Annotated in this window: 87 protein-coding genes and 1 tRNA gene (1 of these 88 running past the window's edge); 44 read left to right on the plus strand and 44 right to left on the minus strand. The window is 52.3% G+C overall.

Annotated elements, in window-relative coordinates; translation table 11 throughout:
• Nucleotides 1-283: 283 nt before the first annotated feature.
• Nucleotides 284-955: an energy transducer TonB gene (locus H8K43_RS16065; RefSeq protein WP_186904780.1), complete on the minus strand. Its 672-nt coding sequence runs from the start codon at nucleotides 953-955 to the stop codon at nucleotides 284-286.
• A gap of 310 nt (nucleotides 956-1265) precedes the next feature.
• Nucleotides 1266-3938: an alpha-1,6-glucosidase domain-containing protein gene (locus H8K43_RS16070; protein ID WP_186904781.1), complete on the minus strand. Its 2673-nt coding sequence runs from the start codon at nucleotides 3936-3938 to the stop codon at nucleotides 1266-1268.
• Between the two features lie 380 nt (nucleotides 3939-4318).
• Between H8K43_RS16070 and H8K43_RS16075 the strand changes: the two genes are divergently transcribed.
• Nucleotides 4319-5320 (plus strand): glucokinase, encoded by a 1002-nt coding sequence (locus tag H8K43_RS16075; RefSeq protein WP_186904782.1) that lies wholly within the window; start codon nucleotides 4319-4321, stop codon nucleotides 5318-5320.
• A 117-nt stretch (nucleotides 5321-5437) separates the two neighbouring features.
• Nucleotides 5438-7090 carry an alpha-glucosidase family protein gene (locus tag H8K43_RS16080; protein ID WP_186904783.1) on the plus strand — a complete coding sequence of 551 codons (1653 nt, stop codon included), beginning with the start codon at nucleotides 5438-5440 and terminating at the stop codon, nucleotides 7088-7090.
• A gap of 205 nt (nucleotides 7091-7295) precedes the next feature.
• Here H8K43_RS16080 and H8K43_RS16085 read toward each other — a convergent pair whose 3' ends face one another.
• Nucleotides 7296-7955 carry an energy-coupling factor ABC transporter permease gene (locus tag H8K43_RS16085; RefSeq protein WP_186904784.1) on the minus strand — a complete coding sequence of 220 codons (660 nt, stop codon included), beginning with the start codon at nucleotides 7953-7955 and terminating at the stop codon, nucleotides 7296-7298.
• Nucleotides 7956-8061: 106 nt separating this feature from the next.
• Complete coding sequence (gene ftrA / locus H8K43_RS16090; RefSeq protein ID WP_186904785.1) at nucleotides 8062-9069, minus strand: transcriptional regulator FtrA; 1008 nt, start codon at nucleotides 9067-9069, stop codon at nucleotides 8062-8064.
• Nucleotides 9070-9164: 95 nt separating this feature from the next.
• Between ftrA and H8K43_RS16095 the strand changes: the two genes are divergently transcribed.
• The gene (locus H8K43_RS16095; protein ID WP_186904786.1) at nucleotides 9165-9563 is read left to right on the plus strand and encodes a rhodanese-like domain-containing protein; all 399 of its coding nucleotides are present in this window, start codon (nucleotides 9165-9167) and stop codon (nucleotides 9561-9563) included.
• 235 nt (nucleotides 9564-9798) lie between these two features.
• Complete coding sequence (locus H8K43_RS16100; protein ID WP_230404048.1) at nucleotides 9799-10065, plus strand: DUF2798 domain-containing protein; 267 nt, start codon at nucleotides 9799-9801, stop codon at nucleotides 10063-10065.
• 69 nt (nucleotides 10066-10134) lie between these two features.
• Here H8K43_RS16100 and H8K43_RS16105 read toward each other — a convergent pair whose 3' ends face one another.
• A complete protein-coding gene (locus tag H8K43_RS16105; RefSeq protein ID WP_186904788.1) occupies nucleotides 10135-10722 on the minus strand; it encodes a TetR/AcrR family transcriptional regulator in 588 nt (195 codons plus the stop codon).
• 1131 nt (nucleotides 10723-11853) lie between these two features.
• Here H8K43_RS16105 and H8K43_RS16110 point away from each other — a divergent pair.
• On the plus strand, nucleotides 11854-13605 hold the full coding sequence (locus H8K43_RS16110) for a sensor histidine kinase (RefSeq protein ID WP_186904789.1): 1752 nt from the start codon (nucleotides 11854-11856) through the stop codon (nucleotides 13603-13605).
• Between the two features lie 168 nt (nucleotides 13606-13773).
• Here the strand turns inward: H8K43_RS16110 and H8K43_RS16115 are convergent, their stop codons facing one another.
• Nucleotides 13774-14499, minus strand: coding sequence for a FadR/GntR family transcriptional regulator (locus H8K43_RS16115; RefSeq protein ID WP_186904790.1), 726 nt, complete (start codon nucleotides 14497-14499; stop codon nucleotides 13774-13776).
• Between the two features lie 110 nt (nucleotides 14500-14609).
• Here H8K43_RS16115 and H8K43_RS16120 point away from each other — a divergent pair, with 110 nt between their 5' ends.
• From H8K43_RS16120 to H8K43_RS16135, 4 genes are all read left to right on the plus strand, one after another.
• Nucleotides 14610-15434 carry a (Fe-S)-binding protein gene (locus H8K43_RS16120; protein ID WP_186904791.1) on the plus strand — a complete coding sequence of 275 codons (825 nt, stop codon included), beginning with the start codon at nucleotides 14610-14612 and terminating at the stop codon, nucleotides 15432-15434.
• Nucleotides 15431-16150 carry a LutC/YkgG family protein gene (locus H8K43_RS16125; RefSeq protein WP_186904792.1) on the plus strand — a complete coding sequence of 240 codons (720 nt, stop codon included), beginning with the start codon at nucleotides 15431-15433 and terminating at the stop codon, nucleotides 16148-16150. Before H8K43_RS16120 ends, H8K43_RS16125 begins: the two co-directional genes overlap by 4 nt.
• Before the next feature lie 10 nt (nucleotides 16151-16160).
• Nucleotides 16161-17612 (plus strand): LutB/LldF family L-lactate oxidation iron-sulfur protein, encoded by a 1452-nt coding sequence (locus H8K43_RS16130; RefSeq protein ID WP_186904793.1) that lies wholly within the window; start codon nucleotides 16161-16163, stop codon nucleotides 17610-17612.
• Between the two features lie 71 nt (nucleotides 17613-17683).
• Nucleotides 17684-19387, plus strand: a complete 1704-nt coding sequence (locus H8K43_RS16135; protein WP_186904794.1) for a lactate permease LctP family transporter — start codon at nucleotides 17684-17686, stop codon at nucleotides 19385-19387.
• A 131-nt stretch (nucleotides 19388-19518) separates the two neighbouring features.
• Here H8K43_RS16135 and H8K43_RS16140 read toward each other — a convergent pair whose 3' ends face one another.
• Entirely contained in the window at nucleotides 19519-20214 is a 696-nt protein-coding gene (locus H8K43_RS16140) for a DUF3334 family protein (protein ID WP_186904893.1), read from the minus strand.
• A gap of 924 nt (nucleotides 20215-21138) precedes the next feature.
• On the opposite strand from H8K43_RS16140, the gene H8K43_RS16145 reads away from it, so the two are divergent.
• Both H8K43_RS16145 and H8K43_RS16150 read left to right on the plus strand, forming a co-directional pair.
• Nucleotides 21139-22695, plus strand: a complete 1557-nt coding sequence (locus H8K43_RS16145) for an RCC1 domain-containing protein (protein WP_186904795.1) — start codon at nucleotides 21139-21141, stop codon at nucleotides 22693-22695.
• 41 nt (nucleotides 22696-22736) lie between these two features.
• A complete protein-coding gene (locus H8K43_RS16150; RefSeq protein ID WP_186904796.1) occupies nucleotides 22737-24278 on the plus strand; it encodes a S8 family peptidase in 1542 nt (513 codons plus the stop codon).
• Between the two features lie 244 nt (nucleotides 24279-24522).
• Here the strand turns inward: H8K43_RS16150 and H8K43_RS16155 are convergent.
• The 3 genes from H8K43_RS16155 to mutL form a co-directional block, all read right to left on the minus strand.
• A tRNA-Met gene (locus H8K43_RS16155) sits at nucleotides 24523-24599 on the minus strand.
• 36 nt (nucleotides 24600-24635) lie between these two features.
• Nucleotides 24636-25577, minus strand: a complete 942-nt coding sequence (gene miaA, locus H8K43_RS16160) for a tRNA (adenosine(37)-N6)-dimethylallyltransferase MiaA (protein ID WP_186904797.1) — start codon at nucleotides 25575-25577, stop codon at nucleotides 24636-24638.
• Nucleotides 25578-25649: 72 nt separating this feature from the next.
• Nucleotides 25650-27557 carry a DNA mismatch repair endonuclease MutL gene (mutL, locus tag H8K43_RS16165; RefSeq protein ID WP_186904798.1) on the minus strand — a complete coding sequence of 636 codons (1908 nt, stop codon included), beginning with the start codon at nucleotides 27555-27557 and terminating at the stop codon, nucleotides 25650-25652.
• A 114-nt stretch (nucleotides 27558-27671) separates the two neighbouring features.
• Here mutL and H8K43_RS16170 point away from each other — a divergent pair, with 114 nt between their 5' ends.
• The 3 genes from H8K43_RS16170 to H8K43_RS16180 all read left to right on the plus strand — a co-directional run bounded on the left by H8K43_RS16170 (nucleotide 27672) and on the right by H8K43_RS16180 (nucleotide 29458).
• Entirely contained in the window at nucleotides 27672-28319 is a 648-nt protein-coding gene (locus H8K43_RS16170) for a VTT domain-containing protein (protein ID WP_186904799.1), read from the plus strand.
• A gap of 86 nt (nucleotides 28320-28405) precedes the next feature.
• Complete coding sequence (locus H8K43_RS16175; protein WP_186904800.1) at nucleotides 28406-29053, plus strand: VTT domain-containing protein; 648 nt, start codon at nucleotides 28406-28408, stop codon at nucleotides 29051-29053.
• 15 nt (nucleotides 29054-29068) lie between these two features.
• On the plus strand, nucleotides 29069-29458 hold the full coding sequence (locus H8K43_RS16180) for a hypothetical protein (RefSeq protein WP_186904801.1): 390 nt from the start codon (nucleotides 29069-29071) through the stop codon (nucleotides 29456-29458).
• Here the strand turns inward: H8K43_RS16180 and H8K43_RS16185 are convergent.
• Nucleotides 29455-30843 carry an N-acetylmuramoyl-L-alanine amidase gene (locus tag H8K43_RS16185; protein ID WP_186904802.1) on the minus strand — a complete coding sequence of 463 codons (1389 nt, stop codon included), beginning with the start codon at nucleotides 30841-30843 and terminating at the stop codon, nucleotides 29455-29457. The genes H8K43_RS16180 and H8K43_RS16185 overlap by 4 nt on opposite strands.
• Nucleotides 30807-31292 (minus strand): tRNA (adenosine(37)-N6)-threonylcarbamoyltransferase complex ATPase subunit type 1 TsaE, encoded by a 486-nt coding sequence (gene tsaE / locus H8K43_RS16190; RefSeq protein WP_186904803.1) that lies wholly within the window; start codon nucleotides 31290-31292, stop codon nucleotides 30807-30809. Before tsaE ends, H8K43_RS16185 begins: the two co-directional genes overlap by 37 nt.
• Before the next feature lie 117 nt (nucleotides 31293-31409).
• On the opposite strand from tsaE, the gene queG reads away from it, so the two are divergent.
• On the plus strand, nucleotides 31410-32507 hold the full coding sequence (queG, locus tag H8K43_RS16195) for a tRNA epoxyqueuosine(34) reductase QueG (protein WP_186904804.1): 1098 nt from the start codon (nucleotides 31410-31412) through the stop codon (nucleotides 32505-32507).
• Here the strand turns inward: queG and H8K43_RS16200 are convergent.
• The 3 genes from H8K43_RS16200 to H8K43_RS16210 form a co-directional block, all read right to left on the minus strand.
• Nucleotides 32504-33397: an AEC family transporter gene (locus H8K43_RS16200; RefSeq protein ID WP_186904805.1), complete on the minus strand. Its 894-nt coding sequence runs from the start codon at nucleotides 33395-33397 to the stop codon at nucleotides 32504-32506. The genes queG and H8K43_RS16200 overlap by 4 nt on opposite strands.
• A gap of 77 nt (nucleotides 33398-33474) precedes the next feature.
• Nucleotides 33475-34065, minus strand: coding sequence for a response regulator transcription factor (locus tag H8K43_RS16205; protein WP_186881731.1), 591 nt, complete (start codon nucleotides 34063-34065; stop codon nucleotides 33475-33477).
• Between the two features lie 88 nt (nucleotides 34066-34153).
• A complete protein-coding gene (locus H8K43_RS16210; protein WP_230404050.1) occupies nucleotides 34154-36151 on the minus strand; it encodes a PAS domain S-box protein in 1998 nt (665 codons plus the stop codon).
• Nucleotides 36152-36333: 182 nt separating this feature from the next.
• Between H8K43_RS16210 and H8K43_RS16215 the strand changes: the two genes are divergently transcribed.
• The 10 genes from H8K43_RS16215 to H8K43_RS16260 all read left to right on the plus strand — a co-directional run bounded on the left by H8K43_RS16215 (nucleotide 36334) and on the right by H8K43_RS16260 (nucleotide 48536).
• Nucleotides 36334-37338 carry a TRAP transporter substrate-binding protein gene (locus tag H8K43_RS16215; RefSeq protein ID WP_186904806.1) on the plus strand — a complete coding sequence of 335 codons (1005 nt, stop codon included), beginning with the start codon at nucleotides 36334-36336 and terminating at the stop codon, nucleotides 37336-37338.
• A gap of 82 nt (nucleotides 37339-37420) precedes the next feature.
• Nucleotides 37421-37972 (plus strand): TRAP transporter small permease, encoded by a 552-nt coding sequence (locus tag H8K43_RS16220; protein WP_186904895.1) that lies wholly within the window; start codon nucleotides 37421-37423, stop codon nucleotides 37970-37972.
• Nucleotides 37969-39249 carry a TRAP transporter large permease gene (locus tag H8K43_RS16225; RefSeq protein ID WP_186904807.1) on the plus strand — a complete coding sequence of 427 codons (1281 nt, stop codon included), beginning with the start codon at nucleotides 37969-37971 and terminating at the stop codon, nucleotides 39247-39249. The genes H8K43_RS16220 and H8K43_RS16225 overlap by 4 nt, the downstream gene beginning before the upstream one ends.
• Nucleotides 39250-39745: 496 nt before the next feature.
• Nucleotides 39746-40246 (plus strand): methylated-DNA--[protein]-cysteine S-methyltransferase, encoded by a 501-nt coding sequence (locus tag H8K43_RS16230; RefSeq protein WP_186904808.1) that lies wholly within the window; start codon nucleotides 39746-39748, stop codon nucleotides 40244-40246.
• Nucleotides 40247-40310: 64 nt separating this feature from the next.
• Nucleotides 40311-41198, plus strand: coding sequence for a site-specific tyrosine recombinase XerD (gene xerD / locus H8K43_RS16235; RefSeq protein WP_186904896.1), 888 nt, complete (start codon nucleotides 40311-40313; stop codon nucleotides 41196-41198).
• Between the two features lie 503 nt (nucleotides 41199-41701).
• Nucleotides 41702-44455 (plus strand): TonB-dependent receptor, encoded by a 2754-nt coding sequence (locus H8K43_RS16240; RefSeq protein WP_186904809.1) that lies wholly within the window; start codon nucleotides 41702-41704, stop codon nucleotides 44453-44455.
• A 99-nt stretch (nucleotides 44456-44554) separates the two neighbouring features.
• Nucleotides 44555-46546 carry a S9 family peptidase gene (locus H8K43_RS16245; protein WP_186904810.1) on the plus strand — a complete coding sequence of 664 codons (1992 nt, stop codon included), beginning with the start codon at nucleotides 44555-44557 and terminating at the stop codon, nucleotides 46544-46546.
• Between the two features lie 166 nt (nucleotides 46547-46712).
• Nucleotides 46713-47204, plus strand: a complete 492-nt coding sequence (gene ybaK, locus H8K43_RS16250) for a Cys-tRNA(Pro) deacylase (protein ID WP_186904811.1) — start codon at nucleotides 46713-46715, stop codon at nucleotides 47202-47204.
• 100 nt (nucleotides 47205-47304) lie between these two features.
• Nucleotides 47305-47910 (plus strand): glycerol-3-phosphate 1-O-acyltransferase PlsY, encoded by a 606-nt coding sequence (gene plsY / locus H8K43_RS16255; RefSeq protein WP_186904812.1) that lies wholly within the window; start codon nucleotides 47305-47307, stop codon nucleotides 47908-47910.
• 155 nt (nucleotides 47911-48065) lie between these two features.
• A complete protein-coding gene (locus H8K43_RS16260; RefSeq protein ID WP_230404051.1) occupies nucleotides 48066-48536 on the plus strand; it encodes a cache domain-containing protein in 471 nt (156 codons plus the stop codon).
• Nucleotides 48537-48604: 68 nt separating this feature from the next.
• Here H8K43_RS16260 and tsaD read toward each other — a convergent pair whose 3' ends face one another.
• From tsaD to H8K43_RS16285, 5 genes are all read right to left on the minus strand, one after another.
• Nucleotides 48605-49633: a tRNA (adenosine(37)-N6)-threonylcarbamoyltransferase complex transferase subunit TsaD gene (tsaD, locus tag H8K43_RS16265; RefSeq protein WP_186904813.1), complete on the minus strand. Its 1029-nt coding sequence runs from the start codon at nucleotides 49631-49633 to the stop codon at nucleotides 48605-48607.
• A 50-nt stretch (nucleotides 49634-49683) separates the two neighbouring features.
• Nucleotides 49684-53010 carry a PAS domain S-box protein gene (locus tag H8K43_RS16270; RefSeq protein ID WP_230404053.1) on the minus strand — a complete coding sequence of 1109 codons (3327 nt, stop codon included), beginning with the start codon at nucleotides 53008-53010 and terminating at the stop codon, nucleotides 49684-49686.
• Between the two features lie 267 nt (nucleotides 53011-53277).
• Nucleotides 53278-55389 (minus strand): putative bifunctional diguanylate cyclase/phosphodiesterase, encoded by a 2112-nt coding sequence (locus H8K43_RS16275; protein ID WP_186904815.1) that lies wholly within the window; start codon nucleotides 55387-55389, stop codon nucleotides 53278-53280.
• A 232-nt stretch (nucleotides 55390-55621) separates the two neighbouring features.
• Nucleotides 55622-56296 (minus strand): TetR family transcriptional regulator C-terminal domain-containing protein, encoded by a 675-nt coding sequence (locus tag H8K43_RS16280; protein WP_186904816.1) that lies wholly within the window; start codon nucleotides 56294-56296, stop codon nucleotides 55622-55624.
• Nucleotide 56297: 1 nt separating this feature from the next.
• Nucleotides 56298-57731 (minus strand): aminotransferase-like domain-containing protein, encoded by a 1434-nt coding sequence (locus H8K43_RS16285; protein ID WP_186904817.1) that lies wholly within the window; start codon nucleotides 57729-57731, stop codon nucleotides 56298-56300.
• A 160-nt stretch (nucleotides 57732-57891) separates the two neighbouring features.
• Here H8K43_RS16285 and aptA point away from each other — a divergent pair, with 160 nt between their 5' ends.
• From aptA to H8K43_RS16320, 7 genes are all read left to right on the plus strand, one after another.
• Nucleotides 57892-59202 carry an omega-aminotransferase AptA gene (aptA, locus tag H8K43_RS16290; protein WP_230404055.1) on the plus strand — a complete coding sequence of 437 codons (1311 nt, stop codon included), beginning with the start codon at nucleotides 57892-57894 and terminating at the stop codon, nucleotides 59200-59202.
• A gap of 2 nt (nucleotides 59203-59204) precedes the next feature.
• Nucleotides 59205-60704, plus strand: a complete 1500-nt coding sequence (locus tag H8K43_RS16295; protein ID WP_186904818.1) for a CoA-acylating methylmalonate-semialdehyde dehydrogenase — start codon at nucleotides 59205-59207, stop codon at nucleotides 60702-60704.
• Nucleotides 60705-60835: 131 nt separating this feature from the next.
• Nucleotides 60836-62215, plus strand: coding sequence for an NAD(P)-dependent oxidoreductase (locus H8K43_RS16300; protein WP_186904819.1), 1380 nt, complete (start codon nucleotides 60836-60838; stop codon nucleotides 62213-62215).
• Between the two features lies 1 nt (nucleotide 62216).
• Nucleotides 62217-63500 (plus strand): NAD-dependent dihydropyrimidine dehydrogenase subunit PreA, encoded by a 1284-nt coding sequence (gene preA, locus H8K43_RS16305; RefSeq protein WP_186904820.1) that lies wholly within the window; start codon nucleotides 62217-62219, stop codon nucleotides 63498-63500.
• A gap of 269 nt (nucleotides 63501-63769) precedes the next feature.
• Nucleotides 63770-65224 (plus strand): NCS1 family nucleobase:cation symporter-1, encoded by a 1455-nt coding sequence (locus H8K43_RS16310; RefSeq protein WP_186904821.1) that lies wholly within the window; start codon nucleotides 63770-63772, stop codon nucleotides 65222-65224.
• Between the two features lie 55 nt (nucleotides 65225-65279).
• Nucleotides 65280-66698 carry a dihydropyrimidinase gene (hydA, locus tag H8K43_RS16315; RefSeq protein ID WP_186904822.1) on the plus strand — a complete coding sequence of 473 codons (1419 nt, stop codon included), beginning with the start codon at nucleotides 65280-65282 and terminating at the stop codon, nucleotides 66696-66698.
• Between the two features lie 33 nt (nucleotides 66699-66731).
• A complete protein-coding gene (locus H8K43_RS16320; RefSeq protein WP_186904823.1) occupies nucleotides 66732-67979 on the plus strand; it encodes a Zn-dependent hydrolase in 1248 nt (415 codons plus the stop codon).
• 50 nt (nucleotides 67980-68029) lie between these two features.
• On the opposite strand, the gene H8K43_RS16325 is transcribed toward H8K43_RS16320, so the two are convergent.
• Both H8K43_RS16325 and H8K43_RS16330 read right to left on the minus strand, forming a co-directional pair.
• The gene (locus H8K43_RS16325; RefSeq protein ID WP_186904824.1) at nucleotides 68030-68668 is read right to left on the minus strand and encodes an FMN-binding negative transcriptional regulator; all 639 of its coding nucleotides are present in this window, start codon (nucleotides 68666-68668) and stop codon (nucleotides 68030-68032) included.
• A gap of 840 nt (nucleotides 68669-69508) precedes the next feature.
• Nucleotides 69509-71575, minus strand: a complete 2067-nt coding sequence (locus H8K43_RS16330; RefSeq protein ID WP_186904825.1) for a M13 family metallopeptidase — start codon at nucleotides 71573-71575, stop codon at nucleotides 69509-69511.
• A 348-nt stretch (nucleotides 71576-71923) separates the two neighbouring features.
• Here H8K43_RS16330 and H8K43_RS16335 point away from each other — a divergent pair, with 348 nt between their 5' ends.
• Nucleotides 71924-73354, plus strand: a complete 1431-nt coding sequence (locus tag H8K43_RS16335) for an IgA Peptidase M64 (RefSeq protein ID WP_186904826.1) — start codon at nucleotides 71924-71926, stop codon at nucleotides 73352-73354.
• A 78-nt stretch (nucleotides 73355-73432) separates the two neighbouring features.
• Here the strand turns inward: H8K43_RS16335 and lgt are convergent, their stop codons facing one another.
• From lgt to H8K43_RS16350, 3 genes are all read right to left on the minus strand, one after another.
• Nucleotides 73433-74242, minus strand: coding sequence for a prolipoprotein diacylglyceryl transferase (lgt, locus tag H8K43_RS16340; RefSeq protein WP_186904827.1), 810 nt, complete (start codon nucleotides 74240-74242; stop codon nucleotides 73433-73435).
• 70 nt (nucleotides 74243-74312) lie between these two features.
• On the minus strand, nucleotides 74313-75218 hold the full coding sequence (locus H8K43_RS16345) for a LysR family transcriptional regulator (RefSeq protein WP_186904828.1): 906 nt from the start codon (nucleotides 75216-75218) through the stop codon (nucleotides 74313-74315).
• Nucleotides 75219-75275: 57 nt separating this feature from the next.
• On the minus strand, nucleotides 75276-75509 hold the full coding sequence (locus H8K43_RS16350) for a TIGR04438 family Trp-rich protein (RefSeq protein ID WP_186904829.1): 234 nt from the start codon (nucleotides 75507-75509) through the stop codon (nucleotides 75276-75278).
• A 157-nt stretch (nucleotides 75510-75666) separates the two neighbouring features.
• Here H8K43_RS16350 and H8K43_RS16355 point away from each other — a divergent pair, with 157 nt between their 5' ends.
• On the plus strand, nucleotides 75667-75975 hold the full coding sequence (locus tag H8K43_RS16355) for a c-type cytochrome (RefSeq protein WP_186904830.1): 309 nt from the start codon (nucleotides 75667-75669) through the stop codon (nucleotides 75973-75975).
• A gap of 89 nt (nucleotides 75976-76064) precedes the next feature.
• Here the strand turns inward: H8K43_RS16355 and H8K43_RS16360 are convergent, their stop codons facing one another.
• From H8K43_RS16360 to folD, 7 genes are all read right to left on the minus strand, one after another.
• Nucleotides 76065-77210, minus strand: coding sequence for a branched-chain amino acid ABC transporter substrate-binding protein (locus H8K43_RS16360; RefSeq protein ID WP_186904831.1), 1146 nt, complete (start codon nucleotides 77208-77210; stop codon nucleotides 76065-76067).
• A gap of 470 nt (nucleotides 77211-77680) precedes the next feature.
• On the minus strand, nucleotides 77681-78940 hold the full coding sequence (locus H8K43_RS16365; protein ID WP_186904832.1) for a D-amino acid dehydrogenase: 1260 nt from the start codon (nucleotides 78938-78940) through the stop codon (nucleotides 77681-77683).
• Nucleotides 78941-79076: 136 nt separating this feature from the next.
• Entirely contained in the window at nucleotides 79077-79463 is a 387-nt protein-coding gene (locus H8K43_RS16370; RefSeq protein WP_186904833.1) for a hypothetical protein, read from the minus strand.
• 1 nt (nucleotide 79464) lies between these two features.
• Nucleotides 79465-79881, minus strand: coding sequence for a DNA polymerase III subunit chi (locus H8K43_RS16375; RefSeq protein ID WP_186904834.1), 417 nt, complete (start codon nucleotides 79879-79881; stop codon nucleotides 79465-79467).
• Between the two features lie 3 nt (nucleotides 79882-79884).
• Complete coding sequence (locus H8K43_RS16380) at nucleotides 79885-80505, minus strand: glutaredoxin family protein (RefSeq protein ID WP_186904835.1); 621 nt, start codon at nucleotides 80503-80505, stop codon at nucleotides 79885-79887.
• A 21-nt stretch (nucleotides 80506-80526) separates the two neighbouring features.
• Nucleotides 80527-82593, minus strand: coding sequence for a M3 family metallopeptidase (locus H8K43_RS16385; RefSeq protein ID WP_186904836.1), 2067 nt, complete (start codon nucleotides 82591-82593; stop codon nucleotides 80527-80529).
• Between the two features lie 2 nt (nucleotides 82594-82595).
• Nucleotides 82596-83441 carry a bifunctional methylenetetrahydrofolate dehydrogenase/methenyltetrahydrofolate cyclohydrolase FolD gene (folD, locus tag H8K43_RS16390; RefSeq protein WP_186904837.1) on the minus strand — a complete coding sequence of 282 codons (846 nt, stop codon included), beginning with the start codon at nucleotides 83439-83441 and terminating at the stop codon, nucleotides 82596-82598.
• 362 nt (nucleotides 83442-83803) lie between these two features.
• On the opposite strand from folD, the gene H8K43_RS16395 reads away from it, so the two are divergent.
• From H8K43_RS16395 to tmpT, 5 genes are all read left to right on the plus strand, one after another.
• Entirely contained in the window at nucleotides 83804-86605 is a 2802-nt protein-coding gene (locus tag H8K43_RS16395; protein ID WP_230404057.1) for a TonB-dependent receptor, read from the plus strand.
• A 386-nt stretch (nucleotides 86606-86991) separates the two neighbouring features.
• On the plus strand, nucleotides 86992-89688 hold the full coding sequence (gene aceE, locus H8K43_RS16400; protein ID WP_186904838.1) for a pyruvate dehydrogenase (acetyl-transferring), homodimeric type: 2697 nt from the start codon (nucleotides 86992-86994) through the stop codon (nucleotides 89686-89688).
• A gap of 83 nt (nucleotides 89689-89771) precedes the next feature.
• Nucleotides 89772-91109 carry a dihydrolipoyllysine-residue acetyltransferase gene (gene aceF, locus H8K43_RS16405; protein WP_186904839.1) on the plus strand — a complete coding sequence of 446 codons (1338 nt, stop codon included), beginning with the start codon at nucleotides 89772-89774 and terminating at the stop codon, nucleotides 91107-91109.
• A 14-nt stretch (nucleotides 91110-91123) separates the two neighbouring features.
• Nucleotides 91124-93262, plus strand: a complete 2139-nt coding sequence (gene lpdA, locus H8K43_RS16410; RefSeq protein WP_186904840.1) for a dihydrolipoyl dehydrogenase — start codon at nucleotides 91124-91126, stop codon at nucleotides 93260-93262.
• Between the two features lie 344 nt (nucleotides 93263-93606).
• Complete coding sequence (gene tmpT / locus H8K43_RS16415) at nucleotides 93607-94254, plus strand: thiopurine S-methyltransferase (RefSeq protein ID WP_186904841.1); 648 nt, start codon at nucleotides 93607-93609, stop codon at nucleotides 94252-94254.
• A gap of 42 nt (nucleotides 94255-94296) precedes the next feature.
• On the opposite strand, the gene H8K43_RS16420 is transcribed toward tmpT, so the two are convergent.
• The 3 genes from H8K43_RS16420 to H8K43_RS16430 form a co-directional block, all read right to left on the minus strand.
• Nucleotides 94297-95700 (minus strand): hypothetical protein, encoded by a 1404-nt coding sequence (locus H8K43_RS16420; RefSeq protein ID WP_186904842.1) that lies wholly within the window; start codon nucleotides 95698-95700, stop codon nucleotides 94297-94299.
• Nucleotides 95701-95836: 136 nt separating this feature from the next.
• A complete protein-coding gene (locus H8K43_RS16425) occupies nucleotides 95837-96868 on the minus strand; it encodes an aldo/keto reductase (protein WP_222611071.1) in 1032 nt (343 codons plus the stop codon).
• Nucleotide 96869: 1 nt separating this feature from the next.
• Nucleotides 96870-97274, minus strand: a complete 405-nt coding sequence (locus H8K43_RS16430; protein ID WP_186904843.1) for a MerR family transcriptional regulator — start codon at nucleotides 97272-97274, stop codon at nucleotides 96870-96872.
• A 576-nt stretch (nucleotides 97275-97850) separates the two neighbouring features.
• Here H8K43_RS16430 and H8K43_RS16435 point away from each other — a divergent pair.
• Nucleotides 97851-98960, plus strand: coding sequence for an HD domain-containing phosphohydrolase (locus H8K43_RS16435; RefSeq protein WP_186904844.1), 1110 nt, complete (start codon nucleotides 97851-97853; stop codon nucleotides 98958-98960).
• 64 nt (nucleotides 98961-99024) lie between these two features.
• Here H8K43_RS16435 and H8K43_RS16440 read toward each other — a convergent pair whose 3' ends face one another.
• The 5 genes from H8K43_RS16440 to H8K43_RS16460 are packed head-to-tail and all read right to left on the minus strand — an operon-like array spanning nucleotide 99025 to nucleotide 103591.
• On the minus strand, nucleotides 99025-100290 hold the full coding sequence (locus H8K43_RS16440; protein ID WP_186904845.1) for a hypothetical protein: 1266 nt from the start codon (nucleotides 100288-100290) through the stop codon (nucleotides 99025-99027).
• A 5-nt stretch (nucleotides 100291-100295) separates the two neighbouring features.
• Nucleotides 100296-101051, minus strand: coding sequence for an outer membrane lipoprotein-sorting protein (locus H8K43_RS16445; protein WP_186904846.1), 756 nt, complete (start codon nucleotides 101049-101051; stop codon nucleotides 100296-100298).
• A gap of 13 nt (nucleotides 101052-101064) precedes the next feature.
• On the minus strand, nucleotides 101065-102294 hold the full coding sequence (locus tag H8K43_RS16450; RefSeq protein ID WP_186904847.1) for an ABC transporter permease: 1230 nt from the start codon (nucleotides 102292-102294) through the stop codon (nucleotides 101065-101067).
• Nucleotides 102291-102962, minus strand: a complete 672-nt coding sequence (locus tag H8K43_RS16455; RefSeq protein WP_186904848.1) for an ABC transporter ATP-binding protein — start codon at nucleotides 102960-102962, stop codon at nucleotides 102291-102293. Before H8K43_RS16455 ends, H8K43_RS16450 begins: the two co-directional genes overlap by 4 nt.
• Nucleotides 102959-103591 carry a hypothetical protein gene (locus H8K43_RS16460; RefSeq protein ID WP_186904849.1) on the minus strand — a complete coding sequence of 211 codons (633 nt, stop codon included), beginning with the start codon at nucleotides 103589-103591 and terminating at the stop codon, nucleotides 102959-102961. The genes H8K43_RS16455 and H8K43_RS16460 overlap by 4 nt, the downstream gene beginning before the upstream one ends.
• 342 nt (nucleotides 103592-103933) lie before the next feature.
• Here H8K43_RS16460 and H8K43_RS16465 point away from each other — a divergent pair, with 342 nt between their 5' ends.
• Nucleotides 103934-104521: a TMEM175 family protein gene (locus tag H8K43_RS16465; protein ID WP_186904850.1), complete on the plus strand. Its 588-nt coding sequence runs from the start codon at nucleotides 103934-103936 to the stop codon at nucleotides 104519-104521.
• A gap of 12 nt (nucleotides 104522-104533) precedes the next feature.
• On the opposite strand, the gene H8K43_RS16470 is transcribed toward H8K43_RS16465, so the two are convergent.
• Complete coding sequence (locus H8K43_RS16470) at nucleotides 104534-105085, minus strand: hypothetical protein (RefSeq protein ID WP_186904851.1); 552 nt, start codon at nucleotides 105083-105085, stop codon at nucleotides 104534-104536.
• 546 nt (nucleotides 105086-105631) lie between these two features.
• Nucleotides 105632-106585, minus strand: a complete 954-nt coding sequence (gene dapA / locus H8K43_RS16475; RefSeq protein WP_186904852.1) for a 4-hydroxy-tetrahydrodipicolinate synthase — start codon at nucleotides 106583-106585, stop codon at nucleotides 105632-105634.
• A gap of 607 nt (nucleotides 106586-107192) precedes the next feature.
• Here dapA and H8K43_RS16480 point away from each other — a divergent pair.
• Together H8K43_RS16480 and H8K43_RS16485 are read left to right on the plus strand one after the other, a co-directional pair.
• The gene (locus H8K43_RS16480; RefSeq protein ID WP_230404059.1) at nucleotides 107193-108188 is read left to right on the plus strand and encodes an alpha/beta hydrolase family protein; all 996 of its coding nucleotides are present in this window, start codon (nucleotides 107193-107195) and stop codon (nucleotides 108186-108188) included.
• A gap of 133 nt (nucleotides 108189-108321) precedes the next feature.
• Nucleotides 108322-109146, plus strand: coding sequence for a DUF2189 domain-containing protein (locus H8K43_RS16485; protein WP_186904853.1), 825 nt, complete (start codon nucleotides 108322-108324; stop codon nucleotides 109144-109146).
• Nucleotides 109147-109445: 299 nt separating this feature from the next.
• Here H8K43_RS16485 and H8K43_RS16490 read toward each other — a convergent pair whose 3' ends face one another.
• Nucleotides 109446-109940 (minus strand): cupin domain-containing protein, encoded by a 495-nt coding sequence (locus H8K43_RS16490; RefSeq protein ID WP_186904854.1) that lies wholly within the window; start codon nucleotides 109938-109940, stop codon nucleotides 109446-109448.
• 191 nt (nucleotides 109941-110131) lie between these two features.
• Complete coding sequence (locus H8K43_RS16495) at nucleotides 110132-113449, minus strand: S41 family peptidase (RefSeq protein WP_186904855.1); 3318 nt, start codon at nucleotides 113447-113449, stop codon at nucleotides 110132-110134.
• A gap of 235 nt (nucleotides 113450-113684) precedes the next feature.
• Here H8K43_RS16495 and H8K43_RS16500 point away from each other — a divergent pair, with 235 nt between their 5' ends.
• A protein-coding gene (locus tag H8K43_RS16500) for a glycoside hydrolase family 44 protein (protein ID WP_186904856.1) crosses the window boundary here: on the plus strand, nucleotides 113685-115343 show its 5' portion. It continues 78 nt past the right edge of the window; 1659 of the gene's 1737 nt are visible here — the first part of the coding sequence; its start codon is at nucleotides 113685-113687; its stop codon lies beyond the right edge, outside the window.

The following is a 115343-nucleotide window of genomic DNA, read 5'->3' on the forward strand; positions in this document are numbered from 1 at the left end:
TGCGGAAGTGGCTGGTGCTGCGGAGGCTGCAGTGGCAGAAGCTTCTTCTGCGAAGACTGGAGCGGCAACAGCTGCGGTCAGGGCCAGAACGGCGGCAGCCAGGAATGCGGAGAAACGGGTTTTCATTATGGTGCTTCCTTTAAACAAATTATTTAAGGTTGGTCGTGCTTACTGCTGTTTTTGTATGAGCGCTTGCCACCGGGGTGGCTTACGCTCGTTTGTAATTCCTCAGGAATGACGGGCGGTGGGTAGAACGGAGCTGACTCCGTTCTTGCCTGTTGCCTTAATCCAGCTTCCAGACGTACTGGACTTTGGTCCAGCTTTGTTGTGGCTTGCCATCCACTGTGCCTGGTTTGTTTTTGCAGGCACCGGACAACAACTGGGAGCGGACCGCATTGTCCAGACCGCGGAAGCCACTGGACTTCTCGATCTTGACGTCGGCGACGGTACCGTCTGCGCCGATCAGTACGGCCAAGGTGGTGATACCGGTTTCTTCATTACGCAGCGAAGCGCGTGGGTATTCCGGTTTGCAACCGCCCACATTGAAGTCGATCACAGGTGCCACGCTGACCGGGCCGGTGGACTTGGTTTCAGCCGCTGGCGGCGCTGGTGGCGCTGTCTTGGTGAAAGTTGGGTTTTCCGGCTTCTGGCTGGTCGTAGCAGAAATAGTGTTCTGTGGCTGTACCTGTGGCTGCACCTGCACTTCCGGCGGCGGAATGAATGGTGGCGGCGGAGCCAGCAGTTTCGGCGGCGGTGGTGGTGGCGTGTCTGGTGGTGGCGGAGGCGGTTTGACCTCTTCCACGATTTTTGTTTCTAGGGGCTTTTGAACGATTTCAACGAGCTTGGTGCCCAGGCCATTGGCCAGTGCGTACACCAATACCGCGTGAAATGCCACTACCAGCCCTATGCCCAGGAACTTCTTACCCGGCTCTTGCTGGCGATCTGAAAAATCCATTCCGACTGTCTCCTCAATCTAAGAATACGAAGGCGCTAATAATAACCGCTGTTGAATAAAAATTTTCGTCTTATGACTGAAAACTTTTCATATTTTTTGTACTTAAGCCAGAATTTTTCCAAATATAGAAACATTTACAGAAATTTTTTCGATCCTGCTATGCACATTATGGGTTAAATATTAATTCTGTTTGTTGCTGTCGTGGCGTTTTGTCATGCGCTGGATAGATGCTCCTCCTGTACAAAAAAACATCGGTGAAACTCAGTATCACATAAATTTTCGCGACTGGATATTGCTTGATCACTACATCTTAATTTAATTCTGTAAATGTGGTGATACTGCGTTGGGGAACATAAAAACCGGCGTGTGCCGCGTCATACCTGGCTTCCTGTGCGATTCTGCGATCCCCTGCCACGGTATTCTGATGCACAGGATGCAGTTGTAAAGGCAGATTATTAAGCCCAGGAATCTGTATCGATTGTGCTGTATCGGCGCTGTTAAAAATGACGATGATGCGACGGTATGCTTCGCCGGGTAAATTGCTGCCATCCAGCTGCATCACGATTAAGGCTGGATTTTGCTGAGCACCGGTATTGAAGAAGCGTAAACGCTGATTAATTTCAGTGGCATCGCTGAGCCGGAACAAGCCTGAACTCTGCCTGATTTTTAATAAATCCATTACGGCTGCCTTAGTGCTCAGGATATCTGTCTGCCCTGCTCTGATAGCGGTGTTCTCTAATAAGGGGCGTAACAGCGGATAGAACTGCTGATTATCTTTAGCAGGTGGCAGCCCGCGCCCATAGCCATTGCTGCGATAGCTCCAGTCGAGGACATTAAACCAGTCGCCGGAATTATAGCTATTACTATCCATGGATTTGGAGCGTAGGATTTCGCTGCCCGCATGCAGATAGGGTATGCCCTGACTGAGTAAGTTAAAGCCCAGGCCCAGCACCTGCACCCGCATTCTGTCTTCAGACGTACTGTTGTCCGGCAGTTTGTAGACATTCAGATCAAACAAGGTCTGGTTGTCATGGTTTTCTACGTAATTGACCACTTCACCTGGCTGGCTCGCATAGCCAGCAGGCTGACCGTTGTAATCGATATCCTGCAGACGTCGCTCAATATCATCTGCAGTTCGCATACGATAGCTGGCGACTGATCCGGCCAGGCCTAGTCTGACCATATCTGCTGCACGCATTTTTTCTTGCTGCGTGTATGCCTGGGTAATGCTGCTATTCGGGCGATCCAGCATGCCGTTGATATAGCCCTGGCGCTGGCGCATGCTGATAGGTGTGTCGCCGTGACCGCCACCGCGCAAGGCATCCCGCGCGCGGTCGCTGAACGTCGCAATCTGACTGCCATTTAATGAAAGCTGGCTGGCTTGTACAAAACGCTGATTATTAGCGACCTCACCGAAATTCCAACCCTCGCCGATCAATTGTATGGCGCGCCCGTTATCGGCTGTCAGCTGATCCCTGAGTTGTTCCATCACAGCGCGTGGCTGATGCCCCATCAAATCAAAGCGGAAAGAATCGATCTGGTATTGTTTAGCCCAGAGACGTACTGAATCCGTCATCAGCTTGGCCATCATCATGTGCTCAGTTGCGGTATTGCCGCAAGGCTGGCAAGTTGAGTCTTCGATTTTTCCGCTTGGACTCAGGCGATGATAGTAGCCGGGTACGATACGGTCCAACACGGAGCGTGCATGCTGACCAGTGTAGGCAGTATGGTTGTAGACCACATCCATGCCCACTCTGAGCTCGGCCTGATGCAGAGCCTGTACCAGTTGACGGAATTCGCGGATTCTGACGGCACCATCTTCGGGATTGCTGGCATAGCTACCTTCCGGTGCGCTGTAATGGTAAGGGTCATAGCCCCAGTTGAAACAATCCTTATCAGCGATTTTTGCGATCACAGCTTGTGCCTCAGGATCTGCACCTTTGCTGTTGATGCGTGGGCTGATGCAGTTTTTTTCCGGGATAGTTGCAATGTCGAATACTGGCAGCAGATGGACATCGGTCAGGCCAGCCTGGCTTAATTCTTTCAGGTGTCGCATGCCCTTGGCATTACTGTGTGTGAAAGCCAGAAATTTACCCCGGTCACGATGCGGCACACTGTCATCTGAAATCGAGAAATCCCTTACATGCAATTCATAGATCGCCATGTCTGTCGCCGTTTTGACGCGCTGCGGGCGTTGTTGCCGATCCCATCCGGCCGGTTTTAAACTGGCTGCATTTAAATCGGCGATATAGCTGCGTTGCGAATCGGTATTGAGGCTGATGGAGTAGGGGTCTGTGACCAGATTACGTACTATGCCGGTGCCTGGTACATACACGTCCACCAGATAGCGATAGTAATGGCCGGATAGATTTTGCTTCAGTGCTGTATGCCAGGTGCCACGCGCAGTGTCAAAACGCATGGGGCTGAGCTGGCTTGCATGCGCTTTGCCATTCTTATAAACGCAGGCCGCAACTTGTGCCGCAGTTGGTGCCCATAACTGAAAGTGCGTCCGGGTATTTTTTTCATCTTGCTTAGGCAGACTGACGCCGAGTGTGGCCTGTTGCGCATCTATATATAAGGCATCGAGTGCAGCAGCATGCTGCAAATGGGTGTAGCTGAGGACTCTGCCCTTGCTATCTTCTTTTGCGATGATCAGTTGCGAGTGCAGTAATTGTCGTATCCGGTCAGGGGATTGCTGTAACTGGAATTGAAGCCCTGCTGGCAGATACTGAAATTGTGCTTGGGTTGGTTTGGCCGCAAAGCGTGTGAGCGGTGTCAGTGTCAGCTTGCCATCCTCACCTTGCATGCTGCCATCTTGTGCGATGTGCAATCTTGCCGGGTTCGAATAGTAAAGACGGTAATGCCCGGTAGCAGCGTCAGCCGTTTGCTCTGACCAATGGATCAGCGTGGCGCTCAGCCATTGCGCACGAGCCTGATTTTGCTTGAGTTGACTGGCTTGCAAAACGGCCTGGTGGCTGTGCATGTCGCAATCCGTCAGATCTTGTGTGGACTTAGTTGTATTGATAGCGGCCCAGCACGATGTGCTTGCCGCAAATAGCAGCACAAATGCTGCGTGGGGTCGTATGGCGCGCAACAAAGAAATTGTCTCAGTCATTATGATGTTGTAGTTAAGTAGTTTGACTACATTGAATATCTCGGAAATTTAACATTATTGTGCCCTCAGGGGAAGTGAAGTCGTTGTTCTTTCAAGAGTGATCGGTGATAAGGGTAAAAAAATAGACAGTATTCCAGAATGAATGTAGTATTCCTACATATTGTGTGCTGGCACTGTGGCCAGACACCTGTGGTTCACAATTGACCCCGGAAATTTTTTTAAGTGAGAAAACGGTGCAGGAAATCACAATGCAAGCTGACGTGACCCCCCGCCTGCTGGCCGACATCGGCGGTACAAACGCACGTTTTGCTATCGAAGTCGGTCCGCAGCAATTTGAGCGGGTGCAGGTATTCGCCTGTAATGCCTACCCGGATTTGCGCAGCGCGATTCTGGCTTATCTGAAATCGATCCAACAGGATGGTTTGTGCTGTGACGGTATTAAGGATGCGGCGATTGCAATTGCTAATCCTGTTGTGGGTGACATCGTCAGTATGACCAATCATCACTGGAGTTTCTCTATCCAGGAGCTAAAGCGATCGCTGCAGTTGAATACGCTGTTGGTGGTGAATGATTTCACCGCATTGGCGATGGCCTTGCCACATCTTAGTATCAGCGAAAAAGTACAGATAGGCGGAGGTACGCCACAGCCCGCCAAGGTCATCGGGCTGATCGGTGCCGGAACCGGACTTGGTGTATCTGGCATTATTCCTTGCGGTCAGCGTTGGATACCGCTATGCAGTGAGGGCGGGCACGTCACTTATTCACCGGTTGATAAGTTAGAGACCCGTATACTGGAGCGTATCTGGCGTGACTTTCCTCATGTATCAGCGGAGCGCCTGATTTCCGGTATGGGCATAGAACTGCTGTATCGCGTGATCGCTGAATTGAGCGATGTGGAACTGCACATGCCATTGACTGCCGCAGAGATCAGTCAGCATGCATTGGATGGCAGTTGCGCGCTGTCTCATCAGACCATGTCTTTGTTCTGCGCTATGCTGGGTACGGTAGCGGGTAATCTGGCGATGACACTGGGTGCGGGCGGCGGGATTTACATCGGTGGCGGCATCGTGCCAAGATTGGGCGAATTCTTTGTACAGTCTGCTTTCCGTCAGCGCTTTGAGGCCAAGGGGCGCTTTTCTGCATTTTTGGCTCAGATTCCGACTTTCGTGATTACTGCCCAATACCCTGCATTTCTGGGCGTCTCCGCGATACTCGACGAGCATCTGCGTGATCAGGCACATAGTCCGTGACGCGCATGCGGCAGGACAGGTGCAGCGCTGTATCAGCTTGATTTCATCCGTTTTTTTTGCCTGCCTCAAAGTATGAAGGCGCAGCAATTGGGTATCCGTATAAAAAGATAGAAGGCTATGAAAACTTCCAACGATTTGCAAAATTCAGTGCATCCTACCCAGTCTCCGCAGTGGTGGCGTGAGGCGGTGATTTATCAGGTATATCCACGCAGTTTTGCAGACAGCAATGGCGATGGTGTCGGTGACTTGCCTGGTATTACCGCAAGACTCGATTACATTGCGGCGCTGGGCGTGGATATGGTCTGGATTTCTCCGTTTTTTAAATCGCCTATGGCGGATTTTGGATACGATGTTTCCGATTATTGCGATGTTGATCCGCTGTTCGGAACGCTGGAAGACTTTGATCGCTTGCTGGAAAAAGCACATAGTCTCGGTCTCAAAATTATGATTGATCAGGTGTTGTCGCACTGCTCGGATCAGCACCCTTGGTTTATCGAGAGTCGCCAGAGCCGCGATAATCCTAAGGCCGACTGGTATGTCTGGGCTGATCCGCGTCCGGATGGCACGCCACCGAACAACTGGCTGTCGGTATTTGGTGGCTCATCCTGGCAATGGGATGCACGTCGTCGCCAGTATTACCTGCATAATTTTTTGACCAGCCAGCCGGATCTGAATTTCCATCATCCTGACGTGCAGCAAGCGCATCTGGATGCGATGCGTTTCTGGCTGGCGCGTGGTGTGGACGGCTTCCGGCTGGATGCATGTAATTTCCATTTCCATGATCAGCAATTGCGCAGCAATCCGCCCGCGACCAAGCGCGATACCAAGACGGTGCAGGATACCAATCCTTACGGCATGCAAGCGCATATTTATGATAAAACCCAACCGGAAAATCTGGCCTTCCTACAGCGTGTGCGGGCTTTACTGAATGAGTATGATGCGGTGGCGATTGGTGAGGTCGGTGCCGACGATTCGCTGTCCGTGATGGCGCAATATACTGAAGGTGAAGATAAGCTGCATATGGCCTACAGCTTCAATCTGTTGACGCCATCAGTCACCGCGGGCTATATCCGCGAACAGGTTGAGCAATATGAGTCACGCGTTAAAGGCGGTTGGGTCTCCTGGTCAGTGGGTAATCACGATGTGGCACGCGTCATGTCGCGCTGGGGCAGCGCTGCACCAAGCCCGGCGTTCGCGAAAATGATCTACGCCTTACAAATGGCCTTACGCGGCACACCCTGTTTGTATCAGGGCGATGAGCTTGGTCTGACCGAGGCCGAAATTGCGTTTGAAGATATTCAGGACCCTTACGGTAAAACCTTTTGGCCAGAGTTTAAAGGACGTGACGGTTGTCGTACGCCTATGCCATGGCAGGCGGCTGCACCGTATGGCGGCTTTTCCACACAAAAGCCCTGGTTGCCTGTGCCTGCAGAACATTTGCCGAAAGCTGCAGACCAGCAGGAATCCGATCCACAATCTGTACTCAATTATGTACGCCATATTTTGCGCTGGCGTAAGCAGCAAGCGGTGCTGTTACACGGCGATATACGCTTCCTCGATGCGCCTGAACCGGTACTGCTGTTAGCGCGTCGCCTGGGTGAGCAGCAAGTATTTGCTGCGTTCAATTTGTCGCCAGATACCGTGACTTTGAATCTGCCGGACATTGCAGGAGCCAGCACGCTGGAGGCGGTGCAATTGCCTTACGAACGTGATGGCGCAGTGCTGACGCTGCCAGCCTGGGGTGGCTGGTTTGGTCTGCAATCAAACTGAAGACGCATTATGCGACGCTGGCGCAGCGTTGGTGCTTGCTGTAACTGTTACTGGCAATGAATACAGGTCTATGCTGCAGCGCCTTGTCTGCGTCTGACTTTTCCTGGCTTGTTCCCGCGTGGTGCAGACTGAATGAGGGCTCATCGCGGCCGGTGTTCGCTTCGTTTTTGCCTTGCAAGACGCGTTAGTTCATTGAAGGAAATTTTTATTTGCCACGCAAATAAAGATTGTCGTCAAAGGTCAGCAACCACGCGGGGCGATACACCGCAAAGATAGTGACCAGAAACCCCACCAGAAATGCCTCTCCCCATACCAGCAACAGCATGTAGGCAATCGCATCGGCTGGTAGTGTGGCTTCGGGGAATAGCAGGCTGCGCAACAGCATCGTACTGCCTCCCACACTGGCATTGACCAGTAAGACACCAAAGAAGCCATTGCCGAACAAATACACAAACATATGAAGTGGCAGATATTGCTGGGTCTTTTTCAACAGTAAATCACTGAGCCAGCATGGGATAACAGCCAGCAGCAATATGTTTGCGCCCAGATTTGACCAGTTGCCTTCGTATTCAAAGGTGTACAGCACGACCGCGATACTGATACCGCAAATTGCGAGGTGGCGGCCAAACATCAGGCTAAACAGCGCAACACCGCTCAGATGGAGATGCAGATCAGGCAGCACCGGGACCCGCATACGCCAGATCAGGGCTAGCAGAATGATGCTGGCACACCAGGCTGAAAAAACGGTGGGCTGTTCCAGTTGCGCCTTGCGCACCGAACGCAGCGCATGTAGCAGCGCCAGTGCCGCCGGGGCGGCCAGCATCAATGCCCAGAACAGGCTGAGCGGACTATAAAAGATTCCCATGATGTTCTCTCCTGACTTGCTTATAGCATAGTCAGGCTGCAGCTATTTTGCAGTGGCGCATACCGGTATTAAAAAACTTCAATTAAAAAACTTCAATTTAAAAACGTCAACGCAGTGTGGACATGGTCTCAAGCGTGTCCTCATTGTCACTTTCGAGCTTATTCATCAAGCCGAACTGACGCCGGTAGCGCGAGGGGCTGCAGTGTAGCGATAGCCGGAAATGATGACGCATGCTTTCTTCGGAGCCGAAGCCGCAGTGTGCGGCGATATGCGCGAGTGGGAGGGCAGTTTCTTCCAGTAATTCACAGGCGCTGGCAATGCGTTCGCGGGTCAGCCAGACACCCGGTGACATACCGGTACTGTCAGTGAATTGACGCTGCAGGGTACGTATGCTGACTGCCGCGATCCTGGCCATTTTCGCGAGGGGATAACTTTGCCCCGGTTCCGCACGGATTTGCTGCATCAGGACTTGCAGCCCACCGGACCCGGCGGGTAATACCGGACGCGGTAAATACTGGGCCTGACCGCCATCTCTATGCCCGGATACCACCATGCGGCGTGCCACCAGATTGGCGATACGGTCACCGTGATCTTTGCGCACCAGATGCAGCAGCATATCGATGCCTGCAGCAGATCCGGCCGATGTCACGATGTTGCCCTCATCGACATACAACACATTTTGATTGACGCGAATCGCAGGAAATTGACGCTGCAACTCTGCAGCGTAACGCCAGTGTGTGGTTGCGGTTTTTCCATTTAGCAAACCTGCTGCGGCCAACACGAAAACTCCCGAGCAGATAGAGGCAATTCTGGCGCCACGTGCTGCTGCCGCGCGTAAAGCCTCAGTCAGTTCGATAGGAACTGGCACCTCCACCCCCTGCCAACCCGGAATGACTATGCTATCTGCGCGTGCCAGCAGGCTCAGATCGTGTTCGCACTGAATACGCAAACCGCCTGCAGCCCGCATGTGGTATGGGGTCAGGCTGCACACTGCAAACTGATACCAATCGGTTTGTAATTCCGGTCTGTGCAGGGCAAATACTTCGGTTACACAGCCGAATTCGAAAGTGCATAAACCTTCATAAGCAAGTGCCGCAACCAGATGATTTTTCATGGCGTAATCTTAACGTAGATTGACTTAAGTGCCACTGGTGCCAGGCATATATTCAAGTCAAAATAATGTCCATACTTAGCCTGAAAGGAAATGCGATGTCATTGGTTACCGAAGTTGCTGCAGCAGACAGTCCACGCGCACTGGCGCATTTTTCTGCCATGCTGGAATGGGAAACGGATTGCTGGGATGTACAGGATGCAATCAATAGCGGACAGCAGGATTTTGTGTTGCTGGATGTGCGCAGCCATGCCATGTATGCGGCTGGACATATACCGGGTGCGATCAGTTTGCCACATGGAAAAATCGTGGTATCAACCATGAAGAACTATGCTGCCGGGGCTTTGTTTGTCGTCTATTGTGCGGGGCCGCATTGCAATGGAGCGATACGCGCGGCGATACGGCTGGCCCGTCTCGGCTTGCCAGTCAAAACCATGCCTGGTGGTGTGACAGGCTGGATCGATGAGGGCTTTCCACTGATTTCAGAAGCAGTCTGAAGGGGGGGGCTGTATTTTGAGCGGGTGGAGCTGAATGAGGCAGCTGCACGGATGTCTGTGCTGCTTCCATACCCGTGAATTTCATTTATAATGCCCGGCGTCGTGTATGAAAATACACATCCGTAAGCGTTTAACGTCAAGCAACGCGCCCACTGTTACCGGCCAGAACCGGTGCAGTCGCTATGCGTAGTTTGCTTGGCGGGCGCTGCTCTGGTCGCTTATGGAAGCTAAATATATGCAGTTACATACCTCAAACACTATTTTCGGATTGCCTAAATTACCGGCTCGCTATGCGTCACTGGTAATGCCGTTCTTGTTGTCGATTTTGATGACTTGCGTGGTATCTGCCATCAGCACTTTGCGCAGCCTGGGCTGGTCTCCCAGCTTTATACATGTCTGGCTGGGCGCCTGGGGCATCTCCTGGCTATTTGCATTCCCCACCTTGTTAATCGCCTTGCCTGTCGTCAGGAAGCTCACCGGCTATCTGGTTCGTTCAGTTTGATTCCATCGCGAAGACAACAAAAAGCCAGCGTTTGCTGGCTTTTTGTTGTGCAACCTGATTAGGCTTTGATCAGGCTTTGATCATATTCATGATGCCGGTAATCATTTGCTTGCTGAGTGCAGGCAGATTGTTTTTCTCTAAAGTCAGCCAGCGTATCATCACGCGGTGACAAGCGCCCATCATCAAATCCTGTAACAGAATCGGGTCGATTTTCTTGGTAATAACACCGGCTTTTTGTCCACGCTTGATGGTTGCATGGCCCGCCAGACTCACGCGCAACTGCAGGAAGTGGCGCTTGCTTACCCAGTAAGTCTGAGGGATATTCAAAAATACGATGCTGGCGATATTCGGGTTTTTAGCGAAATATTGCACCCATGCCTCAAAAAAAGCACGTATCTGCTGATCGGCTGAGCGTGGGCGGCGTGCCGCTGCCAATGCCTGTTCATTTAACTTTTCTATGTCTTGGCGCACGCAGGCATACAACATTTCTTCTTTACTGCCGAAATACTTGTATATCGTTTGTGGGCTGACCCTGGCTTTTTTGCAAATTTCGCGTATGCCAACGTCGTTAAATGAATTTTTTGCAAACATCGTCAATATCGTACGACGTAAGTTTTCTAAGGTGGCGGCGTCAATGACGCGTCTATCGTTCTTCATTAGCGTAGATATGCAAATTGTGCGTTAAATGGAGTAGCTGATCTTACTTAATGACAAAAAAGGCATGGGACGAACCAGCAAAAAGCATGGATCATAATGGAGATTAATGTCGGAGACGTCCGGAATGCTAAATTTATTCTTCGTCAATATTTAATTGAGATTTAGATAATATCGAAAAATGCTCTGGTTGCGTACAACTTACCATCTAAATTTCATAAAAAGGGAAGTTGTTCTGCGACAAAACAAAGTATGCATTAAACGACGTTTTGATGCTAATTTTCTCTAATTTGAAGTAACAATAAGTAACGTCTGTTTTCAGATTGAAATCACTCGCTGCCCAAAATAAGAAAAAAATTCTCGCAAGTGAGCACGGTTGCATAAGGGAAATGTTTTCTGTACTTGGGTAAATCCAATATTTGATTTCACTGAAATGTATCTATTTGCAAATTGCGAAGCTGGGCTTTACTTCTTTATGTAACAATAATCCCTGAACTTAAGTCTTGGCCACGCTGGCTGCGTGACGGCGTGCTGCGCAGCAGCTTGCACAAGCTGTAGCACCCTTAGCGTGCCCTGCCAGAGATTGACCTAAGTCTGACGTAACGATCTTTCCATACACCAGGGTTGTTGACATTTTCAGTTAGCGCCAACATTGAGCATTTAGCTTATGCATAAAGATCACGGGCTGCATACAGCCCAAATGCAGAGCGGCAAGTTTCACCAGGCTCACAGGTTCTTCTGGCGCTGCGTTGCGCTTGTAACCGGATCGCCGGCCTGGAAGGCCAGGTCTGAGTTTGTTGTATTCCACTCACAGTGTGCAACTTCTCCATTTGACTCACCAGGCCAGGCACCTGCGGCAGGCTTTGCACCCAACCAATGTAATGTTATCTGGCTCCAGGCATTTGCCTTGTTTTCGCAATATTGCTGTCTTGCGTAATGGTGTAGGTGAAGTGCTATTTTTGGGAAAGAGAGAAAAATTTGGGATTTGAGAAACGCTATCCAGGCAAAGCTGTTTGGACTTATTTGCTGACTGGTATTACGTTGACTGGCATGCTTGCGTTTGTGAGTGTCCTGCTTGCATGGCCGTTATCCGGCTCCCGCGTATTTTCAGCTTGGCTGTTACTGTTGATAGGATTGCTGCTGACATGGCTCCTCAGCGCCTATCTGAGATGGAAAGACAGTCGCAGCTTATCGGCGCTGGAAACGCAAAGTTATCAGGATGCCGCTCAGCTTGCCATATTGCAAGAACGGGCCGATAGTTTGACGAAAGCGCTGGATACCAGCAATCAGCGTCTGATTGAAGCCTTGCAGCAAATAGATCAGATGCGGCATCAGTTCATGGAAAATGAGCGTTATCTGATGCTGGATGCGCTGGTGCATGGCGTGGCCAGTGAGCTGGTATCGCCAGTCAGTAATCTGGTCCTGTTGAATTCCACGTTGGCGGATGCCTCCGTCCAGTTAAAAAAAATGGCGGAAGGCGAAGCCACGCGCAGCGGTTTGCGTAATCTCTCTGCCCAGTTTCAGCAGGGTACCAGCATGCTGAGTCAGAACCTGCAAAAGGTGGATGATCTGATGCTCAGCGTAAAGCAATTGGTATCGGGTCAGCGCAATAGCCAGAAACGTGAATTTTCCTTGCAGACTATGCTGGATGAAAGCTGTGCAGCCTTGCAGAGCAGGGTCAGACTCTCCAATCACGTGATGCTGATCGAGGTGGAATACGGCATCGTGATGAACTCTTATCCGGGTGCGATTACGCAACTGATGCTTAACCTGTTTAATAATGCATTTGTGCATGCTTTAGATGGCGTGGAGCAGGGCCTGATCAGTCTTAAAGCCTGCAAATCCGATGATGACACAGTCAGGATTATTTTTTCCGATAATGGTCAGGGTATCGACGAAGCCTTGCTCAAAGAAATACTGCAACCCATGTTGCTCAAAAAAATAGGCAAAGCAGGCTGTGGACTGGGACTGCATGTGTGTCAGCATCTGGTCAGTTTTGTACTCGGTGGCCGTATGCTGGTGGAAAGCAAGACCGGTGTGGGCACGACGATTACGGTGTATTTGCCGCTGGAAGCGCCCGATGTGTCCACGGGAACCATCAAAGTCGGGGTACCGAAAGATGTGTACGATGACTGGCAATTGCTGTTGCAGCAGGGCCTGGCTTATGATGCAGCGTCTCCGGCTTTTGACGGTTTTGACAGGATAAGGCGGGATCTGGTCGAGCTGCGCTTTCTGATGCAGGCCTTGCGCGACTATTTGCCAGAGTCGGAGGCCGTGCTGGTACCCGTGACCGACTATGCGACCGGGCTGCGTATGCTGCAAACCGCGCAGTTATCCGTGCTGGGAACCACAGTATGGGAAACGGATGCACAGGCCATTGCAAGCGAGGTGCTGCTGTCTGCGCCCGTCATCACTGCAGAGCAATCCCTGGTTGGTATTTACACTTTACCCGGCAATGAAATGGCTTTACGTTGCCGCAAAAAAGAAGACTTGCGTGATCTGCGCTTTGTTTGCAGTAAAGACTGGAGCGTGGACTGGACGACTTTGCAGCAGCTTGGCGTGAAGCATTGCCTGGAGTTGAAAAACTGGCATGAAATGGTGCTCATGCTGGCGGAGGGCGAAGTCGATGCCATACTCGCGCCATTTTCTATGCGGGATGATCTGGCGCTGCAGGTGGATGGACATATCTTTGTTCCGGTGCCGGGCATACGGGTAGCCTTGCGTGCCAGCCGCCATTTTGCGCTCAGCCCCGACGGCTATGGCCCACAATTGATGGAAAAGGTAATGCCTGGCATATTGGCTGAGGTCGACAACGGCCACTTTGCGTCAGCCTTGCTGCAATGTGGTTATCTGAATCAGGCCACCAGTACTTGGGAAATCTGGTAATGATATGCCGCTGCGAACTGTGCACATTGCGCTGAAAAATCTTCATCGTTCACTTGAAAATTTTGTCAGGTGGCTCGTTTGAGCCACTTTTAGCCCTTAGCCAGGTGGATCAGGACCAATTTTTAGCGACAACTACCGCTGTGCTGGCTCACTGGTACAACCAATTCTTTAACTGCCACTGGCCTGCGTATCTTCGTCTTGCCGGAAATAGCGCCGTACAAAGTCGATATGGGTATGCATGGCAGTGCGTGCTTCTTCGGGTTCTCCATCGCAAATCGCATCGGCAAAAGCCTGGTGCTGCTGCATCAGCTGAGCTGAAATCACCGGGTCCTGTTGCCGCATACCGACGCCGTTGACGGTGATGTGTTCACGTAACATGCTGATGATGCTGGTCTGTAAATGCAGGAACATCACATTGTGCGAAGCCATCGCAATTGCTTCATGTAGCTGTGCGTCGGCATCGGATTCGGCCACGGTATCCTGTTCGTCATGCGCGGTTTTCAGGGCCAGCATCAGACTACGGATTTTTTGTTTATCGCTGTCAGTGGCGCGTTGTGCCGCGAAATAGGCGGTGGCTCCCTCTAAGACGCGCCGGAATTCCAGAATATCCGAGCGTAACGCCGGATGATCGCTGACTAATTGCGCCCACGGCGAAGGCAGATGACTGCGCAATTGTTCACTCACAAACACACCGGCACCGGGTTTGACGCGTAACAGGCCGCGCGCTGCCAGCCGCTGTATCGCTTCGCGTACCGTATTGCGCGACACCGTGTATTGCTCCGCCAGCTGGCGTTCCGGCGCTAAACGGCTGCCACTGGGCAGGCTGCCATCCAGCAGCGCACTCTCCAGCTTACGCATTACTTCTTCTACCCGGCCTCGGCTGCTTGTCGTCATTGTGTATTCCGTATCAATTGGTCCTACCAATTTGGTGATCTGTCAGGTCGCTGAGATTATACGCAAAACTTTTACTTATAAATCGTCACAATCAGCAGCCGGAGACCCGCGTGCAAAGCAGAATCTATCCCAAGCGATCTGAACACGTTTACCTGTTCGTTACCTGTCTGGTCGATATGTTTGTGCCCGAGGCCGGCATGGATGCGGTACGCCTGCTGGAACGGGAAGGCATTACGGTGCACTATCCCGAACAGCAAAGCTGTTGTGGCCAGCCCGCTTACAGCAGCGGCAATCCTGAGCAGGCACGTGCCGTGGCTGCCGCCCAGATGGCTTTGTTTACTGAAGACTGGCCGGTCATCGTTCCTTCTGGCTCCTGCGCTGGCATGATGCGCCATCACTGGGTAAGGCTGTTTGCTGATGATGCGCAGCAGGCGCAACGCGCAGCCAATTTGTCGGAACGTGTGTTTGAACTCACTGAATATTTGCAGCAGGTATTGCAGCTGGATTTCGCGCAGCTGGCGCAGGCCAATACCCAGACCGAACGCGTTGCTTTGCATACGTCCTGCGGCGCAAGGCGTGAGATGGGTACCCGGCAGCACGGCGTGGCGACACTGGCGCAACTGCACGCCGTGACGCTGGCGGAACATCAGCGTGAATCCGAATGCTGTGGCTTTGGCGGTACCTTCTCACTCAAACATCCCGCCATCTCCGGTGCGATGGTAATGGATAAACTGGCCGCCTTGCGTGCCACTTCCTGTCAAGGCGTGGTCACAGCCGATTGTGGCTGCCTGCTGAATCTGCGCCATGCCGCTGAATACCAACAGCAGCCAGTCCGCATTGAACACATGGCGAGTTTTTTATGGCGTCGTACCAATGCAGCCGATGCATTGCAAGCCGATCTGCCATCCAACAAACCCGCAGGAGAGCCAGTATGAGCGCCGCGCGTGAGCTGATTTTGCAGCGTTTGCGAACTGCGGCACAGCAGAGTGCGCCAGCGGCACCGGTGGCGCAACTGGATGCCCGCATCCAGCAACACTTTCAGGCCAAAAAGCGGCCAGCAGCCGCATATTTGCTCAGTGAAATGCAAAAACAGCTGGAGCTGTTACATGCCGAAGTCCTGTGCTGCAAAGAGGCCGACTGGCCAGCACAACTGGCTCAAAAATTAAGTGCGACGACAGTCAGGCGTGTGCTGACCCATACCGCGCATCCTGCGAGTCAGGCCTTGCAAGCTTGCTTGCCGGCGCAGTTTGAACTGCTGGATTTTGATCAGCCTATAGAACACTGGAAGCAGGCTTTGTTTGAACAGATTGATGCCGGATTTACGGTGGTGCGCTCAGCCATCGCCAGTACCGGCACCCTGATCGTTGCCGCTGCACCGGACATGCCGCGCACGATGTCGCTGGTGCCGCCGCTGCATATCGCGCTGCTGTATGCGAGTCAGTTACACGCCGATCTGTACACCGCCTGTCAGGCTGAGGGCTGGGCGCAAGGTATGCCCAGTAATCTGGTAATGATTTCCGGCCCGTCCAAAACTTCCGATATTCAGCAAACCCTGGCCTATGGAGCACATGGTCCGCGTGCGCTGTGGGTGGTTTTGATCGATGACCTTGGCGATGAGCTGGCCAGTGAGCTTAGCGATAAGCTGGCTTAAGGAGCAAAAGATGAAAAACCAGGTTCAGCCTTTACAGTTTGTCGCCCCCGCTGATTTCCAGGCGCGCAGCAAAGCCGCTGTGAATGATCCTAAGCTGCGCCAGAGCTTTCGCGGCGCGATGGATTTTTTACAGAATAAACGCAGTGTGCAATTTCCGGATCAAAGCGAACTGGAACAATTACGCGATCTGGGCGAAGCGATACGTCAGCACGCGCTGGCACGCCTGCCGGATTTACTGGTACAGCTCGAGCTCAGGCTGACGCAAGCCGGTGTGCAAGTGCACTGGGCGCAAAATGCAGAGGAAGCGAATCAGCTGATTTTGCAGATCGCGCGCCAGCAACAGGCGACCCGTGTGATCAAGGGCAAGTCCATGGTCAGCGAAGAAATCGAAATGAACCATGCGCTGGAACAGCATGGCATTCATTGTCTGGAATCCGATATGGGGGAATACATCGTGCAGATGGCCGATGAAAAACCTTCGCATATCGTGATGCCCGCAATCCATAAAACCAAGCAGGATATTGGCACCTTATTTGCCGACAATATTCCCGATACGCCTTACAGCGAAGACGTCGATACGCTGATCCAGACGGGTCGCCGCGCGCTGCGTCAGGCCTTTATTGACGCCGACATCGGACTCTCAGGCGTGAATTTCGCCGCTGCTGATACCGGTACTTTGTGGCTGGTCGAGAATGAAGGCAATGGGCGTTTGACCACTACCGTGCCCGACACGCATATCGCCTTGATGGGGATAGAAAAAGTGGTGGAGAAACTGGAGCACATCGTGCCCTTGTCCAGTCTGCTGACGCGCTCTGCAACCGGTCAGGCGATCACCACGTATTTCAATCTGATCTCTGGTCCGCGCCGTGCCGGTGAAAAAGATGGCCCGCGCCAGATGCATCTGATTTTGCTCGACAATGGCCGCAGTCAGGCTTACGCCGATCAGCAATTGCGCAGTACGCTGCAATGCATACGCTGCGGTGCCTGTATGAACCATTGCCCGGTGTATGCGCGTATCGGTGGTCACGCCTATGGCACCACTTATCCGGGGCCGATAGGCAAAATCATTTCACCGCATTTGCTGGGGCTGGACAGCACCGCCGATCTGGCGACGGCTTCTTCATTATGCGGCGCCTGCGCGGAAGTGTGTCCGGTGCGGATACCAATTCCTGAATTGCTGATACGCCTGCGCACCGAGGCCAACCGCCATCCGCAAGAGCAGGTTGCACATCCTTTAAAAGGGCAGGGCGCACATTTTTCGCAAAGCGAAAAAATGATCTGGAAATTCTGGAGCGGCGCGTATGCCACGCCTAAGTTATACCGCAGCTTCCGCTGGATGGTGACGCGCTTCAGACATCTGACGCCGACCGCACAGATGGGCTGGACCGCACACCGCACCCCCTTAAAACCGGCCCCGCGCAGCTTTTCCGAATTGCTCAAAGACAAAGGGAAAACCGACTGAGCCGGGCCTGACACTGTTTCGTTGTAAGCCGCTACATTCAATTTAATAAATGCATATTGGAGGAGACCAGAATGCAAGTTTGGAATCAGATTTACACGCCCTTAGGGAGCCTGGGTTTATCGGCGCTGGTCGCCAGTATTCCTATCCTGTTTTTCTTTGTGGCGCTGGCCGTGTTTCGTATCAAAGGTCATATCGCTGCCGCCATCACGCTGGCGCTGGCATTGGCCGTTGCGGTGTTTGAATATGGAATGCCGCTGACGCAGGCGCTGGCTGCGGCTGGCTATGGTTTTGCGTATGGTTTGTGGCCGATTGCATGGATCATTATCACTGCGGTGTTCCTGTACAAAATCGTCGTAAAAACCGGTCAGTTCGAAGTAATACGCGCCTCGGTGTTATCGATCACCGATGATCAGCGTTTGCAGATGCTGCTGATCGGTTTTTCGTTCGGTGCTTTTCTGGAGGGCGCTGCAGGCTTCGGTGCGCCAGTCGCGATTACCTCTGCCTTGCTGGTTGGTCTGGGTTTCAATCCGCTGTATGCAGCGGGTCTGTGCCTGATCGCTAATACTGCGCCGGTGGCATTTGGTGCGATGGGGATACCGATTATCGTGGCAGGTCAGGTCACCGGGATTGATCCCTTCCTGATCGGTGCTACCGCTGGCCGTCAATTGCCTTTCCTGTCTGTATTCGTCCCATTCTGGCTGGTGTGGATGATGGATGGTTTTAAAGGTGTGCGTGAAACCTGGCCAGCCGCGCTGGTAGTGGGTGGCAGCTTTGCCGTGACCCAGTATCTGACGTCGAATTTCATTGGTCCTGAATTACCAGACATTACTTCGGCACTGGTCAGCCTGATCAGCTTAACCGTGTTCCTGAAATACTGGAGCCCGGCCAGCGCGCGTCAGGTGCAGCATGTTGGTGGCGGCGCCGCAGCCTTGTCGCTGCAAGGTGGCGCAGCACAAGGCAATGCCGGCAGCACACGTGAACAGCGTCGTTCCCCGTATTCCACCGCACAGACTATCCGTGCCTGGGCACCGTTTGGACTGCTGACCCTGATCGTTACGATCTGGAGCCTGAAACCCTTCAAAGCCTTGTTTGCAGCGAATGGTGCACTGGCTGGCACTGTCTTGAAATTCCATGTGCCGTTTCTGGATCAGCTGGTGGTGAAGACTGCACCTATCGTCGCCAGCCCTAAACCGTATGAAGCCATACTCAAACTCGATCTGCTGTCCGCGGTCGGCACTGCTATCCTGCTGACGTCTATTCTGTCTGCCATCCTGTTGCGTCTCAAACCACGTGATGCGGTGCTGGCATTCGCGGAAACTGTGCTTGAACTCAAGCGTCCGGTCTTGTCCATCGGCCTGGTATTAGGTTTTGCGTTTGTTGCTAATTATTCCGGCATGTCGTCGACGCTGGCGCTGCTGTTGGCAGGTACCGGTGTGGCGTTTCCTTTCTTCTCGCCTTTCCTGGGCTGGCTGGGTGTATTCCTAACTGGTTCGGATACCTCGTCGAACGCTTTGTTCTGCTCGCTGCAAAACACCACAGCTACCCAGATCGATGTGTCCAATACCTTGCTGGTTGCTGCGAATACGACTGGCGGTGTGACTGGCAAAATGATTTCACCGCAATCCATCGCGGTGGCCTGCGCTGCAACCGGACTGGTGAACCGGGAGTCAGAATTATTCCGCTTCACGCTCAAGCATAGTCTGTTCTTTGCCTGCGTAATCGGCATCATGACTTGCATACAGGCCTATCTGATACCGTGGACTATTCCACACTGATTTTGATAGATTGAATAGAGAAAACCCGCTGCTATGTTTACTGACAGCGGGTTTTTTTTAGTGCCTGGCGGATCGCAGACGCAAAAACGGCACCCGCAGGTGCCGTTCAGAGCAGAGCGTTGGCGTCTGTTTTACATGCCTAAAGACTTGAGCAATTCATCGTTATCATCGCTTGCGGCTGGCTCAGCAGCCGGCGCGGCATTGGCGTCCTGGCCTGATTGCTCGAAGTCCAGCAGTGCATCCGGATCCGGTATTTCATGCGCATCGAAATCATGCAGCTTGATGAATTCGGTACGGTCTATCGCCAGTTCCAGATAGAAGATATTATTTTTCTCAGTGAAGAAGGAGACGCGGCGCAGTTCCGGCCTGTCCAGCGGGGTATCCACACTCAACATGACCTGTTTGGTCAGCACCAGCATTTTCGGCTGATTTTGCGTGATATTGGTTTGCAGTTCACGACGTATCTTGCCGGTGAAATCACCCACGATCTGATTCATGAGTTCGCCCAGAATATTCGCGACTTCATCGGAAGTGAATGAGGTGGCCAGTTCCGATTTAGGCATGCCCATATTGAGCATGTATTTTTCATAGATTTCCAAGGCAGTCTCGCCGTTGAAATTCAACACGACCAGCCCTGAAAAACCGCCATCAAACAGTACAAAACAGCCGATGTCCGGCTTCAGACCGATCTTGGTAATACGCTGCACCATCGCGGAATAATGCACCTTGCTATGTGTCGCCACATTCAGAACGCGGATCACCGAGTTACACAAACTCGCCAGTAAATCCTCTGTTCCGTAGACGACACCCGTTTCTTCCGAGACCATGGTTAACTCCTTCATTTATTGCCTAAAAATAATCACGTCGTTCAAAATACACACAAATGTCCGGTTACCGTGTCACCAAACCGGTACAGACTGTGCGAATTCGTGATGGACGGTCGTGATATTGATGCTTTCAGTTGGGGATGGCGATTTTTCTCAATGATATTCAGATTGCGTGCTTAGGCAATTCATGTCGCTTTGTATTTGGCTATGCGTAATTTGAAATCTTGTCCCAGAAAAATACTTTCATCCAGATACAGGAAGAATACTGAACGAACGCTGCTGCGTCCACTTGTTTAAGCCGCCAGCGCTCAAATGGCGCAGCAGATGCCTGCTTAGCGGGTTTTTGGGTTGCCAAATAGCAACCAACACCTGTGATCTGTGATGAGGTGCATACAGCCTGACTTTCGAATGGCGAACAATCCAATGGTGTCACATCATTGGCGAGCGATCAACCAGGACATTGTTAGATTTTGCATGAAAGTGCAGGCGCCGAACTTTGGACCGCGAGTTTTTCGACTGACATATAAACACATCTTGCTAAGTATGTTCATTTAAGCGATCTGAATTGCTGGGTTCGACTGCCGGAATAATGTAATAAATTATTTATATAGCAATTTTATGGTTTTCAATGCATCGCTTATGTTGCGGAATAGGGACGTATTTGTAACGTTAATGTAATAATTTATATCGAATTGCTTACAAAAGTATCTTTTTTTACGGGTCTTATGGCTAATATAGCCATGAGTGAAAATTTTTTTACCAAGTTTGGATTGCTTGCTTGCTTTGTGAAAACTAATCGCTCAAATTTTCATCAATTCTCTGGATAACATTAATTATATGAGACACTATAAATCCATTTTATTAACCTCGACCGTAGGGATGATGGTTGCAGGTTGCGGGGGCGATTCCTCTCAGGGCGAAGTTGTGCCTCAGCCTCAACCTAAGGCTGAAGTCAATATCGACGTATTCGGCGCCAGGGGCAGCACCTTAACTGCGGTTATCAATAGCAGTAACTGCTTAACTGCACCAACAGTCAGCTGGGCTACCGCGGGTGGCGTGAAGCTCGGTAGCGGGCTCAGCATACAAGATACGCAACCCGATGCAGCAGTGGTAGCGACCGCCAGCTGCAATGATGTGACTGCTTCACAAACCTTGGCGGCTAACTCTGTCTTCAGCTCCGCTGCAGCGTTTGCAGTCCTGAAATCTGGAAGCCCGATTGCCTGGGGCAATCCGGTCTGGGGTGCGGGTAGTGCATTGTCCGCCACCATCACCAACGTTTCTCAGCTTTATCCTTCTGAGCGTGGATTTGCCGCTATTTTGCCTGATGCAACGGTGAAAGCATGGGGAAGTAGCTTTGTCGGTATTGCAGATCCAAAACTCGCCTATCCAGCCACCGGGGCAATTGCGACCGATCCTCTGACTGATGTTGCCTCGATTATTCCGGGTAAAGTCGCTTACTTTGCAGTAAAAAAAGATGGCACAGTAGCCGCATGGGGACGTGCCCGTGGCATGAAGGATCCTGATGTATTGATGGTCAATCAAACCTTGGGTTTCAGTCCTGCCGTAAAAGCTGCCATGAAAGACGTACAGACTATCGTCAGTAATGAGGGCTCTTATGCTGCCCTGAAAAAAGATGGTACGGTCGTTACTTTCGGTAAACAAAGTACTGGAGGAGATTCCAGTTATGTGACTGCTATCCTGAAAGATGTTACACAAATTGTAGGTGGCAATTACGACTTCCTGGCGCTGCGTAAAGATGGCACAGTGGTCAACTGGGGATACGGTTACGGACATACCGGAGACGACCAGTCGGTACCCGTTCCTGAAGTAACAGGGGCGGCCAGATTATTCATGAACGGTTATGCAGGCGTCGCGGTTGATGCTAAAAAAGCTGCGACCGCGTTTGGTTATGTCGGTGAAGTAGATTCCGCAGACGCCAGTTCAGTGGCTAAGTTACTCGTTAATGTCGCGCAGGTTTATTCGACCAATACTGCGTTCGCTGCCCTGAAAGAAGATGGCTCAGTCGTCGCCTGGGGCGACGCTATCCGTATGAATGACAGCCTGAATAAAGTTCAGTCCTCACTGGTCAATGTGAAGTCGATCGTGAATTCTGAGTACGCATTCGCAGCATTGAAACAAGATGGCAGCGTTGTTACCTGGGGTGATCCGCAAAATGGTGGTGACAGCTCAGCAGTGACGGCGCGTCTGACTAAAGTCGTGGCCATCACAGCTAACAAATATGCATTCGCTGCATTGAAATCTGACGGTACCGTCGTGACCTGGGGTATGGGCAGTAAAGGTGGCGACAGTGCAGATGTGGCCGCAAAGCTGGTCAATATTCGCGCCATTTATGCGACACCTTATGGTGCATTTCTGGCGGTAGCTAAAGACGGCTCTTACGTGACGTGGGGAGATGCCTGGGCGGGTGGTGATAGTAGTTCTGTCATCGCCAACCTTACCAAAATCCCATTTAGCAACTAATGCTGAATGCTCACGGAATGTAGACCCTGGAGACTCAATTTATGAAATTAATACTCAAAAAATCGGCATTTATCATTGCCGCCGCATTCAGTGCGGTTCTGGTATCTGGCACAACAACAGCGAATGTAACGACACCAGGCAAGGCCCGCGCAAACAGCCAACCGTCAGTGCAGGAAGAGTATCTGGATCAGATTATTGTGAAATATCGCAATGACCGTTTCAACGCAGAAGCGTATGCATCCTCCAAAGGCGTACGCAATGAATTGCTGAATTTGCAGGCCCAGCGCTTGTCCAGATTGCAGCAGGCTACGGCCAGCTCTGGTATGGCGTTTGAAATAAAACGGCAGTTAGCAACCGGTGCCTGGGTTTATAAGGCAAGCGGCAATCTCACAACTTCTCAGTTGCTGGCGTTGGCCAAGAAGATTGCTGCAAGTGACAGTTCGGTTGAATATGCAGAGCCGGATTACATCATGCACCGTCTTGCTGTCCCGACTGATCCATCCTATGCAAGCAAGCAGTGGGATATGCAGGAATCAAGTAAGCAGCCTGGTGGACTGAACGCACCGGCAGCATGGGATGTCACGCTGGGGCAAGGTATTGTGGTTGCAGTTGCTGATACAGGCTATGTTCCGCATGAAGATCTGACGGCAAATCTGATTCCTGCACAAGGTGGTCAGGCTGGACAATATGGCTACAACTTTATCTCCAGTTATGTGACTGCGCGTTTGCCTAAACCAGCCAGTGGAAACTCAGTGCGTGGGCCGGACGCGCTGGATATGGGGGATTGGGTAGATGCTAATTCCTCCTGCTTTAAATCGTCTGGTGCAGATGACAGTTCCTGGCACGGCACTCATGTGGCTGGAACGATAGCTGCGGCCGCCAATAATGGCAAAGGCATTACCGGTGTTGCACCGATGGCGAAAGTGTTGCCTTTGCGCGTACTGGGTCAATGTGGTGGCAGTACCTCAGATATTTCTGATGCCGTTGCGTGGTCTGCCGGACTGACCGTGCCTAACATGCCAGTCAATGCCAATAAAGCCAATGTGATCAATTTGTCGCTGGGCGGGATACATGCCTGCAGCAAAACCACAGCCGCTGCCTACAAAGCAGCAATGGATGCGGGAACTATCGTGGTGATCGCAGCAGGTAATGAAGCAATTGATGCCAAGCTGTCCAGCCCGGCGAATTGCCCTGGCGTAATCACTGTTGCATCGACTGATATCAATGGCGCGCGTGCTTCCTACTCCAACTACGGCGGCACAGTGACGGTTGCTGCTCCTGGTGGTGGCTTTACTAAAGCGGAAGATATCATTTTCTCGACGCTGCCAACTGGAAAAACCAGTTATACGGCGATGTCTGCTGCTGAAGTCAATGCCTATGGCGGCATGGCGGGTACTTCGCAGGCAACACCGCACGTTGCTGGTGTGGTTGCACTGATGCTTTCTGTGAATCCTAAGCTGACTCAGGCACAGGTCAAAGATCTCTTGATCAAGACCTCGCGCCGTCCGCCAGCTAACTGCCCGGCTTGTGGTGGCGGTATTGTCGATGCAGCAGCAGCAGTGAATGCAGCTAAAGCTAAATAACTAGCCGTGTAAACAAAAGCTGCTCACACGAAAGCAGCGCAAACGAATTAACCCCGGGAAGTTTTTCCGGGGTTTTTTTATGCTGAAAATCTGAGTGATAACATTGATGCAGATGGATATTGCCAAGGTGAGATCTGCTTAGCTTTGAAGGCGTACAGTCCTTTGAAATTCAAGCTGGTGATATTTTTTGCTGAGGAAAAAGCAAAAGCCCTTTGATTCTTGAAAATCAAAGGGCTTAGCATTCTGGTGGTGATAGGTGGACTTGAACCACCGACCCCAGCATTATGAGTGCTGTGCTCTAACCAGCTGAGCTATATCACCGAAAGACCGACATTATGGGCAGTTTCGACGACCTTGTCAAGCGTCGTTCAGATATTTATAGGTGGTGTCGAGTATGCTGAGCAGTGGGCGCGCGCTCAGGCAGTCGATCACGTGGCGCTCAGGCATGGAGCGTAGCCAGGTGATCTGGCGCTTTGCCAACTGGCGGGTGGCGATGATGCCGCGTTCACGCATTTCTTCGTAACTGCATTGCTGATTCAGATAATCCCAGGCCTGGCGATAACCGACGCAGCGGATAGATGGCAGGTCGGCGTGCAGTTCTGGTCTTTGTTTTAAGGCGCGTACTTCATCCAGAAAGCCTTGTTCCAGCATCAGATCAAAGCGGCGTGCGATACGCTGATGTAGAACCGAGCGTTCGCTCGGTTCCAGCGAAATAGACAACATAGGAAAGTCCGGGCCGCTGCGTACTTGTTTAGCCAGCAGTGCCGACATGGCCTGGCCAGTCAGATGGTAGATTTCCAGTGCGCGTTGTATGCGCTGGCTGTCATTTGGCGCCAGTCGTGCTGCGGTATCCGGATCGACTTGCGCCAGGCGCGCATGCAAGCCGGGGACACCTATGCGTTCGGCTTCTGCATCAAGTTCAGCACGCAGCGCTGCATCGGCTGCGGGCAGTTCATCGAGTCCGTGTTTGAGTGCATTGAAATACATCATGGTGCCGCCCACCAGCAAGGGCAGTTTGCCGCGGCTTTGTATATCCTGAACTAAGCGCGCTGCGTCTTTACGAAAGCTGGCGACCGAATAACTGTCTGCCGCATCGATGATGTCGATCAGGTGATGCGGTACCGCTGCCAGTTCTTCGGCGCTGGGCTTGGCGGTGCCTATATTCATATCGCGATATACCAGTGCAGAATCAACCGAAATGATTTCGGCTGGCAGATGGCGCGCGATTTCCAGTGCTGCAGCCGTTTTACCGGATGCGGTCGGGCCCATAATCGCGATGGCTTTATTGGTTAACTTCATGTATTTCTTACTTTCTTGAGGCAGCGCAGCTGCTTACTACATACAGCGGGCAGCCAGTTCTGCAAGCGTGGCTTACTGGCCGCGCAGGAACATTTTATCCAGGTCTTGCAGCCCCAGCTGCACCCAGGTTGGCCGTCCGTGATTACATTGATCGGCGCGCTCGGTTTGTTCCATCTGGCGCAGCAGTGCATTCATTTCCGGGATAGTCAGGCTGCGGTTGGCCCTGACTGCAGTATGGCAAGCCAGTGTGCCCAGCAATTCATTACGACGGTCTATCAGTACGCGTGAGCCGCCAAATTCCCTCACATCACGCAGTACATCTCGCGCCAGCGACTGGGCATCGGCATTTTTCAGCAAGGCCGGTACCGCGCGTACTGCCAGTGTGGTCGGCGAAATCGCAGTCATATCAAAGCCCAGGGTTTTCAGGGTGTGCTGATGCTCTTCCACTGTTGCGACTTCAATGGTATCGGCATAAAACGTCACCGGTATTAGCAATGCCTGTACCGGCATACTGTCTTCATCGAGTGCATTTTTCAATTGCTCATACAGGATGCGTTCATGCGCGGCATGCATATCGACCAGCACCAGGCCTTTGGTGTTTTGCGCCAGTACATACACGCCGTGTAACTGCGCCAACGCAAAGCCCAGCGGATTTTCATCAGCAGGTAATTCACGTGCTGGCAGCGTGGCAGGGTGGGGCTCAGATACTGCAGCGGTCTCAGGTGCCTGAAATAGGGCGCCATAGCGCGCCAGATTTTGCGAGATACCGCCTTGTGCTGCGGGTCGTGGCCAGGCTGCTGGGTAGGAAGAGCCAGCACCGGTATAGCCGGGCGTACTGCCAGCATAGGGCGAGGCGGCTGCAAATTCCTTGGCAAAGCTGCCTTGCTCGCCGGCGACCCAGGGCATGGATTTCCCGGCCAGTACTGCAGTTGCACTGGCTGCAGTGGCTGGCGCTGGCACGGTGCCGAAGGCGGTTGCGGAGGTCTGTGCCAAGGCGCGCTGTACCGCATGGAATACAAATTGGTGGACCGCGCGGCTGTCGCGGAAACGCACTTCAATTTTTGATGGATGTACATTCACATCGACCAGCGCCGGGTCCAGATCCAGTGCCAGCACGTAGGAAGGATAGCGGTCGCCGTGCAGAACATCCTGATAAGCGGCGCGCACCGCATGGGTCAGCAGCTTGTCACGTACAAAACGGCCATTCACATAAAAAAACTGCGCATCTGCACGGCCTTTGGAAGCAGTCGGCAAACCGACAAAACCATGCAGCCGTAGGGGGCCGGCGCTTTCATCCAATGGCAGCCGCGCGCCTGCAAAATTCTCGCCGAGGATTTGCGCGCTGCGTTTGTCGATTGCGCTCACATTCCAGTGATCGACCGCTTTGCCATTATGACTTAGTGAGAAAGACACATCTGGCCGCGCCAGTGCTATGCGGCGCACCACTTCGGCGCAATGGCCGAATTCAGTCTGTTCGGACTTCAGGAATTTACGCCGTGCCGGAGTGTTGTAGTACAGATCCTGCACATCGACTGTCGTACCGGGCGCGCCGGAAGCGGGTGAAATCTGTCCATTTTCAATTTGCCAGGCATGCGCCGCATCGGCTGTGCGCGTGGTCAGCGTCAGTAAGGATACCGAGGCGATCGAAGCCAGTGCTTCACCACGGAAGCCCAGCGTCGCGACATTTTCCAGCTCCGTCAGCGAAGAGATCTTAGAGGTCGCATGACGCGCCACTGCCAGTGGCAGCTGCTCGGGCGGGATGCCGCGTCCATTGTCTGTGATGGCGATGCGTTTCACACCGCCTTCTTCCAGCCGGATATGGATATTGCTGGCACCCGCATCAAGCGCGTTTTCCAGCACTTCTTTGACGACAGCGGAAGGGCGTTCCACCACTTCACCCGCAGCAATCTGCGAAATCAGGTGGTCGGGCAGCGCCTGGATAGGCCGGACAGACGGAGGGGAGGGAGTATGTGCATTCATTCCTGCGATTATACCTTTGCTGAGCGGCCTTGCCTTCCATTCTGGCATGCTTTCAGCCTTGCGCGGCATGCGCCTTAGTGTATGATTGCGGCGGTTTCCTTACTTGAGGTGAAAATGGATTTGATGCAACTCTTAGACATGGTTTTGCATGTCGATAAAATGCTGGGGCAAGTGATCGCGAATTACGGAACGATGGTGTACGTTGTGCTGTTTGCTATCGTGTTTTGTGAAACTGCGTTTGTCATTTTTCCATTTTTACCGGGCGACTCTTTGTTGTTCATCGCAGGCGCTTTCTGCGCGACCGGTGCCATGAATCCCTGGTTGCTCGTGATTTTGCTGTTGATTGCATCGATCTCCGGTAACACCATCAATTACTGGATAGGCAGCCTGATCGGGCATAAGGTGATGGAACGCGATTACCGCTGGATAGACAAAAATGCCTTGAAAAAAACCCATGAATTCTATGAAAAGCATGGCGGTAAGACGGTAGTGCTGGCGCGTTTCGTGCCCATCGTGCGCACGTTTGCACCTTTCGTCGCCGGTTTCTCCGACATGACGCACCGTACCTTCCAGCTGTATAACGTGTTGGGTGCCTTGTTCTGGATCCTGAGCCTGGTGCTGAGTGGCTATTTCTTTGGCAATATCCCTTTCATACAAAAGAATCTGAATACCATCGTCTTAATCGGCGTCGGTGCTGCGGTGATCCCACTTTTGCTGGGCGCATTGTGGAAACTGTTTCGCCGCGTCGCCAGCAAGGCCTGAAGTGGCTGCGCTGCCATGAAAGCTGAGCGGACTTCGGCCAGACTGATCTGTGTAGGATTGCGGCAGTTTCCTGACTTGAGGTGAAAATGGATTTGATGCAACTCTTAGACATGGTTTTGCATGTCGATAAAATGCTGGGGCAGCTGATCGCGAATTACGGAACGATGGTGTACGTTGTATTGTTTGCTATCGTATTTTGTGAAACTGCGTTTATCATTTTTCTGTTTTTACCCGGAGATTCGCTGTTGTTCATCGCAGGTGCTTTCTGTGTGACGGGTGCCATGAATCCCTGGTTGCTGGTGGTTTTTCTGCTGATCGCGTCGATCTCGGGAAATACCGTCAATTACTGGATAGGCAGTCTGATCGGGCATAAGATGATGGAGCGTGATTACCGCTGGATAGACAAGAATGCCTTGAAAAAAACTCATGATTTCTATGAGAAGCATGGCGGTAAAACGGTAGTGCTGGCGCGTTTTGTACCTCTCGTGCGCACGTTTGCGCCTTTCGTCGCTGGCATTTCCGATATGACGCACCGTACCTTCCAGCTGTATAACGTGTTGGGTGCCTTATTCTGGATACCGAGTCTGGTGCTGACTGGCTATTTCTTCGGCAATATCCCTTTCATACAAAATAATCTGAACGCGATTGTCTTAGCCTGTGTCGGTGCTGCGGTGATCCCACTTTTGCTGGGCGCATTGTGGAAGCTGTTCCGCCGCGTCGCCAGCAAGGCCTGAAGCAACTGCGTTGCGATGAAAGCAGAGCGAACTTCGGCCAGACTGATCTGGATACATCCGGAGGCGCCGGCTAAGCCCGCTGAGGGCTTGCCCTGTAATGGCTGTGGAATCTGTTGCGCTGCCGAGCCTTGCCCGGTAGCGCAATTTTTTTTGTGGCAGTTTTCCGGCAGTTGCCGCGCTTTGCAATGGAGTGAGCAGGATGGCTGCTACCGTTGCGGCATGCTGATCCAGCCTTCTGCTTACTGGCGCTGGCTGCCGCGCTCCTGGGATGCCTGGTTTGCTCGGCGTGTGCGACGCTGGATAGCAGCCGGTACCGCCTGCGATTCGAACGCCTGGCTGGAGCCTGCGCCGTCCGCCGCTGAGCGCGGGACGGACAGCACGGAGTGCTCCGGGCGCGCCGATTAAGCCATGCGGCTTTTGGCTAAAGGTGGATTTTTAGAGAAATACTTTTTGACGCCTTTGACGATGGCATCTGCCATCTGATCCTGATAATCGCTATCGGTCAGGCGTGCCTCTTCTTCTGGGTTGGAAATAAAGGCAGTCTCAATCAATATGCTGGGAATATCCGGCGCTTTCAGCACTGCAAAGCCGGCCTGTTCTACCGCGCCTTTATGCAGTTTGTTGATACCGCTGATTTCGTTCAGTACGACTTTTCCCAGCTTCAGACTGTCATTGATCTGTGCCGTGGTGGACAAATCCAGCAGCACACTGGCCAGCTGTTTATCATGGGTTTTGATGTTGACGCCACCAATCAGATCCGCTGCATTTTCCTTATCTGCCAGCCAGCGTGCGGCCGTCGATGACGCACCTTTTTCGGATAAAGCAAACACCGAGGAACCACGCGCCGATGAATTGACAAAGGCATCCGCATGGACCGACATAAACAGGTCAGCCTGCACCGCACGTGCTTTTTCCACCCTGACGTTCAAGGGGACGAAATAATCGCCATCACGCGTCAGCATCACCCGCATATTCGGCAGCTGCTCAATCTTTGCCTTGAGTCGTTTGGCAATCGCCAGCACCACGTCTTTTTCACGGCTGCCATTGCGTCCCAGCGCGCCCGGGTCTTCGCCGCCATGGCCGGGATCAATCGCAATTGTAATCAGGCGACTGACTGACTTTTCGCGATATTTATCACCTTTTTCAGCCAGCTGGGTGTCGGTTTTTTCCGGTTTTTCTGGTTTTTCCGTTGGCTTATCGCCGCGTAATTCGGGTTTGCCAGTACTATTGTTCAGGTTAGGGGTAGTCGGCGCAACTTGCTGTGGCATCGCTTCTTTTTGCCACTCGCCTTTTTCTATCAGCGCCGCCAACGGGTCGGCTGGCTGGGCCGGGTACAGATCAAACACCAGACGGTGTTTGTAGTTGCCTATCGGTTGTAGCGTGAATACCTGTGGATTGACTTCCTCCTTCAGATCAAACACCAGCCTGACCACATTCGGCTTATTCTGACCGACCCGCACCTGACGGATATACGGATCATTAGACTGGATTTTCGCCACCAGTTCTTTCAAGGTAGGATTAAGCTCCAGCCCCTCAATATCGACCACCAGGCGTTCCGGATTTTTAACTGTGAAATGATTGGTTTTCAGTTCGCTGTCATTTTCCAGCGTGACGCGGGTGTAATCTTCCGCTGGCCATACCCTTACCGCCAGGATCTTGGCGGCTTGTGCGGTGTGCGGTGCCATCACCGACAGCAATAGCGTGCCACCCGCTTTCAGCAGGGTGCGGCGTTTTTTGGCGTGGGTGGCGCCAGTCAGAGATTCGGAGCGAAGTGGAGTGATGCGAGACATGCGATACCTTTTGCAGACAACGCGTGCAATTCTACCTCACGACCATCACCGGCGACCGATAAATGCACATGCAAATCGGCTTCTGGCAGCACACCGGCAGCTTTTTCCGGCCATTCGATCAGGCACAAGGTCTGAGCATTCAGTTCTTCGCGAAAACCGGCATCAATAAATTCTTCGGGACTTCCCATGCGGTACAGGTCAAAATGCATGATCGTGGCCGGCTGGCCATGTAAATGCACTGCATATGGTTCAGCCAATGTATAGGTGGGGCTTTTGACGCTGCCCTGATGTCCGGCTGCATGGATCAGCGCGCGTGTCAGTGCAGTTTTACCGGCACCCAGATCGCCGTGTAAAAACACCAGCATGCCAGGCTGCAGTACCTGCGCCAGACTTTTTCCTAATGCCTGGGTGGCCGCTTCATCGTGCAGGGTAGTTTTATAATGTGACATTTCCAGCTAAATCTCTATTTTTCTATTCATGAATTTGCCTAACATAGCATATCGCTCCATCCTTGTGTGGCCACAACTGCCGTGTGCGGGTACTCACACAAATGCAAAGAGCGTGCGATGACGTTGCTGCCCGACCAATTACAGGCGCTCGCGCAGCGTATCAAGGACTGGGGACGCGAGCTGGGTTTTGCTGAAATCCGGATTGCCGATATTGATCTGAGTCATGCGGAAGCTGGCTTGCAGCGCTGGCTGGACGCTGGCTACCATGGCGAAATGCAGTACATGGCGGCACATGGCATGAAGCGCTGCCGTCCGCAGGAACTCGTGCCGGGTACGTTGCGCGTGATTTCAGCGCGTATGAACTATCTGCCCAATGTGCCTGATAGCGAGGGCTGGCGCGCACGCGAAGCCGGTCGTACGGCCAAGGATGCCGTGATTTCTGTGTATGCCAGGGGACGCGATTATCATAAGGTATTGCGCAACCGGCTACAGCAACTGGCCGACCGCGTACAGCAGGAAATCGGCCCTTTCGGCTATCGCGCGTTCACCGATTCCGCACCCGTGATGGAAGTTGCACTGGCCAGTCAGGCTGGACTGGGCTGGCGCGGCAAACACAGTCTGCTGATCAGTCGTGATGCGGGTTCCATGTTTTTTCTGGGCGAGCTGCTGGTCGATATTCCTCTGCCCATCGACGCGCCTGTGACTGAGCATTGCGGGCAGTGCTCGTCGTGTATCACGGCTTGCCCGACCCAGGCCATCGTCGCACCTTATCAGGTCGATGCGCGGCGTTGTGTGTCGTATCTGACGATAGAGTTGCAAGGTTCTATACCGGTTGAATTGCGCAGCCTGATAGGTAACCGGGTGTATGGCTGCGACGATTGTCAGCTTGCCTGCCCATGGAATAAATTTGCGCAAAAAGCAGTGGTGGATGATTTTGCAGTACGCCACGGGCTGGATCGTGCACGCATGGTGGACTTGTTTTTGTGGAGCGAGGAGCAGTTTTTACGCCATATGGAAGGCAGTCCTATCCGGCGCATCGGCCATGAAAGCTGGTTACGCAATCTGGCGGTAGGACTCGGTAATGCCGCTGGCGAGCATTATGCTGATGCGGAAATCGTGCAGGCTTTAGCTGCTCGCGCCGAGCATCCGTCCGCCATGGTCAGAGAGCATATCCAGTGGGCTTTGCAACAGCATGGCGTGACTTTGCCCGCTTAGGGCCTGACTACGCTTAACCAGAATGGCAGGCTTAGCGCTGATAATAAAGTGCTGGCCGATACCAGAAACGCGACGAAGGGTCCATTGCCACCCATGCGTGCCGCCAGCACGAACGCACTGGACGCGGTAGGCAGCGCGCAGAAAATGACGACGATCTGCAATTGCAGCAAGGGCAGTTGCAGATAGCGGCCGATCAGCCAGCCTGCAGCAGGCAGTAACAGCAGTTTGATGCTCAGAAAACTGGCAGCATATCCTTTGGCTTCATGCAAACCGCTGAGGCGGATACCGGCGCCGACGGCCAGCAAACCCAGTGCAATTGAGGCGTTACCCAGTCTGGATAAAGTCGCGGCTACGCCATCCGGCAGATGCCACCCCAGCAGGCTGAAAATCACACCACTGGCGGTGCCGACTACTAAGGGATTACTTGCGATTTCTTTGAGCAGGCGGCCACTGTTATGGGCCAGCGCATAGACGGCTGCCATATTGCATAGCGGGACCAGGAAACCGATCAGGATGGCCATTAGTCCTGTGCCTTGCTCACCTGCGAGGCGGGAAGCGATCGCCAGGGCGATATAGGAATTGAAGCGGAATGCAGTCTGCACGCCGGATTCAAAATAACGTGGTGGCGCTTTGAAGATAAATTGTGTGAGCCAGCCCAAAGCCATAGCGCAGCAAGTCGCGGCGATGCCGGTCTTGAGCATATTGCCAGTCGCATGAAAATCAAACTGGGTTCTGGCAGTGGTGTAAAACAGCAGGGCAGGGAACAGGAAAAAATAGACCAGCTTTTCCACTCCGGCCCAGAAATGTCCGCCCCAATGCTGTTTGCGCGCGAGCAAAAAACCAAGCAAGATCAGACTGAAATCGGGGAGCAGCAGGTTGAAGACGGACATAGTGACACAAAGTAGACTGGCTGAAGTGGCCTGACTATAGCAGGCCTGCGTATCCTGTTTAGGATACAGATGTGGATTTATTTGAGCAGACCAGCCAGTTCTACCGCTGTTTTGACTTGCATCTTATCGAAAATATGCGCACGGTGGACTTCGACGGTACGCATGCTGATGCCCAGCTCATCGGCAATCACTTTATTCATTTTTCCTAGCAAAATCAGATCCAGCACTTCTTTTTCGCGCGCCGACAGACTGGCCAGACGTTCATGGATTTGTGCCGTGACACCGGCTTCGCGTGACATCGCCAGTGCTTCCAGTACGCGGTCCATCAGCTTATTATCGTTGAAGGGTTTTTCAAAAAAATCAAAGGCACCGCGCTTGAGGGTATCGACCGCCATCGGTACATCGCCATGACCGGTCAGGAATATAACAGGCAAACGCTTGGTCAGTTTTCTGGCCGACAGCATATCGAACAGGCTGGTGCCGGACAGGCCTGGCATACGTACATCCAGTAACACGCAATCACCCTCGGTATCGAAGCGGAAGCCTTGTTCCAGCCCAGCCAGAAACTGTTCGCTGCTGGCATAGCCGACGGCAGCAATCTGGCGCGAACGGGCAAGCCAGGACAGAGAATCCCGGATCACTTCTTCGTCGTCGATGATGTGTAACATAGTCTCTCCACACGGGTTGTTAAGTGCCTGCTAGGCTTTTTTCTATGCATGGCGGGCCTGAGTGCGACCCCGGCAAACTCAGGCGATATCAGCCATGCGCGGCAGTATTGTCTTCGCTGATGACGGGCAACGCAAGCCGGAATATCGTACCGCCCTCAGGATTTGCACTATGGGTCAGCTGCCCGCCATGAAATTCTATGGCTGTTCTGCAAATATTCAGACCCATCCCCATTCCACTGTTCTTAGTTGAAAAGAAGGGGGAGAACAGTTTTTCTGCAACCTGCTGTGAGATGCCGTGCCCGCGATCAATCACCAGAATCTGAATGCGCTGCATTGTCTCATCATAGCTGATTTGCAGGCGTAAAATTTTTTGTGATTGTGCCGTATTTTGCATCGCCTCTATCGCATTCCGGGTCAGATTCAGCAAAACCTGCTCCAGTAGTACCGGATCGGCCAGCAAAGCCGGCAAAGGATCGTTCATGTCGGCATACACCGTAATGTGGGAGGGCTGCGCCTGTAATTCTATCAGTGGCAAAACGCTGTTGATCACATCGCGTATGTGTATGCACTGGCGGTCTGGATCGCGTTTTTTGACGAAGTCATACACGCTGCGTATGATCTGGCCCGCCCGCTGCGCCTGGGTATTGACCTTACCCAGTGCGCTTTGCAGCAGCGTAGGGTCTGCGACACCAGCCTGTATCAGATTCGATGCAGCGGTGGTATAGCTGGAGATCGCAGCCAGCGGCTGATTCAATTCATGCGCCATCATGGAGGCCATTTCCCCCATGGTCGCCAGTTTGGCACTCGCATGCAGCTTTTCTTCTTGCTGACGCGTGATTTCCTGCGCATGTTTGAGTTCAGAGATATCGAGTATCGAGCTCATCCAGCCGGTTTGCTTGCCTGATTCATCAATCAGCGGAGATTCATAAATCAAGACCTGGATACGTTCACCGTTGGCATGCTGATAGATGGTTTCAAAACCGTCCTGCGGGACCGAGCCCGCCAACAACTGACTGAAACGTTCCTGATATTCCTCATAGGCTTCCGGTGCCCAGTAAGGCATGGGCGGAACGCGGCCTATGATTTGTTCCGCCGGATAGCCAACCATCTTGCAAAAAGCCGGATTCACATAAGTCAGACGACCATGCATGTCGCGCGCGCGCAGCCCGGTAACCAGCGAATTCTCCATCGCGGTACGGAAAATCACTTGCTGACGCAGCGCACCTTCGGCGGCCAGCCGGCGGTTAATGTCGCGCCATAAAGCCAGCAGACTCCAGATTAAACCTATCGACAGCAGCACTATCGTGACGACCAGCAGATTAGACAGAATTTTTGGCTCAGTCTTGGTACTGTTGGTGCGCAAGATCAGACTCAGTTCAGGCAATTCCAGCGTGCGGTTATGGGTGTAGACGTTTTTGCCCACCCCACCGGAAGCGCGGCTGGCATACACCGTATCATCAATGTCGAGGATGGAAATCTGATTTTCCTGCGCAAACCACCAGGGCACCAGTTCTTCCAGGATGCCATTGGCCAGGTAGCTGATCACGATATTGCCGTAATGCGTGTTTTGCTTATACAGTGGCACCTGACAACTGATCAGATAGCTGTTTCTCTGCGCCTCAGCATCCAGCGCAGGCAGAAAGCAGCGTGTCTTGCGGTCGATTTCGAATACGCTGGATACCAGAGTGTGCGGTGGGGGGCCGGATTTGGATGGCGCCCCTTTTTTTTCGGTTGAGACCACCGTTTCGCCTTCCGGCCCTAACCAGCTGATACGGGCGATTTCACGGTTACTGGACAGCAGTTGCTGAAAGCGCTCCAGCACGGCTTTGGGCTGTATCCCTGCCGTCACCACATCGGAACCGATTTGTCGCACCACTTCATCATTGCGGTCTAACTGAAAGATGATGGCCTGCTCCACCCACAGGGTATCGGCGATCAATTGTTCCTGGCGCTCGTTGGCCTCCATCTTCTGCGCCTGCCATGGCAGCCAGATCAGCGTTGCCAGAAACAGAGCCAGCAACAGGATAGGTATCATCCAGCGCCATTTCTGATTGGGCCAGGTTTGCGATTGGTAGAATTTTTTCATGCCGTATAGTGTAATCGACCTGGCGCAGCGCTGATACTGACGCATACACAACACGTAGTGGTTATCCACAGTAGTATAGCTATAGCTAATTTTGAATAATCACATAAAATCAATAAATTAACTATAAGCAATAGTGTTGGCAAGCTGTTGCACTTTTCAATAATAACGTTCCGGAGACCAGCATGAAAATCAAGACACTACTTTTTTCCCTGTTAACCGCCTCCCTGGTGAGTGGTGTCGCGCATGCGCAGGCTCCCATCGTGATCAAGTTCAGTCATGTGGTCGCCAGTGATACGCCAAAAGGTAAAGCGGCCGAACGTTTTAAAGAGCTGGCTGAAAAAGCCACTAAGGGACGCGTTAAAGTCGAGCTGTATCCCAACAGTACCCTGTACAAGGACAAAGAAGAGCTGGAAGCCTTGCAACTGGGCGCGGTGCAAATGCTGGCGCCTTCACTCGCTAAATTTGGTCCGCTGGGCGTAAAAGAATTTGAAGTCTTCGATTTGCCATATATCTTCCCGAATAAAGATGTGTTGTACGCGGTGACGGAAGGACAAATCGGTAAGGATTTGTTCAAAAAACTGGAACCTAAGGGGATAACCGGCCTGGCATTCTGGGATAACGGCTTTAAAGTCATGTCTGCCAATAAGCCCATCCATCTGCCATCCGATCTGAAAGGGCAGAAATTACGTATTCAATCTTCCAAGGTGCTGGACGCACAGATGCGTGCCCTGAGTGCCAATCCGCAGGTACTGGCGTTCTCTGAGGTGTATCAGGCATTGCAGACTGGCGTAGTGGATGGTACAGAAAATCCGCCATCGAATCTGTACACACAAAAAATGCATGAAGTGCAGAAGCATGTGACGGTGACCAATCACGGCTATCTGGGCTACGCCGTGATCGTCAATAAAAAATTCTGGGATGGCTTGCCGGCGGATGTACGTACAGAACTGGATGGCGCGATGAAGGCGGCCAGCAAATATGCTAACGCGATTGCGCAACAGGAAAATGACAATGCTTTAGAAGCGGTACGTAAATCCGGCAAGACCACAGTCTATGTCCCGACTGATAAAGAGAAAGCAGAATGGCGCAAGGCCTTGCTGCCAGTGCAGAAGGATATGGAAGGCCGCATCGGTAAAGATCTCATTGCGAATGTGAATAAGGAAGCGGTCCGTCTGGGCGCTAAGTAAGCTGTTTCGATTCGTGCAGGCGTTTGCAAAAAAATCTGCAGCGCCTGCTTCTGCATGCTCCTTTCTCTGTTCAGGATACATGATGAAATTTCTCAATCATCTGGAAGAGTGGCTGATCGCATCCCTGATGGGCGCTGCGACTCTGGTTACGTTCTTCGCCGTATTGCATCGTTATCTGTCTGGCTTTGATATCCCCGTGGTACAGGATGCGCTGCTGAAAATGAATACCAGCTGGGCACAGGAACTGACTATCTATATGTTTGTATGGATGGCCAAATTCGGTGCAGCCTATGGTGTGCGCACCGGCATACATGTGGGAGTCGATGTACTGATCAATAAACTGTCGCCAACCCGGCGCAATCACTTTGTTATCCTGGGCTTGCTGGCTGGCGCTATCTTCACCGGAATTGTCGGCACCCTGGGCGGCAGTTTTGTGTGGGAGATTGCGCATACTGACCAGACTTCGGCGGATCTGGAAATCCCGATGTGGTGGGTGTATCTGGCTATCCCACTGGGTTCTTATCTGATGTGCTTCCGTTTCCTGCAGGTGTGCTGGACGTTTATCAAAACCGGCGAATTGCCTAAGCACGATCATGCCCATGTCGAAGGTCTGGAAGAAGAGGTGAAAGCATGAACGCCGCCATCATTTTTATCCTGTTGCTGGTCCTGATGCTGACTGGCATGCCGATCTCGATTTCGCTCGGTCTGACGGTTCTGACCTTCCTGTTTACGATGACACAGGTGCCGATAGAATCGGTCGCACTGAAATTGTTCACTGGTATAGAAAAGTTCGAAATCATGGCGATTCCGTTCTTTATTCTGGCCGGTAATTTCCTCACCCATGGTGGCGTAGCGCGGCGCATGATTAATTTTGCGGCGTCTATGGTTGGCCATTGGCACGGTGGTCTGGCATTGGCGGGTGTCATGGCCTGCGCCTTGTTTGCTGCGGTGTCCGGCTCTTCACCTGCCACTGTGGTGGCGATAGGATCGATTATTTTGCCAGCGATGGTGAAGCAGGGTTATCCCAAGGGCTTTGGTGCCGGGGTCATCACAACTTCCGGCGCGCTCGGGATTTTGATTCCACCGTCTATCGTGATGGTGATGTATTCGGTCTCTACCAATACCTCGGTCGGGCAGCTGTTTATGGCTGGCGTGGTACCTGGCTTATTACTCGCGTTCTTCCTGGGACTGACGACCTGGTTCCTGGCCCGCAAGCATAATTATCCGCGTATGCCCAAGGCCAGCTGGAGTGAGCGTCTGGTCGCTTTCCGCAAAAGCGCATGGGGCCTGTTGCTGATCGTGATCGTGATGGGCGGGATTTATACCGGCATGTTTACGCCGACCGAAGCGGCTGCGGTATCTGCGGTGTATGCGTTTGTGATCGCGGTCTTCGTGTATAAGGACATGGGCTTGAAGCAGGTGCCCAAAGTCTTGCTGGATTCTGCCTCCATGTCGGCCATGCTGCTCTATATCATTACGAATGCGGTCTTGTTCTCCTTCCTGATGACCAGTGAAAATATCCCGCAGGCGATGGCGGGCTGGATCATGGACAAGGGTTTTGGTGTAATCAGCTTCCTGCTGGTGGTGAACATCCTGTTGCTGTTAGCCGGCAATGTGATGGAACCCTCATCCATCGTGCTGATTATGGCGCCCATATTGTTCCCGGTTGCGATGAAGCTGGGTATAGATCCGGTTCATTTCGGTATCATTATGGTGGTCAATATGGAAGTCGGTATGTGCCATCCACCGGTAGGGCTCAATTTGTATGTCGCATCTGGTATTACGAAAATGGGGATTACCGAACTCACAGTCGCCGTGATGCCTTGGCTGTTGACCATGGTGGCTTTCCTTTTATTGATCACTTATGTGCCGCAGATCACCATGTGGCTGCCAAATCTGATTTACAAATAAGCGTATAAAGCTATTGTAAATTTTGATAAGACCAGGCTTAGCCAGTCTATGCTTGGTCTTATTTTTGTTTACCACATTTTTATATGTTTTTTTAGTACTTTTACATTTCTGCAACAGTGCCGTATTTTTACTTAGTTTTTTTTGTCACTGGTATTTCGCCATGCTATATTCTGCGCAGTTCAGAATTTCGCAGCACAGATTTATAAGGCGGTAGTGCAAAAAAACGGTACTCATACCGTACACTGAGGAGACGCGCGTTTTTCATATAAGCTGAGTGACTGGCCCCAGGCCAGCCAACTAAACAGCCAAAAACGCGAAAAATTTTTAAAGGCGCATCGGCAGATGCGCCTTTTTTCTTTGTGTATTCATTCTGTAGAGTGGGCTGTTAATATATCGCTCATACCTTGCATGCTGAGCTAAGGAGCCGATCCGCTCCCGGCCCTGACTGTGCACAGTTTCAAGCTTCTATTTGTTTTTCATCTTTACAGAACCAGGTATGACAAAAGCTGAATCCGAGCTGTTCGACTCCATCATCAGCGCGCCGTTTGGCGCGATGGGCATACGTACCGCGCAAGGGGTGCTGAGCGAGCTGGTGTATCTGCCTCCGCGTTTCGCTGAAAAAGCAGCGCCGGACGCACTGAATCAGCAGATACATCAGCAATTGCGCGCTTATTTCGGTGATCCGCATTTTCGCTTTTCCCTGCCTTTGCAGCCGCGAGGCAGTGAGTTCCAGAACCGCGTCTGGCAAGCGATTGCCGCAATTCCATGCGGTAGAGTGCTCACCTATGGCGAGGTCGCGCGACAAATACGCTCGGCTCCGCGCGCAGTAGGGCAGGCTTGTGGTGCCAACTGGTATCCGCTGGTGATTCCCTGTCATCGGGTGACTGCGGCCGGTGGTCTGGGTGGTTTTGCGCACCATGATGATGAAAGCGGTTTTCATCTTGGCGTAAAACGCTGGTTACTGGCCCATGAAGGTCTCACTCAGTATGGCGCTTAAGACGACTGCTGCGCTGACCGGACGTCGCCGTGGCCGGGTACCGGTGCAGACGATAGCGCTGAGTATGACGGTACAGGCGCAGATAGACAGTTTCTGTGACACGCTGTGGCTGGAAGAGGGCCTCTCCAAAAATACGATAGAAGCCTATCGCAGTGATCTGCGTTTTTTTGCTGCTTGGTTGCAGCAACATGAAGTCAGTGATCTGTACCAGGTCGGAAGTACGGAATTAAACGCCTACCTGTCTGAAAAAAATCCTGGCTCACAATCCAGCAGTGCTAACCGCCGCCTCAGTGTGCTCAAACGCTTCTATCAGCTCGGCGTGCGCGCTGGCAGCCTGAGTGAAAATCCGACAGAAAAACTACGTTCAGCCAAAGCTGCACAAAAACTGCCCAAGTCTGTCAGTGAAGCGCAGGTGGAGGCCTTGATACAAGCGCCGGATGACAGTGCAATTGGTTTGCGCGACCGCGCAATGATAGAGTTAATGTATGCCTGTGGTTTGCGGGTCAGCGAACTGGTGCAGCTCAAAACCACCGAGGTCGGCCTGAATGAAGGCGTGCTGCGGGTCACCGGTAAAGGAAGTAAGACCCGCCTGATACCGTTTGGTGAACATGCGCGCAGCTGGTTAGAAAAATATCTGCAAACGGCACGTCCTGCCATCCTGCAAGGGCAAATCGACGATGCACTGTTTGTCACCGCACGCGGCGGCGCCATGACCAGGCAAATGTTCTGGGTGCTGATTAAAAAGTATGCACTTCAGGCCGGCATCCGTTTATCACTGTCACCACATACCTTGCGTCATGCGTTCGCCACACACTTGCTGAACCATGGTGCCGACCTGCGCGTGGTTCAGCTCTTGCTTGGTCATGCGAACATCACTACCACTCAAATTTATACCCATGTGGCTAAAGAACGCCTGAAAAAGCTACATGCGGACCACCATCCGCGTGCTTGATCTGGAATATATTTAAATTTTTCCATACGTTTTTATACGTAGTTCAGTTAAATTTTTGTAACGAAGTAAGATGTTTTTGCTGCTTTTGTTACGAAACTAATATTAAAAAAGTAAGTAAACAGGTTTTTAACGCCCCGATTTTACAATCTGTGTTCTATAAACAACAAATTCCTAACACTATTTAAATATTGTTTTTATTGAAATAAATATAGGATTATTTGGTTAAGTTCTGTTTAATTGCCTAAATATTTTAAGAAGAAAATCCAGCGCAAAATAAAACAAAGAATTTTATGGCACAACTGCATGCATCATTTTCCTGAGTGGAAAATTTCTGCTGAGTCGAAAACAGCAAACCCGCATAATCAGATTTCCAGAGAATTGACACAAAGTAGTTGCAGGTAAGGTAGTTGCCATAATTTGGAAGTCATTTCTAGTGCTGACTTGAGGAGAGATGCAGTCAGTGTCTGGAGCTGTTCATTTTATAAAGATAAGAAAGGTAATTCATGAAACTCAGCCGTTTAGCTTTGGCATTGTCCAGTATAGGATTCTGCACGATTGCCAGCTCCGCTTTTGCGCAGACAGCACTGACAAAAGAAGAGGAAAAAAAGAAAGACAATACGCCGATACAGCGTGTTGAGGTCACTGGCTCAAACATTAAGCGCGTCAATATTGAGACAGCATCGCCGGTGCAGGTGATTTCCAAGGACGAGATAGTACGTAGCGGCGCAACTTCATTGAATGACGTACTGCGTAATGTATCTGCCAATATTGGCGGTATTGATGAAAACCGTACCAATGGCTTTACCGCAGGCGCTGCTGGCTTGAATCTGCGCGGTATCGGTAGTCAGGCGACTCTGGTGCTGATCAATGGCCGTCGTCTGGCAGCCTATGCACAACCGGAATACCAAACTACTTTCGTTGATCTGAATTCTGTGCCTATCGGTGCGGTAGAACGCGTAGAAATTCTGAAAGATGGCGCATCCGCTATTTATGGCTCTGAAGCGATGGCCGGTGTGGTCAACATCATTCTGCGTAATAACTATCAAGGCGCAGAAATCAGCGGTTCTTATGCCCAGTCCCAACGTAGTGACGGTGAACAGTTGCGTTCATCGCTCAGCTACGGTTTCGGTAGCCTGGTTGAAGATCATTACAATGTGTATGCGACTCTGGATGTGCGTCAGGTCAAGCCTATGTTTATCAATAAACGTGATGGCTATCTGAGCACAGAAGACCTGCGTCCATATGGCTACAAAGATAACCGCTCGATTTATACTTTCCCAGGTAACATTTACTGGACCGATAAAGCGACAGGAAAATTTGTTACCCGTCCTTTGGGTAATAACTGTCCGGCAGATAGCCTGGTTCCGGCATCTACTGTATTCGGTGCCAATTCCATCGGTAATGTCTGCGTCTACGATGATCTGAAAGACAGTAAATACAACTCTGCCGGTAAAACCGACCGCGTTGGCCTGACTTCACGCGGCACCTGGCAAATCGATTCGACCACAGAAGCGTTTGCTGAATTGATGATCAACCAGAATAAAGCAGTGGTGTCTGGTGTACCGCACTGGTTTGCTGGCCAAAATGGTCAGCCTACACCAGCTCTTCCTATCACCCATCCACAATATCCTAAAGATCTGATTGATCCGGTCACAGGTAAAACACTGGCTGGTGGTAACGGTACAGTGCGTGTCCGTGCATCGCTGAGCGATTTCCCTGGCCAGGGTCTGGATAATACGACCTTGTTTACCCGTGTACTGACCGGTGTAAAAGGCACCTACAAAAACTGGGATTGGGAAACTGCGCTGATGTTTAACACCAGCAAAGTCGATTCCAAAGCAAGCAGCGGTATTCTGGCTACGCCATTTATCAATGCTTACAAAAACGGTACTTTCATCTTTGGAAATTCCGCTGGTAACGCGGATTTGCTCAAACAAATCGTCACTGACTCAGCCAGTAACTTTAAGTCTGGTATGTATCTGTGGGATGGCAAGCTGACTGGCGATCTGTTCCAGTTGCCAGCTGGTGCAGTGTCTGCGGCGTTTGGTGCCGAAGCACGTCGCGAAACACTGGAAGTCAATCCATCTGCTTTGTCTGTTGCGGGTGAGTTGTATCACCGTGCGCAGGAAGAGCCTGGCTATAAGCGCGCCAGAAATATCGCTTCTGTTTATACAGAATTGAATATTCCGCTTTTGAAACAGTTAGAAGCATCGTTTGCAGCGCGTTACGATAACTACTCTGACTACGGCAATTCGACTACACCTAAAGCTGGTTTGAAGTGGAGCGTCACACCTGAGCTGGTGATTCGCGGTACTTATGCAACTGGTTTCCGTGCGCCGACACTGGTGGAAAACTCTTCTCAGATTAAAAAAGCTTTCCTGTCTTATCGTGATCCTGCACGTTGTAACGATAACTTCCAGGCTGGTTGCCAATGGAGCAGTGCGTATGAAGGCGGCTCGAATCCAGATCTGAAACCAGAAACGGCAGACAGCTTTACGCTGGGTCTGGTATGGGAACCAACTAACTGGTTCAATGCGACACTGGACTTCTGGCAAATCAAGCGTAAAGATGAAATCTCTACCTTTGATCTGGCAACTGTGCTCGCTAATCCTGGTCGTTACGCCGGTAATTCTGCTGCAGTGATCACCCGTGATCCACTGACAGCTGCGGATGCTGCTGCAGGTGCGAAAGCGGGTGAAATCACGAATGTACGCTTGTTGTTGACGAATATTGCCCAGACCCGTGTACGCGGTGTGGACATGACACTCAATGGTCGCTTCAATGGTGGTGAATACGGTAAGTTCACGCCAAATCTGAACGTGACTTACAACCACTCGTTTAAAACAGCACCTGCTCCAGAAGCGGAACAGATCGAGTTTGCCGGTACCCGTGGTCAGCCACGTGTGATGGCAACTTTGGGTCTGGGTTGGGAAAAAGCTGCATGGCGCGCATCGGTAGATGCAAACTATGTGGGCAAAATGTCAGCAAAAGACGACTTCACCCAGCCATGTACGTTTGAGCAGCAAGGTTTTGCGAATCTGTGTGGCGATATCGGATCCTTCACTACGTTCAACGTAGGCGGCAGCTATTCCGGTTTGTATAAAAACCTGAAGCTGAGCTTCGCGATCCGTAACATTCTGGATCGTATGCCACCGTTTGCGCCTAGCCCGACTTCTACTCAGGCAGTAGCTGCTTCATCGCTGCACAGCACAGTTGGTCGTTACTTCATGTTGTCCGCTGATTACAAATTCAAGTAATCGCGATGATGTGATGAGTGTCGGAGCCATACAGCTCCGGCACTCTTTTTTTTTCTGCCTGTTCAGTACCGGCAGAGTTATACCGAACCAGGAGACCTCATGAAATATGCTATGAGCCGCGCTTTATTGTTAGGTGCGACACTGATTTCCAGCGTATACGCACCTGCCGTGTACGCAGACCCATCCATACCTATCTCAGATTTTTATAAAAAGGCGCAATATAGCGGCCGCCCGATTTTATCGCCGGATGGACAAAGTATGGCGGTGCTGACGCCACGCAATGGCCGCACTGTGCTGGCAATCATCCGCCTGGACTCGCGTACGCCAAAGATCATCGCCTCCGATCCTGACTGGGATATCGTGAGTCCGGTATGGGTCAATAACGAGCGCCTGGCATTCAGCCTGAGCAAGGGCAGTGATGTGGTCTATGAGCAGCAGACCGGTGGTGGAATGTTTGCCGTTAATACCGATGGTTCCAAGTTCAGAAAAATCACGCCGACCATCAAAGAAGCCATGTCCAACAATTTGCCGTATAAACCTTACCGGATGTTGGCAAGGGTAGGCGGGGACAGTGCAGATCTGATCGTGGTGAACAATGAGCGTGGCCGCAGCGCGGAATTAGGCGCATCGGACGTGTTACGACTCGATACGGTCACTGGCCGCACCAGCTTGCTGACTTTTGATAATCCTGGAAAAATTGGTTCCTGGACGCTGGATCATAATCGCGTGATCCGTGCTGGTATCGCATTAGACGTTGAAGCAGGCAGTAAGCGCATTATACAAAGCGTGTACTACCGTGATGACGAGAAGTCTCCCTGGAAAAAAATTCATCAGGCCTATGTCGATGAAGGAAAGACGATGCAGATCGCTGGTTTTGACTACGATAATAAAACCATGTTTGTCGCCGGGCGCTTTGGCGGTCGCGATAAAGAAGCGATACATATCTGGGACTTCGCTAAAGGAAGTGCAGGCGAAATCATTGCAGATCATCCACTCGTGGATGTAGAGAGCCTGCGCTTTGATAATGCCCGTAAAAAAGTGATAGGTGCTGTAGTTGATGGCATGAAGGCAGAAACTATTTTCTTTGATGAAGATTACGCCAAACTGGATGCCGCATTCCGCGCCAGTTTTCCAGGCCAGGAAGTGGATTTTCAGTGGGCTGGAAAAAATGTGGTGTTGTATGTATCGAGTGCCACAAATCCGGGTTCCGTGTATTTCTATGACACTGAGAAAAAGAAGCTGGAACCTTTATATGTCATGAAGCCTGAACTCGAAGGGAAGAAACTATCGGATACTTCGGTCATTTCTTATGCTGCGCGGGACGGCCTCAGTATCCCGGCTTACCTGACTCTGCCTGAAGGTAAAGCTGCGAAGAAGCTGCCGCTGATCGCCTATGTGCATGGTGGACCGCATGCACGGGATGAATATGGCTATGACCCTATGACTCAGACCCTGGCATCTCGCGGTTACGCCGTGCTGCAGCCGCAGTTCCGCATGTCTACCGGCTTTGGCTGGAAACATCACACGGCAGGCTGGAAGCAATGGGGTCTCGCCATGCAGGATGATGTGACGGACGGTGTGAATTATCTGATTAACCAGGGTATCGTCGATAAGGATCGTGTCTGTATTATCGGTGCCAGCTATGGTGGGTATGCGACTATGTATGGTCTGGTCAAAGATCCCGACTTATACAAGTGTGGTGTGAACTGGGTGGGTGTCACAGACGTCAAAATGCTGTTTACCGTGAATTGGTCCGACATGTCTGGTCCTTATATGGATAATCTCGGACGCTTAATGCATGGTGATCCGGATAAAGACGATGCTTACTTTGCGAAGTCGTCTGCGATCGGCAATGCCAGCAAAATCAAGGCGCCGGTATTGATGGGTTACGGTAGTGAAGATGTGCGCGTACCGCTGATACACGGCGAAAAAATGCGCGATAAATTACTGGCCCAGGGTAACACGGTGGAATGGGTGGTGATGGTAGGCGAAGAACACAACTGGTATCGCGAAAGTAACCGGATTAAATGGGGCGAAATGGTCACACGTTTCCTCGATAAGTATATCGGTGACGGCGCAGTAAAAAAATAAGTCAGTCAGCGGTAAAAAAGGCGGAATTCATTTCCGCCTTTTTTTTGTTTAGTATCGCAGGAGAACACAGCTGTATCAACAGATTGGGAAAGATCGGTATTGACGCCTATTTTTTGCCGCATTAGGCTGTCGGTCTTGATATCCAGTAGCATACCGGGAGTATAGTTTGGCAAAAAAAGAGCATGTATCAGAAACGCCCGCAACGCAGTTTCTGAAGAAAAAAGGCCTCAGTTATTCGGAACATCCGTATGCGTATGAAGAGCATGGTGGTACGGCTGTCTCATCGCGAGAGCTTGGGGTGGATGAGCATTGCGTGATTAAAACACTGGTGATGCAGGATGAAGCGGCAAAGCCCTTGATTGTGCTGATGCATGGCGATTGCAAAGTATCGACTAAAAATCTGGCACGCCAGACTGGCCGAAAAAGTATAGAGCCTTGTAAGCCTGAAGTCGCGCAGAAACACTCAGGTTATCTGGTCGGTGGGACCTCGCCCTTTGGCACCAAAAAAATCATGCCTGTGTATGTCGAGGAAAGCATATTGAGTCTGCCGCGCATCTACATCAATGGTGGGCGCCGTGGTTATCTGATAGGAATTGCACCGCAGATTTTGATTGATGCCTTGTCCGCACAGGCTGTGCGTTGCGCATTAGAAGAGTAATTTTAGTCAGGTATAGGATAGAATTCTGGCTTTACATCCGGGCGGGCTTGCGTATCCAGTCCTGGTCCTGCCGTGTGGCAGCTCATCTCTGAAGGAAAAAATGTACACCTTAATTGCAATGCTTCTCGCCTATCTGATTGGCTCTGTTTCTTTCGCTGTTGTTGTCAGCTATGGCTTTGGTTTGTCTGACCCGCGCACCTATGGCTCTAAGAATCCCGGTGCAACCAATGTACTGCGCAGCGGGCATAAAGCTGCTGCGATACTCACCTTACTGGGCGATGCGCTCAAAGGCTGGTTTGCGGTCTGGCTGGCGCAGCATTTCAGTGAACAGTTTGGTCTGGACACGCTGGCATTGGCAGGTGTGGCACTGGCCGTATTTATCGGACATTTGTGGCCGGTATTCTTCAAATTTATTGGCGGTAAAGGCGTCGCGACTGCCGCTGGGGTGCTGATCGGTATTAATCCATGGCTGGGACTGGCAACGCTGGCAACCTGGCTGATCATTGCTTACGCCTTCCGCTATTCTTCACTGGCGGCATTAATCGCCTCTCTGTTTGCGCCTCTGTATTATGGATTTTTGTTTGGCCCTGACACGATGATGCTGGCCGTCTTCATCATGTGCGGTTTGCTGATTTATCGCCATCGTCAGAACATTGCGAATCTGATGGCGGGTAAAGAAAGTAAAATCGGTAGCAAAAAAAAATAAACCTGAACACTTCTATGCCATGGGAACCCGGTGCTTTCATGGCTGAGACGTACATCGCTGTTGCTGTTAAATAAAAAAATTTCAATTTGGTAATTTCTCAACTATCATCAATTAGCAAGATCCGGATTTATTCAATTTTTTCCAGGAGTGCAATGATGATGAAACTTCTTCAGTTCAAAATTTTTTTGCAAGTGCTGCTGTTAGTCGGCGGCTTAAGTGCTGGCTTAACATGGGCGCAGGAACAGGGTACGCCAGCGGAAGCAAAAGCGATGGTGCAGCGGACTATCGAGAGTATGAAAAAAAATGGTATTGACAGTACCGTCGCTGACGTAAATAAAAAAGATAGTAAGTATCAGGACCGTGATCTGTACATTGTTGTGTATGACATCAACGGTAAAAATCTCGCCCATATCAATTCCAAGATGATAGGCAAAGATCTCTCAGATCTGAAAGACGCTGATGGTAAGTACTTCGTACGTGAGCGCATAGAACTGGTGAAAAAGAAAGGCAGTGGCTGGCAAGACTACAAATTCGTCAACCCGGTTTCTAAGCAGATAGAGCCAAAATCTATGTATGTCGAAAGGTACGAGGATGTGATTGTAGGCTGTGGGGTCTACAAAAAATAATAAGTACTGAGCCTATCCATGTCGGGTTTGGTTTGACCATGCAAGGCATGGATAGGCGGGCGATGGAATTAGGCTGGTTGCAGTTCTTGCAGTGGCCAGCGCGGACGCACATTAAATCCATAATCGGTGGTTGCCAGTGCCGGATTGTTTTTCAGGCGCATCGCTCCCGCGAAGGCTATCATGGCACCATTATCGGTACAGAATTGCAATTCAGGGTAATACACGGTAAAGCGCTTTTTACTGGCGGCTGCATTCAGTGCTTCTCTTAACTGCCGGTTAGCGCCGACGCCGCCCGCGATCACCAAGCGTTTCAAGCCTGAGTGTTTCATGGCATTGACACACTTGGCCACCAATACATCCACAATGGCTTCCACAAAGCCACGCGCGATGTTTTCCTTATCCGTCTGGCTCAAAGGCGTTTCTGATTTTTTGACGACGGTCAGCACCGCAGTTTTCAGACCGGAAAAGCTGAAGTTAAAATCCTTGGAGTGCAGCATAGGCCGTGGAAAAGTGTGGACGCCAGTCTGACCGCGCTCCGCCATAGCTGAAATGGCGGGGCCGCCCGGGTAATCCAGACCAAGTAATTTGGCAGATTTATCAAAGGCTTCGCCTGCTGCATCATCCAGGGTTTCACCCAATAACTGATACTGGCCCACACCATCAACCCGCATCAATTGCGTATGTCCACCCGAGACCAGTAAGGCGATAAATGGAAATTCTGGCGCGGGTGTTGCGAGTAAGGGTGACAGCAGATGGCCTTCCAGATGATGCACGCCGAGTACAGGTTTATTCAGTGCCATGCCCAGGCCACAGGCAAATGAGGCACCCACCAGCAGCGCACCCGCCAGGCCAGGGCCCTGAGTATAGGCGATGGCATCGATATCCTGTTTGTGCTTGCCTGCCTTTTGCATGACATCCTGCAGCAAGGGAAGTGCACGGCGTACGTGATCGCGTGAAGCCAGCTCGGGTACCACACCGCCATATTCCTGATGCATCGCGATCTGTGAATGCAGGGCATGTGCAAGCAGACCGTGCTCGGTATCATACAGAGCCAGTCCGGTTTCATCACAGGAAGATTCAACGCCTAAAACTATCATGGGAAATACTCAAAAATGACTACATGCCAGGGCAGCATGCAAAGGCGCGATTATACCTTCGTCAGAGTTTCAGGGTGAGCCGGCGCGGCTAATTGGTAGGGCAACTCAAAATAAAAAGTGGCACCCTGACCTGGTATAGATTCGAAACCGACCTGACCGCCCATATGCTCGACCAGCTCACGAGTAATCGCTAATCCCAATCCCGTGCCTCCTTTTTCTCTGGTATCAGAGGAGTCAGCCTGTGCAAACTTCTGGAATATTCTGCTTCTGAACTCTTTTGGGATGCCATTTCCCTTATCTGTCACGCTGATGCGTACATGCTGATGGTGCAAACTGGTAGAAATCATCACTGTTTCCTGCTGCGGGGAATATTTAATGGCATTCGACAGCAAGTTGGAAATAATTTGCATGAAACGTTGACTATCGACGGAAATCAGGACGTCGGGCACAGGTTCACTGACAGCCAGTCGTATCTGCCTCTGCGCACCAAAGGTGGTATTGGTTTCCACCGATTGCTGCAGTAAAGCGTTTAAGGCCAATTGCTGGATATGGAAGTGCATTTTTCCTGCGCTGAGCTTCTCCATATCGAGCAGATCATCAATCAGATAAGTCAGGCGCTGACTGTTTTTACTCGCAATATTGAGCAGCGGCGTCAGGCTGTCGGGCAAAGTACCGGTTGCACCGCCCAGTAATAAGCCGAGCGCGCCGGAAATGGAGGTCAGTGGAGTACGCAATTCATGGCTGACAGTGGAGATAAATTCACTCTTAATGCGATCCAGGCGTTTTCGCTCTGTGATGTCGCGCATCAGTCCTATGTATAAGGGACGTCCCTGCCGGGTCACCGCAGATACCGACAGATCGAGCGGAAAAACATTACCATCTTTTTTTCGTGCTTCGATTTCCTGTGCCGCCCCCAGCACCGCATGTCCTTCCAGTTCGCGTCCCTGAAAAAGATGCGCGCCTACTGGCGTATGCTCAGGTAATAATACGCTGAAATGCTGCCCTGTCAGTTCATCGCGCTGATAGCCAAAGATATTGGCGGCGGCTGGATTTACCGCATCTATCCTGCCTTTGTGATTGACAGTGATGATCCCGTCGAGCACATTGTCGAGTATCGCCTGGGTATGTGCAGCCTGATCCTGCATCGCCTGTTCGCTGGCTTTGGTGATGCTGATATCCTGAAAAATCCCGTACAGTTTGTGGATCTGGTAATCCTTAAACTGGGCTAAACCGATCACGCGTACCCAGCGTTCATTGCCTTTGGCAGTGATGATTTTGAATTCAGAGTCAAACTTCTGCCCCTTGTTTAGTGCATCATAAAGTAAGCTCTTGATGCGCTCCCTGTGCTTTCCTTTTTTGTAAAAATTCAGTGCCTGCTCGGTATCGCACTCAAAATCTTCAGCCACTTCGTGTATTTGCCGCGTAACTTTACTCCAATACAGTTTTTTGTCTGATAAATCGTACTCCCATGTGCCGATACGTGCGGCGGCATTTGACTGTTCCAGTAATTCGTAGGCATGCGCCAGCTGTTCTTCTGCCAGTCGCTCCTGCGTCACATCCTGGTGACTGCCAGACATCAGCAGTGGGGCGCCGTCATCGCTCCAGTTAACGACGCAGCCACGATCTCTGACCCATATCCAATGTCCATTCTTGTGGCGCAGACGTGTGGTCAGGTCGTAATACGGAACCTCACCACTGAAGTGTTGCTGAAGTAAGCGACTGGCTATTTTGAGATCATCTGGGTGACAAAGATTGAGCCAGGTTTGTGTTGTCGTCGGTGATAATTCTTCCAGGGTATAGCCCAGCATTTCCGCCCAGCGTTCGTTAAAAATAGTATTGCCCGAGGGAATATGACATTCCCAGGTACCGATATTGGTGCCTTCTATAATATTGGCGAGGCGCTTTTCACTTTCTTCATGCTGGCGCTGTATGCGGTCAGCATTCACCAGTTGACCTACCGTGATTTGCATAGGGTGCATGAAATCAGCCAGTTCCCTGGTATAGCCATTCTTGCGGTTCGCCAGGCCTATCATGGCCACTAATTTGCCATCGTGGTGTACCGGTATGCCCAGAAATGTCCTGAGTTCAGGATGCCCTTCCGGAATACCCGTGGCACGCGGATCATTGTTGGCATCGTTCGCAATCACGACTTCCTGGCTCAGTAACACATACCCGAATAAGGTGCGCGTATTGGTAAATTCCAGACCACTCGCATGATTTTTCTCAACGAATTCCTTAGTCGCCTTATTCCATGCGATATCGGTAATGGAATAAGTTTTTAAATAGGGCGAGTTCAGTTTGTCATACAGCACTTCACCGACAAAGCCGTATTCGCTTTCGGTCAGTCGCAGCATGTCTTCCAATAGCGTGTCGAAGCCCTTGCTACGTTCTTTTCCTTTAATGAATTGCGTTTGTGCTTTCGCAATCGTGGCATTCATTAATTCCTGCATCGCGAGGGAATGGTTCAGCTCCATGCGTCGCAGAGTCACATTCACCCAGTCGCCCAGAATATTGATGAACTCTTTTTCTGTACCGGAATAGGGATTGGCGCGTGCGACTTTATCTGAAAATCCCAATGTGCCATAACGCTCCCCATCCATGAATAAGGGAATGCCGATATAGGTTTCCTGTTTAAATTGCATGTAACTGGGATGCAGCCGGTACGGACTGGTGAACACATTTTCCAGCGCAAACACACCATGTTCGCGGCTCACCAGGTCAGAGTAGGTCTCCGAACGCGGGAAAATCTGCCCTTCCAGATTGTCGCAGGTGTCAGGATGCTGTACCAGGATTTCCATTCTGTCGTCTGACAGCTTACGTGATATCACGCCGGTGGTGAGCTGCAGATATTGACATCCCAGCGCCAGTGTTTCACGCAATAGCGTGATCGGGTCCTCAAAGCTCAGCGAAGTAATTCGGGTCAGCGTCAGCAGCGCATCATGCTGACGTTGTGCCTGCTGACTGGCAATTTCATGCTCCACACAAGCCGCAAGTTCAAGCAGAATTTTTTCTTCATGCGCACTTAGCTCACGCGGCTGATCGTCGATCAAACACAGACTGCCCAGTCGTTGTCCGTTTGGGGCGTGCAAAGGCGCACCGGCATAAAAGCGGATAAATGGCGCATGCAGCACCAGAGGATTATCCGCAAAACGCGGATCTTTTTTTGCATCTCCGACCACCAGTAAGTCGGAAGAAAGTATGGTATGTCCGCAAAAAGAGATATCTCTTGGTGTTTCACAGACATCCAGGCCCTGTTTTGATTTTAACCACTGACGGTTGGTGTCAACCAGAGAAATCAATACTATTTTGCACTGAAACAGCTGTCGCGCCAGTCTGGTCAGCCGGTCGAAGCGCTCTTCGGGCTGGGTATCAAGCAATCCACATTGCCTCAGTGTTTTGAGGCGTAGTTTTTCGTCATGAGGAAGTTCCGGTGGCTGCATAACTTAAACTGGCTGTCAGGTGAGGTCGGTGCTGAGCAAAGATTGCAGAACGATGCTGAATCTCAATAAAGCTATAGCATTGCCTGCTTTTTTGCTTCGATCGAAAACAAACATAGCATTGCCTCAGAAATATACTTCATTTAAGCAATATTAATGCGAAGCTTATATCTTTTTTCTGAGAAATGTAGGCTAAAAACCAGAGAATTATGTTTTTTGCGACAACGGTATGTGCAAGTTCATCCACTCTTGCAGAGAGTTACCATATAAGGGTTTGCTGAGCAGGTAGCCTTGCATGGCGTCGCAACCAAGTTCGGACAGGGTTGTTTTTTCCTGTTCCTGCTCTATCCCTTCTGCCACCACGTGGAGGTTCAGCCCATGCCCCATTTCTATGATGGTTCTGACTAATTTTTTAGTGGCTTCCGCATGCTGAATGTCCGACACAAAGCTGCGATCGATTTTCAATTCATTGACCGGTAATTTTTGCAGATAGGCGAGTGATGAATAGCCAGTACCAAAATCGTCGATAGACAGGCCTACACCGGTATCTCTGAGCCTGTTGAGTAATTCTATCGTCGTTTGCGGATCTTCCATGATGCCACTTTCTGTCATTTCGATTTTGAGCAGATGGGGCGCAACATCATATTTTTTAAGCAGGCTCACGACACGCTCAGGAAAGCTGCGATCTCGTAAATCATAGGTGCTGACGTTGACTGCGATACTGAGATCCGGGTAATGCTGTTTCCATGCATGGAGTTTGAGTAAGGCGCTGTCCAACATCCATTGCGTTACGATGCTGATATAGCCGGTTTTCTCGGCAAAGGGGATGAAGTCTGCCGGCGAGATGAAGCCGCGTTCCGGATGCTGCCAGCGCACCAGTGATTCAAATCCATAAATTGTACCGCTTTGCAAACTCTGTTTTGGCTGTAGCCACATCTGCAGTTCCGATGCTTTGACTGCGGAGCGCAAATCGGATAGCAGGCTTAAGTGGCTAAGGCGTGATGCTTCCTGTGCATCGTTATACCATGCGCTTTGCCGCGTATAGCGCTTGGCTGCATACAGGGCGACTTCCGCATTGCGCATCAGGCTGATCAGACTGATTTTTGCTTCTGTGACGATAGCGAAACCATAGACCAGACTGACATCAACAGCATGTTGATGGCAGCGCACAGGCTGACTCATCGCGGCATCAATCCGTTCAAACAGTTCTGTCACGGTGTCTTTATGACGCGCCGGTATCAGCAGCGCAAAGGCGCCACCGGTCAGCTTGGTCAATAAATGCGTCTGGCCTGAATCAAAGGCTTGAGTGACCTCCTGGATACGCTTGGCAACATCCGTGATGACATAGTCGCCGGTATCAAAACCCAGGGTTTCATTGATAGTTTTCAGGCGCGCCAGATCCATCAGTATCATGCCGTAATGCTCCAGCTCCTGATGTTCAAATGCTTTTAGCAGATAGGTCCGGTTCGGCAGATGTGTGATCGGATCGTAATACGCAAATTGTTCGATATCGGTTTCACGCTGAGCAATTGCTGCCGACATCAGATTGAGCGCCGTACCTACCCGCGTGACTTCCTCGGTGTTACTGGCGGGGACTTTAGACGTATAGTCACCGGAAGCGATCCGTAATGCATTTTGTTCCAGAATGGCTAAGGGCTTAATCACGCTGCGCGTGGTCAGCCAGGCGAGGATGGCCGCAAACAGGATGATGACTGAAGAAAGAATAATGACGAGAAAGCCGGTTTTCTCTAACTCATCCTGGGATTGTAGCTGGTGCTGCTGCACCAGTTTTTGCTCGTAGTCGAGCAGGATTTTTGATTCTTGCAGTAATGCAGACAGGGCAGGCTGCACATCTTCAACGAAGGTTTGCTTAGCGATTTCCTGTCCCTGATCTTCAAGCTGATTCACCATCTCGTTGAAGATGCGGTAATAATTTTCCTTACGCAGTTTCAGTCTTTGCAGGTTGTCCAGCTGCATCTGATCGGTCAGATTAGTTTCCAGCGATTCGATCAGGTCCGTGATTTGGCGGTTTTTAACATCCACCAGCGCATACTCAATTTCGCGTTTTTCACGACTGGAAGTCAGTAACTGCAGTAAGGCATTACTCACGCTTTCGGCAGACAGACTTAGCGCCTGAACATCGAGCAGGCTGCGCATTTCTTTTTGAGTGAATTCCTTATTCCTGGCTGTCATTTTCTGAATTTGTGAAAATGGCATCAGTATCAGCGCAGCAATCAGTATCAGGAGCAAGCCATAGCTGATAGCAAGCCGAACGCCGATGCGGCGGAATCCTAATTGGTTGATCAGTTTTTCTAACAAGGCTGCTTTCCCGTTCGTGCTGGAGTAAATATGTCAGACAGAAATAAGCCCTTGTCCCTCAGCTATGAGGATAGGCAAGGCGCTGGCTCGCGAAATTTGCATCAGCATGCCCATCGTTCAGCTTATCTGTAAAAGCTATTTGACAAAGTATTATCATGCTTTGGTGGCGGTTTGATATCAGTGTTGACATGTACAAAAGTATATCCTTACTTTTCAGCATCATCGATATTTTTTAAGTCCTTTGTTGCACTGTGGGCGGGGAGTGTAACCTGCTTAGCACCAGATCTGTGATCAAGTCTTCGGCAGCCTGAAAATCCTGTTCCTGTAGTGCCGTATGGCCCAGCACCAGCCCCATTTGAGTGGAAAAATCGGCATAGGACTGGGTCATGGCCCAGATGGAAAACAACAGGTGAGCCGGATTGAGGGCAGCCATTTTGCCTTCACTGATCCAGCGTTCAAAAATCGCGATGTCTTTTTGCATCAAAGGCTGGATTTTCTTTTGCATCGCATGGCCATATACCGGCGCACCGCTGATTACTTCCATCGCATACACACGTGAAGCCTGAGGCTGTTCGCGTGAAAACCTGAGTTTGGCGGCAATATAGCTGCGCAGCAGACTGGCGGGCTCCTGACTCTCGTCTGCCAGTATGTCCATTTTTTCCAGCCATTGATCGAGTATCTGATCGAGTACGCACAGGTATAAGGCTTGTTTACTGGAGAAATAGTAGAGCAGATTTTGTTTCGATAAACCTGCTCTGTCCGCAATATTCGCCAGACTGCTGCCTGCGTAACCCGATTCAGCAAACACGTCGATGGCACAACGCAGTATTCTGGCTTCGGTCTGATCGCGCAGATCGCTCTGCTTTTCTGTACGCTCATTCGTACGTTTCTCTGTGCGCTTGTCCATCTCACAGACTCCGCAGAAAGTGCTGCAATAAGGGCGCATCACACCAGGCGATATTGAAGCGCCACCAGGGATAGGACGATTCCTGCAGGCTGAAGAAGTGATCCGGTGCCAGCAAAATACCAGCCTCTTGCGCCATTTGTGTGAGCTGATGCACGTTCTGTGTTGCGTTTGGCAAACCGGCACTGACAAACATGCCGCCACGTGGTTGTGCCAGCAATTGCAGGCCTGCGCTTTGCAATATCTGCTGTGCCTTTATCTGCCCTTGGTCCAGCTGACGCTTCAGCCTTTCCGTCATACGCCGGTACTGGCTGGAGCTTAGCGCATGTAGTACCGCACGCTCATTGATTTCTGAAGTGGTCAGCCCAGCCAGCATTTTGATGCGTAGCAACTCACCGGTGAGCGAGTGCGAGGCGCAGATAGAACCTACCCGGAGCGCAGGCGACAGCACCTTGGAAAAACTGCCTACCCGTATCACGCGCCGCAAGCCATCCATGGCCGCCAGCGAAGGCTCAGGCCGTGGGCACAATTCACGGTAGATATCATCTTCCACCAGCCAGAAATCGAACTGCTCAGCCAGCGCGAGTAAGCGATGTACCTGGGGCTGACTCAGACTGGTGCCGAGCGGATTTTGCAGCACCGTGTTGACGAACATGATTTTAGGCTGATGCAGCACTGCTTTCTCTGTCAGCACATCCAGTTGCAGACCGCTGGCATCACGCGGTATGCCAACCGGTATGCAGCCATGGTGGCGGATCAGAGAGATCAGATTGCTGTAGCCCGGGGTCTCCACCAGGACCACATCGCCCGCTTTGCACAGGGTACGCAGGATCAGGTCAAACGCATGGGTCGCACCATGCGTGAGTAGTATCTGTTCGGGATCGACTGCAAATAAGTCTTGCGACAAAGTCTGCGCCAAATGCTGGCGCAGGCTGGGAAAGCCTAAGGGATTGCCATAGCCACGCAGTCGCTGGCTGGGGATGCGCATCGCCTGACGCACCGAATCGAGTAAGGTGTCGTCGCCATACCACTCCGGTGGCAGCCAGCCAGAACCGACAGGCAGGGCGGTCGAGACGCCGGAATACAAATCCGGACTCAGCGCATCCTGCGTCAGCTGCGGACTAGGCACAGCCGGACTGGCCAGGGTGGCAGGCCGGTTCACAAAATAGCCGGAACCACGGCGTGAACTCAGCAAGCCCAGCGTAATCAGCCGCTCATAGGACTCCACCACAGTAAAGGTACTGACCGCATTACACTTCGCAAATTGACGCACCGAGGGCATCTTGCAGCCCTGAGTCAGTGACTGTTGCCTGACCAGCTGACTGACTTCCTGCACGATTTGTTCGACCAGGCTGGTGCTTTTGCCGCGCTCCAGATGTAGTCTGGGCCACTGCTGGACAAGGTCTGCCGGTCCGGCTGGTTTTTCAATCACGTCCATCGCGACACCTTTTTATCTGAACACTGGTTCTGACTGTACAGCTATCCTGAACTGTACGGTTGGGAAAATGAGTGGCTGCTGTATATGTCAAGCCTGCATAAGCTTATTTAGGATTTCAACATACTTTTACCAGTTGGTAAATTTTTTCAGGGGAAAGCATATGCTTAACAAACAACAGCTGAATGCCTACTGGATGCCATTCACAGCGAATCGTGATTACAAAGAGGCTCCGCGTGTGGTGGCATCGGCAGCAGGGATGTATTACCGCGATCAGCAAGGACGTGAAATTCTGGATGGCACCGCCGGTCTTTGGTGTGTGCCACTGGGACACTCGCATCCAACCATCGTGCGTGCGGTGCAGCAGGCAGTGGCGACGCTGGATTATGCACCCGCGTTCCAGATGGGCCATCCCGCTGCATTTGAGCTGGCGGAGCAACTGATCGCTTTCAGCGGTCATCAGTTTGGTCAGGTGTTTTACACTAATTCCGGATCGGAGGCGGTGGATACTGCGATGAAGATGGTGCTCGCTTATCACCGTGTACGTGGCGAAGCGCAGCGTACCCGTTTCATCAGCCGTGAGCGTGGTTACCATGGCGTCGGTTTTGGCGGTATGTCAGTCGGTGGGCTGCCGGCCAACCGCAAACACTTCGGGAATTTACTGGGCGGGGTGGATTATCTGCCGCATACCCATAACCTGGAAAAAAATGCGTTTAGCCGTGGCTTACCGGAATACGGTACTCACCTCGCGGACGAGCTGGAACGTATCGTCGCCTTGCATGATGCATCCACTATCGCAGCCGTCATCGTCGAGCCCCTGTCCGGTTCGGCCGGTGTGATTCTGCCGCCTAAGGGTTATCTGAAGCGTTTGCGCGAACTGTGTGACAAGCACGGCATCCTGCTGATTTTTGATGAAGTGATTACCGGCTTTGGCCGCATGGCGACGCCGTTTGCAGCCGATTTTTTTGATGTGCGGCCTGATCTGATGACGACGGCCAAGGGTCTGACCAATGGTGTGGTGCCTATGGGGGCTGTATTCAGCCGTTCCATGATTTACGACACCCTGATGCAGAGCCCGGCCGGTATTGAGTTCTTCCACGGTTATACCTATTCAGGTCATCCCCTGGCCTGCGCTGCCGGACTGGCTTCGCTGCAGGTCTTCAAAGAAGAAAAAGTGCTGGAGCATGCGCAGAGCATGACGGCGTACTGGGAAGATGCACTGCACTCGCTCAAGGGCTTACCGCATGTGATCGACTTACGCAATGTCGGGCTGATTGGTGCGATTGAGCTGGAATCTATACCGGGCAAACCCGGCGCGCGCGCCATGGCAGCTTACAAGCAGGCATTTGCAGAAGGTGTACTGGTCAGAACCACCGGTGACATCATCGCCTTGTCGCCACCGCTTATCCTGGAAAAACAGCATATTGATCTGTTGTTCGGCAAATTACATCAAATCCTCAAGAACCTGGCTTAAGCATGAAGACCTATCAAGTAGAACATTTTATCAATGGCAGCCTGCATCAGAGCCGTTTGCCACGTTATGCCGATATCTTTAATCCGGCTTATGGCACGGTACAGGGACAAGTGGCGCTGGGTGATACGGACGATGTGGCGCTGGCGGTGGCTGCGGCTAAACAAGCTTTTAGCGGCTGGGCCAATACACCGGCACTGGCACGTGCGCGTATCCTGATGAATTACCTGAATCTGCTGCATCAGCACAGCGATGAGCTGGCCGACATGCTGACGCGTGAACATGGCAAAACCACGGCCGATGCCAAAGGTGAGATTGCACGTGGCATAGAAGTCGTGGAGTTTGCGATTGGTATTCCGCAATTACTGAAAGGGGAATACTCAGAGCAGATCGCACGTGGCATCGATGCCTGCAGCATGCGCCAGCCGTTAGGTGTGGTGGCCGGGATTACGCCATTTAATTTCCCGGTCATGGTGCCGATGTGGATGTTCCCGATTGCACTGGCTTGCGGGAATACCTTTATTTTGAAGCCCTCAGAACGCGATCCTTCACCTTCGCTGCTGCATGCGCGCTTACTGCGCGAAGCCGGTTTGCCGGATGGGGTATTTAATGTCGTGCAGGGTGATAAGCAAGTGGTGGATGCTTTACTCGATCATCCCGATGTGCAGGCGATCAGCTTCGTCGGTTCCACGCCGATTGCTGAAGCGATTTATGCGCGCGGCTGCGCTAATGGCAAACGGGTGCAGGCACTCGGCGGTGCCAAGAATCATATGGTGGTGATGCCGGATGCCGATCTGAATATGGCGGTCGATGCCTTGATGGGCGCGGCCTATGGCTCTGCGGGTGAGCGCTGCATGGCAATTTCAGTTGCGGTGGCAGTGGGCAGCGCAGCCGATGCGCTGGTAGCGCGCATGGCAGAACGGGTGCGTGAGCTGAAAGTGAATCATGGCAAGGCGGCTGATGCAGAGATGGGGCCTGTGATCACCAAAGCTGCACAACAGCGCATAGAACACTTAATCACTGAAGGTGTACAGCAAGGTGCGACGCTGGTGGTGGACGGGCGCGGCTATGTGGTGCCAGGTTGTGAACAGGGCTTTTTCACCGGCGGCAGTCTGTTTGATCATGTGACGCCTGATATGAGTATTTATCGTCAGGAGATTTTTGGCCCGGTCTTATGTGTGCTCAGGGTGCCCGATATGGCGTCCGCGGCTGAACTGATCAATCAGCATGAATATGGTAACGGCGTCGCTGTATTTACCAGTGATGGCGGTACCGCACGCGAATTCGTGAGGATGATACAAGTCGGCATGGTGGGCGTGAACGTGCCTTTACCGGTACCGATGGCATTTCACAGCTTTGGCGGCTGGAAGCGCAGCCTGTTCGGCGATCATCATATCTATGGCCCGGAAGGCGTGCGTTTCTACACCCGTCTGAAAGCCGTGATGCAGCGCTGGCCCGACAGTGTCAGTAAAGGTACGGAATTTGCTTTTCCCCAAATGAAGTAAGTTTGCAACGCCAGGCTTGCAGCTGAACTGCAGGTCAGGCGGCACAATTGAGCACTTAAGTTGATTCATGTTTCAGGATGTACCTATGTATATGTAGCAATGATATGTAGCAATGACGATAGGAGCCACCCATGTTGGAAGCCTTAAAGCATCTTGCCTCAACCTCCGCAGCATCAGCATCAAAATCGGCAGAACAGACTGAACTGCTCAATCGCTTCAATGATTTACAGCCGCCGCTGAATGCGCGTCAGGCTGCGCTCGAAAGTGCGCGTTGTCTGTACTGCTACGATGCACCTTGTACCCGCATCTGCCCGACAGAAATTGATGTGCCTTCCTTCATACAGAACATCGCCAGCGGCAATCTGCAGGGCGCCGCGACTGGCATTTTGCAGCAAAACATACTGGGTGCGAGTTGCTCGCGTGTGTGTCCCACCGAGATTTTGTGTGAGCATGCCTGCGTGCGCAATCATGACAGCGAAGCAGCACCGGTGCGTATCGGCCTCTTGCAACGCTATGCGCTCGATCATGCCGGCTTCACTTCCCATCCATTTCAACGCGCAGCTGCGACTGGTAAAACCATTGCCATCGTTGGCGCGGGGCCGGCTGGACTGGCCTGTGCGCATCAGTTAGCCATGCATGGACATGAAGTAGTGATCTATGAGTCGCAAGCCAAAGCAGGCGGCCTCAATGAATACGGCATCGCACGCTATAAGCTGGTGCAGGACACGGCGCAGCGTGAAATCGAATTCCTGCTGGGCATAGGCGGCATTCGCATCCTGTGCAATCAGACACTGGGGCAGCAAATCCATCTGAGCGATTTGCGCAGGGATTATGACGCGGTTTTTCTCGCAATAGGGCTGGGTGCCAGCCGTAGGCTTGGGCTGGCAGAGGAAGATGCACCCGGCATGTTGCCTGCAGTCGACTATATCGCTGAACTGCGCCAGAGCCAGGACTTATTGGGACTGGCTCTGCCTGCACAATGCGTGGTGATAGGTGCCGGTAACACTGCAATCGACATGGCGGTGCAGATCGCCCGTCTGGGTGCAGAGCAGGTCACATTGGTGTATCGCCGTGGTGCACAGCAGATGTCCGCCACCGCACACGAGCAATCGATTGCGCGTGATCATCAGGTCAGAATCATGACCTGGCACCAGCCGCAGCAAGTGCTGCTGAATGCGCAGGGCCAGGTGAGCGGACTGCGCGTGGTGCAGACGCGCGAACATGCGGGGCGTCTGATTGCCGATGGTGCCGTCACAGATATTCCGGCGCAGGCAATCTTTAAAGCGATAGGGCAGACGCTGGATACGCAAACCTTCAGCGCTGGTGATGCGAGTGACATCCTCATCGAACACGACAAAATCCGGGTCGATGCACAATACCGCACCAGTCTGGACGGTGTGTATGCGGGTGGCGATTGCATCGCTGCCGGCCTGGACTTAACGGTGCAGGCGGTACAACACGGAAAGCTGGCTGCGCTGGCGATCCACTCTGATCTGAATGCGAAGGTGTGATATGGCTGATCTGTCGATTAATTTTGCGGGTATCAAAGCGCCTAATCCTTTCTGGCTGGCCTCTGCGCCACCGACCGATAAGGCTTACAACGTGGTACGTGCGTTTGAAGCTGGCTGGGGTGGCGTGGTATGGAAAACCCTGGGTGAAGATCCGCCACCGGTGAATGTCTCTTCGCGTTATTCCGCGCACTACGGTAAAAACCGTGAGGTCATCGGCTTCAATAATATCGAGTTGATTACCGATCGTAGTCTGGACATCAATCTGCGCGAAATCACGCAGGTCAAAAAAGACTGGCCAGACCGCGCCATGATAGTCTCGCTGATGTATCCCTGCGATGAAGCCAGCTGGAAGCGTATTTTGCCGCTGGTGGAAGCGACCGGTGCAGATGGCATAGAACTCAATTTCGGCTGTCCGCACGGTATGCCGGAGCGTGGCATGGGAGCTGCCGTCGGCCAGGTTCCTGAGTATGTGGAAATGATTACACGCTGGTGCAAACAGTATTGCTCCTTGCCGGTGATCGTCAAACTGACGCCAAATATCACCGATATCCGGGTTCCGGCACGGGCGGCACTGGCGGGTGGCGCGGATGCGGTGTCACTGATCAATACCATTAATTCGATTACGTCCATCGATCTGGAGCAGATGGTGGCGCGTCCGATAGTCGGTCATCAAAGTACCCATGGCGGTTACTGTGGCAGTGCGGTCAAACCGATTGCGCTGAATATGGTGGCGGAAATTGCACGCGACCCCGCCACGCGCGGTTTGCCGCTGTCCGGTATCGGTGGCATCGGTAACTGGCGGGATGCGGCTGAATTCATCGCACTGGGGGCTGGCTCGGTGCAGGTCTGCACTGCGGCGATGTTGCATGGCTTCCGTATTGTGCATGAAATGAAGGATGGTTTGTCGCGCTGGATGGATACACAAGGCTATGCCAGCATCGCTGACTTTTGTGGCAAAGCGGTACCGCAAACCACAGACTGGAAATACCTGGATATGAATTATCAGGTGGTCGCGCACATCAATCAGGATGCCTGCATACAGTGCGGCCGTTGCTATGTGGCCTGTGAAGATACTTCCCATCAGTCTATCGCCCAACTCATCACCGCAGACAATGGCCGTCGCTATGAAGTTAAGCCTGAGGAATGCGTGGGCTGTAATCTGTGTCAGATCACTTGTCCGGTAGAAGGCTGCATCAGCATGCTGCCGCAGGATACCGGTAAATCCTACATGAACTGGACCCAGGACCCACGTAACCCGCGTGCTGAATTGCCGTCACAATCCTGAAAGTCTGATCCTGAGGAAGTCCGTGATGGTGGCTGATCCGGCCTCGTCACACTTAAGTGTTGAAATGTCGGCCATGCTGACAAAAAACAGAACGTCGTGCGCAGGCAGGCGTAGTATGCTGCGATTCTGGGCGCCTGCCCGTCTTCCAGCGCAGCCTATGCTGACAGATGGACGCAGGCCGGAACAATTTTTGCGTGTATCGGCTTGCTGGAAAACGCAGCAACGAGGTACACCGTTTCAACACTTAAACTGAATTTTGTAGGAGACCAATGATGCATACTGAAAGTGGGCGATTGTGGAATGAAGACCTGGCGCCGACCACGGAGGCGCAGCGTAACTGGCGCTGGTACCATTTCGCTGCCTTATGGGTCGGGATGGTCATGTGCATACCCGCTTATACCCTGGCTGCGAGCCTGATCGAAGGCGGCATGTCTGCCTTGCAGGCTGTCAGTACCGTATTTATCGCGAATGCCATCGTATTGATCCCCATGCTGCTGATCGGTCATGCCGGAGCTAAATACGGCATTCCGTATGCGGTGCTGGCACGCACCTCATTTGGTGTGCAAGGTGCGCGTTTGCCTGCTTTGATGCGTGCCATCGTGGCCTGTGGCTGGTATGGGATTCAGACCTGGTTTGGCGGTCAGATGATATACACGCTGGGCGGTGTATTACTCGGCCATCCGCTGGGTGGCGATGCCTTACCCGGACTCGGTATCAATGCCGCACAACTGATTTGTTTTCTGCTGTTCTGGGGCATACAGTTCTGGTACATCTTTCATGGCATGGATGCGATCCGCCAGCTGGAAACCTATACTGCACCACTCAAAATCCTGATTTGCTTCGTCTTGCTGGGCTGGGTTTATCAGAAAGCCGGCAGCTTCGGCCCTATCCTGGATCAGCCCTCGCAGTTTGCTGAAGGTGGCAAAAAAGCCGGCCAGTTCTGGAGCAGTTTCTGGCCCTCACTCACAGCCATGATAGGTTTCTGGGCCACGCTGGCTTTGAATATTCCTGACTTCACACGTTTTGCCAAATCCCAGCGCGATCAGGTGCTGGGCCAGACCATAGGCTTACCGGCACCAATGGGCTTGCTGGCTTTATTGGCTGTGATTGTGACTTCTGCTACCGTCGTCTTATATGGCAAAGCAATCTGGGATCCGGTCGATCTGGCCAGCCGCATGACAGGCGCGGCGGTCCTGGTGGCCTTGATTATCCTGCTGATCGATACCGTTTCTGTAAATCTGGCTGCGAATCTGGTGGGACCTGCTTACGATTTTTCTGCGCTGAATCCGGAAAAAATTTCGTATAAAACCGGTGGCTATATCACGGCCGGTATTGCGCTGGTGATGATGCCGTGGAAGATATTGGAAACCACCCAGGGTTATATCTTCACCTGGCTGATCGGTTACTCTGCGTTGCTGGGACCGATAGCCGGTATCCTGATTATCGATTACTACTTTATCCGCCGCACCCGTATTGAGGTTGCAGCGCTGTATCAGGAACAGGGTATATACAGCTATCAGAATGGCTGGAATATGGCTGCGGTTGCTGCCTTTATTCTGGGCGTATTGCCGAATATACCGGGCTTTTTGAATGCCGCCTTTCCAGCTTCTTTCCCCGATATTTCTGAGATTTGGAAAACCCTGTACACCTATGCCTGGTTTCTGGGTCTGATGCTGTCAGGTGTGATTTATTTGCTGCTGATGAAGGGCAAGCGGGTAGCTTGAGTACCGGCTGGCAGCCAGCCGGGTGGCCGATGTGGACTTAGTTTCAGGAGTTGCGATGAGTATCTTGATACGTGGTGGTACGGTAGTGAATGCAGACACAGAATTTCGCGCCGATGTCTTATGCGAAGGCGGGAAAATTCTGGCAGTAGCAGCCCAGCTTGAGGCACCGGCCGGTGCCGAAGTCATCGATGCAGGTGGTCTGTATGTGATGCCCGGTGGTATAGATCCGCATACCCATATGCAGCTGCCTTTCATGGGTACGGTCACGCAGGATGATTTTTTCAGCGGGACTGCCGCCGGGCTTGCTGGCGGCACTACCAGTATCATCGACTTTGTGATTCCCGATCCTCAGCAAAGTCTGATGGCGGCGTTTCAGCAATGGCGCGACTGGGCAGAGAAATCAGCAGCTGACTATTCTTTCCATGTTGCAGTTACCTGGTGGGATGACAGCGTACATCGCGATATGGGGACGCTGGTGCAGGAGCATGGCGTCAATAGCTTCAAGCATTTCATGGCCTACAAAAACGCCATCATGGCGGACGATGAAATTCTGGTTAACAGCTTTTCACGCGCGTTGGAACTGGGCGCGATGCCAACCGTGCATGCGGAAAACGGGGAGCTGGTTTACCGCCTGCAGCAAGCCTTACTGCAACAGGGGAAAACCGGACCTGCTTCGCATCCGCTGTCACGGCCACCGGTAGTGGAAGCAGAAGCCGCACAGCGCGCGATCGCGATTGCCGATGTGCTGCATACGCCTCTATACATCGTCCACGTGTCTTGCGCCGAATCGCTGGCCGCGATCACACGTGCCCGCAGCAACGGGCAGCGGGTGTTTGGTGAGGTGCTGGCCGGACATTTGACCGTGAACGACAGCGTTTATCAGCAAGCCGATTTTGCCCAGGCTGCTGCGCATGTGATGAGTCCGCCTTTCCGCGCGGCGCACCACCAGCAAGCCTTGTGGCAGGGTTTGCAGAGCGGGAATCTGCATACCACTGCAACCGATCACTGCACATTTTGTGCGGCTCAGAAAGCCGCAGGCAAAGACGATTTCACGCGGATTCCCAATGGCTGCGGCGGCATAGAAGAACGCATGATGGTGCTGTGGGATGCCGGGGTCAACAGTGGCAAACTCACGCCTTCTGAATTTGTGCGTGTGACTTCTGCCAATTGTGCCCAGATCTTCAACATCTATCCACGTAAAGGTGTGATTGCCGCTGGTTCCGATGCCGATCTGGTGTTATGGGACCCGGCCGCCAGCAGAACCTTGTCGGTGAAGACCCAGTTTTCACGCGGTGATTTCAATGTGTTTGAAGGCCGCCAGGTCAGGGGCGTGCCTACCCATACCATCAGCGGTGGCAGGCTGGTATATCAGCTGGGCGACTTACGTGCGGTGGCAGGCGCCGGTCAGTATGTGAAGCGGCCACCGTATTCCGCTGTGTTTGCGGCGATGGATAAAATGCGCCATGCGTATTGATTGCGTATTGATTGCATATCGAGGAGAAGCACGATGTCTGTACAGCAGTTACGTATTAATCAGGAACGTTTATGGCAGTCGCTGATGGAACTGGCGCAGATTGGTGCGACTGAAAAAGGGGGCGTGAAACGGCTGGCACTGACCGATCTGGATAAACAGGGCCGTGATCTGGTGCTGTCCTGGGGCAGGGCAGCCGGACTCAGTATCACTATCGATCAGATCGGTAACGTGTTTATGCGGCGCGCGGGACGCAATCCGGCATTGCCGCCGGTGATGTCCGGCAGTCATATCGATACCCAGCCGACCGGCGGTAAATTTGATGGCAATTATGGTGTGCTGGCGGCGCTGGAAGTGATACGTACCTTGAATGAACATCAGATAGAGACTGAGGCGCCATTGGAAGTGGCGTTCTGGACGAATGAAGAAGGTTCACGCTTCGTACCGGTGATGATGGGCTCAGGCGTGTTTTGTGGCGCCTTCAGCCTGGAGCATGCGTATGCCGCGACCGACACCGCCGGGCTGAGCGTCAAAGATGAATTGCAGCGCATAGGCTATCTGGGTGAACAGGTGCCCGGACAGCATCCTGTTGGCGCTTATTTCGAAGCGCATATAGAGCAGGGTCCGGTACTCGAAGATGCAGGAAAAGTCATCGGTGTGGTTCCTGGTGTGCTGGGTTTATCCTGGTACGATTGCACCGTGACCGGTATGGAGGCGCATGCAGGGCCGACACCTATGGGCTTACGCAAGGATGCCTTGCAAGTCGCAACTGGCATCATGCAGGAAGTGGTGAATATCGGTAACCGCTATCCGCCTTATGGACGTGGCACTGTGGGCATGGTGCAGGTGTTTCCGAACAGTCGTAATGTGATTCCGGGTGAAGTGAAATTCAGTATGGACTTACGCAATGTCACGGCTGAATTACTCGATACCATGCATCAGGAAATTCTGGCCTTTATCGAGCAACGCAGCCGCGAGACTGGTCTGAGAATTCTTGCGGAACGGGTCTCGTATTATCCGCCTTGTCCGTTTCATCCCGATTGTGTGGAGGCGGTACGCACAGCAACGGCTGCACTTGGATACAGCACGATGGATGTGGTATCAGGCGCCGGGCATGATGCGATTTACACGGCAAGACTGGCGCCATCCGGCATGATCTTTGTGCCCTGCAAAGATGGCATCAGCCACAATGAAATTGAAGATGCACAGCCTGCGCATCTGGCCGCAGGTTGCAATGTTTTATTGCATGCGATGCTGGCGAGTGCAGGGGTCGTGCAGGATTAAACTGCGACAGTGTAAGCAGAATCCGCCAATTGTAAGACTGGCGGATTTTTTTATGCGCCAAATAATTGTTGTTCCGTGATATGCGCCAGTGCCTGTGCTGCGCTGTCGTTTTGTTCACGCAAACCAGCGGCGATATTGCTGCGGTTTTGTACCGACTTATTCTGGCTGGTTTTCCATTTACCTGTGATGCGTTGCACTGGAATTTCTATACCGACGATCATATCCATCAGTGTCTGTATGTAATCAGCTGGCGCATCACTGACGCGCCAGGGATGGCTGCGTTGCGCTTCAAAGTGATCGGTCAGTTGCTCCAGTATTTGCAGAAAGTCAGTCTTGTCATCGACGGTCTGCAGCTTGCCATGCACATGCACCACGGCGTAGTTATAGGTAGGCACCACTGCACCGCTTTGCTGTTTTTCTTCATACCAGGCTGGCGTGATATATGCATGCGGCCCCTGAAACACTACCATGACTTCACCCTGCTGCTGCCACACTGGATTGGCGCGGGCTACGTGTGCGATCAGCCTGCCTTGCGGGTGGGTGGCATCTGCTGGCAGCATCAGCATAGGAATATGATCTGCAGTTAAACCCTGATCGCTGTGGCTGACCAGGCAGCCCAGTGAGTAAGCGCGTATCAATGCGTGTAATACTTCAGGCCGGTTTTCATTGAATGCAGCTGGCATATACATAGTGTTGAAGGACTCCTGATTGCGTTGTTATGGATGGCTGTCTGGTGCTGAAATGGGAACTACAATTGACACATCATGCCATGAATGGGGGGCTGCTTACGCTACAAATGTCGCGTTTTTCAGGGAGTGTGTGTTTGCCACAAACTGCGCCGGAAGCAAATGATTATTGCGACCGGCACAGCAGCTTGTCAGCCATGATAAAGGCTTCAGTCAGGAGGCGTGCGCTGTGATACAGCGCGACAATGCGTGATCAGCGGGATAGTGTAGGGATGCTCTTTAGCGTGAGACATCCAGCGGTGGCCTGTATACTTACTGGCTGCCACCGGTGGACGCGCGGCCAGTCAAGCGAGTCTTAGTCGTAGCGTGAAAAAAACATTGCGGCGCGCAGCAACAGCCGAGTCTGCCTGCTGCTTGCGGAGGCGGACTTGTTCAGGTGTGCTCAAGGTGCAAAGTGTGCTTACGCTACGCATCATGAAATGATCAGTTTGGTGTTTGGTTGGAGCCTGATGACCTGATTGATCAGGGACATCGGTGTACTAAATATTGTAAGTATTGCGTGCTGCTGACTACGAATCAGCCTGGTTGTTGCAGATGTAGCGAGGATAGGGCTGTTAGCCTTAGCTGTAGCCCTGGTGTCAGCATCGATGCGGCCTGAGGCCCGGCAGTCTGAGCTGCGGTGCGCTTATTGCGTGTGGCGACATGATGGGTGTGAGAATTCATAAGCCCGACTGTATATGCTGAGCTAGCATGTCGTCAAGTAAAAAAACAGCCACTTCGTTTCAGGAAGTGGCTGTCTGGTTTGTCTTGCTCAATGCTGCTGCATTCAGCAGAACATGCTGATTACCAGATGGTGATGCGTTTTTCCGGCGCGACGTACATCTTATCGCCTTCTTTAACGCCGAACGCGGAATAGAAGCCAGGGATGTTGGTCAGCGGTGCATTGCCACGAACTGAAGCCGGTGAATGCGGATCGGTATTGAGCAGGCGGATAGCTTCCGCATCACGTGCTTTACCACGCCAGACTTGTGCCCAGCCCATGAACAGGCGTTGTTCGCCGCTATAACCATCGATCACCGGCGCAGGTTTACCGCCCAGCGAAATCAGATAGGCTTTATAGGCGATAGACAGGCCGGAGTTATCGGCAATGTTTTCACCCAGCGTCAGCGCACCATTCACGTTGTAACCAGGCAGCGGGCTGTAGGCATTGTATTGCGCGATCATCGCTGTGGTCAGTTTGCCGAAATTGGCTTTATCCTCTTTGCTCCACCAGTCGCGCAGGTTGCCGTCACCGTCAGACTGGCTGCCGGAGTCATCGAAACCGTGGCTGATTTCATGTCCGATCACTGCACCGATACCACCGTAATTGACCGCATCATCCGCTGCCGGATTAAAGAAAGGCGGTTGCAGGATGGCAGCCGGGAACACGATTTCATTCTGACGTGAGTTGTAATACGCATTCACGGTTTGTGGGCTCATACCCCATTCTTTACGATCTACCGGCTGACCCAGTTTCGCGAGCTGACGCTGATAGCCATGTTCACGACCGCGTATCACATTCCCCACCAGGTCATCTTTTTTGATGTTCAGTTTGCTGTAATCACGCCAGACATCGGGATAGCCTATCTTAGGTGTGAATTTAGACAGCTTGGTGAGCGCTTCTTTCTTGGTTTCCGGGCTCATCCATTCCAGCGTTTCTATGCTTTGACGGTAAGCCTCGATCAGATTGGCGACCAGCTTTTCCATGCGTGCCTTGTTTTCAGGCGGGAAGTGTTTTTCCACATAGATTTTACCCAGCGCTTCAGACAGACTTTCTTCTACACGAGATACACCACGCTTCCAGCGCGGCTGATTTTCCGGGATGCCACGCAGCGTCACGCTGGAAAACGCGAAATCCTCCTCCACAAAACGCTTGGACAGCAGGTGTGCATAGCTGCTCAGTACTTTCCATTTGTAATAACTTTTCCAGGTAGCCAGTGTCGTTTCTTCCTGCACTTTGGATAAGGCAGTGAAGAAACTAGGATGACGCACGATCACATAATCGACTTTTTTGCCTACGCCTGTGCCTTCAAAATAGCGGGTCCAGTTAAAGCCCGGCATCAGCTCAGCCAGTTTGCTGACTTCAATTTTGTTATAGGTTTTGACTGGATTACGGTTTTCCACCTTAGTCCACTGAATTTTTGCAATCGCGGTTTCCAGCGCGAGTATCGATGCTGCTGCCTGGGCAGCGTCTTTTTCGCCGCTCATGCTCAGCATTTTTTCAACGTGCTTCAGGTAAGCGTCGCGGAAGCCCTTCAGCTTGGCGTCGTCGTCCTTCAGGTAGTAATCACGGTCCGGTAAGCCCAGACCACCCTGGCTGATGTACACCGCGTATTTGGCAGAATCGCGTGCATCCTGCGCCACTCCGGATTGCACGGGCAAAGTCACGCCCAGGTGCGCCAGTTGCGCGATCAGCGCTGGCAAATCTTCTTTGCGGCTGACTTTATCGATTTGGCTGAAGATCGCTTTGAGTGGCTGTATATCCAGTTTGTCAGCACGCGCTTCATTCATGAAGCTGTTATACAGATCGGCAATTTTTTGTTCATTGCTGCCGGCTTTCAGATGTTTGTCCGCCGCCAGTGCGGTGATAATCGCATGCGAGCTTTGTTCAGACAGATCGCGCAACTGATCGAAAGAACCGAAGCGTGCTCGGTCAGCCGGAATGTCTGCCGTTGCCAGCCATTTGCCCGACATGAATTTGAAAAAGTCATCCTGAGGCCGTACGCTGCTGTCTATCCATTGCAGATCGATGCCGGATTGCGGCGCAGCCTGTTTGGCTGCGGCAGCCGGTGCATTGTTAGCTGGCGCGGCGCTGGCGGGCAGTGCGTGAAATGCAGAAGCGAGTGCGAGACTCAGCAAGGTAAGACGCATAAGAATATCCTTAAAAATTGAGTGACTGTTCAGCTGGCCGTAGCTTATGTGGTACCAGATGTGGTGCCAAATGTGGCGCAGTGATTGCCACTGACTACAAAAAAAGACCAGGCTGCTTGGAAGCAGTGTAACGATGAAAAGTTCAGCCAGCTACGCAGAAATTGAAAATTTTTTTGCGTATGTCTGATTCTGTGTACATTCATGGAGAACCATGGCGCTACAATGCGATCTTCCGAAATCTTGCTAAATAATTTTTGCCCAGCGATGTTTGCCTACGCTATGACTAGAGTTTTTGTCCAATTCAGCAAGCATGCAGCAAAGGATTCCTCTCTTTTTTTGTGAGTGTTTATGAAAAAATTTTTCCAATTAGTGAGCCTGGCAGCTTGCCTGAGTACGGCTGCCATCAGCAGCGCACTGGCGGCGTCTGCACCGGCTACCCCGGCTACAGTAAGGGTCGATTATCAGCATAGTGGCGACGCCAAGTCTGAACAGTATGCGATAGAGCGTGTATTGATCGAGCCCTTGCCATGGCCGGGCAATCTGGAGAAGCGCACCGATCAGACTAATCGTGGTGTAAATAAATTCGAGGTACGCGATGCCGTCAGCGGTGAATTGCTGTATTCACGCGGTTTTTCCACCATTTTTGGTGAATGGCAGAGTACCGATGAAGCGGCGAAACTCAAACGCAGTTTTCAGGAATCGCTGCGTTTTCCTAAACCTGAAAAACCAGTCACCGTCAGCGTACTCAAGCGCGACGAGAGCAATCGCTTTGTGCCGGTATGGAGCGTTAATGTCGATGCCGATGCCCAGGATGTAATTAAAAAGCAGCCAGATAGCGGCTTAAAGCCTATCCCTGTACATGTCAGCGGTGCGTCCGCGGATAAGGTGGATTTACTGATTATGGGCGATGGCTACACCCAGCAGGAAATGGCGAAATTTGAGGCGGATGCGCGTCGCCTGGCCAGGCATTTGTTCACCGTCACGCCATTCAAAGAACGCGAAAACGATTTCAATATCTGGGCTATTGCTGTACCTACCCCACAAAGCGGCGTATCGCGCCCTTCGACTGGCGTGTATCACGCTTCCGCTTTGGGTGCGCGTTATGATGTGTTTGGCAGCGAACGTTATATTCTGACGCTGGATAATCAGGCTCTGCGCAGCATCGCGCAAAATGCGCCGTATGAATTTATCGAAATTCTGGTCAACAATCAGACCTATGGCGGTGGCGGGATTTTCGGTCAGTTCAGTACCGCAGCTGCTGGCAGTGACTGGTCGAATTATCTGTTTGTGCATGAGTTCGGCCATCATTTTGCGGGTCTGGCTGATGAATACTATACCTCGCCAGTTGCCTATCAGAGTACCGGGCTGCGTAATGAACCTTGGGAACCAAATGTAACCGCGATGAAAGATCCGGCGCAACTGAAGTGGAAGCAGTATCTGCAGGCAGCCACACCATTGCCGACCCCGTGGCCTAAGCAGGTGTATGACGAGGCATCGCGCGCTTATCAGAAAAAACGCGCTGAATTACGCGCTGCCAACCGGCCCGAATCGGAAATGAATGCATTATTTAAAACCGACCTGGCTAAATCGACACAGTTACTCAATAGCGCGCCGCACCGCCATACCATAGGCGCATTTGAAGGCGCGAACTATGAGTCGACCGGTTACTACCGGCCTGAAATGCAATGCATTATGTTTGATCGCAGCGAGAAGTTCTGCGCAGTCTGCCGCGACGCGGTGGCAGCGATGATAGACCTCTACGTACCGGCCAAACCCTGAGTACCTTTGAGTGATAATCTGCAATTACAAAAAAGCCCGGAAGAATGACTCTTCCGGGCTTTTTTTATCAGATTCAGCTTAGGCTGATTTGCTGGTGGGCGGTGCGTTACGATAGGCCAGCAGCATTAAGACGCCACCTGCGATAATCATAGGGAAGGACAGCATTTGCCCAGCCGAGATGGTGAGTCCCAGCACATTGACTTCATAGTCCGGCGTACGGAAGTATTCAGTCAGGAAGCGTGTGCAGCCATACAGGATGACGTATAGCGAACCAACCGCCAGACGTGGGCGCGCTTTGCTGGCAAACCACCACAGGATGAAGAACACCAGCACGCCATCGACCAGCGCCTGGTAAATCGGCGAAGGGTGTACCGGTAACGCCTGTCCTGGCCAGATCATCGCCCATGGCAGATCCGGGCTGGCCAGACGGCCAGGTAATTCGTGGTTGATGAAGTTACCGATACGCCCAGCCGCATAACCAAGCGGTACCAGCGGCGCGATGAAATCATACACATCGGCTAAGTGCATGTTGGCGCGGCGCGCCCACAGTGCCATCGCAATCAGCACACCCAGGAAACCGCCATGGAAAGACATGCCGCCTTTCCAGACCATCAAAATTTCCAGCGGATGTTCCAGGTAATACGGCAGGCCGTAAAACAATACTTCACCCAGCCTGCCGCCGAGCACCACCCCGAGCACACCGTAAAACAGCATGTCATCGATATGTTCGCGGGTCCAGCCTTTGGCTGCGACGTGCGGCAGTCGCAGCCGGTAACGTCCGAGCAATATGAATTGGGTGAAGGCGACCAGATACATCAGGCCATACCAGTGAATTTTGAGTGGGCCCAGCGCGAAGGCAACCGGATCAGGATTTGGATGGATCAACATAATGACTAATCAGTTTCAGTGTGAAGATAAGGGCTGAGCCCTGTATGAGTGCAAACATGCCTCAGCCATGTCAGGCAAAGGTATCGGATAACTGTAAAAAAGCGGTCAGCGCGGCTGAGTGATTATCTTTGCGCCAGGCGATGCCGATTTCCACTTGTGGCACATCGTCCAGCAAGGCATGGTAGACCACACCGGGCCGCTTTAAGTTCGCGACGGATTGTGGCACAAGTGCGATTCCCATGCCAGCAGAAACCAGTCCGACGATGGTTTGCATCTGTATTGCCTGTTGCCCTATCACCGGCGTCAGGCCTGCCTGTGCAAAGCAGCTCAGGATGGCGTCATGCAGAGCGGGCGCGATCCGGCGCGGGAACAGGATGATTTCCTGCCCCACACATTGCGCCAGTTGCACTGGTCCTGGTGGCAGCAACTGTTCAGGTGCGGCCAGTATCAGCGCTTCATTCAGTATTTTGCGGTAATGTAAATCCGCCTGCAGATGTTCAGGCAGTGGCGGGATCAAAAATCCCGCATCAATTTCACCGGCTTCCAGCGCCTGTAGCTGCACATCAGTAGTCGCTTCACGCAGCGCAATTCGTATCCCGGGTGATTGTGTGCGGTATTGCCTTAGCAGTGGTGGCAGCACGCTGTAATCGGCAATCGAGACAAAGGCCAGATGCAGCTTGCCCAGGGTTCCGGCGGCATAGCCTTGCATCAGTTCGGGCAGTTGCTGTGCCTGTTGCAGTAATTTTTGTGCCTCCGGAATCAGCGCATTGCCCGCTGCCGTCAGGCTGATCTGGCGTGTGCTGCGGATAAATAAGCTGGCTCCCAGCGTTTGCTCCAGTGCCTGTATCGCTTGCGACAAAGGAGGCTGAGTCATGTGCAGGCGTTGAGCGGCGCGGCCAAAGTGCAGTTCTTCGGCCACAGCCAAAAAATAGCGTAATTGTCTGAGCTCGGGAAGTTTGTGATCTGCGGATGTCATTAGCGTAAAAAAACCGACAGTCAGCGTCGGCTTTTGATGGCGGGCTTAGTGTTGGCCTTACTGTCGGCCAGTCTTTTTATCGAAAGTGCGCTTGATACGCTCTTGCTTCATTTTTTCATAATGCGCGCTGTCCTGGCGTTTATCCAGTCCAAATAAGCGCTCAAAAAATTCGAACCAGAGGAAGGCAAACACCGCGAGTCCGACTATCCACCACCACGACATACTGGCGAAAATCGAGACTTCAGCCAACTTTAACACTACTAACAAAATCAGAGGAATGATGAGCAGCATAGAACCGTATCCTTTAGATAAAGCACACCGTCAGACTGGCGATGTAATGTATGAAGAGTAAAGCGGTATTTGTAACAGGTCAACACTTTCTCAAGTTCTGTTCTAACTTGAGAAAATACAGCTAAAATGAACACGCATTTTTAACCTGGAGAGAGCAATGAAAAAAACTGTATACGCAGCAGCACTGATGGCTGTTTTTGCATCTGGTTCCGCAATGGCTAATGCTGATCTGGCAAAGGCAAAAAACTGTATGGCTTGCCATAACGTGGATGCTAAAGTGGTTGGTCCTGCTTACAAAGAAGTCGCAAAAAAATATGCAGGCGATAAAACAGCAGAAGCCAAGCTGGTACAAAAAGTATTGAAAGGCGGCTCGGGTACCTGGGGCGCGATCCCTATGCCAGCGAATGCCCAAGTCAGTGAAGCCGAAGCGAAAACGCTGGTGAAATGGATACTGGCATTGAAATAATGCCTGCAGCGGCCGGTTCCGGCTGCTGAGATGCAATAAAAAAACCGGCAGTGCGAACTGCCGGTTTTTTTTAATGCGTGTAAGGCTGATTACTTAGTGACAGTCAGCTGTTCACGCTTACCTGCTTTGTATGTGAACAAAGTCAGTGTACCGTCTTTGATGTCGCCTTTGTCATCAAAGGAGATATCGCCAGTCACACCTTTGTATTTGATCTTTTTCAGCATAGGCAGGTATTTTGCCGGCTCAGCAGAGTTCGCCTGTTTCATCGCTTCTACCATGGTCATGACTGCGTCATACACATACGGTGCATAGATCTGTACTTCTACGCCAAATTTTTTCTTGTAGGCGGCTTTCCAGTCATCATTGATTTTTTTCTGTGCATCCAGAACGCCACCGGCTTCTGCGCAAACGACCTGGCCTTCACCGATACCATCGCCAGCCAGTTCAATCAGCTTCGCGCTACAGATACCGTCACCGCCCATGAATTTAGCATTCACGCCCAGCGCTTTCATCTGACGCAGCATAGGACCTGCAACAGAATCCATACCGCCGAAGAAAATCAGGTCAGGTTGTTTTGCTTTGATGGTGGTCAGGATCGCTGCAAAGTCATTGGACTTGTCTGTCGTGTGTTCCTGTACCACGATTTCTGCGCCTTTACCTTTTGCGCCTTTCATGAATTCTTTAGCAACGCCTTCGCCATACGCGGTTTTGTCGTCGATCACAGCGATTTTCTTCGCTTTGGAGATCTGTACTGCGTAACGGCCTAAAGTGCCACCCAGCTGACCGTCATTCGCCACTACGCGGAATGCGCCTTTGAAACCCTGGTTGGTGTAAGGAACAGCTGTTGCGGAAGGGGAGATCTGAGGAATGCCTGCATCGTTATAAATTTTGGAGGCAGGAATAGTCGTACCGGAGTTCAGATGGCCGATTACGCCGTTGACTTTCGCGTCAACCAGTTTTTGCGCAACGGTAGTACCTTGTTTTGGATCGCCGCCATCATCTTCTGCCAGCAATTCGAATTTAACTTTTTTGCCGCCGATGGAAACGCCTTTAGCGTTCAGCTCTTCAATCGCCATTTTGGCGCCGTTTTCATTGTCTTTACCCAAGTGGGCAATCGCACCGGACACAGGGCCTACGTGACCGATTTTTACTACCATTTCCTGAGCTGCCGCAGAACCAGCGAAAGCGAAAGCGATTGCGCCAGCCAGTGGAATCATTTTAGTTTTGAACGACATGAACATACTCCTAAGGTTTATTTTAAGTAGGACAACAATACTGCTAACCAACTTATTCAGAAAACTGAATAGACAAAAGGTACAACAGAAATTTTATTTCGCAAAGCTATTTTGTGCGGTTTTTCCTGCCAGGCAGCATTTTTTATATGCCTGATTTTTGGGAGGATTTGCACCAAAATTGGACTAAAAATCAACTGTTTTTTTGGGGATAGAGTTGTCGCCAGCCTGTGTAAATACGCGCAAGACGGCTTAGTTAAAAAATATGTGCGGTGCAGCATAACAATGAAAATACAACTTGTGTTTTGCCTTGCTGAGAGAGACAGGCGTTGAGCAGATTTTGCACAGGTGTTATTCGCACCAGAATGATGCGTAGCAGCAACGGCAGGTTGCATTAAGGCTTTGTTTATCTGCTCAATGATGAACGGTTGACGGGCAGCGCGTGTATGCTGAAGTGACCCAAGGTAGCTGAATCAGATTGAAAATTGAAAATCGACTTCAGGTCGGCGTCCGGCCATGATATCTGCCAGCGCATGCGCAGATCCGGCGGCCATGGTCCAGCCCAGACTGCCATGCCCTGTGTTCAGATACAGATTCTGAATCCGGCTGGTGCCGATGTAGGGACGATTGGATGGCGTAAGCGGGCGTAGTCCGGCCCAGAAATTGGGGTGCTCGTAATCGCAGGCATCAGGAAATAATTCTTGCGTACGGCGACGTAATGCTTCGCAGCGCACAGGATTGAGGGCACGGCTGTAGTCGTTGATTTCGCAGGTTCCTGCCACGCGCAAGCGTGAACCCAGACGGGAGAACACCAGCTTATGCGCATCATCGGTCAGCGATACCTCAGGCGCAGCCTGGGGATTGCTCACATTAAAGGTCGCCGAATAGCCCTTAGCTGGAAAAATCTCCAGCCGGATACCCAATGGTTTCAGTAAGGCGGCTGAGTAGCTGCCCAGTGCCATCACATAGGCATCCGCTGAAAGTTGTTGGTGCTGTCCTTGCGGATTAATGATTTCTACGGCCAGTATGTTGTTGTCTTCTGCATCCGGAATCAGGCGGCAAATTTCGCTCTGGAATAAAAACTGCACCCCAAGCTTGCGTGCTTGTTGCGCGAGCTGCTCAGCGAATAGCCGGATGTCACCGGATTCATCGCTGGCGGTGTAATCGCCGCCGACCAGGCGCTGGGCAATCGGATGTAGCGCAGGTTCGGTTTGCAGCACCTGCTCACGCGTCAGGGTCTGGCGTTCACAGCCGAGTTCACGCATTAGCGCAGCAACACGCTGGGCGCGGGTGAATTCCTGCTCATCGGTATAAAAATGCAGGATGCCGCGCTGTAAATCATCGTAGGCGATGCCGGTGTCTGCACGTAGTTGTATCAGGCAGCGCCGGCTGTAGTCGGCCAGTGCCACGATCTGACGTAAATTCTGCCTTGTTCTGTGCGGGCTGCATTCGCGCAGAAAAGCCAGCGCCCAGCGCCATTGCTGCCAGTCCGCATGCAGGCGGAATAGCAGCGGTGCGTCTGCTTTGCCAAGTGAGCGTAACAGGATGCCGGGCGCGGCGGGATTGGCCCAGGGTTCGGCATGCGAGACTGAGATCTGGCCGCCGTTGGCAAAGCTGGTTTCCAGCGCCACTGCAGGCTGCCGGTCAATTACGGTGACTTCATGCCCCTGACGTGCCAGATACCAGGCACTACAGGTGCCTATGATGCCAGCGCCAAGAATGATCACTTTCATGGTTCAGAGTCTTCGCAAAGTCAGACGGTGGGATAGCCGGATGGTCAGGTAGCCTGACTGTCAGAGTGTTCCGGGGGAGAGTATGGGTCTGGTACTGACTGGTCTGAGCGCTAAGCTGCTCAGTCCACGCTGCGCATTATTTGCCTGAGCGCAGTTTGGAAATTTCCTGATTCACCGAGCGCGTGATCAGTTCTTCCAGCGATTTACTAAGACCTGCCCGGATATCGTCCGCCAGTTTATCGACCGCTGTTTGCAGTACATCGGCCAGACCATCCCTGACCCGGTGTTCCAGCACAAAATCCACGCGCGTCAGCACTTGTTTGAGCACGGCTTCTTTTACATTCTGTTCCAGCTCTTGCCAGTCTTGCTGAGGCTCGCTATGGCTGTGCTGCTCCATAGCCACATTCATGTCCTGCGTCGCTGGCTGGTGGGAATCTGCCACAGCTTGTGCTGTGCTTGCTTCTGCATCAGGCAGAATGACCTCAGTCAGAACGGGAATATTGGCATCGATCAGATTACTCATCTTATTTGGCGGGATAATGGCTGAGGCTGTGCCCCTGCTGTTGATAATGGCGATAGCGCTCGCGCCCGGACAGGGTCTCTGCCTGCTCCTGACTCACGATTTCTATCATGCGGCCAAATTGTTGATAATGTTCAGGCACGCTGGTGCTCAGATTGATCAGCAAATCAAAATTCGGGCAGTCATTGAGCCTGCCTGCACTGAAAATGATGGGGGTGAGACTGGCGTGTGCGTGATCCATACCTACATGCGGCAAAAACTCTGCTTCCGTCAGCGTCCACAATGCCTCATCCAACTGACGTAGCTGGCTGGTATCGGTATCGAACACCACCAGCCTGGCACCAGCGTTATAGGCTTTACGTATCAGACGGCAGGTGTAATTCAGCTTGTCAGCGACATTGCTGTGAAAGTCTATCTTCATTGTTCAGAACCGGAATCCATTGTCAGCTTCTTTTTTCACAGGTTCAGGCTGCTTCTTTTTCTTCGCCGCCGGTTCTGCTGCCTTGTTTGCGGCAGCTGTGACGGGCGCAGCACTTTCCGCAGCCGGATAACGGTAATCACCAGGCAGCATATTACTGGCCGGGTAACCGGCACTGCTGAGCGCGCCCTTCCAGTCCTCAGTATTGTAACCATGCAGACCACGGCTACCTACCTGTAAATAAGGCAGTTGGGTATCGCCGCTGACTTGCTGCAGCTTGTCGCTGTCTTCTTTGGTTTTCACTGTTTTTTCGGCAAATGGAATGCCTGCAGATTTCAACAGGGATTTGCCTTCGTTGCATGGAGCACAGTTATTGCCGGTATAAATTGTGACCGGGTTCTTACCTGCGGCCAGTGACAGTTCGTAAGGAAGGCGGTTGCTTTCGGCAGCAGGATTCAGGCTGCGGGTTTCCAGCAGTTTTTGATTGGCGGCCGGTGGGGTGTCGGAATACGTGATTTTCCCGTCCGGACCCACGGTCTTATACAATTGCGCATGGGCTTGCGCGGCACATAGCAACATCGCGCAAGCCAGCAGGGCAGGGCGGAATGCTTGAGGAAAAGTAGACATCGCTTTCTCCATTTGCTGAAATCAGGCGGCCATGCCGCTATGGCGTAATAAGGCATCGATGGCAGGTGCTCTGCCACGGAAGGCCTGGAAAGATTCCAAGGCCGGGCGCGAGCCGCCAACTTCCAGAATCTCACGCCGGAAGCGTTCACCGGTCGCAGCAGACAGACTGCTGCCTTCCTGCGCTGCCGTCTCTTCAAATGCCGCATACGCATCGGCGGATAAGACTTCTGCCCATTTGTAGCTGTAATAGCCAGCCGCATAGCCACCGGCAAAAATATGGCTGAAGGAGTGCTGCATACGATTGAAAGCTGGCGGCATCAGCACGGCAACCTGCCGGCGCACTGCATCCACCACATCTTGTATGCCGGTGCTGCTGTTTGCCGGATCGAACTCACTGTGCAGACGCATATCCATGAGTGAAAATTCAACCTGGCGCAGGGTTTGTAAGCCGGAATGGAAGTTTTTAGCCGCAATCATTTTGTCGTACAGCGCGCGCGGCAGCGTCTCACCTGTATCGATGTGCGCAGTCATTTCCTGCAATACGTCCCACTCCCAGCAGAAATTCTCCATGAACTGAGATGGCAGCTCGACCGCATCCCACTCCACACCGGAAATGCCGGATACCGATAAATCCTCGACCTGAGTCAGCATATGATGCAGACCGTGACCAAATTCATGGAACAGGGTGATGACTTCATCATGAGTGAACAAGGCCGGGCGCGCCACGCCATTGATATTGAGCGGTTCCGAGAAATTACAGACCAGATAGGCCACCGGCGTTTGTATGCGTTCACCGATACGACGACGGCCACGCGCATCATCCATCCAGGCGCCGCCGCGCTTGCCGGAGCGTGCATACAGATCGAGATAAAACTGACCCAGTAACTGACCATCTTTTTCTATACGGAAGAATTTGACATCCGGATGCCAGGTAGGTGCCTGATCCGGCAAAATCGAGACTGAGAACAGGGTTTGGATGACACGGAATAAACCGGCCACGACCTTATGTTCAGGGAAGTATTGTTTGACTTCCTGCTCAGAAAACGCATAGCGTTGTTCGCGCAGTTTTTCAGAGACATAGGCGACATCCCAGGCTTGCAGTTCCGTCAGGCCGCATTGTTCCTGTGCGAATTGATGCAGCTCTTGCAAATCCTGTTCTGCAAAGGGACGCGCACGCTGCGCCAGATCTTCGAGGAAGCTGATCACCTGTGCCGGTGAGTCAGCCATCTTGCTGACCAGCGACACTTCAGCAAAATGTGCATAGCCGAGTAGCTGCGCTTCTTCACGTCGCAAGGCCAGTAATTCACGCATGATGGTGCTGTTATCCCAGTCAGGATTTGCACCCAGCTCTGAGGCCTTGGTCGCATTGGCACGATAAATCTGTTCGCGCAGGTTGCGGTTTTCCGCATACTGCAGCAGGGGATAATAAGACGGGAAATGCAGCGTGAATTTATAGCCGGATTTGCCGTCTTTTTCTGCCGCTGCCTTGGCGGCATGAATCACATCTTGCGGCAAGCCGCTGAGCTCTTGTTCAGACTCCACCCACAGACCGAAATCATTGGTGGCATCGAGTACGTTTTCAGAAAAACGGGTGGTCAGCGCAGCTTGCTGTTCCTGAATTTCTGCATAACGCTGCTTTTTGTCGTCCGCTAATTCTGCACCGCTCAGACGGAAGTCGCGGATTGCATGTTCGACGATGGTTTTGCGTGCTTGCGAATAAGATGAAAAATCCGGACTCGCCTGCAGTGCTTTATAGCGCTCAAACAGCGCCAGATTCTGGCCGAGTTCGGTCCAGAATTCGGTCACAGCGGCCTGATTGTCGTTGTAGGCCGCACGCATTTCCGGTGTGTCAGCAACGGCATTCAGATGGCCGACCACACTCCAGGCGCGTCCGAGTTTTTCTGTCGCCTCTTCCAAAGGCTGGACGAAATGTTCCCAGTCCGGCGCCTCGCTTGCGCTGCTCAGACGGGCCACGACTGCGCGTGCCTGGCTCAGCAATTCGGCAATTGAGGGCGTTACCTGTTCGGCGCGGATATCTTGAAAACGGGTCAAATCACTCTGGTCCAGCAATGGATAGGCTTGCTTCATATTTACATTCTTTCTGCAGCTTCGATAGTATTCACCAGTAACATGGTGATGGTCATAGGGCCCACGCCACCTGGTACCGGCGTGATGTAAGCCGCGACTTCTTTACTTGGCAGGTAATCGACGTCACCACACAGTTTGCCTTCATCATCGCGGTTCATGCCGACGTCGATCACGACTGCACCTGGCTTAATCATATCGGCGGTGACCAGATTACGTTTGCCAGTGGCGACAACCAGAATGTCGGCATTGCGGGTGTGTGCGCCCAGATCACGGGTCTTGGAATTACAGATGGTGACGGTCGCGCCCGCTTGCAAGAGCAACATGGCTTGCGGCTTACCGACGATATTGGAAGCACCGACCACGACTGCATTGGCGCCGCGTACCGGGTAGTTAATCGATTCCAGCATTTTCATCACACCATACGGTGTACATGGACGGAACAGCGGCTGGCCAGTCATCAGCAAACCGGCGTTACTGATATGGAAGCCATCGACATCTTTTTCAGCAGCGATCGCTTCAATGACTTTATTGGCGTTGATATGCGCAGGCAAGGGAAGTTGCACCAGGATGCCGTTAATTTTCGGGTCCTGATTCAGGCGTGTGATATGCGCCAGCAATTCAGCTTCACTCAGCGTGCCTTCGTATTTTTCCAATATCGAATAAAAGCCACAATCCTCGCAGGCTTTGACTTTATTGCGTACATAGACCTGGGAGGCAGGATTGTCGCCAACCAGTATCACTGCCAGACCAGGTTGCTGGCCTTTGGCAGTCAGGGCGGCGGCGCGTTGTTTGACGTCGGCGCGGATTTGTTGGGAGAGTTCGGTTCCGTTGATGATTTGGGCGGTCATGATGGTGGGTAGGGAGCTAGGTCAAAGCGTGATTATAAAGGATGCAGCGCGGCTATAACGCACAGACTGGTGCCTGCCCTTCACTGTTGCGGACTTCATCTCTTTTTAGTCGCTTTTTTTTGCCATTTTACTTAAATTTTTTATACGTATTTGTACTTAGTTGGCAGATGTTTTGTTGTTTTATCGTAACTGGAATTCATAATTCGTTGACACTTAAAACGCCTGATGGCTTCATCTCATTTGTGAAAATTGATTTTCAGATTAGTCATGAATTTGCAAAATCTGATGGAAAGTTTTTCTGCAACTGCCGAGGTCTGGTGGTAATGGGTGTTAATTAAAATATATAAAACTGGAGTGTGACTATGTATAAAGAGAAAGTGTTGGCGCGTTCATTGCGCGTCATGTTTTCCGGTAGCCTGATGGTGGCCGCCGGGATCGCCGCCTTGCCTGCTCAGGCCCAAGCGCAAGCGCAGGAAAACAGCAAGATTCAGCGCGTGGAAGTCACTGGCACCAATATCAGACGTGCAGAAGCAGAAACAGCTTCTCCGATACAGATTATTAACCGCGCTGATATTGATAAATCCGGTAAGGCAACTGTGGCTGAGTATTTGCAAAGTCTGGCCGCAGATGGCGCCGGCTCACTGCCAACCGGTTTTGGTAACGGTTTTGCGGCGGGTTCTACTGCGATTTCCCTGCGTGGTCTGGGTGCGACTTCGACGCTGGTGTTGCTGAACGGTCGTCGTATGGCATCGTTTGGCCGCGCTGACGACGGTCAGAAAACCTTCACCGATCTGAGCACCATTCCTATGGAAGTGGTGGAACGAATTGAGATTCTGAAAGATGGCTCCTCTGCGGTGTATGGCGCGGATGCGATCGCAGGCGTGGTCAACATTATTCTGAAACAGAATTACAAAGGCATCGTTGCTTCTGCCTCTGCCGGTACCTCTAAATACCATGACAACAATCAGACTAAGGCTGCGCTGACAGCCGGTTTCGGCGATTATGATGAAGATCGCTATAACCTGATCCTGAATGCAGAAGTTTACAAATCTAATGAAATTCATAACAAAGACCGTAAAGGGCGTGATTGGATCGGTGCCGGCGATCTGCGTCCTTGGGGCTATCCGATGGCAACCCAATTCGCTGCTGGTTATATCTCCGGAAATAATTCGGCCAGTGCCAGCCCGACCGGTTCTATCCGTGATCCGAAAACCCTGGATTACGTCTCTTTGCCTGGTTGCTCAGGTTTGTCCGCAATTACTAATCAGGATCCGAAAGGCGGTTGCCTGTGGAATCAGGATCAGTTCCGTTCCATGCAGCCACAAATCGATGGCGTGAACCTGTTCGCACGCGGTACCTGGAAAGTATCTGAAGATCTGCAAGCTTATGCAGAGTTCGGTTATTCCCAGCGTAAAACCGGCTTTGATCTGACGCCACCTAGCATCACGCCTACCGTTGCCTTCCCGCCAAATGCAGGAAATCCGAACGGTGTCATCAACTACGGTAACACCATGCTGCTGGGCGCAACCCATCCGCAAAACCCGTATGGCGTTCCGGTGCGTATGCGTTATTCTGCGTTTGATATCGGTGTTCATCGCCGCAATGCAGACAACTCCTTCAACCGCTTTGTTGCGGGTTTGAAGGGTAGCTATGCCGGCTGGGATTTCGATACAGCTTTCCTGCATTCGGAATCCAAGCTCAAGCTGGAATACACCAATATGTTGAATATGGCTGTATTGAAGTCAGCGCTGGGTGATGCGACCAGTCCTTACTTCCCTTACTATATCGGTGCTCAGGCAGGTAAGAATTCTGCAGCTTTGTACAATGCACTGCGTCGCACTGCAGTCGCAGATGGTAAAACGCAGATGGATATCATCGATTTCAAGGCCTCACGTGAACTGATGAAATTACCGGCTGGTTCTCTCGGTCTGGCCGTGGGTGCGGAATACCGCAAAGAATCCTATGACTCACCTGCGCTGAGCGGCAGTGAAGATGGTTCTATCAACTCCAGCTATGTAGCAGCAAAAGGTGATGAAAAAGTTTATGCGCTGTATGCTGAAGTGCTGGCACCTATCGTTAAATCGCTGGAGGCCTCTGCTGCAGTTCGCTACGACAAATACACCAACTTTAATTCCACCACGCCGAAACTGGGTATCAAGTGGACCCCGTTCAAAGAACTGGCTTTGCGTGGTACTTACTCGGAAGGTTTCCGCGCACCGGGTGCCGCTGAATCCGGCGCGACCAGCCAAAGTACCGGTTCTGCCACCGTGCGTGATCCGGTACGTTGTCCGAATGGCACACCGCTGCCAGGTGCGACCACAACCGACTGCTCACTGACTGTAGCGGCGGTGAAAGTGGGCGATCCTAGCCTGCAACCGGAAACTTCCAAAGGCTATACCCTGGGTATGGTCTGGGATCCCCTGCCTAACACCAGCTTTGCGATTGACGCCTGGAAAATCAAGCGCAGCAATGAAATCAACCCACTGGCCTATGCCGAAGCGGCTGCCTTGCCGACCGCGATCCGTCAGGATAACAACCTGACTATCAATGGTGTGGTGGTGCCTAACACCGGTACCCTGGTGATTTCCAAAGCACCTTACCGTAACTCCAGCTTCACAGAAATCCGTGGTCTGGATCTGGATGCGAAACAACGTTTCAATCTGGGTGAATACGGCAAGCTGACGGCCGATCTGCGCTGGACTCACGTCATTTCCTGGAAGCGCGTAGAGAAGAGTGGCATCTCTTATGAATATGTCGGCACGCATGGCAACTGCGACACATCCAACTGCGCCGGTACACCAGCAGACAAAGTCAATTTTGTGCTGGGCTGGGATAAAGGCGACTGGAATGTAACGGGCCTGGTCAACTATCGCGGCAAAATGAAGAATGTCTATTTTGAAGGCGACCTGTGCGCTTCCAAACTGGCTGACGGCAGCAATGCGCCAACTGCGGATTGCACACTGGCTTCGTTCACGACAGTAGATCTGTCTTTCCGCTGGAAAGCCATGAAAAATCTGGAAGTGTTTGGTTCGGTGCAGAATCTGTTCGACAAAGTTGCTCCGCTGGACCCGCTGACTTACGGTGGCATGAGCTACAACCCTATGGATGCCAGCGGTGCAATTGGCCGTTACTTCAAAGTAGGCTTGAAATATCAGTTTAAATAATTGTGTGAGCAGGCTGACGCAACATGAAAGCGATCATGCCGGGTTTGCCTGAGCAGGCAAGCTTTTGAACTGCAAGTCAGGTATTAAGCAAAAAAGCAGGGCAATGAGCAATCATTGTCCTGTTTTTTTTTCGTCATGATTACCGGTCGCCGTGATCGCAAAAAAACGACAAATCCTGATGGGTGATGTGGCAAAAGCGATACACAAAGTACGCTCCTCATAGTGTGTTGCAGTGCAAACAAAATCCCGCATTATGAAATCAAATATCACCATTTGGAAAATGAAAAAAGCCCTGTTAGAATGCTTAAGCTAAAAAAATTGAAGCTGTAAATTCGTCGAAATGCTAACGCGCGTTGTACTCATCAGCGCACCAACCGGAGACCCGTATGTCACCTCAGATAGACCAAGTTCTGGCGCAAGCCGTTAATGATCCTGATGTCATGGAAACCAACGAGTGGTTAGATGCACTCGAAGCTGTGATCGAGCTTGAAGGTCCGGACCGTGCCCACTATCTGATGGAGCGTATGCTGGATCTGGCACGCCGTCGCGGTGCCCATATCCCTTTCTCCAGCAATACCGCTTACGTCAATACTATCCCAGCTGACCAGGGTGTGCATTGCCCGGGTAATCTGGAAATCGAAGAACGTCTGCGTTCTTACATGCGCTGGAATGCGATGGCGATGGTGGTCAAGGCCAATCGTGTGGATGGCGACCTCGGTGGTCACTTGTCCAGTTTCGCCTCGCTGGCGAATATGCTGGGCATAGGCTTTAACCACTTCTGGCATGCACCGACTGAAGAACATGGCGGCGACCTGCTGTACATTCAGGGGCACTCCGCACCTGGCATTTACGCCCGCGCTTTCCTCGAAGGCCGTATCAGCGAAGAACAGTTGCTGCACTTCCGCCGCGAAGTCGATGGCAAGGGTCTGTCCTCTTATCCGCATCCAAAACTGATGCCAGACTTCTGGCAATTCCCTACCGTATCGATGGGTCTGGGCCCTTTGATGGCGATTTATCAGGCCCGCTTCCTGAAGTATCTGCATGCACGTGGCATTGCTGATACCGAGAAGCGTAAAGTCTGGGCCTTCTGCGGTGACGGTGAGATGGACGAACCGGAATCCATGGGCGCGATCGGTATGGCTGGCCGCGAACAGCTGGACAATCTGGTTATCGTGGTCAACTGTAATCTGCAGCGCCTCGATGGTCCGGTACGTGGTAACGGCAAAATCATTCAGGAACTCGAATCCGATTTCCGTGGCGCTGGCTGGAATGTCATTAAAGTGATCTGGGGCAGTGGCTGGGATGAGTTGCTGGCGAAGGACAAAGAAGGCATCCTGCAAAAAGTGATGATGGAAACCGTAGACGGTGAATATCAGAACTACAAAGCCAAAGACGGTGCCTATGTGCGTAAGCACTTCTTCGGCAAGCATCCGAAATTGCTGGAAATGGTCAGCAATATGTCGGATGACGATATCTGGCGTCTGACCCGTGGTGGTCATGATCCACACAAAATTTACGCAGCATTCAAAGTCGCGCAGGAAAACAAAGGCCAGCCTACTGTGATTCTGGCTAAGAGTATCAAGGGCTTTGGCTTCGGTAAGGCCGGTGAAGCGCGTAATACTGCACATAACACCAAGAAGCTGGATGATGAAGCGATCAAAGCAATGCGTGACCGCTTCCAGCTGCCTATCGCTGACGAGCAATTGCCGGAAATTCCATTCTTTAAACCTGCGGATGACACGCCGGAAATGCAGTATCTGCATGAGCGTCGCCGTGCCCTGGGCGGTTACCTGCCACAACGTCGTCAGAAAGCGGATGAACAACTGGTGGTGCCAGCGTTGTCTGCGTTCCAGGCCATGCTGGAGCCGACTGCCGAAGGCCGTGAAATCTCTACCACTGCAGCCTATGTACGTATCCTGACCGCCTTGCTGCGTGATGCCAGCGTGGGTCCGCGCGTCGTGCCTATCATGGTTGATGAGTCGCGTACTTTCGGTATGGAAGGTCTGTTCCGTCAGATTGGTATTTTCAGCCAGGTCGGTCAGCTGTACGAACCGGTCGATAAAGACCAGGTCATGTACTACCGTGAAGATAAAGCCGGTCAGATTCTGCAAGAGGGTATCAATGAAGCCGGTGGTATGAGTTCCTGGATCGCTGCGGCGACTTCCTACTCGACCAATAACCGTGTGATGATCCCGTTCTACACCTATTACTCAATGTTTGGTCTGCAGCGTATCGGCGATCTGGCCTGGGCTGCGGGTGATATGCGCGCACGTGGCTTCTTGTTGGGCGGTACGGCTGGCCGTACTACACTCAATGGCGAAGGTTTGCAGCATGAAGATGGACACAGCCACATTCTGGCGTCCACCATCCCGAACTGCGTACCTTACGATCCGACCTTCGCACATGAAGTGGCCGTGATCATCCATGATGGTCTGCGTCGCATGATCACTAACCAGGAAGATGTGTTCTACTACATCACACTGATGAACGAGAACTACAGCCATCCAGGTATCCAGCCAGGTCAGGAAGAGGGCATCCTGAAAGGCCTGTACCCACTGCAGAAAGCGCCGGAAGTCACTAAACACCGCGTCCAGTTGCTGGGTTCCGGCACTATTCTGCGTGAAGTGATTGCTGCTGCTGAATTGCTGAAAAACGACTGGGGTATCGCAGCCGATGTCTGGTCTGCGCCATCCTTCACTTTGCTGGCACGCGATGGTCAGGACGCAGAACGCTGGAACATGCTGCACCCGACAGAAACAGCGCGCCTGCCTTACATCACTGAGTGCCTGAAAGATACTCAGGGTCCTATCGTAGTCTCGACCGATTACATGCGTACTTTTGCAGAACAGGTCCGCGCTTTCATTCCTAAAGACCGCAGCTATAAAGTTCTGGGTACCGATGGCTATGGCCGTTCCGATACCCGCGCCAAACTGCGTGAGTTCTTTGAAGTTAACCGCTATTTCGTCGTCATCGCTGCACTGAAGAGCCTGGCTGACGAAGGTGCTTTGTCTGCTTCCGTGGTTGCCCAGGCAATCGCTAAGTACGGCATTGATGCGGATAAACCAAATCCGGTGACTGTGTAATGTCAGCGCCGGGGGATGCGCAGCGTCTCCCGGCTGGCTGCAAAGGACACACCCTGTTAAAGATACGCAAACGGAGCTAATTTATGAGCGCAATTGAAGTCAAAGTCCCGGATATCGGCGATTTCAAAGAAGTCGAGATTATTGAAGTGATGGTCAAAGTCGGCGACACCATCAAAGTGGATCAATCCCTGATCACCGTAGAATCTGACAAAGCCAGTATGGAAATTCCTTCCAGCCACGGCGGCGTCGTCAAAGAAATTAAAGTGAAGCTAGGCGATAAAGTCGCTGAAGGTTCCTTGCTGCTGATCGTGGAAGCCAGCGCTGATGCGGCTGCACCAGCGGCAGCACCAGCGGCTGCGCCAACTCCATCTCCGGCTCCGGCAGCTGCCCCGGTTGTTGCTGCACCAGCGCCAGTCGCTGCTGCACCGGCTCCTGCGCCTGCACCTGCGGTTGCAGCTGCTGCCCCAGTCGCCACCGCTGCTGCGGGTAAGGCACATGCTTCCCCGTCCATCCGTAAGTTTGCACGTCTGCTCGGCGTGGATCTGAGCCGTGTAGCCGGTTCTGGTCAAAAAGGCCGTATCACTCAGGAAGACGTACAGAACTTCGTCAAGGGCATTATGGCTGGCTCGACTGCAGTCGTTGCCGTGGCACCTGCCGCACCGGTGAATGGCAGCGGCACTGGTCTGAATCTGCTGGCCTGGCCTTCGCTGGACTTCAGTAAATTCGGTGCCACTACGACGCAGCCGCTGTCCCGTATCAAGAAACTGTCTGGCCCGAATCTGCATCGCAACTGGGTCATGATCCCGCATGTCACGCATTTTGAAGAAGCCGATATCAGCGACCTGGAAGAATTCCGTAAGTCGTCTAACGAAGCGCTGGCAAAATCCGGCGTCAAGCTGACGATGCTGGCGTTTGTGATCAAGGCGAGTGTGGCTGCACTCAAAAAATTCCCGGCATTTAATGCTTCGCTCGATGCAACTGGCGAAAACCTGATCCTGAAACAGTATTACAACATCGGTTTCGCGGCGGATACGCCGAATGGTCTGGTCGTACCTGTAGTGAAAAACGCGGATCAGAAAACGGTGTCTGAGATCGCACGTGAAATGGGCGAACTGTCAGCGCAAGCACGTGACGGCAAACTCAAACCGGCCGATATGCAAGGTGCGACATTCACGATTTCCTCTTTAGGTGGCATAGGCGGTACTGCGTTCACACCGATTATCAATGCACCTGAAGTTGCGATCCTGGGCTTGTCCAAATCCGGCATCAAACCGGTATGGGACGGCAAGCAATTTGTGCCTCGCCTGATGCTGCCTTTGTCGCTGTCGTATGATCACCGCGTGATCGACGGCGCGATGGCTGCCAAATTCGCTGCTTATCTGGCCGATATCCTGGCCGACATGCGTAAAACCTTGCTGTGAATGGAGAACCGGGCATGAGCACAATAGAAATCAAAGTTCCCGATATCGGCGATTTTAAAGAAGTTGAAGTCATCGAATTGCTGGTCAAAGTCGGCGACAGCATCAAGGTCGATCAGTCTTTGGTCACCGTTGAGTCCGACAAAGCCAGTATGGAAATCCCATCCAGCCACGCTGGTGTGATCAAAGAACTGCGCGTTAAACTCGGCGACAAAATTGCTGAAGGCAGCTTGCTGCTGATCGTTGAGGCAGAAGCGGGCACTGCAGCAGCGCCGGTCGCAACAGCAGCAACAGCAGCAACAGCCGCACCTGCAGTTGCTGCTCCGGTTGCAGCACCTGCTCCGGTTGCCGCCGCGCCAGTTGCCGCGCCTGCGGTGCTTGGCATCGTTGAAGTTAAAGTGCCTGACATCGGTGATTTCAAAGAAGTTGAAGTCATCGAATTGATGGTCAAAGCGGGTGATACCATCAAAGTGGATCAGTCTTTGATCACCGTGGAATCTGACAAGGCCAGTATGGAAATTCCATCCAGCCATGCAGGTGTGGTGAAAGAAGTCAAAGTTAAAGTCGGTGACAAAGTTGCGGAAGGTTCTGTGCTGTTGTTGGTCGAAGCTGCAGGCGCCACAGCGTCGCCAACTGCTGTACCTGCACCAGCATCTGCGCCTGCAGCTGCCGCTCCTGTCGCAAGTGCACCGGCAGTACCTGCTCCAGTCGCGTCCGGCTATGCCGGTCAGGTCGATATCGAATGCGACATGATGGTTCTGGGTGCGGGTCCTGGCGGCTATTCAGCTGCTTTCCGTTCGGCGGATCTGGGTTTGAATACCGTACTGGTAGAAAAATATTCTACGCTGGGTGGTGTTTGCCTGAATGTAGGCTGCATTCCATCTAAAGCCTTGTTGCACGTGGCAGCGGTGATCGACGAAACCTCACACATGGAAGCGCTGGGTGTCAGTTTCGCGAAACCGGCGATTGATATCGACAAGCTGCGCGGTTACAAAGAAAGCGTCATCAAAAAAATGACCACAGGCCTGGCTGGCATGGCTAAAGCCCGTAAGGTCAATGTGGTGCAAGGCGTAGGTCAATTCCTGAGCCCTTACCACATCGAAGTGACTGCAGCTGACGGCAGCAAAAAAGTGGTGCAGTTCAAGCAGGCGATTATCGCTGCAGGTTCTTCCGTTGTGAATCTGCCTTTCGTACCTGTAGATCCACGCATCGTTGACAGTACCGGCGCGCTGGAATTGCGTCAGGTGCCGAAACGCATGCTGGTCATCGGTGGTGGCATCATCGGTCTGGAAATGGCGACCGTGTATTCCACGCTGGGTGCACGCATTGATGTGGTCGAAATGATGGACGGCCTGATGCAGGGTGCTGACCGCGATATGGTGAAAGTCTGGCAGAAGCACAATGAAAAACGCTTCGACAATATCATGCTCAAGACCAAAACCGTGGGCGTGGAAGCGCTGCCGGAAGGGATTAAAGTCACGTTTGCAGCTGCAGTCGAAGGCGAAGCCGCACCTGCGCCACAGCTCTATGATTTGGTACTGGTCGCAGTTGGCCGCAGCCCTAACGGTAAAAAAATCGCTGCTGACAAAGCAGGCGTGGCAGTGACGGACCGTGGCTTTATCAATGTCGACAAACAAATGCGTACTAACGTGCCGCATATCTTTGCGATTGGTGATCTGGTCGGTCAGCCTATGCTCGCACATAAAGCCGTTCACGAAGCACATGTGGCAGCAGAAGCAGCGGCTGGTGAAAAAGCTTATTTCGATGCGCAAGTCATTCCTTCTGTAGCCTATACCGATCCGGAAGTGGCATGGGTAGGTGTGACTGAAGACGAAGCCAAAGCCAAGGGCATCAAAGTCGAAAAAGGTGTCTTCCCATGGATGGCATCGGGTCGCGCAGTAGCCAATGGCCGCGATGAAGGCTTTACCAAACTGATCTTTGATGCAGAAAGCAAGCGCATCATCGGCGGCGGCATAGTCGGTACCCACGCTGGTGACATGATAGGTGAAGTTGCACTGGCGATAGAGATGGGTGCAGATGCAGTGGATATCGGTAAAACTATCCATCCGCATCCTACGCTTGGTGAATCGATAGGCATGGCAGCAGAAGTCTATAAAGGCGTTTGCACCGACTTGCCGCCTCAGCGTAAGAAGTAAGTTCCGCTAAGGATTGCGACTGCGGTCGCAAAACTGGCAAACAGACCCCGTCTTTGCAGAAGGACGGGGTTTTTTTCAGGCGGGTAGCGTGTCCGTTGTATGTGATTTACGCTTTCTGTGCACGGCGATACGCATGTGTTGTTGGAATTGGCTACATGCACTAGGCCGTGGGGCAGCGCAGTCAGCCGCATGTATGTTGAAACAGAGAGGATGCATCCTGACTTGAGCTTGAGTTGCTATTCTTTTTCAGGCAGCGCATATTCAAGCTACGATCTGGCCGATGCTGATGTGGATGCAAGTGCAAGCAGCCTTGATTCAGACCGCATAACTTTAAGGGAAAAAAGATGGAAGCAGAATTCTGGCACGGCAAATGGGAACGCGAAGAAATCGCCTTCCATTTGGTGCAAGCGAACCCCCTGTTAACTCAGCATGTTGCGAGTCTGCAGCTGGCGCCGGGAGCGCGTGTATTTTTGCCCTTGTGTGGCAAGACGCTGGATATTCACTGGCTCAGACAAAGTGGATACAGGCTGGCTGGCATCGATCTCAGCGAGATCGCGATCCGCGCTTTGTTTGAAGAATTACAGCTGCAGCCTGTCGTGACGCAGCATGCTGATTTATTGCGATTCAGTGCAGACGGTATCGATATGTTTGTCGGTGATTTCTTCAGCCTGGATGCGGCTTTGTTGGGGACTGTCGATGCCGTGTACGACAGGGCAGCACTGGTGGCTCTGCCGCCAGCCATGCGTGCCGCCTATAGCCAGCATCTGCAGGCGCTGAGCCAATATGCTGCGCAATTGCTGATCACTTATGAATATGAGCAGGCACTGGCAGACGGGCCGCCGTTTGCGGTATTGACGTCAGAAGTGCAGCAACATTATGCACAGCGCTATCAGCTCAGTCACCTGACCCGGGTAGCGGTTGCCGGTGGCATCAAAGGCAAAGCACCCGCCACCGAATCAGTATGGTTACTGCAAGCGCGCACAGACGTTTAGCACAACAGCTGCTGGCTAAGACTTAAAAATACAGCACAGCCTTTATTTCTGCTGTGCCGACAATTCGACGCGTAGTTTTTTCGCTTGCTCCAGTATTTGCTCATCCGTCAGGCCGCTGGCCAGGCGCTGCTGTTGACTCACTCTGACTTCGCCTGCAGACAGATTCAGCGCATCGCGATAGAAGTCGCTCACGAACAGTTTGCAGTCCTGTTTCATGCTGGCCTTGCTGATACTCTGACCCTTGGCTGATGTTTTAATCCTTTGCAGGGCTTTAAGCTGAGAATAAGCGTTGATAACATCTAGATTTTTTTTGTATGCATCCAAGGCCGGACTCGCGCCATTAATGGTTCTGGAGATTTTTTCAGCCAGCATATGTGCCAGCAGCGAATTCTGATCTTTATCCATCAGATTCTGTGCGATCTGGCTGCATACCGGCTTCAGGCTTGCATCTGTTTTTATCTGCTTCTGGCAACTGTCATACAGCACCGAATACGGAGAGTTAGCCTGCACGATACTGGTCATTGCCTGCAATGCGGCGACTTCCAGCAGCATACCGGTGTCATCCAGCTGGCGCAGCAAAGTCAGAATGATTTCTTGCAGCGTTTGCATGCGAGCCTGAAACTGGCCGGCGCGGGAAATCTGGTTCAGTGTAGCGTTCAACTCTGCCGCTGGTGTCGGGGTTTTCTTTTGATCAAGCAACAGAAACATCCAGGCGAGCGCATTATCACTATCTAATCTGGTCCATTGCCGGCTGGAGATTTGCAGGCAAGCCTGATCAGGTGCCAGGTTAAAGTTATTGCAGCTCTTATAGGCCATTGCATACAGCTCCGGCTCAGTACTGGTGGTGGCTTGCTGAATTAATGCGCGTACGCTGGCTTGGGCCCTGACACTGGCCAGTTGCCGGAATTTGTTCATGCAATCGTCGGATTCATCGCAGTTTTTTTCATCCTTGAGATCGTTAGCAGAGACCTGTTGAGACTGTATTTGGGCCAGCAAAAACAGGATGGCGCCGCGCCTGACCACATCGGTTTCACGGTTGAGCATGGCGGATAAATACTGTATCAGTCTGTCGCGCGCAGCCGGACTTTCTTTTTTCAGCCTGTCTGGAAATTTATCCAGATCTTTTTCGCTGCTGATATGGCTAAGTAAGTCATCACAAAAACCTTCCAGTTTTTTGAGCTCTTCCTGGGTAAGGTCAATTTTTCCTGCCATGCCTGATTTTGCCTGTTTGGCGTCAGGGCTGACGTTCTGCTCAGAGGTCGGGCTGATCAAGGCAGCAGAGACTGACGTCATTGTGGTTTTTTGTTGCGTGCCAGAAGTCTGTGCATTGGCTGCGACTATCGCGGCAGCCTCAATGTCAGCGCGCCCTGACTGCCAGCGCCATCCCAAAAAGGCGATGACAGCCACTGCCAGACCCAACGCGGAAAGTTTATGGATGTTTTTCATTTTCAGGTGGAGCAAAAAATTGCCTTAAGTTAAGCTTTAAATCATGCTTTATATTTGCCTGATTTGCAATTTATTTGTGCTCCAGACGCATCCGGACAGCAGCGCAGCGCTGCTCATCGCGCTGCTGACGGGGCAATCAGCCATTCAATACCTGCATGCTCTGCGCGCTATAGCGTTCACCGGCAGCGATATCTGGTGGGAATAAGTGATTCAGCGTGGCCAGGTCGCTGGCATTCAGCTTGACTTGCAGAGCCCCCAGATTTTCTTCCAGATAGCGGCGCCGTTTGGTGCCGGGGATGGGTACGATATGCGGGTCTTGTGCCAGCACCCAGGCCAGCGCCAGTTGTGAGGGCGTACATTGATAGCTTTGTGCCAGCTGTCTGACCTGAGCAAGCAGCGCCAGATTACGCGTGAAGTTTTCGCCCTGAAAACGCGGACTGTGGCGGCGGTAGTCATCTTCTGCAAACTGATCTGGGCTGGTCAGGGCCCCGGTTAAAAAGCCTCTGCCCAGCGGGCTGTAAGGCACGAAGCCTATGCCCAGACGCTGGCAGACCGCGAGTACACCGGCTTCCGGGTCTCGCGTCCACAGCGAATATTCGCTTTGCACTGCAGTCAGCGGGTGCACCGCATGGGCACGCTCTATGGTGGCGACTGAGGCTTCTGATAAGCCTAAGTAGCGTACTTTGCCAGCCCGCACCAGATCCGACAGCGCGCCCATGGTTTCTTCGACAGGAATCTGGCGGTCTATCCGGTGCTGATAATACAGGTCGATATGATCAGTTTGTAAGCGGCGCAGACTGCCTTCTACCGACTGACGTATATACTCTGGACTGCCATTCACTCCGCGTGCATGTGGATGTGCCGGATCGCGCACGATGCCGAACTTAGTCGCCAGAAAGCACTGTGAACGCTTGCCCTGCATCGCGCGGCCTATCAGTTCTTCATTGGTATATGGCCCATACATATCGGCGGTGTCGAACAGGTTGATGCCCAGTTCCAGTGCGCGGTGCAGGGTAGCGACCGATTCAGCATCGTCACGGCCTGCGTAAAAATCGCTCATGCCCATGCAGCCTAAGCCGATGGCGGATACGCGCGGCCCGTTTTTTCCCAGCTCGCGCATGGGGATGGTGCTGAGTGAGGTAATCTCATTGTGAGTTCGTGTTTGCATCTCATGGCTCCATGTGGTTGCTCTGGCCAGGATTGCTGACTTCCAGCTCCTCATACATCGCGATTTTGCGCTGCAGGACTTGCAGGTTGCTGTGCAATTCAGCCAGGTTCTGTTCCACGCTCTGCGTATGCGCAATCAGCAAAGCTTTGCGTGCAGCCACACTCTGAACGGTATTTCCCTGTCGCCGCCATGCCGCATATTGCAGCATGTCGCGTACCGGCAAGCCAGTGCGCCGCAGCTTGAGCAGGAACGCTATCCACAGCAAATCTTCTTCGCGAAATAAGCGGTGGCTATTGTCGCGCCGGCTGATAGGATCGAGCAAACCGATGCGCTCGTAATAGCGCAGGGTATGCACGCTGAGTCCGGTTGCCGCTGCGGCCTGTTGTATCGTCAGAGTCGTGGTCATGGGTATAGTCTGGAGCTTGGAGTGCACTCTAAGTCAAGCCGCATCATAAGCTGTTTGCGACAGACGTACTTACTATGGTTAGTCGAGCAGGTTCCCAACTTCGTATGTGTCATTTTCTATTTTTCTCTTTTTGCAATTTGATAAAGGAAAAAAGACTGCATGAAAATCACTATCATCGCAGGGTTATCAGCTAATTTTTCGATTATGCTTAAAAAAATACTATTCAATTAAATCTCCAAAAAGTAAAAAAATAACTGCCCGAATTTCCTGATAGTTACATCATTTGATGGACTAAAAGCCTATGAGCAGATGGGATGACGGCTTTCTTATCCAATTGTGCAACCGAAGGCCAATGAGCTAAAAACCAACAGTAATTCGTAAATCTCACAAAAAATATCGCCCGACATTTCGGTCTGTAGCGGAATTCTGTCCAAGCCCTGCGAATTGCACTATAGTAAGAACAACTGCGTGCCGCGTAACAACGCCTGTCTGACGCGCATACTGCCTCTCTGCTGTACCCCTAAGCTGTGTCATGTCCGTCAACCTTGCCAACTCAGTCGCTGAAAGCCGGGAAATATGAACACTACCGTACAGAATAATTTCTTCACCTGCCCTGAGTTCCTGAAAATGGAACGCACCATCATTGATGATTTTGTCGATTGCACGCGTGAATGTTGTATCGAAGTGGATTCCTGCGTTAAGGCCCTGAACCGTCATGGCGGGCCGGAATATATACACCGTATGTTCCGCTCCATGCACTCGCTCAAAGGCAATTGCCAGATGGTGGGACTGGCGCCATTCAATGCCTTGATGCATAGGATAGAAGAAATTTTCTCTGTGCTGCGCGCACATCCTGAGCAGTATTTTCCTGAACTGGGTGAGTTTTTGCTGCTGGCGACCGATGAAATTGAACAGCTGTTGACTGAGCTGATCAATGAAGGTGTCGGCGATGAACTGCGGCGCGCGCGGCTGGCTGCTGTATGTGAGGAACTACAAAAACGTTGCGCTTCGGGTCTGCGTGCTGAGTATTTCCGCGATGCGATTATTGCCTTGGGTGGCAGGGTATCTTCCAAATCTGAGGCAGCCAAAACTGAGCGTACAGTACAGGCACTGCCTGCTGATCTGGTGCTGATGCAAAACTGGGCTTCTTACATCGATAATCTGAGCATTTTCCGTAAAAATCGCAGTACGCAGACGGTGCAATTGGCAGAGGCACTGAATCAGGCGGTCGGTAACGTGGTCGACCCGGATCAGTTACAGGCAGCGGTACTAATGCATGACTTAGGGATGGCCTTTATTCCTCACTCCATCTTTAACAAAGAAGGTCATCTGTCACGTGAGGAGCAGCGCATCATCCAGGAACATGTGCTGATCGGGTATCAGATGCTGCAGCGTTTTTCCGGTTGGGATGAAGCTGCAAAAATGGTGCTCGATCATCACGAATTTTACGATGGCAGCGGTTATCCGAATCGTTTGAGCGGAGAGCAAATCCATCCCGGCGGCCGCATGCTGGCGATTATCGATACCTTCTGTTCGATCACCACGGAACGTTCTGACCGTAGTTATAAAAAGAGTCTGCTCAGCGCCATCTCGGAAATCAATGCCAATATCGAAGTGCAGTTTGATCCCAGGCTGGTCAATGCCTTCAATGATGTGGTGCGTGGTTTGATGATGAAACAAAATTAGTCTCAGGGCTGAGCTGCCCTGAGTTCGCAATAACGACACTGAAGGCTTGCATCCAGGCCGCGCATCAGAACGCCCAGTTAGCCGCGACATAGGCGCTGTGGCTGCCAGGCAGCTGGCGCACTACCGCCTGTTGCGGGCCATTCAGCAGACGCAGACCGGCCTGCCAGCGCCAGCGGTCACCCTGCCATTCCACACTGAAGCTGCTGATTCTGCCGCCATCTTCCGGCATCCACAGTACATCGATGGCCGTCAGCCAGGCTTCTTGCTGATGGCTCCAGCGCGCAAACAGATTGTGGCGATGCAGATTGCTGGCAGCAGTGAATGCGGTATTCTGCCAGGCCAGATTCGTCGCCGCCGCCGTCTGCCATCCAGCTTGCCTCGCGATCACTTGCAAACGCTGGTTATGCTGTAACCACTGCTGCCAGTCCGACTGGCTGCGCGCACTGCCGTCATACCAGTATTCCAGAAAAAAACTATGCTGATCTTCGGTAGTCAGATTCGCCCCCAGCAGCAACTGACTGACATGGTTTTGCATGCCCCATTGCCAGGGCGCGCTGCGTGCCAGTTCCTTGCCACCCACATACTGCAGCTGGTTGGCCTGTTGCTGGTAACGCAGCGAGCCATGTAATTCCATCGCATCGCTGGCGACCCAGGAAAAGGCCGCTCCCAGACTGGCCTGAGTCTGCTGACCATAGCGTGTAAAGCCATGCCAGTCCACATTGCCGCTACGTTGATACCAGCGCGCCGCCAAAGCCTGCTCCTGATCACTCTCACTGTTGTTCTGGTGTGCCGGATGCACCCAGACCAGACTCAGTGCCTGCTCAGCCGTAAAATAATCCAGACTGGCCAGCGGTTTACCTACCGCGGTCTGGCTGATCAGGCTGCGCCGGGTTTCCTGCTGTATCACATCATTCGGACGAAAACCATAACCCACATCCCAGGCAATGATTTTTTTACCTGCACTCAATTGCCATGCACCCAGATCCAGATTGCCATACAGCTCATTCAGCCAGGCGGTGCTATGGCTTGCGCCGCCATCGTTTTTTTCGGCACGGGTAGTCACAGTGCTGTGCAATTGACGGTATTGCGCCTTCAGTTCCAGCTCAGTTTGCAGGCTGCTTTGCACAGTGCTGATGAGGCCGGGTTGTAGCTGCTCTGCCTGTGCAGCCGGGCCGCCAGTATTGCGCTGGGCGGAACTGAGCAAGCTACGCCAGTTGCCGCTATAGCTGAAGTCGTTTTCTGCGGCCTGCGCATGTGGCATCAGCCAGCCTGATAACAGCAATGCGACTACCAGACCGGGGCCAGAGCTTGAGGGTTTGAGTGCAGACATAAGGCTCACTCCAATACCGGATTTTTTGCCAGGAACATGGGATTCAGCCACGCTTCCGGTACCGTTTTCGACTGGCGGCTCAGATAGCGTATGCGTGTCTCTTTGTGGCTGCTGAGCTGATCGCTCAGGCGCATTTCCACCACCGCAGACGGAGCCTGCGTTTTATCCATCACAAATCTCGCTTGTTTCGCCAGTTTTTCAGACTGTACGTATAAGTCAGCTTTGAGTGGCTCGTAATATTTTTTACCTACCCACAGTTCTATATGCTGATAGGCCAGACTTTTGCGGCTCGCATCCAGCCGCAGATGCAGGCAGGGCTGACTGCCGCATATTTCTTCGCCTGTCAGTGTGGCTTGATAATCATCGGCCCAGTTCATGGTTGCGATATCGCCGACCGAGGCATCACCGAGTAATTTCTGCATCGCCGTGATACGCATGGGGCGCTGACTGCCCGGCAGCAGCATCCAGAAATCATCGCCCGACATCAACACCTTTTGCCCTTTTTCCGCCGGGCTTTGCATCAAGACCAGCGACTGGCGCTGGGCCTGGCTATAGACGCGGTATTTGCGTTCTTTTTCCAGCGTTCCATCTCGGAGGTAGGTAGTGATTTCGGTTTCGACTTGCATATTGCCGCCACCGGTGCGCAGTTGATCGGTGGTTTTGATGATCTGGCTCACCTCAGTGGCCTGTGCGGCGCTCAGGCTGAACAGACAGCCCAGTGTCAGGAGGGCGATGCGGCCAGGATAGCGTAAGTTTTTCATGATTTTTTCCAGTTCAGGTATGGGCCAGCGCATCCACCACAGGCTGGTTCAGGGTACGGCGTGCAATCAGTGCAGAGGACAGCATGGACAGTACAATCATGCCGCTGATGGTCAGCACATACATGTTCAGGTCCAGACTGATCAGCAAGGGATAACCGGTAGAGCGGCCAGGTGGCGGCGGCATTTGCACCGGGAACACGGTCAACAGCAAGGCTACAGCGACTGCGATGGCTGCGCCCAGTAAAGCACCACTGCCACCGAGGAACATGCCTTCATACGAAAAACTGCGTATCAGTTCGCCAGGCAGGGTGCCCATCGCACGCAGACTACCGGTTTCGCGGGTTCTTTCTATGATGGCCATCGCCATCGCATTAGCCACCACAAACACCACGATCAGGCTGATGATGAAACCCAGCGCACCGAAAATCCGGTTATACAATTCACGCACCGATTTATAGAAAAAAGCCTGATCTTCCCAGTTCTGTATGGTGAGGCCGCTTAATTGTTGCTGCAGTCTATGCTGCGCTTCCGGCGTCGCTTGCATGCTGCTCAGGAATACGCCCAGACTGCTGACTTTATCGGTATGCAGCAGGCTTTGTGCGGTGTGGATGCCGGTGTAAATCAGGCGTTTGTCGATGTCGGGTATGCCGGTAGTGACGACGCCACGCACATTCACATCCATGGCATTCAGCGCGCCTTCTGTGGTGCTGACCATCAATGTGAGATTGCTGCCGGGTGTGGCTTTCAGACTGCGCGCCAGGGCTTCCCCGATGACGATGTCGGTACTGTCCGGGTCTTGCAGTATGCTGCCAGCTACCACTTTGAGGAAAGGGCCTTTGACGGCAAATTCTGCATCGGCATCGATGCCCACGCCCAGCATGATGGTGGACTTATCGCCATTGCTGATCAGTCCGCTGAATTCCACGCGTGGCAGCACATAACGCACGGCAGGGTCGCTCAGGATTTGCTTATCAAGTTGTGCCACATTATTGAGTCCATATTGCAGCGGTGTGTCTTCTTCTTTTTCAAAGTGCTCTGCCGTACCGACGATCAGATGCCCGCTGCTGCGTGCGGCGGACTGCGCCAGACCTTCGTAAGTCGAATAAGCGAAACCACCTGCGAGCAGCAATGCAGCCGACCCCAGTGCGGCGACACTGACCGTCACCAGTGAGCGGCGCCGGTTGCGCAAGGCATTGTGGAAGGCAAAGCGCAGCCAGGTGCTTTCTAAACCGAATCGTTTCATTGCAGTCTCCCATCCAGTAAATGCACTATGCGGTCGGCACGGCGGGTTAAGCGCTCATCATGACTGGCGATCACAAACGCCGCTCCTTCAGCCTGACCGCGTTCACGCATCAGGTCTAACACCTGATCTGCGGTGACCGAATCCAGACTCGCAGTTGGTTCATCGGCAATCACTAAAGCCGGACGTTTGATGAGTGCACGTGCAATCGCTACCCGCTGACGCTGGCCGCCGGACAAGGCATCCGGCCGGTGCTGTGCATGTTCTTCCAGTCCTACCGCCTTGAGTTGCGCCGCCACCCTGACTTTGCGCTCGGCTTCTGGCACGCCATTTAAGAACAGCGGATAGTCGACGTTTTCTGCCACCGTCATGACCGGTACCAGATTGAAGCTCTGGAAGATAAAGCCTATGGTCTGACGTCTTTGCAGTGTCAGTTCGCGTTCAGAGAAGCTGGCGATATCGCTGCCCTGTATCACAACCTGACCCTGATCAGCCTGATCAATCAGGCCGCACAGATTCAGGATGGTGCTTTTGCCGCTGCCGGAAGGGCCAGTCAGGGCCAGCAATTCTCCGGCTTGCACTTGCAAATCCACGCCGCGCAGTGCACGCACCAGATGCTGACCCAGCTGATAGGATTTATGCACACCGTGCAATTCAATGACGGTTTTCATGCGCTTAATCCTTGCAGAAATTGCTTCGCTTTTTCTGCTTGCGGTGCCTGAATACGTATCACTTCTTCCGCCAGTTTTTTGGCATCGGCATTACGTTTTTGTTGCTGCGCCAGACGCGCAGCCCGCATCCAGACTTCACCCCGGAAGCCCAGGTCCGCAGTCGACAGCTGTGGATGGGCCAGTATGTCGTCCAGTAATTTCTGGCCACGTGGCTGGCGGTTCATAAATTCCGGCACCGCCAGAAACGTCGAGGCAGCGACAAATTTGACTTCCAGCAGTTGTAAGACATTGCCATGCATCTGCGCCGGTTCTTTGTCGGCCAACACCAGCGCCTTATCGATCATGGCCAGACCTTCTTCTGCATACGACATTTTTTTCCAAGGAAAGATGGTGGTGGTTGCCAGCTTGCCGGTTGCCGCACCGGTGTAGGCCATCAGCAAAGGCTGACCCGGTTCAGTTTTGAGCAAATCCTGAAAAGCTTTGGCAGCGCGCTCTTCATTGCCAGAGCTGGCGCGGAAGGCCTGAAACGCCGCCTGAAAGTCAGGCTCGGAATACGCATACGCTTGCGGCATAGACAAAGCGTAAGCACACACAGTGAATAACAGGGCAGTCGTCGATTTGCGGTACATGGTGTTCTCCTTTGAAGATCGGTTTGGGACTGATCGCAGCTTAAGCAGGGCAGACCTGGCCGGCGACTGAAATGCGACATATGGCCGCATCCTGTCGTGAAAGGCTTTGCTGTCGGCGCGAAATGCAGGGCCGCATCTTGTGCAAAAACATAGGAGGAGTGAAGAAATATGTCTGTTTGATCATGCCAATCTGACCCGACTTGGGTAGACTGCTGGCTTTTAAGCAGCCTAATGCTATTCCCTCGCTATTCCCTCGCTATACCTGTCTGGTAAGTGGGGTAGCTATCAACATCAGAGCTGAATAGCTACTGACGGCAGGTTTGCAAACAACAGGAGATAAAAATGGGTAAAACCCGCTTAGAAGCATTCAGCGATGGCGTGATCGCGATCTTGATCACGATTATGGTGCTGGAAATGAAGGTGCCGCATGGTACGGATTTATCGGCATTGTTACCGGTACTGCCGGTTTTCCTGAGTTATGTGCTGAGCTTTATTTATGTTGGCATTTACTGGAATAATCACCATCACATGATACATACCTGCAAAAAAGTCACAGGCGGCATACTGTGGGCTAATCTGCATTTGCTGTTCTGCTTATCGCTGATACCGTTTGCAACTGGCTGGATGGGCGAAAATCATTTCGCCGTGATGCCGGTTGCTTTGTACGGTGTGGTCTTACTATGGTCGGCCTTTGCTTTCTATATTCTGCAAACTCTGATCATCCGCAGCCAGGGTGAGCATTCCTTGTTGAAGCAGGCCGTGGGCAGCGACTGGAAAGGAAAAATGTCACCGGTGTTATATTTAATCGGGATCATTTTTGCATTCTGGATGCCACAGATTTCTATGTTCACGTATGTCCTGGTCGCCTTGATGTGGCTGGTGCCTGACCGTCGTATAGAAAGAGCGATCTCTGGTACCCATGAAGGCTAAGCCTGACGCTGTTTATTCGGCTATGGCTGGCGCTGTATTGCAGATGCTTGTACTGTGAGTCCCTCCATGCAGCGTCAGTCTTAGTTGCTGGCAGATTTGCTTGAGCGGCGCATAGTGCTGCCAGTCTTGCTGCGCGATATCGGTCCAGACCACAATTTCCTGTTGGGTATTCCTGCTACGGATGTGATGGACAGTATGGTTCAGCCATTTGATGGTAGGCAGATCCAAGTCCCTTGCGATGCAAGGAAATACGATGCGGTCTGGTTGCCATTGTTTCAGAAATGCTTCTTTACATTGATGCTGCTGCAGATGCAGCAGCAAATCCTGATACGGCCCGGCAAGCTGATTGAGCTCGGTGGTGAGACTCCCGGCAGCAATCTGATAGGCCGGCGCGTTCAATTTCCACAGACGGATGTACCATCCATCACCGTTGTCTGCATGCAGCTGTTCAGCGGACAAGACATTCCGGCCATGTAACGCGCGGAATTGCGCCAGCGTCTTTAATAACTGGCGTGAGAAGCAGAGATGGGTTGTTTGAGGTGGTGCAATGATCTGGGTATACATGGCTGATTCCTGTTACGGGAAGTGGATCTGTTTCAGCATCATTAATGCCGCGTCGAGTAAGCTGATGATGAACAGGCTAAGGCTGAGGAAATGTAAGGCGTGCAGCAAGTTCAAGTGATACTGACGTGGCGTGTTGCTGTGTGTTCGCGCGCAGAACAACAGAAAACTCAGCAGGCAAGTTAGCAGACAATTTAGCAGGAAAAAAAAGGTGATCAGGTCTTGCAAGCCTGGCGCAAGCTGTTTGTCGTATACGATGAACAGCAGCGCTGGCATCATCACCGCGTAATACAGCCTATTCTGTCTGACACAGCGCAGCTGGACTGAGCGGCTTTGTTTGCATAGCAGAGTACTGCCAAGGATGAAGAGCAGCAGCAAAGCTGTCAGCGCCGCCAATGGCTGATCCGGTAGCGCAAGCGCGAGTGGTGACAGCAGTATGAAACAAGCTGCACAGCGGCGTTTTTCAATACTGGCAGACGCAGACCATGAGGAAAAAAGCGCAGATTCAACATCAGATTGATGTAGCAACATAGTGAACTCTCCTGCCCGCTATCGCACTACACAGCTGGGAAAAACCAAGTTAGTCCCGCGCTTTGCCGGACTGATACCAGTCAGTTGCGGCGCCGGAATTTGCATGAGCTTTTCCAGTTCCCTGGCCAGGTATTGTTTGCCGCTCGCTGACATCGGTGTCATCGGCAGACGGAATTCTTCTTTAGCCATGCCTAGCAAAGATAAAGCGGCTTTCAGCGGTGCGGGATTAGGTTCGCAATGTAATAAGCGGATCAGCGGAAACAATTGTTGAAACAGGATTAATGAGCGTGCCGTTTCACCTTGTCTGATCATGGCATACAGAGCGCAAAACAGGTCAGGGCGGATATGTGCTGCTGCCGAAATGGCGCCATGGCCACCGATAGAAAGAAAGTCACTCAACAGGTGATCATCGCCACACATTAAGCGCAATGGCGATGTACGCAAAATTCTGGCTGCCTGCTCAAGCCGGCCGGAACAGTCCTTCATACCGATAATTTGTGGACAATCACTCAGTGCACTCAAGGTACTGGTTTCAATGTGTACGCCGGTACGTGCCGGTATGTTGTACAGCACTATCGGCTGTTCAGTGGCTTCGCATAATGCGCGGAAATGCAGGGCAATTCCTTCTTGTGAAGGACGCACATAAGCGGGAGTAGAAATCAGATAGGCGTCGGGAGGGGTGCCGAATTTTTCCAGACGCGTCAGTTTTTCTGCGACACGCTGGGTGTAGCTGCCACCTATCCCCATCATGACGGGAAAACCGACCGGAACGACATCCTGTACTGCGGCCAGTATCTGGGCTTTTTCCCCCTCCGATAACATAGACGCTTCACCGGTCGAGCCGCAGACCACTAAGCCACTCACGCCGGCAGAAAAATAATGGCCTGCCAGTTTCTGTAAGGCCGGAACATCGACTTCAGCACCGGAAATGGGCGTAATTAAGGGTATCCAGATACCTTGCATTTGTTTCATAGTCATTTTTCCTTTTGTCTGCCAGTGGTCTGTTACTTGTGTTTTTTCGTCAGGCTCTAATATCTCTCAACAAAAATCTGTGAAATTTTTCCGAATTCAGCACTGGGCAATTCGCGCATTAAGAGCGGAAAAAATATCTTGACTTCGCTACTGATCAGAAATCGGGTAGCGCAACCATGATCCGCAGTTTGGGTACGCAGATAATTCAGCTGCTGCCCGCATAGCTGTATCAATAGCGCGCGCAGCCTTTGCTGATTGCACTGTGCAACAACAATTTGCGTCAGATAAAGTGCTCTCTTTTTGCTATTCCTGCGCTGCATATGCGCCGCCGATGCTGGCAGTTGCAGATCAGGCATAGTGCTGGCTGGTGCTTGCATACATGACTCATGTGAACGGGTGATGCTGACAAGAGAACGATATGCAAATTCATATAAAAATTGGCTAAAAACCAGCAGGTGAGATATAAAGCTTTTGTTAAGGCTGGCATCAACAACTCTGTGGGTTCAGGTGTAACGGGACAGCGCTGTTTCAGGTCGGTTCTGATTTGAGTACCTGATCCCAAATCACATGCAGGCCTATCATCTACGCAATAAGGAAACCAATACAAATGCGCCATCTAATGCTGAGTAAGAAAAATATATTGCAACTGTTGACCCTGTTGTTGACGCTGACTTGCCTGCTGCCCGGCGCACGCGCACAAGGCAGCGAGCAGGCGATTTCGCTGGATACTGGCAGCGGGATATTGCAAGCTAGCCTGATACTTCCGGCACAGCCTAAGCCTGCGCCCGTCGTGCTCTTGATTTCCGGCTCAGGCCCGACCGACAGGGACGGCAATTCGTTGGGGCTGCCCGGTAAAAACAATAGTTTGCGGCTGGTGGCTGAGCAATTGGCAGAAGCGGGTTTTGCTACCGTGCGCTACGACAAACGCGGTGTGGCCGCCAGTCTGGCCGCGGGTAGCTCGGAATCTGCGTTACGGTTTGAAAACTATGTCGATGATGCTGCCGCCTGGCTCGCATATTTGAAGGCAGATACCAGGTTTTCTAAGGTCGCTGTGATGGGGCATAGTGAGGGCGCTTCTATCGCCGTGCTGGCAGCGCAAAAGCAGGCTGTGCATGCGCTGGTGGCAATCGCCGGCGTTGCGCAGAATCCGGCTGATGTTATTCGTTTGCAGTTACAGGCCAGTGGCATGCCTGCTGACTTGCTGGCGCAGGCGAACGAGGCACTCAGCAGTCTGAAGGAAGGCAAGACCGTGTCCGATGCCCCGGCAGCCCTCGCAGCATTATTTCGCCCCAGTGTGCAGCCGTTTTTGATTTCCTGGTTCCGCTATACACCGGCACAGGAAATCGCGCGTTTGCAGTTGCCGGTGCTGATTGTGCAGGGCGATCATGATATCCAGGTTGGCACCGAACAGGCGCAGGCGCTGAAAGCAGCTTTACCTGCTGCGCGAATGGAAATCATCAGCGGTATGAACCATGTGCTCAAGCTGGCACCGGCTGAGCGCGCGAGTAATATCGCCACTTATATGAACCCGGAATTGCCACTCGCACCGCGCCTGCTGCCGGTGTTAAAAGATTTTCTGAATCCGCTCATGACACCCCCCTGAGCTGTAAGCAGCTATTGCACTGCAATGTAAGTTTCCTGAAATTTGCAACATTCCTGATTGCTAAAGCGCGCTGATCACCTTAGTATTGTTGCTACAAAAATGTGCATTTCCATACGGAAAAACAGGAGACAGCATGAGCGACCAGGCACAGGGCAGAGGCGGCGACAGCGCGCCGCCGGATATTCGTACTATCATCGATAAAGAGTCTCCGTTCCCGCCCGTGCGCCGGGTCGGGATGTTCAGGGCGCTACGTTGGTTACAAGCTGGCTGGCAGGATTTTCGTGCCTCGGGTGCCACCAGCATTTTCTACGGCATTTGCTTCGCGCTCATGGGCATGGTGCTGAAGCTGGTGCTGCACAATGCACCCGAATATGTATCGGCACTCAGCTGTGGATTTTTACTGATCGGTCCCTTGCTGGCGCTGGGTTTATACGACATCAGCCGCCGTATGGAAAATCAGCGTTCAGGCTTGCTCGGCAGTGTGTTTTCTATGCGTGGCCGCTGGAGCAATATCGGCGTACTGGCGCTGGTATTGGCCGTTATCATGATGGTCTGGGCGCGCGCCTCGCTGGTGATTTTTGCGCTGTTCTATAACAAGGGCATGCCCAGCATGCAAAGCTTTCTGAGCCAATTATTCTCGCTCGACCACCTGGAATTTGTGCTGGTCTATGCCTGCATAGGCGCGGTATTCGCCAGCATCGTATTTGCGATTTCCTGGGTCTCGATACCGCTGATGCTGGACCGCGACACCGATGCGATTACCGCCATGATTATCAGCTGCGTCTCGCTGTTCATCAATGTACCGGCCTGCCTGTTCTGGGGACTATGCATCGTGGCGGCCGTGGTGATCGGCATGATGAGCTGGAATCTGGGGCTGATCATCCTGATACCCGTCATCGGCCATGCGACCTGGCACGCCTACAAGGATGTGGTTGGTCACCCCGGTGACCGCAGCTAGGGCCTGTTAACCTTTAAATTACGTGTGCGAAAGGGGTAAAACAGTTGCAGGGCTAGGCGCAGCCCGCGCAGCAGTGTGATCACTGTCAGCGGGATGCAACAACGCCATGCGGCTGTTTTACTCCTTTCCCTCCGGGTTCAAGCCAAAACGCGTGCTGGACTGCGTTGCGTGTCTTGTCAGGGGCACCAGCCCTGACTGCGACACACGCCTTGCCAGCCCACGTTTTGGTTTGAACGCATCTCGCAATTTAAAGGTTAACAGGCCCTAGTTACACCCACTCCGGATTCGTGCAGGCAGCCTCAGTAAGGGCTGCCGTCCTTGTGGCTGAAGCGCCACTGACCATCTATCATCGTCGCCTGTAAATCATCGTCGGGATAACTGACCTGATCTCCGGCACTGCGGTCACCCACTTCCAGATACACCACATCCTGTTCAGTCAGATTAATCAGCTGATGCGCATTACCGCTGCCAGCCTGAAAGCCTGCGCACATACCCGGTGCCAGTTGGGTCAGGCCTTCATCCGTTTTCAAACTGGGATGACCGCTGATGATGTAGATGAATTCATCCTGCAGTGAGTGAGCGTGACGTAAGGCCGATATCGCACCCGGTGCCAGCCGCGTCAGATTCACGCCAAACTGATTTAAGCCAAACAGCGTTCCTAAGGGCTGCTTGCTGCGGCCCTCCATTAACAGAGAAAACTGTTCCGGGTACAGCGATTTGACGGTACGCAAAGGCGCACTGTCGGCGACAATTGCCAAGGGTAAGCCGGATGGCTGGTTTGCTGGTGTAGACATACTTGTGCTCCTCATGGGACGAATTTGGTCAGTGTTGATGGTGCAGATTTGCATATGATATGCGATTTTTTTTCGCCGCATCCGCGCTTGAGAAGCTGCGCAACTGATCCAAGGCAGCAGATAAGAAAAAAGCCCGGTCAGCGCAATGACCGGGCTTGTTGCTGATGCAGACTTAGCTTCTGGCAGCAGGTTTACTTCAGCGGTGGTATCGCTTGCGGCTGCAAAGCTTTAACGGGCTGCTCTTTGAGTTTGTCGCTCAGCATGCGGATGGCTGTTTCCAGTTGCTGATCCTGGCCTTTGAAGGTGGCATGTGGCAGGTTTTCCACTTCCACATCCGGTGCCACGCCTGTGCCTTCCACCAGCCACTGGCCATCCATGCTGAACTGTGCAGTTTCAGCGGCACGTATCATGCCGCCATCCAGCAATGCATTATTGTCGGACAGCCAGACTCCGGCACCGGCAGTGCGTTTACCTACCAGCGGGCCGAGCTTGAGTGCCTTGATACCGGCCGCAAATGTCTCACCATCCGAGTAAGTCAACTCATCCACCAGCACCACCAGATGACCTCGGAAAGTCTGCTGCATATTGGTGTAAGGCGAGGTACCGGCACGTGACCAGAAGGCCCAGGTTTTACGCAAGAGTTTTTCTATGATCCAGCTGTCGATATTGCCGCCACGATTACGGCGCACATCGATGATCAGGCCATCACGTTCCACATTGGCATAAAACTCGCGCGCAAATGCATCGATGTCCTGCGCTCCCATCGCACGCAGATGCAGATAGCCTATCTTGCCATTCGAAGCTTGTTGTACCCGCGCTGCACGGCTTTGTTCCCAGTCGCTGTAACGCAGATTGGCATGCTTCATCATGCTGACCGGATGCACGATCACCTGATGCGGCGCCTGGTTACCACGCTGGACTTGCAATAACACTTGCTTGTCGGCCTGATTCAACAGCAGGTCAGAAATATCGCGTGCTTCTTTCGTGCTCTGACCATTCACTGCCAGGATCACATCGCCTTCTTTGATATTCACGTCAGGGCGATCTAAGGGCGAGCGCTCATTCGGCAAATCCGGTTCGCTGCGGTAGATGTGTTCTATCTGGTAGCCTTGCGCATTGCGGCTCAATACTGCGCCGAGTGAGGCCGGAGTGCCTTCGCTGGCTGCGCGGCGCAAGTCACCGGGGCGGAATTGTGAGTGCAGGGTGCCGACTTCGCTGACCATTTGTGCCAGCAGGTCATTGAGTTCGGCACGGTCAGTCACACGCTCTGCCAGCGGCGTATATTTGTCGCGTACCTTGAGCCAGTTGACGCCGCGCATCTGAGTGTCGAACAGGTAGTCGCGATGCATACGCCAGGCGTCGCCCAGCATTTGCTTCCATTCCAGCTTAGGATCGGATGGGAAGCTCCAGTCCTGCACGCTGACTTTGGCTTTGCTGATGTCATTCGGGATTTTTGCACCGGCATCGACGATCAGGAATTCACCTGCGCTATTGCGCAACATAATACGCTTTTTATCCGCCGACAAATCATACTGACGGATGCCGCTGGCGTAGACTTCTGCGGTTGCGCCCTGTTTGCTGAAGGCGATGGTTTTCAGGCTGGAGCGATCATCGGTTTCACGCTCGAGTACATATAAGCGTTTGTCATCGACTGCCAGCTGATGGTAGTTACCCGCACTGACAGGAACCTGATACAGCCGGTCTGCCAGACCTGCGTATTCAATCGCAGGAATTGCAGCACGCCCCGCAGGTTTGGCTGCGGCTTTGTCGGTGTTTTTGTCGCTGCCGGTTTTCTCGGCGCTTTTTTCGCTGTCTGCCGCTTTCGGTTCCGCTTTTTCTTCTGCTTTCGGGGCGGACTTGTTCAGCTCATCATCTGCTTTGAATGCAAAACGGTTTTTCGCCTGCAGTGCCAGTGCATATATGCCTGTGCGTTTGTCGAAGGCCGGGCCCATATTACGGTCACCCCAGGGGGAACGGTTTGCTACCTGGAAGTTACGCTCAGACAGGAAATACAGCCATTGTCCATCTGGCGAAAATACCGGCGATTGCGATTCAAAGCGGTCGCTGGTGACGAAATGCAGCTGACGGGTATCGAGCGCATATAAGGCGATCTGATTGCGTTTAATGCTGGTTGCAGAACGCACGATCGCCAGGGTTTTTGAGTCCGGTGACCAGACGATTTCTGCATGATTACCGGCACCTGCTTTGCCTGCATCATCGATCAGCTGATTCTGTCTGGTGTTCAGATCGAGCAGCCATAAGCGCCCGCGCTTATCGGTGTGCGCCAGATGTTTGCCATCCGGTGCAGGGAAAATTTGCAAGCGGTGGAAGTCGCTGTCTTTGGTCAGTTGCTCGGCTTTACCGATGCCATTGGCCGGAAATTTCCAGATTTCGTTTTCACCGGTGGTATCAACGATGGCGAATACAGACTGATCATCATGCGAGAACACGGCGGCGCGTGCGCGTGCCTGTTCCGGTATTGCCAGATCGATGCGGCGCTGATTGCCGAGTCCGGCAATAGTGACTTTGCCACGCGCGGTGAACATCAGTTTTTCTGACTTGCCAGCCAATTCGGTATCGGTCAGATAATCCAGCGGTGCACGGATCAGGCGTTTTCTTTGCTGATCAAAATCCGACACCAGATCGATATTAACTGTGCGGTCGGCCTTGGCGCTGAGGTCGAATACATGCAGGTCCGCACCCAGCTGATACACGATTTTGCCATCGCCCAGGCTGGCGCTGCGTACATCCCAGTCCTGATGGCTGGTGAGTGCCTTGGCATCGCTGCCATCCGGATTGGCGCTCCACACATTGAATGCGCCGTTACGGTCGCTGACAAAATACAGGCGGCCTTGCCACCACATCGGGCGACGGTTATTACTGTTTTCATTACCGGCCAGACGGACGGCTTCCTGTTTGCTTTGCAGATCAAAACGCCATAACTGGGCGATTGCACCGCCACGGTAATGTTTGGCATTGTCATTGGTCATTTGCAGACCAAAGCGGGTGAAATACAGATAACGGCCGCTGTCATCCAGCACCGCCTCATTGGCATCGGCAACCGGGAAAATCCGGCGTTCCTGTGTTTTTGGATTGACCGCCGCAATCACGCGGTGTGCGTTAGGGCCGGTACTGTTGAGCGTACTGATCAAGACTTCACCCTGCGCGGTCCAGCCCAGTACATGCACCACATCGTTATCAAAGCTGATGCGCTTAGGCAGGCCACCCTGCAAAGGCATGACATACGCCTCAGTCGCGCCTTCATAGGAAGCGGCAAATGCCAGCCACATGCCATCTTTGGATACGGCTGGCTGGATTTCCGCTGCCGGATGGGTAGTCAGACGCTGCGCCTGACCGCCTTGCAAGCCAACCTTCCATAAATCGCCTTCTGCCGTGAACACCACGGTATCTGCATGGACGGTAGGGAAGCGGTAATAGCCGGGGGCAGCGACAGCACTGCTGACCAGACCGCTGAGGGCGAGAGTAAGTGCGATGTTGGACAATTTCATAGTCGTTGTAATGGTTGGTATGACTGACAAAAAAACATCTTCAAGTTGCAACAAGACCCGGGACTTTTTACAGATAAGGTAAGAAGTGTTACCGAAGTGTAATAAAAGTTGATGCAGAGAAACTTGGTGTTTATAACGTCCTCCGAATGCAAAGAGTTTCCATGTGGAAATTAGCAGCTAACCGGAGAGTGAGATGAGACCATCTGATTTGATGAAAGTTCTGGCAATTCTAGGGATGTCCACGGAAATTTCCGTTTCTTACGCTCAGAATGTCACTTTTACCATTGATACCCAGGCCGAACGTAAAGCGATCAGCCCGCTGATTTATGGCTTTAATGCCTATGCCGACGGCAGTGGTCGCGCTGGCTGGGATGCGCATGGCGGACGTGCGAATCTGGAAAGCCTGAACCTGACCTCCCGTCGTATGGGCGGCAATAATATGACCAGCTATAACTGGGAAAACGGCGTCAGCAATTCCGGCGCAGACTGGTGTCACTCGTCGAATGCGGGTGTCAGCTATTCCAGCGGCGCCGGTAATCCAAGTCAGACCGCTGGTCTTGCCTACTATGCGCCAGGCGCGGCGATTAAGAGCTTTCATGATCAGTCGTTAGCCTTGAATACCTTCTCTTTGCTGCAATTGCCAGCAGCAGGCAAATTGCCTAAGAACATAGTCAATATGAACCCGCCGGGTAATTGCAATGGCTGGCCGCTGTGGCAGGATGCGCCCGGCGCATCGAACGCTGATACCAATCGCTGGCTGACCATTGTCAACGACAAACCAGCCAGTGCCGGTGCGCTGAGCCTGACACCAAATCTGAACGACAATGTGGTGTACATCGATGAAGAGCTGAACTTCATCATCAAGAAATACGGTAAGAGTTCGGCTGCGAAAGGCCTGAAAGGCTATGAGCTGGATAATGAGCCTGACCTCTGGCATTTGTGGCCTTCGCAATTTGGTAACGGTACCCACGAGCGCCTGTATCCGCAGCTGAGCACCGTTGCTGACGTGGTGCAAAAGAATCTGGACCTCGCAACTACCATCAAACGGGTAGATCCGAGTGCTAAAACCTTCGGTCCGGCAGTCAGTGGCTACCTGGGTTTATTCAGTCTGTGGTCAGTATGGGATGGCGCGCAGGCACGTCAGCCCGCCGATTGGGGACAATATAATGTGGAGCCGTATATCTCGAAAAACACCGGTGACCGCTATCGCTACAACGGCATGACTTTTGCCAATGTCTATCTGGATAAAATGCGTCAGGCCTCGGCCGCTGCCGGTAAACGTTTGCTGGATGCCTTCTCCTTCCACTACTATCCGCAAGCCTCGTATGATCAGGCGACCCGGGTACAGGCCTCCCGCAGTCTGTGGGATGCGCAGTATGTGGAACCGACCTGGATCACACAGCCTGGTTATGGCTTTACCGATGGCCGTGGCATCGCCTTACTGCCTAAGTTGCAGAAATCCGTGGCTGACTTTTATCCGGGCACCAAACTGGCTGTGACGGAGTATGACTTCGGTGGACGTGATGATGTCACCGGTGCTGTGGCACAGGCGGATGCACTGGGTGCGTTCGGTAAGCAAGGCGTGTATCTGGCGAATTATTTTGGCGATGTAGAAGGCTATATCGGCGCGGCGTTTAAATTATTCCGCAACTACGACGGGAATAAGTCCGTGTTCCCTGAAGTCTCGGTTAAAGCCGTGTCGACCAACAATGGCAATGGCACTGTCTATGCCGCCGTCAGCGCCACCGACCCGAACACCTTGCACATCATCGCGATCAACCGCCTGGCGACGCCGATCACCGCCAGCGTGCAAATTAAAAATCCTGTGCTGTTTAACTATGTACAGGCCTGGGGTGTGGATGCCAGCGGCCCACAAGTCACTGCACGCAATGTA

It is taken from the genome of Cognatundibacterium curvum (assembly GCF_014284235.1).
Classification (GTDB): Bacteria; Pseudomonadota; Gammaproteobacteria; order Burkholderiales; family Burkholderiaceae_D; genus Undibacterium; species Undibacterium curvum.

Coding starts and splice junctions, on each gene's coding strand:
- H8K43_RS16065 (WP_186904780.1), bottom strand. CDS start 955: ATGGATTTTTCAGATCGCCAGCAAGAGCCGGGTAAGAAGTTCCTGGGC.
- H8K43_RS16070 (WP_186904781.1), bottom strand. CDS start 3,938: ATGCACAGCCACCAGGCCGTTTTGCAAGCCAGTCAACTCAAGCAAAAT.
- H8K43_RS16075 (WP_186904782.1), top strand. CDS start 4,319: ATGCAAGCTGACGTGACCCCCCGCCTGCTGGCCGACATCGGCGGTACA.
- H8K43_RS16080 (WP_186904783.1), top strand. CDS start 5,438: ATGAAAACTTCCAACGATTTGCAAAATTCAGTGCATCCTACCCAGTCT.
- H8K43_RS16085 (WP_186904784.1), bottom strand. CDS start 7,955: ATGGGAATCTTTTATAGTCCGCTCAGCCTGTTCTGGGCATTGATGCTG.
- ftrA (WP_186904785.1), bottom strand. CDS start 9,069: ATGAAAAATCATCTGGTTGCGGCACTTGCTTATGAAGGTTTATGCACT.
- H8K43_RS16095 (WP_186904786.1), top strand. CDS start 9,165: ATGTCATTGGTTACCGAAGTTGCTGCAGCAGACAGTCCACGCGCACTG.
- H8K43_RS16100 (WP_230404048.1), top strand. CDS start 9,799: ATGCAGTTACATACCTCAAACACTATTTTCGGATTGCCTAAATTACCG.
- H8K43_RS16105 (WP_186904788.1), bottom strand. CDS start 10,722: ATGAAGAACGATAGACGCGTCATTGACGCCGCCACCTTAGAAAACTTA.
- H8K43_RS16115 (WP_186904790.1), bottom strand. CDS start 14,499: ATGACGACAAGCAGCCGAGGCCGGGTAGAAGAAGTAATGCGTAAGCTG.
- H8K43_RS16125 (WP_186904792.1), top strand. CDS start 15,431: ATGAGCGCCGCGCGTGAGCTGATTTTGCAGCGTTTGCGAACTGCGGCA.
- H8K43_RS16130 (WP_186904793.1), top strand. CDS start 16,161: ATGAAAAACCAGGTTCAGCCTTTACAGTTTGTCGCCCCCGCTGATTTC.
- H8K43_RS16135 (WP_186904794.1), top strand. CDS start 17,684: ATGCAAGTTTGGAATCAGATTTACACGCCCTTAGGGAGCCTGGGTTTA.
- H8K43_RS16140 (WP_186904893.1), bottom strand. CDS start 20,214: ATGGTCTCGGAAGAAACGGGTGTCGTCTACGGAACAGAGGATTTACTG.
- H8K43_RS16150 (WP_186904796.1), top strand. CDS start 22,737: ATGAAATTAATACTCAAAAAATCGGCATTTATCATTGCCGCCGCATTC.
- miaA (WP_186904797.1), bottom strand. CDS start 25,577: ATGAAGTTAACCAATAAAGCCATCGCGATTATGGGCCCGACCGCATCC.
- mutL (WP_186904798.1), bottom strand. CDS start 27,557: ATGAATGCACATACTCCCTCCCCTCCGTCTGTCCGGCCTATCCAGGCG.
- H8K43_RS16170 (WP_186904799.1), top strand. CDS start 27,672: ATGGATTTGATGCAACTCTTAGACATGGTTTTGCATGTCGATAAAATG.
- H8K43_RS16175 (WP_186904800.1), top strand. CDS start 28,406: ATGGATTTGATGCAACTCTTAGACATGGTTTTGCATGTCGATAAAATG.
- H8K43_RS16180 (WP_186904801.1), top strand. CDS start 29,069: ATGAAAGCAGAGCGAACTTCGGCCAGACTGATCTGGATACATCCGGAG.
- H8K43_RS16185 (WP_186904802.1), bottom strand. CDS start 30,843: ATGTCTCGCATCACTCCACTTCGCTCCGAATCTCTGACTGGCGCCACC.
- tsaE (WP_186904803.1), bottom strand. CDS start 31,292: ATGTCACATTATAAAACTACCCTGCACGATGAAGCGGCCACCCAGGCA.
- queG (WP_186904804.1), top strand. CDS start 31,410: ATGACGTTGCTGCCCGACCAATTACAGGCGCTCGCGCAGCGTATCAAG.
- H8K43_RS16200 (WP_186904805.1), bottom strand. CDS start 33,397: ATGTCCGTCTTCAACCTGCTGCTCCCCGATTTCAGTCTGATCTTGCTT.
- H8K43_RS16205 (WP_186881731.1), bottom strand. CDS start 34,065: ATGTTACACATCATCGACGACGAAGAAGTGATCCGGGATTCTCTGTCC.
- H8K43_RS16210 (WP_230404050.1), bottom strand. CDS start 36,151: ATGAAAAAATTCTACCAATCGCAAACCTGGCCCAATCAGAAATGGCGC.
- H8K43_RS16215 (WP_186904806.1), top strand. CDS start 36,334: ATGAAAATCAAGACACTACTTTTTTCCCTGTTAACCGCCTCCCTGGTG.
- H8K43_RS16220 (WP_186904895.1), top strand. CDS start 37,421: ATGAAATTTCTCAATCATCTGGAAGAGTGGCTGATCGCATCCCTGATG.
- H8K43_RS16225 (WP_186904807.1), top strand. CDS start 37,969: ATGAACGCCGCCATCATTTTTATCCTGTTGCTGGTCCTGATGCTGACT.
- H8K43_RS16230 (WP_186904808.1), top strand. CDS start 39,746: ATGACAAAAGCTGAATCCGAGCTGTTCGACTCCATCATCAGCGCGCCG.
- xerD (WP_186904896.1), top strand. CDS start 40,311: ATGACGGTACAGGCGCAGATAGACAGTTTCTGTGACACGCTGTGGCTG.
- H8K43_RS16240 (WP_186904809.1), top strand. CDS start 41,702: ATGAAACTCAGCCGTTTAGCTTTGGCATTGTCCAGTATAGGATTCTGC.
- H8K43_RS16245 (WP_186904810.1), top strand. CDS start 44,555: ATGAAATATGCTATGAGCCGCGCTTTATTGTTAGGTGCGACACTGATT.
- plsY (WP_186904812.1), top strand. CDS start 47,305: ATGTACACCTTAATTGCAATGCTTCTCGCCTATCTGATTGGCTCTGTT.
- H8K43_RS16260 (WP_230404051.1), top strand. CDS start 48,066: ATGATGAAACTTCTTCAGTTCAAAATTTTTTTGCAAGTGCTGCTGTTA.
- tsaD (WP_186904813.1), bottom strand. CDS start 49,633: ATGATAGTTTTAGGCGTTGAATCTTCCTGTGATGAAACCGGACTGGCT.
- H8K43_RS16280 (WP_186904816.1), bottom strand. CDS start 56,296: ATGGACAAGCGCACAGAGAAACGTACGAATGAGCGTACAGAAAAGCAG.
- H8K43_RS16285 (WP_186904817.1), bottom strand. CDS start 57,731: ATGGACGTGATTGAAAAACCAGCCGGACCGGCAGACCTTGTCCAGCAG.
- aptA (WP_230404055.1), top strand. CDS start 57,892: ATGCTTAACAAACAACAGCTGAATGCCTACTGGATGCCATTCACAGCG.
- H8K43_RS16295 (WP_186904818.1), top strand. CDS start 59,205: ATGAAGACCTATCAAGTAGAACATTTTATCAATGGCAGCCTGCATCAG.
- H8K43_RS16300 (WP_186904819.1), top strand. CDS start 60,836: ATGTTGGAAGCCTTAAAGCATCTTGCCTCAACCTCCGCAGCATCAGCA.
- preA (WP_186904820.1), top strand. CDS start 62,217: ATGGCTGATCTGTCGATTAATTTTGCGGGTATCAAAGCGCCTAATCCT.
- H8K43_RS16310 (WP_186904821.1), top strand. CDS start 63,770: ATGATGCATACTGAAAGTGGGCGATTGTGGAATGAAGACCTGGCGCCG.
- hydA (WP_186904822.1), top strand. CDS start 65,280: ATGAGTATCTTGATACGTGGTGGTACGGTAGTGAATGCAGACACAGAA.
- H8K43_RS16320 (WP_186904823.1), top strand. CDS start 66,732: ATGTCTGTACAGCAGTTACGTATTAATCAGGAACGTTTATGGCAGTCG.
- H8K43_RS16325 (WP_186904824.1), bottom strand. CDS start 68,668: ATGTATATGCCAGCTGCATTCAATGAAAACCGGCCTGAAGTATTACAC.
- H8K43_RS16330 (WP_186904825.1), bottom strand. CDS start 71,575: ATGCGTCTTACCTTGCTGAGTCTCGCACTCGCTTCTGCATTTCACGCA.
- H8K43_RS16335 (WP_186904826.1), top strand. CDS start 71,924: ATGAAAAAATTTTTCCAATTAGTGAGCCTGGCAGCTTGCCTGAGTACG.
- lgt (WP_186904827.1), bottom strand. CDS start 74,242: ATGTTGATCCATCCAAATCCTGATCCGGTTGCCTTCGCGCTGGGCCCA.
- H8K43_RS16345 (WP_186904828.1), bottom strand. CDS start 75,218: ATGACATCCGCAGATCACAAACTTCCCGAGCTCAGACAATTACGCTAT.
- H8K43_RS16350 (WP_186904829.1), bottom strand. CDS start 75,509: ATGCTGCTCATCATTCCTCTGATTTTGTTAGTAGTGTTAAAGTTGGCT.
- H8K43_RS16355 (WP_186904830.1), top strand. CDS start 75,667: ATGAAAAAAACTGTATACGCAGCAGCACTGATGGCTGTTTTTGCATCT.
- H8K43_RS16360 (WP_186904831.1), bottom strand. CDS start 77,210: ATGTCGTTCAAAACTAAAATGATTCCACTGGCTGGCGCAATCGCTTTC.
- H8K43_RS16365 (WP_186904832.1), bottom strand. CDS start 78,940: ATGAAAGTGATCATTCTTGGCGCTGGCATCATAGGCACCTGTAGTGCC.
- H8K43_RS16370 (WP_186904833.1), bottom strand. CDS start 79,463: ATGAGTAATCTGATCGATGCCAATATTCCCGTTCTGACTGAGGTCATT.
- H8K43_RS16375 (WP_186904834.1), bottom strand. CDS start 79,881: ATGAAGATAGACTTTCACAGCAATGTCGCTGACAAGCTGAATTACACC.
- H8K43_RS16380 (WP_186904835.1), bottom strand. CDS start 80,505: ATGTCTACTTTTCCTCAAGCATTCCGCCCTGCCCTGCTGGCTTGCGCG.
- H8K43_RS16385 (WP_186904836.1), bottom strand. CDS start 82,593: ATGAAGCAAGCCTATCCATTGCTGGACCAGAGTGATTTGACCCGTTTT.
- folD (WP_186904837.1), bottom strand. CDS start 83,441: ATGACCGCCCAAATCATCAACGGAACCGAACTCTCCCAACAAATCCGC.
- H8K43_RS16395 (WP_230404057.1), top strand. CDS start 83,804: ATGTATAAAGAGAAAGTGTTGGCGCGTTCATTGCGCGTCATGTTTTCC.
- aceE (WP_186904838.1), top strand. CDS start 86,992: ATGTCACCTCAGATAGACCAAGTTCTGGCGCAAGCCGTTAATGATCCT.
- aceF (WP_186904839.1), top strand. CDS start 89,772: ATGAGCGCAATTGAAGTCAAAGTCCCGGATATCGGCGATTTCAAAGAA.
- lpdA (WP_186904840.1), top strand. CDS start 91,124: ATGAGCACAATAGAAATCAAAGTTCCCGATATCGGCGATTTTAAAGAA.
- tmpT (WP_186904841.1), top strand. CDS start 93,607: ATGGAAGCAGAATTCTGGCACGGCAAATGGGAACGCGAAGAAATCGCC.
- H8K43_RS16420 (WP_186904842.1), bottom strand. CDS start 95,700: ATGAAAAACATCCATAAACTTTCCGCGTTGGGTCTGGCAGTGGCTGTC.
- H8K43_RS16425 (WP_222611071.1), bottom strand. CDS start 96,868: ATGCAAACACGAACTCACAATGAGATTACCTCACTCAGCACCATCCCC.
- H8K43_RS16430 (WP_186904843.1), bottom strand. CDS start 97,274: ATGACCACGACTCTGACGATACAACAGGCCGCAGCGGCAACCGGACTC.
- H8K43_RS16435 (WP_186904844.1), top strand. CDS start 97,851: ATGAACACTACCGTACAGAATAATTTCTTCACCTGCCCTGAGTTCCTG.
- H8K43_RS16440 (WP_186904845.1), bottom strand. CDS start 100,290: ATGTCTGCACTCAAACCCTCAAGCTCTGGCCCCGGTCTGGTAGTCGCA.
- H8K43_RS16445 (WP_186904846.1), bottom strand. CDS start 101,051: ATGAAAAACTTACGCTATCCTGGCCGCATCGCCCTCCTGACACTGGGC.
- H8K43_RS16450 (WP_186904847.1), bottom strand. CDS start 102,294: ATGAAACGATTCGGTTTAGAAAGCACCTGGCTGCGCTTTGCCTTCCAC.
- H8K43_RS16455 (WP_186904848.1), bottom strand. CDS start 102,962: ATGAAAACCGTCATTGAATTGCACGGTGTGCATAAATCCTATCAGCTG.
- H8K43_RS16460 (WP_186904849.1), bottom strand. CDS start 103,591: ATGTACCGCAAATCGACGACTGCCCTGTTATTCACTGTGTGTGCTTAC.
- H8K43_RS16465 (WP_186904850.1), top strand. CDS start 103,934: ATGGGTAAAACCCGCTTAGAAGCATTCAGCGATGGCGTGATCGCGATC.
- H8K43_RS16470 (WP_186904851.1), bottom strand. CDS start 105,085: ATGTATACCCAGATCATTGCACCACCTCAAACAACCCATCTCTGCTTC.
- dapA (WP_186904852.1), bottom strand. CDS start 106,585: ATGAAACAAATGCAAGGTATCTGGATACCCTTAATTACGCCCATTTCC.
- H8K43_RS16480 (WP_230404059.1), top strand. CDS start 107,193: ATGCGCCATCTAATGCTGAGTAAGAAAAATATATTGCAACTGTTGACC.
- H8K43_RS16485 (WP_186904853.1), top strand. CDS start 108,322: ATGAGCGACCAGGCACAGGGCAGAGGCGGCGACAGCGCGCCGCCGGAT.
- H8K43_RS16490 (WP_186904854.1), bottom strand. CDS start 109,940: ATGTCTACACCAGCAAACCAGCCATCCGGCTTACCCTTGGCAATTGTC.
- H8K43_RS16495 (WP_186904855.1), bottom strand. CDS start 113,449: ATGAAATTGTCCAACATCGCACTTACTCTCGCCCTCAGCGGTCTGGTC.